General features: G+C 60.1%; 106 protein-coding genes. 59 read left to right on the top strand and 47 right to left on the bottom strand.

Annotated elements, in window-relative coordinates:
• Nucleotides 1-232: 232 nt before the first annotated feature.
• A complete protein-coding gene (locus GIW48_RS03115) occupies nt 233-1,276 on the bottom strand; it encodes an aminopeptidase (protein ID WP_169987946.1) in 1,044 nt (347 codons plus the stop codon).
• 143 nt (nt 1,277-1,419) lie between these two features.
• Between GIW48_RS03115 and GIW48_RS03110 the strand changes: the two genes are divergently transcribed.
• Nucleotides 1,420-1,842 (top strand): PA0061/PA0062 family lipoprotein, encoded by a 423-nt coding sequence (locus GIW48_RS03110; RefSeq protein ID WP_236461772.1) that lies wholly within the window; start codon nt 1,420-1,422, stop codon nt 1,840-1,842.
• Here GIW48_RS03110 and GIW48_RS03105 read toward each other — a convergent pair whose 3' ends face one another.
• Together GIW48_RS03105 and GIW48_RS03100 are read right to left on the bottom strand one after the other, a co-directional pair.
• On the bottom strand, nt 1,843-2,082 hold the full coding sequence (locus GIW48_RS03105; RefSeq protein ID WP_017137918.1) for a DUF1161 domain-containing protein: 240 nt from the start codon (nt 2,080-2,082) through the stop codon (nt 1,843-1,845).
• Between the two features lie 234 nt (nt 2,083-2,316).
• Nucleotides 2,317-2,745: an OsmC family protein gene (locus GIW48_RS03100; protein WP_017137919.1), complete on the bottom strand. Its 429-nt coding sequence runs from the start codon at nt 2,743-2,745 to the stop codon at nt 2,317-2,319.
• A gap of 216 nt (nt 2,746-2,961) precedes the next feature.
• Between GIW48_RS03100 and GIW48_RS03095 the strand changes: the two genes are divergently transcribed.
• The gene (locus GIW48_RS03095; protein WP_236461770.1) at nt 2,962-3,963 is read left to right on the top strand and encodes an LLM class flavin-dependent oxidoreductase; all 1,002 of its coding nucleotides are present in this window, start codon (nt 2,962-2,964) and stop codon (nt 3,961-3,963) included.
• Between the two features lie 149 nt (nt 3,964-4,112).
• Here the strand turns inward: GIW48_RS03095 and GIW48_RS03090 are convergent, their stop codons facing one another.
• Complete coding sequence (locus GIW48_RS03090; protein WP_017137921.1) at nt 4,113-4,337, bottom strand: DUF1161 domain-containing protein; 225 nt, start codon at nt 4,335-4,337, stop codon at nt 4,113-4,115.
• A gap of 115 nt (nt 4,338-4,452) precedes the next feature.
• Nucleotides 4,453-4,668 carry a dodecin gene (locus GIW48_RS03085; protein ID WP_016969657.1) on the bottom strand — a complete coding sequence of 72 codons (216 nt, stop codon included), beginning with the start codon at nt 4,666-4,668 and terminating at the stop codon, nt 4,453-4,455.
• A gap of 155 nt (nt 4,669-4,823) precedes the next feature.
• Between GIW48_RS03085 and GIW48_RS03080 the strand changes: the two genes are divergently transcribed.
• Nucleotides 4,824-5,150, top strand: coding sequence for a DUF883 family protein (locus GIW48_RS03080; protein WP_003187304.1), 327 nt, complete (start codon nt 4,824-4,826; stop codon nt 5,148-5,150).
• Here the strand turns inward: GIW48_RS03080 and GIW48_RS03075 are convergent.
• Complete coding sequence (locus GIW48_RS03075; protein WP_138452952.1) at nt 5,147-6,043, bottom strand: LysR family transcriptional regulator; 897 nt, start codon at nt 6,041-6,043, stop codon at nt 5,147-5,149. The genes GIW48_RS03080 and GIW48_RS03075 overlap by 4 nt on opposite strands.
• A 109-nt stretch (nt 6,044-6,152) precedes the next feature.
• On the opposite strand from GIW48_RS03075, the gene trpB reads away from it, so the two are divergent.
• The 3 genes from trpB to GIW48_RS03060 all read left to right on the top strand — a co-directional run bounded on the left by trpB (nt 6,153) and on the right by GIW48_RS03060 (nt 8,785).
• Nucleotides 6,153-7,394, top strand: coding sequence for a tryptophan synthase subunit beta (gene trpB, locus GIW48_RS03070; protein ID WP_058420548.1), 1,242 nt, complete (start codon nt 6,153-6,155; stop codon nt 7,392-7,394).
• Nucleotides 7,394-8,203, top strand: a complete 810-nt coding sequence (gene trpA, locus GIW48_RS03065; RefSeq protein WP_236461767.1) for a tryptophan synthase subunit alpha — start codon at nt 7,394-7,396, stop codon at nt 8,201-8,203. The genes trpB and trpA overlap by 1 nt, the downstream gene beginning before the upstream one ends.
• Before the next feature lie 138 nt (nt 8,204-8,341).
• A complete protein-coding gene (locus tag GIW48_RS03060) occupies nt 8,342-8,785 on the top strand; it encodes an anti-virulence regulator CigR family protein (RefSeq protein WP_017137925.1) in 444 nt (147 codons plus the stop codon).
• Between the two features lie 212 nt (nt 8,786-8,997).
• Here GIW48_RS03060 and GIW48_RS03055 read toward each other — a convergent pair whose 3' ends face one another.
• The 6 genes from GIW48_RS03055 to GIW48_RS03030 form a co-directional block, all read right to left on the bottom strand.
• Nucleotides 8,998-10,302, bottom strand: coding sequence for an MFS transporter (locus GIW48_RS03055; protein WP_236461764.1), 1,305 nt, complete (start codon nt 10,300-10,302; stop codon nt 8,998-9,000).
• A 159-nt stretch (nt 10,303-10,461) separates the two neighbouring features.
• Nucleotides 10,462-11,610: a galactonate dehydratase gene (dgoD, locus tag GIW48_RS03050; RefSeq protein WP_236461762.1), complete on the bottom strand. Its 1,149-nt coding sequence runs from the start codon at nt 11,608-11,610 to the stop codon at nt 10,462-10,464.
• A gap of 48 nt (nt 11,611-11,658) precedes the next feature.
• Entirely contained in the window at nt 11,659-12,279 is a 621-nt protein-coding gene (locus GIW48_RS03045; RefSeq protein WP_236461758.1) for a 2-dehydro-3-deoxy-6-phosphogalactonate aldolase, read from the bottom strand.
• 1 nt (nt 12,280) lies between these two features.
• Nucleotides 12,281-13,240 carry a 2-dehydro-3-deoxygalactonokinase gene (locus GIW48_RS03040; RefSeq protein ID WP_017137929.1) on the bottom strand — a complete coding sequence of 320 codons (960 nt, stop codon included), beginning with the start codon at nt 13,238-13,240 and terminating at the stop codon, nt 12,281-12,283.
• Between the two features lie 161 nt (nt 13,241-13,401).
• The gene (locus GIW48_RS03035) at nt 13,402-13,728 is read right to left on the bottom strand and encodes a DOPA 4,5-dioxygenase family protein (protein ID WP_099550184.1); all 327 of its coding nucleotides are present in this window, start codon (nt 13,726-13,728) and stop codon (nt 13,402-13,404) included.
• 30 nt (nt 13,729-13,758) lie between these two features.
• Nucleotides 13,759-14,709, bottom strand: a complete 951-nt coding sequence (locus GIW48_RS03030; protein ID WP_236461754.1) for a choline sulfate utilization transcriptional regulator — start codon at nt 14,707-14,709, stop codon at nt 13,759-13,761.
• A gap of 103 nt (nt 14,710-14,812) precedes the next feature.
• Here GIW48_RS03030 and betC point away from each other — a divergent pair, with 103 nt between their 5' ends.
• The 3 genes from betC to GIW48_RS03015 all read left to right on the top strand — a co-directional run bounded on the left by betC (nt 14,813) and on the right by GIW48_RS03015 (nt 18,925).
• Complete coding sequence (gene betC, locus GIW48_RS03025; protein WP_236461750.1) at nt 14,813-16,327, top strand: choline-sulfatase; 1,515 nt, start codon at nt 14,813-14,815, stop codon at nt 16,325-16,327.
• Between the two features lie 18 nt (nt 16,328-16,345).
• The gene (gene choX, locus GIW48_RS03020) at nt 16,346-17,260 is read left to right on the top strand and encodes a choline ABC transporter substrate-binding protein (protein ID WP_138453765.1); all 915 of its coding nucleotides are present in this window, start codon (nt 16,346-16,348) and stop codon (nt 17,258-17,260) included.
• 96 nt (nt 17,261-17,356) lie between these two features.
• Nucleotides 17,357-18,925 (top strand): SulP family inorganic anion transporter, encoded by a 1,569-nt coding sequence (locus tag GIW48_RS03015; protein ID WP_236461747.1) that lies wholly within the window; start codon nt 17,357-17,359, stop codon nt 18,923-18,925.
• Between the two features lie 126 nt (nt 18,926-19,051).
• Here the strand turns inward: GIW48_RS03015 and aroE are convergent, their stop codons facing one another.
• Nucleotides 19,052-19,876 (bottom strand): shikimate dehydrogenase, encoded by an 825-nt coding sequence (gene aroE, locus GIW48_RS03010; RefSeq protein ID WP_236445639.1) that lies wholly within the window; start codon nt 19,874-19,876, stop codon nt 19,052-19,054.
• The gene (hemF, locus tag GIW48_RS03005) at nt 19,876-20,808 is read right to left on the bottom strand and encodes an oxygen-dependent coproporphyrinogen oxidase (protein WP_017135151.1); all 933 of its coding nucleotides are present in this window, start codon (nt 20,806-20,808) and stop codon (nt 19,876-19,878) included. Before hemF ends, aroE begins: the two co-directional genes overlap by 1 nt.
• A gap of 159 nt (nt 20,809-20,967) precedes the next feature.
• Between hemF and GIW48_RS03000 the strand changes: the two genes are divergently transcribed.
• Nucleotides 20,968-21,945, top strand: coding sequence for an NADPH:quinone reductase (locus tag GIW48_RS03000; RefSeq protein WP_017135150.1), 978 nt, complete (start codon nt 20,968-20,970; stop codon nt 21,943-21,945).
• Between the two features lie 114 nt (nt 21,946-22,059).
• Here GIW48_RS03000 and GIW48_RS02995 read toward each other — a convergent pair whose 3' ends face one another.
• The 3 genes from GIW48_RS02995 to GIW48_RS02985 all read right to left on the bottom strand — a co-directional run bounded on the left by GIW48_RS02995 (nt 22,060) and on the right by GIW48_RS02985 (nt 24,610).
• Nucleotides 22,060-22,617, bottom strand: coding sequence for an L-threonylcarbamoyladenylate synthase (locus tag GIW48_RS02995; RefSeq protein WP_017135149.1), 558 nt, complete (start codon nt 22,615-22,617; stop codon nt 22,060-22,062).
• A 58-nt stretch (nt 22,618-22,675) separates the two neighbouring features.
• Entirely contained in the window at nt 22,676-23,779 is a 1,104-nt protein-coding gene (gene dprA / locus GIW48_RS02990; protein WP_236461745.1) for a DNA-processing protein DprA, read from the bottom strand.
• A gap of 63 nt (nt 23,780-23,842) precedes the next feature.
• Nucleotides 23,843-24,610: a hypothetical protein gene (locus tag GIW48_RS02985; protein ID WP_017135147.1), complete on the bottom strand. Its 768-nt coding sequence runs from the start codon at nt 24,608-24,610 to the stop codon at nt 23,843-23,845.
• A 135-nt stretch (nt 24,611-24,745) separates the two neighbouring features.
• Between GIW48_RS02985 and def the strand changes: the two genes are divergently transcribed.
• The 5 genes from def (at nt 24,746) to GIW48_RS02960 (ending at nt 29,430) form a co-directional block, all read left to right on the top strand.
• Nucleotides 24,746-25,252 carry a peptide deformylase gene (gene def, locus GIW48_RS02980; protein WP_017135146.1) on the top strand — a complete coding sequence of 169 codons (507 nt, stop codon included), beginning with the start codon at nt 24,746-24,748 and terminating at the stop codon, nt 25,250-25,252.
• A 69-nt stretch (nt 25,253-25,321) separates the two neighbouring features.
• Entirely contained in the window at nt 25,322-26,275 is a 954-nt protein-coding gene (gene fmt / locus GIW48_RS02975; protein WP_017135145.1) for a methionyl-tRNA formyltransferase, read from the top strand.
• Nucleotides 26,272-27,582 (top strand): 16S rRNA (cytosine(967)-C(5))-methyltransferase RsmB, encoded by a 1,311-nt coding sequence (gene rsmB, locus GIW48_RS02970; RefSeq protein WP_169987931.1) that lies wholly within the window; start codon nt 26,272-26,274, stop codon nt 27,580-27,582. Before fmt ends, rsmB begins: the two co-directional genes overlap by 4 nt.
• A gap of 21 nt (nt 27,583-27,603) precedes the next feature.
• The gene (gene trkA, locus GIW48_RS02965; protein WP_099550193.1) at nt 27,604-28,977 is read left to right on the top strand and encodes a Trk system potassium transporter TrkA; all 1,374 of its coding nucleotides are present in this window, start codon (nt 27,604-27,606) and stop codon (nt 28,975-28,977) included.
• 141 nt (nt 28,978-29,118) lie between these two features.
• On the top strand, nt 29,119-29,430 hold the full coding sequence (locus tag GIW48_RS02960; protein ID WP_065932011.1) for a tetratricopeptide repeat protein: 312 nt from the start codon (nt 29,119-29,121) through the stop codon (nt 29,428-29,430).
• A 188-nt stretch (nt 29,431-29,618) separates the two neighbouring features.
• Here the strand turns inward: GIW48_RS02960 and GIW48_RS02955 are convergent, their stop codons facing one another.
• Together GIW48_RS02955 and GIW48_RS02950 are read right to left on the bottom strand one after the other, a co-directional pair.
• A complete protein-coding gene (locus GIW48_RS02955) occupies nt 29,619-30,506 on the bottom strand; it encodes a lysophospholipid acyltransferase (RefSeq protein WP_017135141.1) in 888 nt (295 codons plus the stop codon).
• 40 nt (nt 30,507-30,546) lie between these two features.
• Nucleotides 30,547-31,104: a DNA-3-methyladenine glycosylase I gene (locus GIW48_RS02950; RefSeq protein WP_017135140.1), complete on the bottom strand. Its 558-nt coding sequence runs from the start codon at nt 31,102-31,104 to the stop codon at nt 30,547-30,549.
• A gap of 81 nt (nt 31,105-31,185) precedes the next feature.
• On the opposite strand from GIW48_RS02950, the gene glyQ reads away from it, so the two are divergent.
• From glyQ to GIW48_RS02930, 4 genes are all read left to right on the top strand, one after another.
• Nucleotides 31,186-32,139 (top strand): glycine--tRNA ligase subunit alpha, encoded by a 954-nt coding sequence (gene glyQ, locus GIW48_RS02945; RefSeq protein WP_003187265.1) that lies wholly within the window; start codon nt 31,186-31,188, stop codon nt 32,137-32,139.
• A complete protein-coding gene (glyS, locus tag GIW48_RS02940) occupies nt 32,136-34,190 on the top strand; it encodes a glycine--tRNA ligase subunit beta (protein ID WP_176992448.1) in 2,055 nt (684 codons plus the stop codon). Before glyQ ends, glyS begins: the two co-directional genes overlap by 4 nt.
• Before the next feature lie 2 nt (nt 34,191-34,192).
• Nucleotides 34,193-34,729 (top strand): D-glycero-beta-D-manno-heptose 1,7-bisphosphate 7-phosphatase, encoded by a 537-nt coding sequence (gene gmhB / locus GIW48_RS02935; protein WP_169987925.1) that lies wholly within the window; start codon nt 34,193-34,195, stop codon nt 34,727-34,729.
• Nucleotides 34,730-34,811: 82 nt separating this feature from the next.
• Complete coding sequence (locus tag GIW48_RS02930) at nt 34,812-35,582, top strand: lysophospholipid acyltransferase family protein (protein ID WP_236460355.1); 771 nt, start codon at nt 34,812-34,814, stop codon at nt 35,580-35,582.
• 181 nt (nt 35,583-35,763) lie between these two features.
• On the opposite strand, the gene GIW48_RS02925 is transcribed toward GIW48_RS02930, so the two are convergent.
• Entirely contained in the window at nt 35,764-38,043 is a 2,280-nt protein-coding gene (locus GIW48_RS02925) for a CHASE2 and HATPase_c domain-containing protein (protein WP_236460353.1), read from the bottom strand.
• 3 nt (nt 38,044-38,046) lie between these two features.
• Nucleotides 38,047-38,976, bottom strand: a complete 930-nt coding sequence (locus tag GIW48_RS02920; RefSeq protein ID WP_236460351.1) for a FecR family protein — start codon at nt 38,974-38,976, stop codon at nt 38,047-38,049.
• A gap of 293 nt (nt 38,977-39,269) precedes the next feature.
• Between GIW48_RS02920 and GIW48_RS02915 the strand changes: the two genes are divergently transcribed.
• Nucleotides 39,270-39,989, top strand: coding sequence for a response regulator transcription factor (locus tag GIW48_RS02915; protein ID WP_017135134.1), 720 nt, complete (start codon nt 39,270-39,272; stop codon nt 39,987-39,989).
• Nucleotides 39,990-40,093: 104 nt separating this feature from the next.
• Here the strand turns inward: GIW48_RS02915 and gyrB are convergent, their stop codons facing one another.
• Genes gyrB through dnaA form a run of 4 tightly spaced genes read right to left on the bottom strand, consistent with a single transcriptional unit; the run spans nt 40,094 to nt 46,302 of the window.
• Entirely contained in the window at nt 40,094-42,511 is a 2,418-nt protein-coding gene (gyrB, locus tag GIW48_RS02910) for a DNA topoisomerase (ATP-hydrolyzing) subunit B (protein WP_017135133.1), read from the bottom strand.
• A 4-nt stretch (nt 42,512-42,515) separates the two neighbouring features.
• A complete protein-coding gene (gene recF / locus GIW48_RS02905; RefSeq protein ID WP_099488159.1) occupies nt 42,516-43,619 on the bottom strand; it encodes a DNA replication/repair protein RecF in 1,104 nt (367 codons plus the stop codon).
• A gap of 20 nt (nt 43,620-43,639) precedes the next feature.
• A complete protein-coding gene (gene dnaN / locus GIW48_RS02900) occupies nt 43,640-44,743 on the bottom strand; it encodes a DNA polymerase III subunit beta (protein ID WP_236460350.1) in 1,104 nt (367 codons plus the stop codon).
• Between the two features lie 38 nt (nt 44,744-44,781).
• The gene (gene dnaA, locus GIW48_RS02895; protein WP_017135130.1) at nt 44,782-46,302 is read right to left on the bottom strand and encodes a chromosomal replication initiator protein DnaA; all 1,521 of its coding nucleotides are present in this window, start codon (nt 46,300-46,302) and stop codon (nt 44,782-44,784) included.
• 586 nt (nt 46,303-46,888) lie between these two features.
• Here dnaA and rpmH point away from each other — a divergent pair.
• From rpmH to GIW48_RS02780, 23 genes are all read left to right on the top strand, one after another.
• Nucleotides 46,889-47,023, top strand: a complete 135-nt coding sequence (gene rpmH / locus GIW48_RS02890) for a 50S ribosomal protein L34 (RefSeq protein WP_003213577.1) — start codon at nt 46,889-46,891, stop codon at nt 47,021-47,023.
• A gap of 16 nt (nt 47,024-47,039) precedes the next feature.
• Nucleotides 47,040-47,444, top strand: coding sequence for a ribonuclease P protein component (rnpA, locus tag GIW48_RS02885; protein ID WP_026013533.1), 405 nt, complete (start codon nt 47,040-47,042; stop codon nt 47,442-47,444).
• Entirely contained in the window at nt 47,437-47,682 is a 246-nt protein-coding gene (gene yidD, locus GIW48_RS02880) for a membrane protein insertion efficiency factor YidD (protein WP_073636650.1), read from the top strand. The genes rnpA and yidD overlap by 8 nt, the downstream gene beginning before the upstream one ends.
• Nucleotides 47,683-47,684: 2 nt before the next feature.
• A complete protein-coding gene (gene yidC, locus GIW48_RS02875; RefSeq protein WP_017135128.1) occupies nt 47,685-49,367 on the top strand; it encodes a membrane protein insertase YidC in 1,683 nt (560 codons plus the stop codon).
• Nucleotides 49,368-49,446: 79 nt separating this feature from the next.
• Nucleotides 49,447-50,817, top strand: a complete 1,371-nt coding sequence (mnmE, locus tag GIW48_RS02870; RefSeq protein WP_099550200.1) for a tRNA uridine-5-carboxymethylaminomethyl(34) synthesis GTPase MnmE — start codon at nt 49,447-49,449, stop codon at nt 50,815-50,817.
• A gap of 553 nt (nt 50,818-51,370) precedes the next feature.
• Complete coding sequence (mnmG, locus tag GIW48_RS02865; protein WP_099550201.1) at nt 51,371-53,263, top strand: tRNA uridine-5-carboxymethylaminomethyl(34) synthesis enzyme MnmG; 1,893 nt, start codon at nt 51,371-51,373, stop codon at nt 53,261-53,263.
• The gene (gene rsmG / locus GIW48_RS02860; protein ID WP_017135125.1) at nt 53,260-53,904 is read left to right on the top strand and encodes a 16S rRNA (guanine(527)-N(7))-methyltransferase RsmG; all 645 of its coding nucleotides are present in this window, start codon (nt 53,260-53,262) and stop codon (nt 53,902-53,904) included. The genes mnmG and rsmG overlap by 4 nt, the downstream gene beginning before the upstream one ends.
• Nucleotides 53,905-53,922: 18 nt before the next feature.
• Nucleotides 53,923-54,720, top strand: a complete 798-nt coding sequence (locus GIW48_RS02855; protein WP_016978715.1) for a ParA family protein — start codon at nt 53,923-53,925, stop codon at nt 54,718-54,720.
• Nucleotides 54,721-54,729: 9 nt separating this feature from the next.
• A complete protein-coding gene (locus tag GIW48_RS02850; RefSeq protein ID WP_017135124.1) occupies nt 54,730-55,602 on the top strand; it encodes a ParB/RepB/Spo0J family partition protein in 873 nt (290 codons plus the stop codon).
• A gap of 148 nt (nt 55,603-55,750) precedes the next feature.
• Entirely contained in the window at nt 55,751-56,158 is a 408-nt protein-coding gene (locus tag GIW48_RS02845; RefSeq protein WP_010565865.1) for a F0F1 ATP synthase subunit I, read from the top strand.
• Between the two features lie 16 nt (nt 56,159-56,174).
• A complete protein-coding gene (gene atpB, locus GIW48_RS02840) occupies nt 56,175-57,044 on the top strand; it encodes a F0F1 ATP synthase subunit A (RefSeq protein WP_017135123.1) in 870 nt (289 codons plus the stop codon).
• Between the two features lie 133 nt (nt 57,045-57,177).
• On the top strand, nt 57,178-57,435 hold the full coding sequence (gene atpE / locus GIW48_RS02835) for a F0F1 ATP synthase subunit C (RefSeq protein ID WP_002555987.1): 258 nt from the start codon (nt 57,178-57,180) through the stop codon (nt 57,433-57,435).
• A 56-nt stretch (nt 57,436-57,491) separates the two neighbouring features.
• Nucleotides 57,492-57,962 (top strand): F0F1 ATP synthase subunit B, encoded by a 471-nt coding sequence (locus GIW48_RS02830; protein ID WP_017135122.1) that lies wholly within the window; start codon nt 57,492-57,494, stop codon nt 57,960-57,962.
• A gap of 12 nt (nt 57,963-57,974) precedes the next feature.
• The gene (locus tag GIW48_RS02825) at nt 57,975-58,511 is read left to right on the top strand and encodes a F0F1 ATP synthase subunit delta (RefSeq protein WP_017135121.1); all 537 of its coding nucleotides are present in this window, start codon (nt 57,975-57,977) and stop codon (nt 58,509-58,511) included.
• 21 nt (nt 58,512-58,532) lie between these two features.
• Nucleotides 58,533-60,077 (top strand): F0F1 ATP synthase subunit alpha, encoded by a 1,545-nt coding sequence (gene atpA / locus GIW48_RS02820; protein WP_017135120.1) that lies wholly within the window; start codon nt 58,533-58,535, stop codon nt 60,075-60,077.
• Between the two features lie 50 nt (nt 60,078-60,127).
• Nucleotides 60,128-60,988: a F0F1 ATP synthase subunit gamma gene (gene atpG / locus GIW48_RS02815; protein WP_010207685.1), complete on the top strand. Its 861-nt coding sequence runs from the start codon at nt 60,128-60,130 to the stop codon at nt 60,986-60,988.
• 27 nt (nt 60,989-61,015) lie between these two features.
• A complete protein-coding gene (gene atpD, locus GIW48_RS02810; RefSeq protein WP_017135118.1) occupies nt 61,016-62,392 on the top strand; it encodes a F0F1 ATP synthase subunit beta in 1,377 nt (458 codons plus the stop codon).
• Between the two features lie 44 nt (nt 62,393-62,436).
• The gene (locus GIW48_RS02805; protein ID WP_017135117.1) at nt 62,437-62,853 is read left to right on the top strand and encodes a F0F1 ATP synthase subunit epsilon; all 417 of its coding nucleotides are present in this window, start codon (nt 62,437-62,439) and stop codon (nt 62,851-62,853) included.
• 123 nt (nt 62,854-62,976) lie between these two features.
• Nucleotides 62,977-64,344, top strand: coding sequence for a bifunctional UDP-N-acetylglucosamine diphosphorylase/glucosamine-1-phosphate N-acetyltransferase GlmU (gene glmU, locus GIW48_RS02800; RefSeq protein ID WP_170040598.1), 1,368 nt, complete (start codon nt 62,977-62,979; stop codon nt 64,342-64,344).
• A 241-nt stretch (nt 64,345-64,585) separates the two neighbouring features.
• Entirely contained in the window at nt 64,586-65,353 is a 768-nt protein-coding gene (locus GIW48_RS02795) for a DeoR/GlpR family DNA-binding transcription regulator (protein WP_099550203.1), read from the top strand.
• 10 nt (nt 65,354-65,363) lie between these two features.
• Nucleotides 65,364-67,196 carry a glutamine--fructose-6-phosphate transaminase (isomerizing) gene (gene glmS, locus GIW48_RS02790; RefSeq protein WP_099550204.1) on the top strand — a complete coding sequence of 611 codons (1,833 nt, stop codon included), beginning with the start codon at nt 65,364-65,366 and terminating at the stop codon, nt 67,194-67,196.
• An 80-nt stretch (nt 67,197-67,276) separates the two neighbouring features.
• A complete protein-coding gene (locus GIW48_RS02785; RefSeq protein WP_236460348.1) occupies nt 67,277-67,642 on the top strand; it encodes a hypothetical protein in 366 nt (121 codons plus the stop codon).
• 108 nt (nt 67,643-67,750) lie between these two features.
• A complete protein-coding gene (locus tag GIW48_RS02780) occupies nt 67,751-68,740 on the top strand; it encodes a hypothetical protein (protein WP_236460346.1) in 990 nt (329 codons plus the stop codon).
• On the opposite strand, the gene pbpC is transcribed toward GIW48_RS02780, so the two are convergent.
• The 8 genes from pbpC to GIW48_RS02740 form a co-directional block, all read right to left on the bottom strand.
• Nucleotides 68,737-71,046, bottom strand: a complete 2,310-nt coding sequence (gene pbpC, locus GIW48_RS02775; protein ID WP_138450345.1) for a penicillin-binding protein 1C — start codon at nt 71,044-71,046, stop codon at nt 68,737-68,739. The genes GIW48_RS02780 and pbpC overlap by 4 nt on opposite strands.
• Nucleotides 71,027-76,843 carry an MG2 domain-containing protein gene (locus GIW48_RS02770; RefSeq protein ID WP_236460344.1) on the bottom strand — a complete coding sequence of 1,939 codons (5,817 nt, stop codon included), beginning with the start codon at nt 76,841-76,843 and terminating at the stop codon, nt 71,027-71,029. The genes pbpC and GIW48_RS02770 overlap by 20 nt, the downstream gene beginning before the upstream one ends.
• Before the next feature lie 310 nt (nt 76,844-77,153).
• Nucleotides 77,154-78,086: a phosphatidate cytidylyltransferase gene (locus GIW48_RS02765; protein ID WP_236460342.1), complete on the bottom strand. Its 933-nt coding sequence runs from the start codon at nt 78,084-78,086 to the stop codon at nt 77,154-77,156.
• A 1-nt stretch (nt 78,087) separates the two neighbouring features.
• On the bottom strand, nt 78,088-78,708 hold the full coding sequence (locus tag GIW48_RS02760; protein WP_056860933.1) for a lysophospholipid acyltransferase family protein: 621 nt from the start codon (nt 78,706-78,708) through the stop codon (nt 78,088-78,090).
• 9 nt (nt 78,709-78,717) lie between these two features.
• Nucleotides 78,718-79,161 carry a hypothetical protein gene (locus GIW48_RS02755; RefSeq protein WP_176992473.1) on the bottom strand — a complete coding sequence of 148 codons (444 nt, stop codon included), beginning with the start codon at nt 79,159-79,161 and terminating at the stop codon, nt 78,718-78,720.
• Nucleotides 79,151-80,449, bottom strand: coding sequence for a phosphatase PAP2/dual specificity phosphatase family protein (locus GIW48_RS02750; protein WP_236460341.1), 1,299 nt, complete (start codon nt 80,447-80,449; stop codon nt 79,151-79,153). Before GIW48_RS02750 ends, GIW48_RS02755 begins: the two co-directional genes overlap by 11 nt.
• Before the next feature lie 2 nt (nt 80,450-80,451).
• The gene (locus tag GIW48_RS02745; RefSeq protein WP_236460340.1) at nt 80,452-82,206 is read right to left on the bottom strand and encodes a bifunctional alpha/beta hydrolase/class I SAM-dependent methyltransferase; all 1,755 of its coding nucleotides are present in this window, start codon (nt 82,204-82,206) and stop codon (nt 80,452-80,454) included.
• 11 nt (nt 82,207-82,217) lie between these two features.
• Nucleotides 82,218-82,841, bottom strand: a complete 624-nt coding sequence (locus tag GIW48_RS02740; protein ID WP_236460339.1) for a CDP-alcohol phosphatidyltransferase family protein — start codon at nt 82,839-82,841, stop codon at nt 82,218-82,220.
• 532 nt (nt 82,842-83,373) lie between these two features.
• Here GIW48_RS02740 and hflK (GIW48_RS02735) point away from each other — a divergent pair.
• The 8 genes from hflK (GIW48_RS02735) to cfaB all read left to right on the top strand — a co-directional run bounded on the left by hflK (GIW48_RS02735) (nt 83,374) and on the right by cfaB (nt 92,553).
• Entirely contained in the window at nt 83,374-85,299 is a 1,926-nt protein-coding gene (hflK, locus tag GIW48_RS02735) for a protease modulator HflK (RefSeq protein ID WP_138450388.1), read from the top strand.
• 9 nt (nt 85,300-85,308) lie between these two features.
• The gene (gene hflC, locus GIW48_RS02730) at nt 85,309-86,304 is read left to right on the top strand and encodes a protease modulator HflC (protein WP_170037021.1); all 996 of its coding nucleotides are present in this window, start codon (nt 85,309-85,311) and stop codon (nt 86,302-86,304) included.
• A complete protein-coding gene (hflK, locus tag GIW48_RS02725) occupies nt 86,301-87,335 on the top strand; it encodes a protease modulator HflK (protein ID WP_138450390.1) in 1,035 nt (344 codons plus the stop codon). The genes hflC and hflK (GIW48_RS02725) overlap by 4 nt, the downstream gene beginning before the upstream one ends.
• Nucleotides 87,332-89,218 (top strand): cation-translocating P-type ATPase, encoded by a 1,887-nt coding sequence (locus GIW48_RS02720; protein ID WP_058421072.1) that lies wholly within the window; start codon nt 87,332-87,334, stop codon nt 89,216-89,218. The genes hflK (GIW48_RS02725) and GIW48_RS02720 overlap by 4 nt, the downstream gene beginning before the upstream one ends.
• 117 nt (nt 89,219-89,335) lie before the next feature.
• The gene (gene bufA2, locus GIW48_RS02715; RefSeq protein WP_017135097.1) at nt 89,336-89,590 is read left to right on the top strand and encodes a BufA2 family periplasmic bufferin-type metallophore; all 255 of its coding nucleotides are present in this window, start codon (nt 89,336-89,338) and stop codon (nt 89,588-89,590) included.
• Between the two features lie 66 nt (nt 89,591-89,656).
• Complete coding sequence (bufB, locus tag GIW48_RS02710) at nt 89,657-90,502, top strand: MNIO family bufferin maturase (protein WP_017135096.1); 846 nt, start codon at nt 89,657-89,659, stop codon at nt 90,500-90,502.
• Complete coding sequence (locus tag GIW48_RS02705; protein ID WP_099550217.1) at nt 90,493-91,281, top strand: HvfC/BufC N-terminal domain-containing protein; 789 nt, start codon at nt 90,493-90,495, stop codon at nt 91,279-91,281. The genes bufB and GIW48_RS02705 overlap by 10 nt, the downstream gene beginning before the upstream one ends.
• Nucleotides 91,282-91,368: 87 nt before the next feature.
• Complete coding sequence (cfaB, locus tag GIW48_RS02700) at nt 91,369-92,553, top strand: C17 cyclopropane fatty acid synthase CfaB (protein WP_017135094.1); 1,185 nt, start codon at nt 91,369-91,371, stop codon at nt 92,551-92,553.
• Nucleotides 92,554-92,684: 131 nt separating this feature from the next.
• On the opposite strand, the gene cls is transcribed toward cfaB, so the two are convergent.
• Entirely contained in the window at nt 92,685-94,124 is a 1,440-nt protein-coding gene (gene cls / locus GIW48_RS02695) for a cardiolipin synthase (protein WP_177034728.1), read from the bottom strand.
• A 130-nt stretch (nt 94,125-94,254) separates the two neighbouring features.
• On the opposite strand from cls, the gene GIW48_RS02690 reads away from it, so the two are divergent.
• A complete protein-coding gene (locus GIW48_RS02690; RefSeq protein WP_017135754.1) occupies nt 94,255-94,776 on the top strand; it encodes a DUF3617 domain-containing protein in 522 nt (173 codons plus the stop codon).
• A gap of 231 nt (nt 94,777-95,007) precedes the next feature.
• On the opposite strand, the gene GIW48_RS02685 is transcribed toward GIW48_RS02690, so the two are convergent.
• Genes GIW48_RS02685 through folE2 form a run of 7 tightly spaced genes read right to left on the bottom strand, consistent with a single transcriptional unit; the run spans nt 95,008 to nt 100,633 of the window.
• The gene (locus tag GIW48_RS02685; RefSeq protein WP_236460338.1) at nt 95,008-96,345 is read right to left on the bottom strand and encodes a dihydroorotase; all 1,338 of its coding nucleotides are present in this window, start codon (nt 96,343-96,345) and stop codon (nt 95,008-95,010) included.
• A gap of 3 nt (nt 96,346-96,348) precedes the next feature.
• On the bottom strand, nt 96,349-96,909 hold the full coding sequence (locus tag GIW48_RS02680) for a gamma carbonic anhydrase family protein (RefSeq protein WP_017135756.1): 561 nt from the start codon (nt 96,907-96,909) through the stop codon (nt 96,349-96,351).
• Nucleotides 96,906-97,319 carry a phosphoribosyl-AMP cyclohydrolase gene (hisI, locus tag GIW48_RS02675; protein WP_099550219.1) on the bottom strand — a complete coding sequence of 138 codons (414 nt, stop codon included), beginning with the start codon at nt 97,317-97,319 and terminating at the stop codon, nt 96,906-96,908. The genes GIW48_RS02680 and hisI overlap by 4 nt, the downstream gene beginning before the upstream one ends.
• Nucleotides 97,316-98,194: a metal ABC transporter substrate-binding protein gene (locus tag GIW48_RS02670; protein WP_056860918.1), complete on the bottom strand. Its 879-nt coding sequence runs from the start codon at nt 98,192-98,194 to the stop codon at nt 97,316-97,318. Before GIW48_RS02670 ends, hisI begins: the two co-directional genes overlap by 4 nt.
• An 11-nt stretch (nt 98,195-98,205) precedes the next feature.
• Complete coding sequence (locus tag GIW48_RS02665) at nt 98,206-99,072, bottom strand: metal ABC transporter permease (RefSeq protein WP_186617229.1); 867 nt, start codon at nt 99,070-99,072, stop codon at nt 98,206-98,208.
• Nucleotides 99,072-99,740 carry a metal ABC transporter ATP-binding protein gene (locus GIW48_RS02660; RefSeq protein ID WP_099550220.1) on the bottom strand — a complete coding sequence of 223 codons (669 nt, stop codon included), beginning with the start codon at nt 99,738-99,740 and terminating at the stop codon, nt 99,072-99,074. Before GIW48_RS02660 ends, GIW48_RS02665 begins: the two co-directional genes overlap by 1 nt.
• Nucleotides 99,737-100,633, bottom strand: coding sequence for a GTP cyclohydrolase FolE2 (gene folE2 / locus GIW48_RS02655; protein WP_236460337.1), 897 nt, complete (start codon nt 100,631-100,633; stop codon nt 99,737-99,739). Before folE2 ends, GIW48_RS02660 begins: the two co-directional genes overlap by 4 nt.
• A 128-nt stretch (nt 100,634-100,761) precedes the next feature.
• Here folE2 and GIW48_RS02650 point away from each other — a divergent pair, with 128 nt between their 5' ends.
• Nucleotides 100,762-101,973 carry an N-acetylmuramoyl-L-alanine amidase gene (locus tag GIW48_RS02650; protein WP_099550222.1) on the top strand — a complete coding sequence of 404 codons (1,212 nt, stop codon included), beginning with the start codon at nt 100,762-100,764 and terminating at the stop codon, nt 101,971-101,973.
• On the opposite strand, the gene GIW48_RS02645 is transcribed toward GIW48_RS02650, so the two are convergent.
• Nucleotides 101,970-102,338, bottom strand: a complete 369-nt coding sequence (locus GIW48_RS02645) for a glutamine synthetase (RefSeq protein ID WP_170036646.1) — start codon at nt 102,336-102,338, stop codon at nt 101,970-101,972. The two genes, GIW48_RS02650 and GIW48_RS02645, sit on opposite strands and share 4 nt — an antisense overlap.
• A gap of 126 nt (nt 102,339-102,464) precedes the next feature.
• Between GIW48_RS02645 and dksA the strand changes: the two genes are divergently transcribed.
• The 4 genes from dksA to GIW48_RS02625 are packed head-to-tail and all read left to right on the top strand — an operon-like array spanning nt 102,465 to nt 105,751.
• The gene (gene dksA, locus GIW48_RS02640; RefSeq protein WP_169987863.1) at nt 102,465-102,869 is read left to right on the top strand and encodes an RNA polymerase-binding protein DksA; all 405 of its coding nucleotides are present in this window, start codon (nt 102,465-102,467) and stop codon (nt 102,867-102,869) included.
• Between the two features lie 27 nt (nt 102,870-102,896).
• Entirely contained in the window at nt 102,897-104,102 is a 1,206-nt protein-coding gene (zigA, locus tag GIW48_RS02635) for a zinc metallochaperone GTPase ZigA (RefSeq protein ID WP_017135764.1), read from the top strand.
• Nucleotides 104,102-104,746 (top strand): DUF1826 domain-containing protein, encoded by a 645-nt coding sequence (locus tag GIW48_RS02630; protein WP_186617236.1) that lies wholly within the window; start codon nt 104,102-104,104, stop codon nt 104,744-104,746. Before zigA ends, GIW48_RS02630 begins: the two co-directional genes overlap by 1 nt.
• A gap of 42 nt (nt 104,747-104,788) precedes the next feature.
• A complete protein-coding gene (locus GIW48_RS02625) occupies nt 104,789-105,751 on the top strand; it encodes a CobW family GTP-binding protein (protein WP_236460336.1) in 963 nt (320 codons plus the stop codon).
• On the opposite strand, the gene GIW48_RS02620 is transcribed toward GIW48_RS02625, so the two are convergent.
• A complete protein-coding gene (locus GIW48_RS02620) occupies nt 105,745-106,140 on the bottom strand; it encodes a DUF3301 domain-containing protein (RefSeq protein WP_017135767.1) in 396 nt (131 codons plus the stop codon). The two genes, GIW48_RS02625 and GIW48_RS02620, sit on opposite strands and share 7 nt — an antisense overlap.
• Nucleotides 106,141-106,257: 117 nt before the next feature.
• Here GIW48_RS02620 and pdxY point away from each other — a divergent pair, with 117 nt between their 5' ends.
• Entirely contained in the window at nt 106,258-107,130 is an 873-nt protein-coding gene (pdxY, locus tag GIW48_RS02615) for a pyridoxal kinase PdxY (protein ID WP_058421087.1), read from the top strand.
• Nucleotides 107,131-107,260: 130 nt separating this feature from the next.
• On the opposite strand, the gene GIW48_RS02610 is transcribed toward pdxY, so the two are convergent.
• Complete coding sequence (locus tag GIW48_RS02610) at nt 107,261-107,746, bottom strand: acyl-CoA thioesterase (protein WP_017135769.1); 486 nt, start codon at nt 107,744-107,746, stop codon at nt 107,261-107,263.
• Between the two features lie 292 nt (nt 107,747-108,038).
• Between GIW48_RS02610 and GIW48_RS02605 the strand changes: the two genes are divergently transcribed.
• Nucleotides 108,039-109,802 (top strand): cation:proton antiporter, encoded by a 1,764-nt coding sequence (locus GIW48_RS02605; RefSeq protein WP_236460335.1) that lies wholly within the window; start codon nt 108,039-108,041, stop codon nt 109,800-109,802.
• Between the two features lie 144 nt (nt 109,803-109,946).
• Here GIW48_RS02605 and GIW48_RS02600 read toward each other — a convergent pair whose 3' ends face one another.
• From GIW48_RS02600 to uvrD, 3 genes are all read right to left on the bottom strand, one after another.
• The gene (locus GIW48_RS02600; RefSeq protein WP_017135771.1) at nt 109,947-110,354 is read right to left on the bottom strand and encodes an SMI1/KNR4 family protein; all 408 of its coding nucleotides are present in this window, start codon (nt 110,352-110,354) and stop codon (nt 109,947-109,949) included.
• 135 nt (nt 110,355-110,489) lie between these two features.
• The gene (locus tag GIW48_RS02595) at nt 110,490-111,362 is read right to left on the bottom strand and encodes a Tim44 domain-containing protein (RefSeq protein WP_056860905.1); all 873 of its coding nucleotides are present in this window, start codon (nt 111,360-111,362) and stop codon (nt 110,490-110,492) included.
• Nucleotides 111,363-111,703: 341 nt separating this feature from the next.
• Complete coding sequence (uvrD, locus tag GIW48_RS02590) at nt 111,704-113,887, bottom strand: DNA helicase II (protein WP_017135773.1); 2,184 nt, start codon at nt 113,885-113,887, stop codon at nt 111,704-111,706.
• Between the last annotated feature and the right edge of the window lie 56 nt (nt 113,888-113,943).

The following is a 113,943-nucleotide window of genomic DNA, read 5'->3' as shown; positions in this document are numbered from 1 at the left end:
TTTCTACAATTTTTGAAAGACACCAATTTTGCCTGCGGGAGGGAGTCCTTGCTCTGGTTGGGTCGGAGAGGTGCCCAAGAAAAAGCCTCTAAAATTTCCCAAAAACACATAAGCGTCTGGTTTTGGGACTGCTACGCAGCCCAACGCAGGGCAAGCCTGCTCGCCACAACAGCCCACCTGCCACAGACTTTGTGTTAACAGGTAGGGTAGATAGTTATGCTGCGATAAGGCCCTACCGGCCACCACCTTCCAACTGCCGCAACGCCGCCTTACGCTGCTCCACCGGCAACCCACCCAGCTTCTCCACCGCCGCAAAGAACTTCACCCAATCCCCGCCTTGCTGCGCAAACAACGCCGCAAACGCCGGCACCCACTGGTCATACAGCCCGAACGGCAATAACCGCGCATTGTTCATCGGCTGGTTGATCCACGCGTCATAACGCTTGTCACCGCCCCATTGGCTGTCGCGCATGTGCCGGTACTCACTGCGCAGGCGCTCGAACTCTGCCGCTTTGGCCTGGCGCATCACATCCGCCGCCAAGGGCTGTGCGTACAACGCCTCCAGGCGTTTGCGGGTATCGAGCACCAGTCGGATAAATTGGTCGCGCTGCTGCAACGCCGCATTGCTCAGCGGCGCCAAGCCCCGCGCCGCACGCCATTGACGGGTGCCTTCCTGCTCGACGAAGTTGGCATAGGACTCGTTGAACTCGGTGTCGTCCTTCACATAAAAGCGTTGGTGCGCCAGCTCGTGGAAGATCAGCGTGGCCAGGCGCTCATCCCCCCAATGCATCATCGAACTCATGATCGGGTCGTTGAACCAGCCCAGGGTGGAATAGGCTTCGACGCCGCCCATCGACACATCCATGCCTTGTTGCTGCAATAGCGCCGCTTCGCCGCGTGCTGCGCCCTGGCTGTAATAGCCGCGATAGGCCACGCACCCAGCGATAGGGAAGCAGTGGGTTTCAGGTGACAGGGAAAACTCCTGCGTGGCGAACACATTCCAGACCACATAAGGCCGGCCAATGTCGGCGTACAGGCGGTAACTCTGGTTGTCAGGCAGGTGCAGGTGCTCACTGGCAAAGGTGCGGGCCTGCTGCGATTGCATCAGGTGGTCGCGCAACGCCTGTGGGCGAGCAGGGTCGGCGATGACCTCGGCAACCGGCTCCCGAGCCCGCAGCAACTGCCATTGGCCGCTGGCCAACTGGCTGTAATAACTCACGCTGGAACAGCCGCTGAGCAGCAGCACCATCAACCCTGGAAGAAAACGCCTGACCATGCACCGACCGCTCCTGGGTTATTGGCCCGCCAGACTATCCTGCCTGCACGGAATTTTTCCATGCCGTGGCGTGTTTATACTGATACAGCGTCTGTTGCCACAGGCTGCCAGGTTGAATTCTTACCCACCGTTGAGTGCCCGCCATGCGCCAGCTCTTGCTCCCCGTCACCGCCTTGTTTCTCGGCGCCTGCGCTTCGACCCCAATCCCGCCGGTGGACCCGCACCAGGCCTGGATCGATTTCGCCACGCCGACACCCGGCGCCAAACTGGTGATGGCCCAGCGCCTGGACGGCAAGAACCTCAACGACGGGCGTTTCTTCCAGGTGCCACCCGGCAGCCATGAGCTGATGGTGCGCTTTGATTTCGAGGTGAACACCGGGACGGGCTTTGGCGGCCTGGACCAGACCCATGACCGAACCTGCTTCATGACCCTGCAATACGACAACTTCCAGGCAGGCCAACGCTATGTGCTGGAAGGGCGCTCGCTGGCCTTTACGCCCAACATCCGGCTGTACAACGCGGCGCGTCAGCTGTTGGCGGAGGAGCGCAGCGTTAATTGCATCTGATCAGTCGCTATTCTTCTGATAGATGATCCGCTTGGTGCCGTTTTCGCAGGAGCCGACGATCATGGCGCTGTCATGATTCTTGGCTTCTTCGGCGGTGATGATTTCCAGGGTGTAAGACGGAATCGCCTTGGCCTGGATCTTTACCTCGATCTCTTGCTTGAGCTCTTCACAATCTTTTGGCGCGGCCACGGCCGAAGTGGCCAATACACCGCAAATGATCGCCAAGGCAAAACGTTTCATGTGTGAAGCTCCCTGAATGCACTGCGCACGGGTGTGCGCCTAGGCTATTCGACCACATTTTGGAAACGCGAGTTCTGATTTAACGCACAACAAACTATGGGAACGGGCCTTTGTGGGAGCTGGCTTGCCTGCGATGGCAACGCCTCGATACAACTGGATAACCGAGGTGAACCTATCGCGGGCAAGCCCGGCTCCCACACAAGCCCGCTCCCACAGGGGATCTAGCTGTGTCAGTTAGACCAGCGTGGCATCCAGGCTGATTTTTGCGTTCAGCACTTTCGACACTGGGCAGCCTTCCTTCGCCTTTTTGCTCAGTTCCTCGAACTGCGCCTGGCTTGCGCCGGGGATCTTGGCTTTCAAGACCAAATGCACGGCGGTAATCGCAAAACCGCCATCCACCTGGTCCAGGGTCACTTCAGCCTGAGTGTCGATGCTGTCAGCCTTAAGGCCGGCATCGCCCAGAATCATGGAAAATGCCATGGAGAAACAGCCAGCGTGGGCCGCGCCGATCAACTCTTCAGGGTTGGTGCCCTTGCCGCCTTCGAAACGGGCCTTGAAGCCATAGGGTGCTTCGCGCAGCACGCCAGTTTCCGTGGAGATGGAACCCAGGCCCGTCTTCAGATCACCTTCCCAATGCGCGGATGCTTTTTTAACAATACTCATAGCTCTCTCCTCGAACGGTGGTTTTGCGTCAGTAAGGGTTCTGAGGATAGACGGCCCGGCAAAGTTCATCTTGTCGGAGAAACCTAGCGATTTAGTAGGAAATTTCGCAGTTGCTATTGAATCTCGGGTATATGCCCTCATTGCATAGAGCATGCACATGAAGCGGCAGGTTTTGGTTCGTCTATAAGCCTGCGCACCTAATGGAGAAGCAGGCTTATGAAATCGCTGTCCGACGTGAAGTTCTCGACCCTCGACCTCGTGCCCGTGCGCGCCAACGGCAGCATCGCGCAGTCATTGCGCAACTCGCTGGACCTGGCCCAGCACGTGGAAAAGTTCGGCTACAACCGTTTCTGGGTAGCTGAACACCATAATATGGACGGCATCGCCAGCTCGGCCACTTCGGTGCTGCTGGGTTATTTGGCCGGTGGCACCTCAACGATTCGCGTCGGCTCCGGCGGTGTGATGCTGCCCAACCACGCGCCGTTGGTGATTGCCGAGCAGTTCGGCACCCTGGAAAGCCTGTACCCCGGCCGTATCGACCTGGGCCTGGGCCGCGCCCCCGGTTCCGACCAGATGACCGCCCGCGCCCTGCGCCGTGAACGCTCCGGCAGCGCTGACGAGTTTCCGGAAGATGTGGCCGAACTGATGGCCTACCTGGGGCCACGCACGCCCGACCAACGGATCATCGCCGTACCCGGTACCGGCACCAACGTGCCGGTGTGGCTGCTCGGTTCCAGCCTGTTCAGCGCACAACTGGCCGGTGAGCGTGGTTTGCCCTACGCCTTCGCCTCCCATTTCGCACCCCGCTTGATGCACGAGGCGATTCGCGTGTACCGCAATCACTTCAAGCCTTCAGCCGTGCTGGACAAGCCCTACGTGATGCTTGGCATTCCCCTGGTGGCCGCCGATACCGACGAGCAGGCCGACTACCTGGCCACTTCCGTGTACCAACGCATCCTGGCGCTGATGCGCGGGCAAAGCCTGGTGCAACGTCCGCCGGTGAAAACCATGGACGGCCTGTGGCTGCCCCATGAAAAAGACGCGGTGGGCAGCTTCCTTGGCATGGCCATGGTCGGTAGCCCGGCGAAGATCCGTGCGAAGTTGGAAGTGTTGATCGAGCAAACCGGCGCCGATGAGCTGATCTTTACCAGCGACCTGTATGAGCATGCCGACCGGATTCATTCCTACGAGCTGCTGGCGCAGGTGATGAAGGGCTGATTACCCGCAGGCGAAAAAAACGACACACCTGTGGCTAGGGAGCTTGCTCCCGCTGGGCTGCGTAGCGGCCCCAAAAGAAAGGGAGCGCTGCGCACTCAGCGGGAGCAAGCTCCCTCGCCACAAGTGCGTCGTTTCATGTCTGCACGGGATTAACCGCGCTTGTAGACGATTTCCTTGGTGCCGCCTTCGCAACTGCCAATCACTTTGCCATCGGCCGCCGCGCCTTTGTCGACAACATCCAGCGAATAATGCTGAACACCTTTAGCGTCGAGCTTCGCCGCGAGTTCACCTTTCAGCTCTTCACAAGGCTTGCCCGCCGCCAGGGCAGTGCCCGCAATGCTCAACAAACCTACCGCTAACAGGAACTTCTTCATCCGTTACTTTCCTTGCGCTGATCGAAAAGTGCGTGCCGACGCTTATGGCGTCGGCACCCAATGGTTGTAGCGCAGGTTATGGCAATCGGCCAGTCAGCAAGTTCAACTCACGGGATCAACTACTGGCAATTCGGAATCCCACCTTGAGCGTGACCTGGAAGTGCGCGGCCTTGCCGTCCTTGATATGGCCGCGTGTTTCGGTCACTTCGAACCACTCCAGGTGCTTGATGCTCTTGTGCGCCTCAGCGATGGCGTTGTTGATGGCGTCTTCGATGCTGGTGGTCGAGGAGCCGACCAGTTCGACTTTCTTGTAGGTGTGATGATCAGACATAACGTTTCTCCTGAGGTCTCTAGTGAGCGTAGCAGTGAATCTTCGTACTGCTTCTGGCGACCAATGCCACTCGAAAGTTCAGATTTACTGCACTTTCTGAAAACCGTGGAGTCGGTATCTACACATGCCACTCAATCACTTCAGGAGAGTTCCACATGGCCAACACTTCTTTACGCAAAGCGTCGCTGGAAAGCATGGAAGCCGAGATTTCGAGCCTGCTCAAGTCCCTTGAGAGCCTCAAGGACGATGCGTCCGATGAGTCGCGCAAAACGCTGAAGGCCCTGAAAAGCAATGCCGAGAATGCCCTCAAGCACTCCCGCCACTTGATCAGCGATGCCTACGAAGAAAGCAAAGTCAAAATCCGCGAAACCAGCGCGGCAACCCGTGACTACGCACAAGAGCACCCATGGACTACCGCCGGCGTTGCCGTTGGCGCGCTGGGCCTGCTGGCGGCTTACCTGCTGTGCAAACGCGGTGACTAAACTGGCTGGCGCAACAGCTCAGCCTTGAGCCACTGCGCCAACTGACCCGCGCGCCCGTCTGCGGCGCGCTTGGGTAGCCACAACGCCAGGTGCGCCGGGGTTTCACTGAAACCCCACGGCGCCACCAGGCGACCCGCTCGCAGGTCCTCTGCCACCAGCGGTTCGGGCGCAATTGCCACACCCAAACCCGCCACCGCCGCCTCCAGCAAATAATACAAATGCTCAAAACCCTGGCCGTGCTTCAACGCGCCGGGCTCGATGTCATGTTGCTGCGCCCAGATGGGCCAGGCCTGCGGGCGCGAGGTGGTGTGTAACAAGGCTTCACCGCACAGGGCGTGGGGCGGCGCCTGGCGCAGGCGTTCGTAACCGGCGAAGCGCGGGCTCATTACCGGGCCAATGCGCTCGCTGGCCAACTCATACACCTGCATGTCCGCTGGCCATGGCGGCTCAGCAAAAACCAGCAGGGCATCCAGGCCGGGGCGCCGTGGGTCGAGGTCGCCGTCACCCGCCGACAGGTGCAGACGCAAGTCGGGCAAGTCTGCGTTCAAGCGGCCCAGGCGCGGAATCAGCCAGCGCGCCAGCAAGCTGCCCGAGCAGCCGAGCACAAAAGGCGCATCGGCGCTGGCCCGGGTCAGTTCGGCGCAAACATCCCTTAAACGCTCGAACGCTTCGGCACTGGCATCCCTGAGCCGAACGCCTGCATCTGTGAGTTTAAGGCCGCGCCCGTCTTTGGCGAACAGGCTGACACCCAAGTGCTCTTCCAACACCTTCAACTGGCGGCTGACCGCGCCATGGGTCACATGCAGTTGCTCGGCTGCCTGACTGACGCTGTTCAAGCGGGCGGTGGCCTCAAATGCACGCAAGGCATTGAGGGGCGGTAGGTCTCGGCTCATCTGTGAGTTTTCCTGACAGGTTATGGCGATCTTATCGGTTTTCAGCGTGGCACGTCAGGGGTAGAGTGGCCGTCATTGCCTCTCCTCACCTTCTTTCCTGGAGCGCCCCATGACTCAGTCCCAGACCGACCTTCGCAACGGCCCCGACGCCAACGGCCTGTTTGGCGCGTTCGGCGGCCGCTACGTCGCTGAAACCCTGATGCCGTTGATCCTCGACCTGGCCCGCGAATACGAAGCGGCCAAGATCGATCCGGCCTTTAACGAAGAATTGGCCTACTTCCAACGCGACTACGTCGGGCGCCCAAGCCCGCTGTACTTCGCCGAGCGCCTGACCGAGTTCTGTGGCGGCGCCAAGATCTACCTCAAGCGCGAAGAGCTCAACCACACCGGCGCGCACAAGATCAACAACTGCATCGGCCAGATCCTGCTGGCGCGGCGCATGGGCAAAAAACGCATCATCGCCGAGACCGGCGCGGGCATGCACGGCGTGGCCACCGCCACCGTGGCGGCGCGCTTTGGCCTCGATTGCGTGATCTATATGGGCACCACCGACATCGAGCGCCAGCAGGCCAACGTGTTCCGTATGAAGCTGCTGGGCGCAGAAGTGATCCCGGTGGTCGCCGGCACCGGCACCCTTAAAGACGCGATGAACGAAGCCCTGCGTGACTGGGTGACCAACGTCGACAGCACCTTCTACCTGATCGGCACCGTGGCCGGCCCCCACCCGTACCCGGCGATGGTGCGCGATTTCCAGGCCGTGATCGGCAAGGAAACCCGCGACCAGCTGCAAGCCCAGGAAGGCCGCCTGCCGGACAGCCTGGTGGCATGCATCGGCGGTGGTTCCAACGCCATGGGCCTGTTCCACCCGTTCCTGGATGACACCAGCGTCGAAATCATCGGCGTTGAAGCCGCCGGCCACGGCATCGAAACCGGCAAGCACGCCGCCAGCCTCAACGGTGGTGTACCGGGCGTGCTGCACGGCAACCGCACCTTCCTGTTGCAGGACGACGACGGCCAGATCATCGACGCCCACTCGATTTCCGCCGGCCTCGACTACCCAGGTATCGGCCCTGAACACGCCTGGTTGCATGATATCGGCCGTGTTCAGTACACCTCGGTGACCGACGACGAAGCCCTCGAAGCCTTCCACAAATGCTGCCGCCTGGAAGGGATTATTCCTGCACTGGAAAGCGCCCATGCCCTGGCTGAAGTGTTCAAGCGCGCACCGACCTTGCCGAAAGATCACCTGATGGTGGTCAACCTGTCCGGCCGTGGCGACAAAGACATGCAGACCGTAATGCACCATATGGAACACTCTCAACAAGAGCAGTCAAAGCAGGAGAAACACTGATGAGCCGCCTGCAAACCCGTTTTGCGCAACTGAAAGAACAAAACCGCGCCGCCCTGGTGACTTTCGTCACCGCCGGCGACCCGGGTTATGACACCTCGCTGGCGATCCTCAAGGGCTTGCCCGCCGCCGGTGCCGACGTGATCGAGCTGGGCATGCCCTTCACCGACCCGATGGCCGACGGCCCGGCGATTCAACTGGCCAACATCCGTGCGCTGGAAGCCAAACAGAACCTGCTGAAAACCCTGCAGATGGTTCGCGAGTTCCGCAAAGACAACCAGGACACGCCACTGGTGCTGATGGGTTACTTCAACCCGATCCACAAATACGGCGTGCCCACGTTTATCGCTGACGCCAAAGAAGCCGGTGTCGACGGCCTGATCGTGGTCGACATGCCACCTGAGCATAACGGCGAGCTGTGCGACCCGGCCCAGGCGGCAGGCATCGATTTTATCCGCCTGACCACGCCGACCACCGATGACGTGCGCCTGCCAACCGTGCTTAACGGCAGCTCAGGCTTTGTGTATTACGTGTCGGTGGCCGGTGTGACCGGTGCCGGCGCCGCCACCCTGGAACACGTCGAGGAAGCGGTAACGCGCCTGCGTCGGCATACCGACCTGCCGATCAGCATCGGCTTTGGTATTCGCACACCGGAACAAGCCGCCGCTATCGCCCGTCTGGCAGACGGTGTGGTGGTCGGTTCGGCGCTGATCGATCACATCGCCACTGCGAAAAATGATCAGCAAGCAATTGATGGCGTATTGGGCCTCTGCGCGGCGCTGTCCGAAGGTGTCCGTAACGCCCGTACGTAAGCGGCGTGTAGCAATGGGTAAAGTTCCTGATACAGAGGAATCATCCGGGCAATCCAGTACCTAAACTGACAAGACCAAGGGATTTCGAGCCTCGTTCGAAATCCCTTTTTTGTTCGTGCAGTACTGAGGAAAGCCCCCATGAAAATGCCTAAACGCTTGATCGCAGGTCTTGGCGTGTTGATGCTCGGCGCAAGTGCCCTGGCGCAGGCCGCGCCGCCCGACCAACGCGGCGATGGCCCAGGCCGTGGCGGCCCGCAAGGCCAGTACGAGCAACGCGGCGACGACCATCGCGGCCCGCAGGATAACCGTCGTGGCCCGCCACAGGACTTCGGCCCCGTGCGCCAGGTGATCCGTGACAACCACAACGACTTCCGCCGTGGCGCGCCACCACCTCCTGGCGTGCGCCTGGTGCGGGGCCAACCGCTGCCACGCAACTACTACGGCGAACGCCTCGACAACCGCGCCTTGGCCCATCTGCCGCAATACCCAGGGTATGAATGGCGTCGTTCCGGCGGCGATATCGTGTTGATCGCCATCGGCACCAGCATCGTCTATCAAATCCTGGATGGCGCCCTCTACTAGCCCAGCAAAGCTTTTGTGGCGGGCGAGCTGTTGTGGCGAGCGGGATTGCCCCGCGTTGGGGTGCGAAGCGCCCCTAAAACCAGACAACGCGGTTTCATCAGGAAAAAACGCAGTGGCCTTATTGGGGCTGCTGCGCTGCCCAACGCGGGGCAAGCCCGCTCGCCACAACAAGCCCGCTCGCCACAGGGTTTCGGTCCACTCAAACAATGGATTTACAGCTCGATGCGCTCGACCTTGCCCACCAGCAACACGTAGGACAGCGCCCCCAGCAATGCCAGCACCGCGATATAGGTAATCGCTGGCGCAAACGAATCCCCACTGGCCAGAAAGCCAATCACTATCGGCGTGGTAATCGCCGACAAGTTACCGATGAAGTTAAACACCCCACCCGTCAACCCCAACAACCGCGCCGGCGCCAGGGTCGACACCAATGACCAGGTGATCGATGCCAGGCCATTGCCAAAGAACGCCAGCGCCAGAAACGCAATCACCCAGGCCGTCGAGTCCACATAGTTGGCGCCGATGATCGCCGTGGAAATCAGCAACCCACCAATGATCGGCAGCTTGCGCGCAAACCCTACCGACGTACCCCGGCGAATCAGCCAATCAGAAAAAACCCCAGAACACAGCACGCCGATAAACGCAGCGAGGAATGGCAGCGAGGCCAGCAGGCCGGACTTGATGAAGTCCATGCCGCGATATTTCACCAGGTAGGTCGGGAACCACGTCAGAAAAAACCACAGCGTCGAGTTCAGGCAGAACTGCCCCAGGTAGATGCCCCACAGCTTGCGCTTGCTCAGCACTATCCCGAGGTCGACCCAACTGAACGGCGCCTTGACCGCTTTCGCCTGCATATCCACCAGGCCGCCGCCCTCGCGGATCAGCTCGATTTCTGCCGCGTTGGCGCCTTTGAAATCTTTCGGCTCGCGGTACACCGCGTACCAGATCAACGCCCACAGGATGCCGACGCCACCGGTGGCGACAAACACCATGTGCCAGCCAAACGCGTGTTGCAGCCAGGCCAGCACCGGCGTGAGGAACGCCAGCCCGACAAACTGCCCGGAGGTGTAAACGCCAATCGCGGTGGCACGCTCACGCTCGGGGAACCAAGTGGTGACCACGCGGCTGTTAATCGGATAGGCCGGTGCTTCCAGGGCGCCGACGGCCATGCGCAGCACAAACAGCGCGATAAAGCTGGCCGCAAACCCCAGCATTACCGTGGCGATAGACCACAACAGCAGGGCAGCCGTGTAGAGAATGCGCGGCGGCACGCGGTCCACCAGCCAGCCGCCGGGAATCTGCATGGCGGCGTAGGTCCAGCCGAACGCGGAGAAGATCAGCCCGACATGCACCGGGTCGATCCCCAGTTCGCTGGTCAGTGCCGGGGCGGCAATCGACAGGTTGCTGCGGTCGAGGTAGTTGATCACCACGGTGATAAACAGCAGCACCATGATGAAGAAACGCTTTCTGCTAGGCGTGACGAGAGAAGCCTGCCCGGTGAAGGATTCAGGGTGCATGGGGTTGCCTCTTCTTATGTTTATTGAGGACGGGGCGCGGTCATTGTGGGAGCTGGCTTGCCTGCGATGGCGGTGCATCAGCTAACTGATCTGGCACAGGCGGACCGCTATCGCAGGCAAGCCAGCTCCCACAGTTGATCCGGTTCCTTCAGTAAGCAATCACCACTCGGCAAAGCTGCCGTCGGCATGCCGCCAGATCGGGTTACGCCAGCGGTGGCCGATGGCGGCGCGTTCGATCACGTATTCCTCGTTGATCTCAATGCCCAGGCCCGGCCCGTTGGGGATCTTCACGAAGCCTTTGTCATAGTCGAACACGCCTGGATCGCGCACGTAATCGAGCAGGTCGTTGCTCTCGTTGTAGTGAATACCCAGGCTTTGCTCCTGAATAAACGCGTTGTAGCAAACCGCGTCCAATTGCAGGCACGCCGCCAGGGCAATCGGACCCAGCGGGCAGTGCAGGGCCAGGGCCACGTCGTAGGCTTCGGCCATGTTGGCGATCTTGCGGGTTTCGGTGATGCCGCCAGCGTGGGACGCGTCCGGTTGGATGATGTCGACATAACCGTCGCTGAGCACACGCTTGAAGTCCCAACGGGAAAACAGCCGCTCGCCCAGGGCAATCGGCGTACTGGTCAACGGCGCCAGTTCTTTGAGCGCTTCGTAGTTTTCGCTGAGCACCGGCTCTTCGATAAACATCAGCTTGTACGGGTCCAGCTCTTTCATCAGCACCTTGGCCATGGGCTTGTGCACGCGGCCATGGAAGTCGACGCCGATGCCGACGTTAGGCCCGACCGCATCGCGCACGGCGGCAACGTTGGCCAATGCCAGGTCGACTTTCTCGAAGCTGTCGACGAACTGCAATTCTTCGGTGCCATTCATTTTCACGGCGGTGAAGCCACGGGCCACGGCCTCTTTGGCGGCACGGGCGGTGTCGGCGGGGCGGTCGCCGCCGATCCAGGAATACACGCGGATCTTGTCACGCACCTGGCCACCCAACAGGTCGCTGACCGACACGCCGAGCGCCTTGCCCTTGATGTCCCACAGCGCCTGGTCGATACCGGCGAGGGCACTCATGTGCACCGCGCCGCCACGGTAAAAGCCGCCGCGATAGAGCACGGTCCAGATATCTTCGATATTGCGTGGGTCTTTGCCGATCAAATAGTCGGAAAGTTCTTCAACGGCGGCGGCCACGGTGTGGGCGCGGCCCTCCACCACAGGCTCACCCCAACCGGTCACGCCCTGGTCGGTCTCGACCTTGAGGAAGCACCAGCGCGGCGGGACGATAAAGGTGGTCAGTTTGGTGATTTTCATCTTCTTATCTCTCTTATCGATGCAGCGCCAGGGGCGCAAACCTTGAGTTCAGTTAAGCGCGTTCCAGGCCGCGACATAGGCCTGGGCATTGCTCGCCACTTGGTCCACCGACATGCCCGGTTTGAACAACCCGGAACCCAGGCCAAAGCCCTTGGCGCCAGCGTCGAAATACACCTGCATGTTGCCTGGGGTCACGCCGCCCACCGGCAGCAGTAAGGTGCCGGTCGGCAATACCGCCAGCCACGCCTTGATCACCGCCGGGCCCATTTGCTCGGCCGGGAACAGCTTCAAAACATCTGCGCCTTCGGCCAGCGCGGCGAAGGCTTCGGTCGGCGTCGCCACACCCGGCGACAGGAACAGCCCCGCCGCTTTGGCGGCACGCAATACCTTGGCATCGCTGTGGGGCATGACAATCACTTGGCCGCCGGCGGCTTTGACCTGCTCAACCTGTTCCGGGGTCAACACGGTGCCCGCGCCGATCAGGCAATCGGCGGGCAAGGTGTCGCGCAGGGTGCGGATGCTGGTGTAAGGGTCCGGCGAATTCAGTGGCACTTCGATCACGCGAAAACCGGCCTCATAGAGCACCTGGCCAATCGCCTGCGCTTCATCCGGTCGCACGCCGCGCAAAATTGCGATCAAACCGTTGTGTGCGAGTGCTTGCTTGAGCATGTCAGGCCTCCTGTACAGGTTGAGTGAGCCCAGCAGCGACGGCCAACTGCCACAGGCCGCGCGCGGTGGCTTCCTGCGCGAGGCTGACGTGGGCGAAGCCGCAGAGGGCAAGGGCGCGTTGGTAGCGGGCGCAGAGGTCGGCAGCGCCGACCAGGACGATAGGCTTGTGGTTGGCCTGCTGCGGCAAGCCGGCGAGTTCGTGGCCAATCAGCAGGCCGGACAGATAATCGGGCTGCTCGTCTGGCGCCAGTTCGCCGGTCAACCCCAGGGTACGAGCGCTGAACAAGGTCGACAGCACGCCGCGCTGGCCGTCGTTTGACAGCGCCACGTGGACGCCACGATCAAACGCCGCGACCTGGAATTTTTCGGACTGTTGCTGGGTACGCCCGAGAATGCTGTGTTTACTGAGTACCGCAAACAGCTCGCCGGTCATGAACGTGTCGAAGTGGGTGATGCAGCCTTCAACCACCTCGACCCATTTGGAATGGCTGCCCGGCAGGCCGATCAACACGTCGGCGCCCAGGCCTTGCAGCACACCCAGCACTTGAGTTTCTTCGCCACGCATCACATTGGGCAAGCCGACCCGCTCGATCACACCCGGCACAATATGCACCTGCACCCCGCGCAGGCTGCGCACAGGGTGCAAGGCCTGGCCGAGGCTGGCGACGTCGACGGGCGTTTGCCGATAGGCCGCTTCGCTCCAGCCTTGGGCGCTGCCGACCATGCCGCAGGCAATCACAGGCAGGCCGGGCTGCGCGTCGAGCCAGTCGCCGCAGGCCGCATCGAACGCCAACTCAAAGCCGTCACTGCACAGCACGCCAGCAATGACCCGGGGTTCGCTGGGCAGGTGCATGATGCCGAACGCCAACGCGCGCTGTTCGAGCACACAGCCAGCCGGGCCGAGTTTGTAAGCACGAAGGGAGCTGGTCCCCCAGTCGAGCGCGATCAATTGCGCCTGCATCGCTTCACCTGAAATGAGTGGGTGCTGAAAAAGCTGATGGGCGAATATAAACCTATGACTGGCGATATCTCAATATATAAATAACGGTCCCATATATTGGGTTTTTGTAATAAAAATCCCATCGCCTTTGCTCAGGGTGATGGGATCAGGTGCAGCAGTGGTTAAAAAATAGACAGGTTCAGCTCACGCATCGCGCCCATCCAGATCGCGTAATCGGTGTGATCTTTCAGGTCATCACCGGTATCCGGGTGCAGGAACACCACCAACCCATCGCGATGCAGCGCCAGCCAGGGCAACACCACGCCGATGTATTCCGGCTCGAATGCCAGCTGGCAGCTCCAGTCCGGGTGGGGGCCGACCGGCTTTTCGTGTACACGGCCCATGCTCAGCGGGAACAGCGTGGCTGCGTCCTCGCAGAGCTTGCGCGCCTGGTCGATGGTGCTGGCGTCGAAGTAGATATGGGCGTGGTAGCCCTTGATACGTTGCATGGCGAAATCCGGATCCAATATGCGCCGATCCTAGACCGCAATCGACGGCAGGGCCAGCCCGGTCAACGACTGCGCGCTGCTGGCTTGCTCGGCCACCAGCCAATCGACAAAGCGCTCGACCAATTGCCCCCGGCGTTTGCGCTGGGGCTGCACCACGTAATAACCGAAGCGCGAGATCACCGTGTCATTGATCGGCCGGCACAGCCAGTTCTGTTCCAGCAGGTTATCCACCAAGTGCCGCCAACCGATGGCCACGCCCTGCCCGGCAATCGCCGCCTGGATCAGCAGGGTGTAATTGTCGAAGCGCAATTGCCCAGGCGTGGGCGCCGTGGTGATGCCTAACTCACGAAACACGCCGCTCCAGTCGAACCACTGGCTGTTGTTTTCCTGGCGCAGGTGCAGCAGCGGGTAATCGTGCAGATTTTGCACCGTCAGTGGCGTGGATTGAGCCTTGAGCCACTGCGGGCTGCACACCGGAAACACTTCCTCGTTGAACAGCCACAAGCTCTCGCCCTGCTTGAAACGACCATCGCCAAACAACACCGCCACGTCGATATCGCTGCGCAAAGTCGCGTGGTTGCGTTCGCTGGTCACCAGGCTCACATCCACCTGCGGGTTGGCCTGGTGAAAGCGATGCAGGCGCGGCATCAACCAGTAGGCGGCGAAAGCGAAGTCGGTGGCCACTTGCAGCACTTCGTGCTGGTCCTGCTGGGTGATTGCGCTGAGGCCCTGGTTGATGGTTTGCATACCGCCTTGCACATGCTCGAAGAGCAGCGCGCCCGCATCCGTCAGTTCGATGCCTCGGTAGATGCGATCGAACAGGCGGATCGCCAGTTGCTCTTCAAGGCGCTTGATCTGCTGGCTGATGGCCGGCTGCGTAGTGCCCAACTCCATCGCGGCGGCGGTAAAGCTGCGATGGCGCGCCGCGGCTTCAAAGGCACGCAGCAGGTCGAGGGACAGATCACCGAGGGCTTCATACATAAGCTGTGCTTATCCTAGACATTGCTTTCCATGGGCTTTACCCCATTTTCCATGGGCTGCATGCTCATTCGCATAAACACCGCCTATGGAATGCCGATAGATCATGAAGCGCAAGAACATTCTTTTCATCATGGCCGATCAAATGGCCGCGCCGATGCTGCCGTTCTACGGACCTTCCCCGATCAAGTTGCCGAACCTGAGCCGCCTGGCTGCACAGGGCGTGGTGTTTGACGCCGCCTACTGCAATAGCCCGCTGTGCGCGCCTTCGCGTTTCACCCTGGTCAGCGGCCAGTTGCCGAGCAAGATTGGCGCCTACGACAACGCCGCCGATTTCCCCGCCGATGTACCCACTTATGCCCACTACCTGCGCCGCCTCGGTTACCGCACGGCACTGTCGGGCAAGATGCATTTCTGCGGGCCAGATCAGTTGCACGGCTATGAAGAACGCCTGACCAGCGACATCTACCCAGCCGACTATGGCTGGGCGGTGAACTGGGATGAACCGGACGTGCGTCCCACCTGGTACCACAACATGTCGTCGGTGCTGCAAGCCGGGCCGTGCGTGCGCACCAATCAGCTGGATTTCGACGAAGAGGTGGTGTTCAAGGCCCAGCAGTATCTGTTTGACCATATCCGTGAAGACGGCAACCAGCCGTTCTGCCTCACCGTGTCGATGACGCACCCACACGACCCGTACACCATTCCCAAGCCGTTCTGGGACCTGTACGACGACAACGACATCCCAATGCCGGCAACCCCCGCGCAAGGCGATCTCGACCCGCACTCCCAGCGCCTGCTCAAGGTTTACGACCTGTGGGGCAAGCCGCTGCCTGTGGACAAGATCCGCGATGCGCGCCGCGCGTATTTCGGCGCGTGCAGCTATATCGACAGCAACGTCGGCAAACTCCTGCAAACCCTGGAAGACACCGGCCTGGCCGACGACACGATCATCATCTTCTCCGGCGACCACGGCGACATGCTTGGCGAGCGTGGCCTCTGGTACAAAATGCACTGGTTTGAAATGGCCGCCCGCGTACCGCTGCTGGTGAGTGCGCCAGGCCAGTTTGCGGCGGGCCGCGTGAGCAACGCCGTGTCCACCGCCGACCTGCTGCCCACCCTGGTGGAACTGGCCGGCGGCGAGTTGGACCCGCGCCTGGCGCTGGACGGCCGCTCGCTGGTCCCGCACCTGCAAGAGCAGGGCGGGCACGACGAAGTGTTTGGCGAATACATGGCCGAAGGCACCATCAGCCCACTGATGATGATTCGGCGCGGCGCCTACAAATTCATCTACAGCGAAGACGACCCTTGTCTACTGTTCGATGTACACAACGACCCGCATGAACGGGAAGACCTCAGCCAGTCACCGGAACACCGGCCACTGTTCGAGGCGTTTTTGAATGAGGCGCGGGCCAAATGGGACATCCCGGCGATCCACCAGCAGGTGCTCGCCAGCCAACGCCGTCGCCGCCTGGTGTTCGAGGCACTGACCCAAGGCAAGCTGAAGAGCTGGGATCACCAGCCACTGGTGGACGCCAGTCAGCAATACATGCGCAACCATATCGACCTCGACGACCTGGAGCGCAAGGCACGTTATCCACAACCCTGCCAAAACCAATAAATAGACAGAGGGAAGGCCATGCAAAAGTTGACCGTGGTACTGAGTATGTTGGTGCTGGGCAGCGCCAATGTGTACGCAGACGCTAGCTGCGAAACGGTAAAAATGGCCGATCCAGGCTGGAGCGATATCGCCGCCACCAATGCCATCACCGGTTTCCTGTTGAACGGCATGGGCTACAAGGCCAAGGTCGACACCCTGGCGGTGCCGATCACGTTTGGCGGGCTCAAGGATGGCCAGGTGGATGTGTTCCTGGGCAACTGGATGCCGGCGCAGCAGGGTTTCTACGACAAGTTCGTGGCCAATGGCGATGTGGTGCAACTGGCGAAAAACCTCGACGGCACCGAATTCACCCTCGCCGTGCCGGACTATGTGTGGGACGCCGGTGTGCATGATTTTGCCGACCTGAACAAATTTGCCGACAAGTTCGACAAGAAGATCTACGGCATTGGCTCCGGCGCGCCGGCGAACATCTCGCTGCAGGAGATCATCAAGAAGAATGACTTCGACCTGGGCCAGTGGAAGCTGATCGAGTCGAGCGAGCAGGCGATGCTGGCCGAAGTGTCGCGGGCGGTGAAAAAGCAGAAGTTCGTGACCTTCCTCGGCTGGACGCCGCACCCGATGAACGTGCAGTTGAAAATGCATTACCTCAAAGGCGGCGAGAAATATTTTGGTGACACCGGCAGCGTGTATACCTTGACCCGCAAGGGTTATGCCCAGGCCTGCCCGAACGTAGGAAAATTGCTGACCAACCTGAGTTTTACCCAGGAGATGGAGAACAGCATCATGGCCCAGGTGGCCAACAATAAAGTCAGCAATGCCGACGCGGCAAAAGCGTGGATCAAAGCCAACCCGGCGGTACTGGACACATGGCTGGATGGCGTAAAAACCCTCGACGGTAAAGACGCACTGTCTGCCGTAAAAGCCAAACTCTAAGGGCCGCCGCGCATCCCTGTGGGAGCTGGCTTGCCTGCTCCCACAGAGACTTAGGTGTACTGATACTCTGAGCTAAACCTTTCTACCGAGTCTGCGATGCCCCGGCCCAACCGCCACACTCTCTTCCCCTTCCTTGGCTGGCTGCCGCGCCAAACCCGCGCCAGCGTCGGCCGGGACGCGATTGTCGGGCTCAGCGGCGCCGTGCTCGCCTTGCCGCAGTCCATTGCCTACGCGCTGATCGCCGGGCTCCCACCCGAATACGGCCTGTATGCCGCCATCATCCCCGTCTTGATCGCCTGCCTGTGGGGCTCCTCCTGGCACCTGATCTGCGGCCCGACGGCGGCGATTTCCGTCGTCCTGTACGCCAGCGTCAGTCCGCTGGCCGTGCCTGGCTCGCAGGACTACATCACGCTGATCCTGTTGCTCACATTCCTCGCCGGTGTGTTCCAGTGGCTGCTGGGCATGCTGCGCTTCGGCGCGCTGGTGAATTTCGTCTCGCATTCGGTGGTGCTGGGTTTCACTCTGGGCGCTGCCGTGGTGATTGCCTTGGGGCAATTGCCCAACTTGCTGGGGCTGGATTTGCCCAGCCAGGCCACGGCGATCAATAGCTTGCTGGCACTGGTGGACCATGCCGGTGAATGGGACCACGCCTCACTGGCGCTGGGCCTGGGCACCTTGCTGGTGGGCGCGCTGCTCAAATACCTGGTCCCGCGTTGGCCAACACTGTTGATTGCCCTGACACTTGGCAGCCTGGTGGCGTGGCTTTGGCCGGCGATGTTCGGGCATGTGGCGCGGGTGAGTTCGTTTATCGGCAAACTGCCACCGTTCAGCCCGCTGCCGATGGACCTGGATATACTTCTGCGCCTGCTGCCCAGCGCCGTGGCGGTGGGCATGCTTGGGCTGGTCACCAGCCTGTCGATTGCGCGCTCGTTGTCGGCGCGTTCACAGCAATTGCTCGACGCCAATCAGGAAGTCCGTGCGCAGGGTTTATCCAATATCGTCGGCGGCTTTTTCTCCGGGTACTTGTCGGCCGGCTCCTTCACCCGCTCCGGCCTCAGCTATGAAGCAGGCGCCTGCTCGCCGTTGGCGGGCGTGTTTTCCGCGCTCTGGGTGGCATTGTTTGCGTTATTTGGCGCGGCCTTGATCGCGCACATCCCGATCCCGAGCATGGCCGCAAGCATCCTGCTGATTTGCTGGGGCCTGGTGGATCATCGTGGCATTCGCGCGCTGTTCCGCGTCAGCCGCGCCGAGTTTGTGGTGATGAGCCTGACCGGCGTCGCGACCTTGCTGCTGGAGCTGCAAACGGCGATTTACGCGGGCGTGCTGGCATCGTTGTTTTTCTACCTCAAACGCACCTCACAGCCGCGGGTTCAGCAATGGCGCGACGGTGATGAGGATGTGTTGCGGGTAGGCGGTTCGATCTTCTTCGGCGCCAGCCATTACCTGCAAGTGCGGCTGCAAAGCCTGCAGGGCGAGCGGGTGGTGATCGAGGCGCAGCAAATTAACTTTATCGACTATTCCGGGGTGGAGATGCTGCACCAGGAGGCGCGGCGGTTGGCGGGTATGGGGCGTAGCCTGACGTTGCGCCGGGCGCGGCCGCAAGTCGTCGAGGAACTGAAAAAGCTGGAAGGGGCCGATAAATGCCCCATCCATTTTGAAGAATAAACACGGTTAAAACTGTGGGAGCTGGCTTGCCTGCGATGGCGGTGAATCAGCCAGCACATCTGTATCTGATACACCGCCATCGCAGGCAAGCCAGCTCCCACATTTTGACCGTGTTCACATTCAGATTTATGCCGCAGCCAACTGCCGTCGCAACTCAGCCAACACCGGCGCCGACTGCGGGCGCACGCCGCGCCACAGGAAGAAGGCTTCTGCTGCCTGCTCCACCAACATGCCCAAACCATCCATCGCCACCGCCGCGCCTTGCTCAGCAGCCCAGCGACAGAACGCTGTTGGCTCCTTGGCGTACATCATGTCGTAGCAAAAGGTCTTGCCCGGTTCGATCAGGCTGCCGGCAATCGGCGGTACATCGCCTGACAGGCTGGCAGACGTGGCATTGATGATCACGTCCACCGGCTCACGCAGCCAATCGAAACCGCTGGCCGACACCGGCCCCAAATCGTCGAACAGCTCGGCAAGCAGTTCGGCTTTTTCAACGGTGCGGTTGGCGATGATCAGCGACGCAGGTTGCTCAGCCAGTAATGGCTCCAACGCCCCGCGTACGGCGCCACCGGCGCCCAGCAGCAGGATGCGTTTGCCTTGCAGGCTAAGCCCGGCGTTCACCGTGAGGTCGCGCACCAGGCCGGCGCCGTCGGTGTTGTCGCCCAGCAAGGTGCCGTCGGCAAGCTTGCTCAGGGTGTTCACAGCGCCTGCGCGCTGGGCGCGTTCGGTCAAGCTGTTGGCCAGGCGGTAGGCGTCTTCCTTGAACGGCACGGTGACGTTGGCGCCACGGCCTTGTGCAAAGAACTCACGGGCACAGCCGGTGAAATCCTCCAGCGGCGCGAGCAGGGTGCTGTAGTCCAGTTGCTCACCGGTCTGCTCGGCGAACATGCGGTGAATCAACGGCGACTTGCTGTGGCCAATGGGGTTGCCGAACACCACATAACGGTCCATCAGACAGCCGCCTTGGGCGCAGCAAGGCCCAACCAGTCGCGGTCTTGCAGGTAGTAATCAGTGAGGCGCGCTTCTTCGCTGTCGGCTTCGGCTTTCCAGTCGTAGCTCCAGCGTACTTGCGGCGGCAGCGACATCAGGATCGACTCGGTACGCCCGCCCGATTGCAGGCCGAACAGGGTGCCCCGGTCGTAGACCAGGTTGAATTCGACGTAGCGGCCACGACGGAATTCCTGGAATTGGCGCTGCTGCTCGGTGTAAGCCATGGCCTTGCGACGCTGCACGATCGGCAGGTAGGCGTCGATGTAGGCATCGCCGATGGCACGGATGAAGGCGAAGCAGGTGTCAAAGCCCCACTCGTTCAAGTCATCGAAGAACAGGCCGCCGATGCCGCGCGGTTCGTTGCGGTGCTTGATATGGAAGTAGGTGTCGCACCAGGCCTTGTAGCGCGAATACACATCCGCGCCAAACGGCGCACAGGCCTGCTCGGCCACGCGATGCCAGTGGATGCAGTCTTCTTCATTGCCGTAGTAGGGCGTGAGGTCGAAGCCGCCACCGAACCACCACACCGGCTCTTCGCCGTCTTTTTCGGCGATGAAAAAGCGCACGTTGGCGTGGGACGTCGGCACATGCGGGTTGTGCGGGTGGATCACCAGCGACACGCCGAGGGCTTCAAAGCCACGCCCAGCCAGTTCCGGGCGATGCGCGCTGGCGGACGGTGGCAGGCCACTGCCGAAGACGTGGGAAAAGTTGACGCCGCCTTTTTCGATCACCGAACCGTTTTCGATCACACGGGTGCGACCGCCGCCGCCGGCAGGCCGGGTCCAGGCGTCTTCGATAAAGCGAGTGTCCGTCTCGAAGGTTTCCAGGGCACTGCAAATGCGGTCTTGCAGGTCAAGCAGGTAGGCCTTTACAGCCTCGGTGCGGGTAGTCATGGCATCACCTTGAATCGGGCAAAGCTACGCGAGGCCATTGGGCGTCGGCGGCAAATGGGCGCACAGGATACCACTGCACCCGACCGCGCCGCAGTTGACGAAGATCAAGCTTAGGAGTGGGATAGGGGGCTACGCGATTCGACCTCAGGAGAAGTGCAGATGGCCAAACGTATCCAGTTCAGCGCCCATGGTGGCCCCGAAGTGCTTGAGTATGTGGACTACACCCCGGCAGAACCTGGGCCACAGCAGGTTCGTGTACGGAACGAGGCCATCGGCCTGAACTTCATCGACACCTATTTCCGCAGCGGCCTGTATGCGCCGCCAGCCTTGCCATCGGGCCTTGGCGCAGAAGGCGCTGGCGTGGTGGATGCGGTTGGCAGCGAGGTCACGCAGTTCAAGGTCGGTGACCGCGTGGCCTACGGCAGTGGCCCACTGGGTGCGTACAGCCAACTGCATGTGTTGCCTGCCGCCAACCTGGTGCACTTGCCCGACGCTATCAGCTTCGAACAGGCGGCTGGCGCGATGCTCAAGGGCCTGACCGTGCAGTACCTGCTGCGTCAGACCTACGAGTTGAAGGGTGGCGAAACCATTCTGTTCCACGCCGCTGCCGGTGGCGTGGGCTCCCTGGCCTGCCAATGGGCCAAGGCGCTGGGCGTGAAGCTGATCGGCACGGTGAGCTCACCGGAAAAAGCCGCACTGGCCAAATCCCTCGGCGCCTGGGAAACCATCGACTACAGCAAGGAAAACGTCGCACAGCGCGTGCTGGAATTGACCGACGGCAAAAAAGTCCCGGTGGTGTACGACGGCGTTGGCAAAGATACCTGGCTGACCTCGCTGGACAGCGTGGCGCCACGGGGTTTAGTGGTGAGTTTCGGCAATGCGTCGGGCGCGGTGGATGGCGTGAACCTGGGGATTCTGGCGGCGAAGGGCTCGTTGTATGTCACTCGGCCGACACTGGCGACTTACGCCAGCAACCCGAAAGACTTGCAGGCGATGGCCGATGATCTGTTCTCGATGATCAAGAGCGGCAAGGTGCGTATTGATATCAACCAGCGGTTTGCGCTGGCGGATGCGGCGAAGGCGCAGACGGAGTTGTCGGGGCGCAGGACGACCGGGTCGACCATTTTGCTGCCATAAGTCTCTAAGATCTTCCGCGTTTGTAAGGGCCCCATCGCGGGCAAGCCCGCTCCCACATTTGGAATGCACTCCCCTGTGGGAGCCGGGCTTGCCCGCGATGGCCGCGCCTCGGTCTCAAGACGGCCGCACTACCTCACCCGTCGCCAAATCGCGAATCAGGCTGGGGTTCTTGCGCCCACCCAGGGCACCACCCAGCACCAAATCCACTTGGCCACGGAAATACTGCTCCACGCGAATGCGCGTACGCGCCGCCGGGCGGCCTTGCGGGTTGGCTGAGGTAGAGATCAACGGCCCCACCTGCGCGCATAAATCCCTAACCAACGGATGATCGCTGACCCGCAGCGCCACGGTGTCATGCACACCGGTCACCCATTCCGGCAACATGCCCTGATGCGGCACCAGCCAGGTATTCGGCCCCGGCCAGGTGCTGGCCATGCGGTCGATCCAGGTGTCCGGGAAGTCTTCAAACAGAAAATCGAACTGACGGATATTGTCCGCCACCAGGATCAGCCCCTTGTCGACCGAGCGATTCTTGATCGCCAGCAGCCGGTCCACCGCGTCTTCATTCCACGGGTCGCAGCCCAGGCCCCAGACCGCTTCGGTCGGATAGGCAATCACCGCGCCTGCGCGAATTTCTCGTGCGGCTTCCAGCACACGCCACCTGTTGACCATTGCTCACTCTCCGGACTAAAGCTCTGGGCAGTTTACCGATGTTCTTTGCAAAAACTAATTACATAAGCGGGCCGCGCGCAAGCCAGCGCCCGCTTTCGCAGATCACCTGGCCCTCAAGCTCAAGCTCGGTAAGCGCCGCCAGTATGTGGGACAACGGCCGCCCGCTGGCAATCGCCAAGGCCTCGCTGGTGAGGGGCGCCGCGTGCAACAGCGCCACCAGCGGATGGGTGACCGGCATCGGCGCCGGGCGGGACAACGCCTGCCAACCGCGCAAGCCGTCCAGGATGTGCTCGATGGACTCCACCAGCGTCGCACCGTCGCGAATCAACTGATGGCAGCCCTTGGCGCCCGGATGATGAATGGAGCCCGGAATCGCATACACCTCACGCCCTTGCTCGGCGGCAAGCTTGGCGGTGATCAGCGAACCACTGGCCATGCTGGCTTCCACCACCAGCACCCCCAGCGACAGGCCGCTGATGATCCGGTTGCGCCTTGGAAAGTTGGCGGCCTGGGGCGCGGCGTCCAGCGGAAACTCGGAAACCACCGCGCTGCCCTGGGCAATCATCGCGGCGGCGAGCTGGCGGTGGCGTTGTGGATAAAAATTTTCGAGGCCGGTGCCGAGCACGCCGATTGTCTGCCCCCCGACATCTAATGCCGCTTGGTGCGCAGCACCGTCGATGCCCAAGGCCAAGCCACTGGTGATGACAAAACCGGCGCTTGCCAGGCTGCGCGAAAAGGCGGTGGCAGTGTCCATCCCAGGGCGTGATGCACGGCGACTGCCGACCATGGCCAACTGCGGTTTTTCGAGAATGTTTGGCTCGCCGGCAACGAATAATAACGGCGGTGCATCGTCGATCTGCGCCAGTAACGCAGGGTACTCAGGCTGGTCCCACATCAGTAAATGCTGGGCCGGGCGCTCCAACCATGCGAGCGCATCACTGGCGCCATCTCGAATTTCAGGGCTGCGCCTGGCATCGGCGCTAATGGGTGGCAACCCGAGAGAACGCCAGGCACTCGCCGGGGCGCTGATGGCCTTGGAGGCAGAACCAAATGCGTCAATCAATACACGAAAACGCTTGGGGCCCAGTTCCGGCAGCCTGTGCAAGCGTAGTCGGGCTTCCAGTTCTGCAGGGGAAATTTCAGGGCTGTTTGTCGGATACATTTGATCGTCCTTGATCTGAACAAGCTGTGGATAACTCTGTTGGTAACTTATTTAGCAGGCTATTTATTGCGTTTGTCGGGCAGTCTCGAATCGATCCATGACCGCGAGTGAACGCGAGGCTCTGAGCACCAGGCCATAACTGAGTTTTTCGTAGGTGCGAAACACCAGCAGCGTGCCGGCATCTTCATCGGGGAGTTGGGCCGGGGCGCCAGAGAGGCTGTCGCGTACGCTCACGCCGGCCTTGATCACCGTGAGCAGGTGGCCTTCGGCCAGACCGTCACGGCGGCCCTTGTTCAAGGTCACGGCATCCATTACGCCGATCTGGGTGACACCCTTGGGAATATCGATAATGTGCCCTTCGATGAAAGTCGCAGGCTCCCGGTTAGCCCATTCGACGGGCGGTTCGGCACGCAGCAAGCGGTCGCCTGGGCGCACTTCCTGGGTCACCCTTTGCACGGCCAGGGTGCTGAGGTCGCCCGCCAATACAAAGCGTGCGCTGCCGATGTCGTCGGCATTGATGCCCAGCAGCTCCTGGGTTTGCGGGTCGGTGTAGGTTTTGCCGCGACGAAAGATCCCATAGTCCGGCTGGGCCGGGTCCAGGTCACCGCGGGCATGCACGCGCTCACCGTTGGCGCCCAGGACTCGCCCCGCGTCGGCGGCAACAATGTAAGGGGCGTTGTCCAGGTCCTGGGGTGTATCGAAAATGCGGTTGTGCAGCAAGAAGTGGCGGATGGCCTGTTGCGTCGCCTGTTCCAGGCGCGGGCCGGGCTGGGAAACCAGGGCCATGGCGAGCGGCGCCCACAACAGCAAGACGAGTAGCGATTTCCTCATGGGGTCAATCTCCTTTATTATGTGCGTTCGCGTGAAATGCCAGAGCCTTAGCGGCTTTCGAACCTTTCACACCGGCGGTCTGGGTCCATCCCAACGCCGATTTGCCTCTACCTCACATGTGCAGCAATTACGCTTATGGCTATTTTGAACATCCTCGAATTTCCCGACTCGCGCCTGCGCACGATCGCCAAACCGGTGGCCGTAGTGGACGACAAGGTTCGTCAGTTGGTCGATGACATGTTTGAAACAATGTATGAAGCCCCGGGCATCGGCCTCGCCGCGACCCAGGTCAACGTGCATCAGCGCGTCGTGGTCATGGACCTGTCGGAAGATCGCAGCGAGCCGCGGGTGTTTATCAACCCCGAGTTCGAACCGCTGACCGAAGAGATGGGCGAATACCAGGAAGGCTGCCTGTCAGTGCCGGAGTTCTACGAGAACGTCGAACGCCCGCTGCGCGTGAAGATCAAGGCCCTGGACCGTGACGGCAAGCCCTACGAACTGATCGCCGAAGGCTTGCTGGCAGTGTGCATTCAGCATGAATGCGACCACCTCAACGGCAAGCTGTTTGTTGATTACCTGTCCACGCTTAAACGCGACCGGATCAAGAAGAAGCTGGAAAAAAAGCATCGCCAGCAAGCTTGATGCCCTTCTTCCAAAGGCTTGCTGCGGCAAGCCTTTTTCTTTTGTGACTGTTTTTAACCGAGAACTCCCATGACCGAGCCACTGCGCATTGTTTTTGCCGGCACTCCCGAATTCGCTGCCGAACACCTCAAGGCGCTGCTTGCCAGCCCTTATGACATCGTGGCGGTGTACACCCAGCCGGATCGCCCGGCCGGTCGCGGGCAAAAACTGATGCCAAGCCCGGTCAAGCAGTTGGCGCTTGAACACAACATCCCTGTGCTGCAACCGCCAACCCTGCGCAACGCCGATGCCCAGGCGGAACTGGCGGCGTTGAAGCCCGACTTGCTGGTGGTAGTGGCTTACGGTTTGATCCTGCCTCAAGCGGTGCTGGATATCCCGCGCCTGGGCTGCATCAACAGCCACGCTTCGTTGCTGCCGCGTTGGCGCGGTGCGGCGCCGATCCAGCGCGCCGTCGAAGCCGGTGACCTTGAAAGCGGTGTGACCGTGATGCGCATGGAGGCGGGTCTGGATACCGGCCCGATGCTGCTCAAGGTTGCCACCCCAATCACGGCTGAAGACACGGGCGGCAGCCTGCACGACCGCTTGGCCGAACTTGGCCCGCCCGCCGTGATCCAGGCCATCGCTGGCCTGGCGGCCGGCACGCTGGAAGGCGAAGTACAGGACGACAGCCTCGCCACCTACGCACACAAACTGAATAAAGACGAAGCGCGTATCGACTGGAACCTCCCGGCCGTTGAGCTGGAACGCCTGGTGCGTGCCTTCAACCCGTGGCCGATCTGCCACAGCACCCTCAATGGCGAAGCGTTGAAAGTGCTGGCCGCCACCTTAGTGGATGGCAAAGGTGCTCCGGGTGAAATCATCGGCGCCAGCAAGGACGGCCTGTTGGTCGCCTGCGGTGAACAGGCGCTGTGCCTGACCCGCCTGCAATTGCCCGGCGGCAAGGCGCTTAATTTCAGCGACTTGTTCAACAGCCGTCGTGAGAAATTTGCCTTGGGCACGGTTCTCGGGGCGGTCGCTCAATGAACCCGCGTCTGGCCGCCGCCAAGGCGCTCGCTGCCGTACTCAACGGCAAGGCTTCGCTGAACAGTTCGTTGCCTACACAAATGGACAAGGTTGAAGACCGTGATCGCGGTTTCACCCAGGACCTGGCCTTTGGCACCGCCCGCTGGCAGCCGCGCTTGTCGGCCCTGGCGGCCAAGCTGCTGCAAAAGCCGTTCAAGGCCGCCGACGCCGATGTAGAGGCGCTGCTGCTGGTGGGCCTTTATCAGTTGCTCTACACCCGCGTGCCGGCTCACGCCGCCATCGGTGAAACCGTCGGCTGCGCCGACAAGCTGAAGAAGCCGTGGGCCAAGGCCTTGCTCAATGCCGTACTGCGTCGCGCCCAGCGTGAAAGCGAAGCGCTGCTGGCCGAGCTGGAACATGACCCGGTGGTGCGCACAGCGCACCCGCGCTGGCTGCAAAAATCCCTGAAAGCCTTCTGGCCCGAGCAATGGGAAGCCATTTGCGCCGCCAACAATGCGCACCCGCCGATGATTTTGCGGGTCAACCGTCGCCACCACAGCCGTGACGCCTACCTGCAATTGCTCACCGGTGCCGGCATCAGCGCCGCGCCGTGCGTGTACAGCGTCGACGGCATCGTGCTGGAAGCGGCCACCGACGTGCGCAGCCTGCCGGGCTTTGCCGAAGGCTGGATCAGCGTGCAGGACGAAGCCGCACAATTGGCCGCCGACCTGCTCGACCTGGCCCCAGGCCAACGCGTACTGGACGCCTGCTGCGCGCCGGGCGGTAAGACGTGTCACATTCTGGAAGTCGAAAAAGACCTGGCCGGTGTAGTCGCCGTCGACCTGGAAGCCAAGCGCCTTGTGCGCGTGCGTGAAAACCTTGCACGCCTGGGCCTGAGCGCCGAGCTGATCGCCGCCGACGGCCGCGACACCGCCACGTGGTGGGACGGCAAGCCGTTCCAGCGCATCCTGCTCGACGCGCCATGTTCCGCCACTGGCGTGATCCGCCGTCACCCGGATATCAAGCTCACCCGCCAACCCGACGACATCGCCGCCCTGGCCGTGCTGCAAGGCGAACTGCTCGATGCAATGTGGCCAACGCTGGAAGTCGGCGGCATCCTGCTCTACGCCACGTGCTCCACGCTGCCGACAGAAAATACCGAGGTGATCCAAGCCTTCCTCGCCCGTACCAGTGGCGCGCGGGAGCTGGACCTCGCCACGGCGGCCGGTATCAAGCAGCCCCACGGCCGCCAACTGCTCGCGCAGGAAGGCGGACACGATGGCTTCTATTACGCCAAACTGATCAAGATTGCTGCCGCACGCGGCTAATGGGTTTAAGGGAGTGACCGGATGAAAATCATCATCCTTGGTGCAGGGCAGGTCGGCGGCACGCTGGCCGAGCATTTGGCCAGCGAAGCCAACGACATCACCGTGGTCGACACCGACAGCGAGCGCCTGCGCAACCTGGGCGACCGCCTGGACATCCGTACCGTGCAAGGCCGTGCGTCATTCCCGACGGTGCTGCGCCAGGCCGGTGCCGACGATGCCGATATGCTGGTGGCGGTGACCAACAGTGACGAGACCAACATGGTCGCCTGCCAAGTCGCCCATACCCTGTTCCACACGCCCACCAAGATCGCCCGCGTGCGCGAAGCCGCCTACCTGACCCGCGCCGGTCTGTTCGACAACGATGCGATTCCGGTGGATGTGCTGATCAGCCCCGAACAGGTAGTGACCCACTACATCAAGCGCCTGATCGAAATTCCCGGTGCCTTGCAGGTCATCGACTTTGCCGAAGGCAAGGCGCAACTGGTGGCGGTAAAGGCTTATTACGGCGGTCCGCTGGTGGGCCAGCAACTGCGCCAACTGCGCGAACACATGCCGAATGTGGAAACCCGCGTGGCGGCGATTTTCCGTCGCGACCGGCCGATCCTGCCCCAGGGCGATACGGTGATCGAAGCGGACGACGAAGTGTTTTTCATCGCTGCCAAAGCGAATATTCGTGCGGTGATGAGCGAAATGCGTCGACTCGATGAGAGCTACAAACGCATCGTCATCGCTGGCGGCGGGCAGATCGGCGAGCGCTTGGCCGAGGCCATCGAAAGCCGCTACCAGGTGAAGATCATCGAGATGAACCCGGCACGCTGCCGGCATTTGTCCGACACCCTCGACAGCACCGTGGTCCTGCAAGGCAGCGCCTCGGACCGTGACCTGCTGATGGAAGAAAACATCGCCGACGCCGATATCTTCCTGGCCCTGACCAACGACGACGAGGCCAACATCATGTCCTCGTTGCTGGCCAAGCGGCTGGGGGCGAAGAAGGTGATGACCATCATCAACAACCCGGCCTACGTCGACCTGATCCAGGGTGGCGACATCGACATCGCCATCAGCCCGCAGTTGGCCACCATCGGCACCTTGCTGGCCCACGTGCGCCGTGGCGATATCGTCAGCGTGCACTCCCTGCGCCGGGGCGCGGCGGAAGCCATCGAGGCGATTGCCCATGGTGATTCAAAGTCGAGCAAAGTGATCGGCAAGGCGATCCGCGATATCGGCCTGCCGCCGGGCACCACCATTGGTGCGATTATTCGTGATGAAGAAGTGATCATCGCCCATGACGACACGATGATCGCTACGGGTGACCATGTGATTCTGTTCCTTGTGGATAAAAAGCACATTCGCGATGTGGAGAAGCTGTTTCACGTGGGGCTGAGTTTTTTCTAGGCAGGAATATTTCATTGTGGCGAGGGAGCTTGCTCCCGCTCGAGTGCGAAGCGCTCGCAAAATGTTGGGGGACTGCTGCGCAATCCAACGGGAGCAAGCTCCCTCGCCACAACAGCCTTTTTTCGCTCAAGGTGATAATAAATGCTCGAATCCCTGGAAAAAATGCTCGCCAAGGGTGTGGATAATTCATTGCTGCGCTTTGGCTTGGGCAAGGGTTATCTGGACTTGAAGGACAACGCCAAGGCGGCCGAGCATTTGCAGAAATGCGTCGAGTTCGACCCGAAGTATTCGGCGGCGTGGAAGCTGTTGGGCAAGGCTCAGCAAGGGCAGGGTGATAACGCTGCAGCACGGTTAGCTTGGGAAAAGGGCATAGAAGCAGCCCTGGCACATGGCGACAAACAGGCTGAAAAAGAGATGACGGTGTTCCTGAAGAAACTCGATCGCCTGGCCTGAATTGATCCCTGTGGGAGCTGGCTTGCCTGCGATAGCATCACCTCGGTATGGCTGAAAAACCGAGTTTATGATCGTTCCCACGCTCTGCGTGGGAATGCAGCCCTGGGCGCTCTGCGCCTGCCCTTAAAACCGTGACGCGGAGCGTCACAGGCGGCGTTCCCACGCGGAGCGTGGGAACGATCACGTGGTCAGTACCAGCGCTCTTCACCCGGCGGGCGTTTCTTGAAGCGCTTCATGCTCCACATGTACTGGCTCGGGTAGGCGCCGACATAACGCTCCACCACCTTGCTCATCGCCGCGCAGGAGGTAGCCGTGTCGGTGCTGTACATATCTTCCGGCGCTGCTTCCAGAATCACTTTGTAACCCGAACCGTCCGGCAGCCTCAGGGCATGCAGGAACACGCCAACAGCCTTGTGGCCTGCGAGCATGTTCGGCACAAACTTGCTGGTCAGCGCCTGGGTGGCGAAAAACGGCACGAAGATGCCCGCAGATTCCGCCGGCTCCGGGTCAGCCGGAATACCCACCTGACCACCTTTGCGCACTTCCTTGATCACACTGAGGATGCCTTCCTTGGTGGACGCCGCCACGCGGTTACCCAACTGCACCCGCTGTTTTTGCAGCAACTCATCCACCGCCTTGAGCTTGGGCGGGCGGTAGAAAATGATCGGTTTGCACTGGTTGCAATAGAAGTGGTTCAACACTTCCCAGTTGCCCAGGTGGCTGGTGATGCCAACCACGCCTTTGCCTGAGGCCAATGCCTCATGCAGCACTTCCAGGCCTTCGACTTCGCGCACCAGGTCGATGGAACGCTGTGCCGGCCAGATCCAGGCGCAAGCGCTTTCGGTCAGCGACTTGCCGATGTCCATCAGGCTTTGGCCCACCAGACGCTCGCGGGCGGCCGGGTCCATGTCCGGGAAGCATTTAGAGAGGTTGATCCGCACCGTGTCGCGGGAGCGGTTGGGGGTTTTCCACATGATCCAGCCAATCGCCGTGCCGACGGCCTGGACAGCGCGCCAGGGCAGCAGGGCAAACAACCGAAGAGCGCCTACCAGCAAGGCGCCTTTAAACTTTTCCACAGGTCACTCCTGATCGTGTGTGGTGCGCAAAGCGGGCATTCTAACCGGCGTTGGCCAAGTCCGCGTAACGGTCGCAGTCCTGAGTGTGGTCCATGACCATGCCCGAGGCCTGCATGAACGCGTAGCAGATGGTCGGGCCGACGAAGGTGAAACCGGCTTTTTTCAACGCTTTACTCATGGCTTCAGCCTCGGGGGTAATCGCCGGGACTTGGCTGCGATCGGTAAAGTGATTGACCTTGGGCACGCCGCCAACAAAGGACCAGAGCAACCCCACCGGATCTTCCAGCGCCAGCCAGGCGGCGGCGTTGCGGCGGGTGGCGTTGAGCTTTAGGCGGTTACGCACGATGCCTGGATCGAGCATCAGTGCTTCGATTTCAGCATCGGTCAGCCTGGCCAAACGCTGCGCATCAAAGCCGAACAAGACCTTTCGATAATGCTCGCGTTTGCGTAAAACGGTGATCCAGGACAGGCCCGCCTGGAACCCTTCGAGCAAAAGCAACTCGAACAAACCCTGCGCATCGCGCAGCGGCGTTCCCCACTCCTGATCGTGATAAGCCATGTACAGCGGATCTTCAGAACACCAAAAGCAGCGTGGCATAAGGCTCCAGGGAGTGGTGGCAGGGCCGAATCGGGTATACTCCCGCTCTTTAAATCGCAGCCCAAGTAACAGGTGAATTTCGTGAGCCAGCCTACGCCAGCCGTGCGTACCTTCCAAGACTTGATCCTCGCCCTCCAGCAATACTGGGCCGAGCAAGGTTGTGTGGTACTTCAGCCCTACGATATGGAAGTAGGCGCCGGCACTTTCCACACCGCTACATTCCTGCGGGCCATCGGCCCGGAAACCTGGAACGCCGCTTATGTGCAGCCCAGTCGTCGCCCGACTGACGGCCGCTACGGCGAAAACCCGAACCGTCTGCAGCACTACTACCAGTTCCAGGTGGTATTGAAGCCGAACCCGGATAACTTCCAGGAGCTGTACCTGGGCTCGCTGAAACATGTCGGCCTGGACCCACTGGTGCACGACATCCGTTTCGTCGAAGACAACTGGGAATCGCCAACTTTGGGCGCCTGGGGCCTGGGCTGGGAAGTCTGGCTCAATGGCATGGAAGTGACGCAGTTCACGTACTTCCAGCAAGCCGGCGGCATCGAGTGCTACCCGGTGACCGGCGAGATCACCTACGGTCTCGAGCGCCTGGCCATGTACCTGCAAGGCGTGGATTCGGTCTACGACCTGGTGTGGGCTGACGGCCCGTTCGGCAAAGTCACCTACGGCGACGTGTTCCACCAGAACGAAGTGGAGCAATCCACTTACAACTTCGAACACGCCAACGTCGACAAGCTGTTCGAACTGTTCGACTTCTATGAAAGCGAAGCCAAGCGCCTGATCGAACTCGACCAGCCGCTGCCGTTGCCGAGCTATGAAATGGTGTTGAAGGCTTCCCATACCTTCAACCTGCTGGACGCCCGCCGTGCCATCTCGGTGACCGCGCGCCAGCAATACATCCTGCGTGTACGCACCCTGGCGCGTTCCGTCGCCCAAGCCTACCTGTTGGCTCGCGCCAAGCTGGGCTTCCCGATGGCAACCCCGGACCTGCGTGATGAAGTGTTGGCTAAGCTGGAGGCTGCACAATGAGTGCTCAAGATTTCCTGGTTGAACTGGGCACCGAAGAGCTGCCACCCAAGGCACTGAACACCCTGGCCGATGCGTTCCTGGCCGGTATCGAAAAAGGCCTGCACAGCGCTGGCCTGAAGTTCGCCGCGAAAAAAGTCTACGCCGCGCCACGTCGCCTGGCGGTGTTGCTGACCGCGCTGGAAACCCAGCAGCCGGACCGCAGCATCAACCTCGACGGCCCACCGCGCCAGGCGGCTTTTGATGCTGAAGGCAATCCGACTCAAGCCGCCCTTGGTTTTGCCAAGAAGTGTGGCGTCGAGCTGAGTGAGATCGACCAGAGCGGCCCGAAACTGCGTTTCAGCCAGGTCATCACCGGCAAGCCAACGGCAAGCCTGTTGCCGACCATCGTTGAAGACTCCCTGAACGACTTGCCTATCCCCAAGCGCATGCGCTGGGGTGCTCGCAAGGAAGAGTTCGTGCGCCCAACTCAGTGGCTGGTGATGTTGCTCGGTGACCAAGTCATCGACTGCACGATCCTCGCCCAGAAGGCTGGCCGTGATTCCCGTGGTCACCGCTTCCACCATCCAGAAGCCGTGCGCATCACCTCGCCGGCCAACTACGCCGCCGACCTGCGTGCCGCTTACGTGTTGGCCGATGCCAACGAGCGTCGCGAGCTGATCAGCAAGCGCACCGAAGAGCTGGCCCGCCTGCAGGAAGGCACCGCCATCGTGCCGCCAAGCCTGCTCGACGAAGTGACCGCGCTGGTTGAATGGCCGGTGCCGCTGGTGTGCTCGTTCGAGGAGCGTTTCCTCGACGTGCCGCAAGAAGCGCTGATCACCACCATGCAGGACAACCAGAAGTATTTCTGCCTGCTGGATGTGGACGGTAAGCTGCTGCCGCGTTTTATCACCGTGGCCAACATCGAAAGCAAAGACCCGCAGCAGATCATCGCCGGTAACGAGAAAGTCGTGCGCCCGCGCCTGACTGACGCCGAGTTCTTCTTCAAGCAAGACAAGAAGCAGAAGCTCGAAGACTTCAACCTGCGCCTGCAAAACGTGGTGTTCCAGGAAAAACTCGGCAGCGTCTACGACAAGGCCGTGCGCGTTTCCAAGCTGGCCGCCTACATTGCCCCACGCATTGGCGGTGACGCTGCCTGGGCAGCCCGCGCTGGCTTGCTGTCCAAGTGCGACCTGGCCACCGAAATGGTCGGCGAGTTCCCGGAGATGCAAGGCGTCGCCGGTTACTACTACGCCCTCAACGACGGCGAACCGGACGATGTGGCCCTGGCTCTGAACGAGCAGTACATGCCGCGCGGCGCTGGCGCTGAGCTGCCGAGCACCCTGACCGGTGCGGCCGTGGCCATCGCCGACAAGCTGGACACCCTCGTCGGTATCTTCGGTATCGGCATGTTGCCTACCGGCAGCAAAGACCCGTATGCCCTGCGCCGTGCGGCTTTGGGCGTGCTGCGTATCCTGATCGACAAAAAGCTCGACCTCGACCTGACCCAGGCCGTGGTGTTTGCAGTCGGCCAGTTTGGCGCCAAGGTCAAGCAAGCCGGGTTGGCCGAGCAAGTGCTGGAGTTTGTGTTCGACCGCCTGCGTGCGCGTTATGAAGACGAAGGCGTGGACGTTTCCGTCTACCTGTCGGTACGTGCCCTGCAACCGGGCTCGGCGTTGGACTTCGATCAGCGCGTACAGGCCGTACAAGCCTTCCGCAAGCTGCCGGAAGCCGAGGCTCTGGCCGCCGTGAACAAGCGTGTGTCGAACCTGCTGAGCAAGGCCGACAACCTCGGCAATGCCGAAGTCGACCCTGGCCTGTTTGCCGATGCCAAGGAGTTCTCGCTGAACTCGGCCATCGCCAAAGCGGAAAACGCGGTGAAGCCGCTGCTCGCCGAACGCAATTACGCCGAAGCACTGGCGCGCCTGGCCACCTTGCGTGAGCCGGTGGATGCGTTCTTTGAAGCGGTGATGATCAATGCCGAAGATGCTGGCGTGCGGAAAAACCGCTACGCCATGCTGGCACGCCTGCGCGGCTTGTTCATCAACATCGCTGACATTTCTGTACTGGGCTGACCATGTTGAAACTGCTGATTCTCGATCGGGACGGAGTGATCAATTACGACTCCGACGCTTACATCAAGTCGGTGGCGGAATGGATTCCACTGCCCGGCTCGATCGAGGCCATCGCGCAGTTGAGCAAAGCCGGCTGGACGGTGGCCATCGCCACCAACCAGTCCGGCATCGCCCGCGGTTATTACGACATCGCCACCCTGGACGCCATGCACGCGCGTTTGCGCGCGTTAGTGACCGAGCAGGGCGGTGAGGTGGGGCTGGTGGTGTACTGCCCCCACGGGCCGGATGAAGGCTGCGAGTGCCGCAAACCCAAGCCTGGCATGTTGAAAACCATTGCAGAACATTACAAGGTGCCGTTAGCTGGGCTATGGTTCGTCGGGGACAGCCTCGGTGACCTGGAGGCGGCCAAAGCCGTCGACTCTCAGCCAGTTTTGGTTAAGACCGGGAAAGGCGAAAAGACCCAGGCGAAAAACCTGCCGGTGGGCACTCTGATTTTTGACGATCTGGCGGCGGTTGCCGCAGAACTTATTAACAACTAGCCGCCCTCGACTTCCTGAACAAGGATCGCTCGGGAGTGTGCTTTTAGCAGGCGGGCCATGTCCCGCAACGGTAAATGCTGCCATGTCGATTTTGCAGGCCATCAGAACCTTCTTCTTTTACCTGCTGTTGGGCACCAGTTCGTTTCTGTGGTGCACCCTGAGCTTTTTTATCGCGCCGTTCCTGCCGTTCAAGGCGCGTTATCGCTTTATCAACGTTTATTGGTGCCGCTGTGCGTTGTGGCTGACCAAGGTATTCCTGGGCATCCGTTTCGAGATCAAGGGCGCTGAAAACGTCCCGGACCAGCCCTGCGTGATTCTGTCGAATCACCAGAGCACGTGGGAAACGTTCTTCCTGTCCGCGTACTTCTCGCCTCTGAGCCAGGTGCTTAAGCGTGAGCTGCTGTACGTGCCGTTCTTCGGCTGGGCGATAGCCATGCTGCGGCCGATCGCCATCGACCGTGACAACCCCAAGGCGGCGCTCAAACACGTGGCCAAGAAGGGTGACGAGCTGCTCAAGGATGGTGTTTGGGTGCTGATCTTCCCGGAAGGTACGCGTGTGCCGTTTGGCACCGTGGGCAAGTTCTCACGCGGCGGTACTGCTTTGGCGGTCAACGCCCATCTGCCGGTGCTGCCGATTGCGCACAACGCCGGCAAATTCTGGCCGAAGACCGGTTGGGCCAAGCGTGAAGGCACTATCACTGTGGTCATTGGCGAGCCCATGTACGCCGAAGGTGAAGGGCCACGCGCCATTGCCGCACTCAATGACCGCGCACAGGCGTGGAATGAAGCGCAGCAACGGGCCATGGGTTCGCTGCCTCCAGAGCCGGTTGTAGTCGAGACACCTGCGATTTAGTGATCTGTGGATAACCTGTGTACGGTTTGTTGGCGAAATGGTGTTTTTGCCTCATAACAAGCTGATTTACTTACATATTTCCAAAGCTCATAAAATCGCGAAAAACGTGCATAAGTTTTTCCCGCATAAAAAAACCGGTCCTTGTGACCGGTTTTTTATGCGCCGTGAAAAAGTACGTTTTTCAATCCTCGAGTAACGGCAGTTGCAGGCTGAAAGTCGAACCCTTACCCACCTCGCTTTCACACTGAATGCGACCGCCATGGCGCTCCACTACAGCTTTGACCATGGTCAACCCCAACCCCAAACCTTCACTGCCTTGGGCCGAATCGAAGCGTCGGTATTGGCTGAATAGCTCGGGCAAATCCTCTGGCGCAATACCGGGTCCTTGATCGCTGATGCGGCATTCCAGCCATCCTTGCGCGCTGCCGTGGCTCAAGGTGACGGTAGTACCGGAAGGGGAATACTTGATCGCATTCTCCAGCACGTTGAACAACGCTCGGGTCAGCAGCGATTGATCGGCGTACACCATGCCTTCATCGGCTTCGTCCAGATCATGAACCAGGTGGATGCCTTTAAGTTGGCCAATGACCGCCACTTGATCGAAAGCATCCATAACCAGCATGGCAAACAGCGTGGGCTGAAACTGGTAGCCATCGGCCTCAGCTTTGGCCAGTTGTACGAAGGATTCAGTCAGGCTCAGCGCGCGCCTGACCTGTTGCTCGATCTGAGCAAACACCGGCGACTCACCGCCATGCACATCCAGCAGCGCCAGGATCGCCGAGTGTGGCGCACGCAGGTCATGGGACAGGAAGCGCAGCATGGTTTCGCGGTGCTGCTGCGCTTCGCGCTCTTTGCTCAAGTCTGTGAGGCTCATCAGCCAGCCGAGGGCGACGTCGCCTTCAGCCGGCAGCAAAGGGGCAAGTTCAATGCGCAGGCTGCGCTGATGGATGTCGCGAAACTCAACGAGTTCCAGCGCTGAGAGAGCAGGGCGCACGCCATTGTGCAGCGGCGGATAACCCAGGTCGGCGAGTTGTTCGAGGAGGTTTTGGTTGACCAACTCATTACTGAACACCTCACGCGCAATCCGGTTGGCCAGCAGGATGCTGCCTTTGGGGTCGGTAATCAGCGTGGCCACCGGCAGGCACTCCAGACCGTCGGCCATAAACCGCCGGGTATCGCGTGTACGGCTTACCGCTTGTTCCAGGGCAAAGATCCGCGCTTGCAGCACATCGCCCTTGCTCGCGGGCGCACGACGACGCTCAGGCAGTACTTTGGGTTCGTTATCCAGCCGCGCAAGCTCCCAGCCGAAGTAGGCCAGGATCACGCTGAGGCGCCGCCAATTCCATATCAGGTAGCTGAGCAGCAAACCAATCAGGCACGCGGCCGGTGACCACCAGTGGCCCTGGCGCAGCAACACCCACGCGCCGAGCAATGCGGTGGCCATGCAGCCCAGGGTCATCCAGAGCGCGTAGCGTGGGCGATACAACAACAGGCCCAGTAACAATGCCACCCAGGCAGTCGCCATCAAGGCCGACACCGCGCCGGGTAGATCAACGATGCTGCGCCCTTGCAGCAGGCCGTTGAGCACGTTGGCCTGGATCTCAACACCCGCCGTGGTGCCGACAGTCGAGGAGAGTGGGGTGACGAAACGATCGCCCATGCCGGACGCAGTGGCGCCTACCAGAATAAGCCGACCCCGCAGCCGTTCAGGGTCGACCTCACCGCGTATAACGCTGGCGTAGGAGACCGTAGGAAAGCGGGTGTCGGCAGCGATGAACGGGATCCGAATGGCGTGCTCCCGGTGCCAGGACGGGTTAATCGGTTGCTGAGGTTCTCCTGGCATCTCAGAGGCCTGGCCGCTCAATGCATAGGCCACCCACGCCAACTGCGGCGTGGTGTCACCGGGTGGGCCTTCACGCATAAACAGGCTGCGCACCACGCCGTCACTGTCGGCTTCAACATTGATATGCCCGAGACCTTTAGCACACTTGAGCATCGGCAACATTTGCGCGTCCGGCGTGCTGTAGTTCGCCGCTTCCTCACGCAGCAACGGCAGTACCACGTTGCCGGCGTTGCACACGGCGGCTGCGAGGCGTTGGTCGTTGGCAGGCACACCGGGCTCACTGAAGATCACATCGAAGAGGATGGCCGCTGGCTGCGCGGCGCTCAGGCGGTCGATCAGGTCGGCGTGCAAACTGCGCGGCCAGGGCCAGCGGCCCAACTCTTTCAGGCTAGGATCGTCAATGGTCACCAGCACGATGCGCGGGTCTACCGGCAACGGCGCCAGGCGCCTGAGGCTGTCATACAGCGGGTTGTTCAGCGCCAGGCCCGGGCTCAACGAGAGGTAGGCCGTCATTGGCAATAACAGCAAACCTATCCACAACCACTCGCGCACCAGGCCGTGGAACAAGCGCTGGGCATGAGTGGGCTGGCGTTTCTCGGCCTTGTGCCAAAGCATCATGGATTAACCATCGCTGGCCTGTACCTGAGTGGCGGGTGGGTAATAGAAGATGTCATAGACCCCGGTTTCTCCCTCCAGGCCCTGCGCGTCGTAGGCGGACAAACGCACGTGGTAAAACGATGCTTTGAGCCCAGTGAAGCGCATTTTCGGCTCACTGGAAAAGTTTTCCTGCTTGATGTTCATAAAGGCTGAGTCGGTCGCGACTTGGGCGCGGTAGCGCTGTGCACCGGGTAATGGCCGCAGGTACAGGCTCCAGACTGGCGACTGACCTTTTTGGCCATCCTGGCCGATTAATACAGGCGCGGGCAAAAGCGCCACGGGCTTGAGTTCACCTTGTTGTCTGATCAGCAGACCTTGGCGTGCGTCCACCTTCACTTCGGCTGCGGCGTTGCTTGCTGCACGGTTAACCGCTACCTGGCCATTCAGCACCTCCAGCACGGATTGCTCGCCGTCATTGCGCACGCGAAAGTGCGTGCCACGCACGCCCAGAACTCCGACGGGCGTCACGATCTGAAAACGGTCGTAGTCACTGGCCCGTTTGATCACATAGGTCTCGACCTGGCCCTGTTCCAGAATGACCTGGGGAATCGCCTGTTTTTCCACCCAGTGCAGCCGCACCTGTGAACTGGAGGGCAGCACCACACTGGAACCATCACCCAGGCGCAGGCTGACGAAAGCCGATGTCGAAGTCTTCACGCCTTCTTGCTCATCAATGCTCATCCCTTCCAGTAGAGGCTGCGCCCCGCCTTTGGCATCGAGCTTCCAGGCTTCACCCGTCAAATGCTGCACAACTGCAGGCAACGGGTGCGCACGGCACAGGAACGGCTCGTCAATATAAGCAGGGCGATAGGGCGTTGCAGCCTGGGCTGTACCGATGACCAGGGCCAGTAACGCAGGTAGGGCACAGCATAATCGATAGGCAGAACAGGTCATGGAGCTCATCACCCGAGTAGTTTCAGACGGCATCTGACCTCAGCACATACAGGTCTACGGCAGCGCATGTGTCGGCTGATCCTTTTCCTCAAGGGTAGGAGCCGGTATCTTTCGCCTGGTAGGTACGCAAGACTTTAAACGGGTTTACGGCCCTTTGATATCAGCGTACCGATAGATCCTGTGAGCATTGAGTCTGGCCATAATTATTCAGATTCAACCACAGGCATCTGTGCATTACCTACGCGATTGAACAGACCGTCGGCTGTCGTATTTTTTGTAGAAAGGACCCACCCATGCGTGTCGCAATACTGGACGACGAACCCGCTGAATTGCGTCGGGTTGAACAGACGCTGCGACAGATCCCCAGCACCGCAGAGCAACCCTGGTCCCTGCATTTCTTCGAACGCGGTGAAGACCTGCTGCGCCAACTGCGCCGCGAAACCTTTGACCTGTTGATACTCGACTGGCAACTGCCCGACATCACGGGCATCGCATTGCTGCGCTGGACGCGCGAGCACATGGACTCACCTCCCGCCGTAATCATGTTGACCAGCCGAGATGCCGAGAGCGATATCGTCACCGCACTCAACAGCGGGGCGGATGATTACGTCAGCAAGCCGTTTCGGCCAAACGAACTCAAGGCTCGGGTCAACGCCGTGCTACGCCGCCATGGGCTGCAAAAGCCAGCGACTAATGAGGTGCAGAGTTTCAACGACCTGACCTTTGATGATGCCGAACTGACGGTGACGCGCGCGGGTAAGCCGATCAATCTCACTGAGCGTGAATACCGCCTGGCCAGTTGCTTGTTCGCCAACCTGGCTCGGCCACTGTCTCGGGAATACCTGTATGAGCGGTTTTGGAGCCATGAAGAAATGGTCTCCTCACGGCCACTGGATACACATATTTATCGGCTGCGTAACAAGCTGGGGTTGACCGCAGACCGGGGCTGGCAGCTGCTGACCATCTACGGGTATGGCTATCGGTTGGAGAGTGTGGCGGCGGCCCAAGGTTAAAAACAGTGATGTTCCACGTGGAGCAATTGTAAAACGCTTAAGTTTCACCCAATAAAAAAGGCCAACGCTGAGCGTTGGCCTTTTTGTTTTAGCGGGTAGCCTGATCAGAAATCCAGGTTAGACACCGCCAAGGCGTTGCTCTCGATGAAGTCACGGCGAGGCTCGACCGCATCACCCATCAGGGTGTTGAAGATCTGGTCTGCGCCAATGGCGTCTTCGATGGTCACGCGCAGCATGCGACGCTGAGCAGGATCCATGGTGGTTTCCCACAGTTGATCCGGGTTCATCTCGCCCAGACCTTTGTATCGCTGGATGGTGTGGCGCTTGGTGCTTTCAGCCATCAACCAGTCCAGGGCTTCCTTGAACTCCTTGACCGCTTTCTTACGCTCGCCACGCTGGATGTAAGCACCGTCATCCAACAGGGTGCTCAATTGCGCGCCGAGGGTAACCACGGTCTTGTAGTCGTTGCTGCCGAAGAAGTCGCGGTTGAAGGTGACGTAGTTCGACAGGCCGTGGGAGATCAGTTCAACCTCCGGCAGCCACACGTTACGTTCACGGTCTTCACGCAAGCTGGCTTTGTAAACCAGGCCAGACTTCTCGACGGTGCGCAGACGTACTTCGTACTGAGCCAGCCAATTCTGCATGTGGGCGTGATCGCCCAACTGCTCCAGGCTCACGGAAGGCAGGTAGATGAAGTGCTCGGTCAGCTCCTGAGGGTACAGGCGCGACAGACGCTTGAGGGTCTTCATTACCATGCGGAAGTCGTTAACCAAACGCTCCAGCGCCTCACCGGAAATGCCCGGGGCTTCGTCGTTCAAGTGCAGGCTGGCATCTTCCAGGGCCGACTGCGTCATGTACTCTTCCATGGCGTCGTCGTCTTTGATGTACTGCTCTTGCTTGCCCTTTTTCACTTTGTACAACGGCGGCTGAGCGATGTAGATGTAGCCACGCTCGATCAGCTCCGGCAACTGACGGAAGAAGAAGGTCAGCAGCAGGGTACGGATGTGCGAACCGTCGACGTCAGCATCGGTCATGATGATGATGTTGTGGTAACGCAGTTTGTCGATGTTGTACTCATCGCGGCCAATACCGCAGCCCAACGCCGTGATCAAGGTGCCGACTTCCTGAGAGGAAATCATCTTGTCGAAGCGGGCCTTCTCGACGTTGAGGATCTTACCCTTCAACGGCAGGATAGCCTGGGTGCGACGGTTACGACCCTGCTTGGCGGAACCGCCAGCAGAGTCACCTTCCACCAGGTACAGTTCGGAGAGGGCAGGGTCCTTCTCCTGGCAGTCAGCCAGTTTGCCCGGCAGGCCGGCGATATCCAACGCGCCTTTACGGCGGGTCATCTCACGGGCTTTACGCGCCGCTTCACGGGCACGCGCCGCGTCGATCATCTTGCCGACAACCAGCTTGGCTTCGTTCGGGTTTTCCAGCAGGAAGTCGGAGAAGTACTTGCCCATCTCCTGTTCCACTGCGGTCTTCACTTCGGAAGACACCAGCTTGTCTTTGGTCTGGGAGCTGAACTTTGGATCCGGCACTTTCACCGAGATAATCGCCGTCAGGCCTTCACGCGCATCGTCACCGGTAGTGGCCACTTTGTGCTTCTTGGCCAAGCCTTCCGCTTCGATGTAGGTGTTCAGGTTACGCGTCAGTGCGGAACGGAAACCCACCAAGTGAGTACCGCCGTCGCGCTGTGGAATGTTGTTGGTGAAGCACAACAGGTTCTCGTTGAAGCTGTCGTTCCACTGCAGGGCGATTTCAACGCCGATACCGTCTTCACGCTGGATGTTGAAGTGGAACACCTGGTTGACCGCAGTCTTGTTGGTGTTCAGGTACTCAACGAACGCACGCAAGCCGCCTTCGTACTTGAACAACTCTTCCTTGCCGCTGCGCTCGTCCTTGAGGACGATACCCACACCGGAGTTAAGGAACGACAGTTCACGAATACGCTTGGCCAGGATGTCCCAACTGAAGTGGATATTCTTGAAGGTTTCTGCCGAAGGCTTGAAGTGGATCTGCGTACCGGTGGATTCACTGTCGCCAACGATTTTCATCGGCTCTTGTGGAACACCGTGGACGTAGGTCTGTTCCCAGATCTTGCCGCTACGGCGAACAGTCAGGATAAGCTCTTCGGACAGAGCGTTCACCACCGACACACCTACACCGTGCAAACCGCCGGAAACTTTATAGGAGTTGTCGTCGAACTTACCGCCGGCGTGAAGCACGGTCATGATGACCTCTGCCGCCGATACGCCTTCTTCTTTGTGCACATCGACCGGAATACCGCGACCGTTGTCGCGCACGGTGATGGACTCATCCGGGTGGATGATAATGCTGATGTCGTCGCAGTGACCGGCCAAAGCTTCGTCGATGGAGTTGTCGACCACCTCGAACACCATGTGGTGCAGACCGCTACCATCATCGGTGTCGCCGATGTACATACCGGGACGTTTGCGTACGGCATCCAAACCTTTCAGCACTTTAATGCTGGTCGAGTCGTACGTGTTTTCTTCGCTCATGCCTTCACTCCCGATGGTCGTGGGTCTGGGTGATACGGCCCTGTTCCACGTGGAACAAAGCGACTGGCGTTTCCGTCTGCCAGCCTTCCCTCAATAATTCGTGGTCTACACAGGTGATAAACACCTGGCAGCGTAAGTCTTCCAACAAGCGGCATAACGCGCGGCGGTGCTGCTCGTCGAGTTCGGACGGCAAGTCATCCACCAGATAAATACACTGACCGCGCCGGGCTTGGCTAACCAAATGCCCTTGGGCAATACGCAGTGCACACACCACCAACTTTTGCTGACCGCGGGACAAAATATCCGCGGCATTGTGTGCGCCTAATCTAAGGCGCAAGTCAGCACGTTGTGGGCCTGCCTGGGTATGGCCAATTTGCTGATCCCGCTGCAAGGACGTGGCGAGCACTGCGCTCAGCTCACGTTCTTTATCCCAACCACGGTAGTAGCTCAGCGTCAGGCCCTCGAGATCCAACAACTCACTCAAGGTCTGCTCAAAGACTGGTTTCAAGGCTTTGATATAGGCACGGCGGTATTCATCTATTTCGTCACTGGCCAGGCACAGTTCCCGGTCCCAGGCCGCTTGCGAAGCGGCGTCAAGTGTACCATGCCGCAGCCATGAGTTCCGCTGCCGCAGGGCCTTCTGCAGGCGCTGCCAAGTGGCCATGAAGCGCGGTTCCACGTGGAACACTCCCCAATCGAGGAACTGCCTGCGGATTTTCGGTGCACCTTCCAAAAGGCGAAAGCTGTCTGGGTTGATAAGCTGCAGCGGCAGGATTTCTGCCAACTGTGCAGCACTGCGAGCATTTTGCCCGTCAATGCGAATCTGGAAATCACCGCCGCGATCTCGAGATATCCCCAGGGCGCTGTGCCCACCTTCTGCCAGTTCAACCTGGCCAAACACGGTGCAAGCCAGTTGTTCGTATTGAATCACCGGCAACAAGCGAGCACTACGGAAGGAACGGGCAAGCCCAAGCAAATGGACGGCTTCCAGCACGCTGGTTTTGCCGCTGCCGTTGGCGCCGTAAAGGATATTGATGCGGGGGGAGGGGGAGAAGGTCACCGGGTGCAGATTGCGCACCGCGGTGACCGAGACGCGACTGAGGGACATCTAGCTTCTGCTGAGCATGATTACAGGCGCATCGGCATAACAACGTAAGCCGAGTCGTCATTGTCGGATTCTTGCACCAGGGCACTGCTGTTGGAGTCCGACAGAATCAGGCGAACCTGCTCGGTGGTCATCACGCCCAGTACGTCCAGCAGGTAGCTCACGTTAAAGCCGATCTCCAGCGAGCCGCCATTGTATTCAACGCCGACTTCTTCTTCCGCTTCTTCCTGCTCCGGGTTATTGGCCTGGATCTTCAGCTGACCGTTGGCCAGTTGCAGACGAATACCACGGTACTTTTCGTTAGACAGAATCGCGGTACGGCTGAACGCTTCACGCAGCGCCTGACGATCGCCGATTACCAGCTTGTCGCCACCTTTTGGCAGCACACGCTCGTAATCCGGGAATTTGCCGTCAACCAGCTTGGACGTGAAGGTGAATTCGCCGGTGGTGGCGCGGATGTGGTGCTGACCCAGGACGATGCTGACATTGCCATCCGGCTCGGTGAGCAGACGCGCCAGTTCCAGAATACCTTTACGCGGCACGATGACCTGGTGACGGTCCGGCTGGCCGATGTCAGCACGCATCGAGCACATGGCCAGGCGGTGACCGTCGGTAGCCACTGCACGGATAACGCCTTCAGCGACCTCCAGCAACATGCCGTTGAGGTAGTAACGCACGTCCTGCTGGGCCATGGCGAAGCTGGTGCGCTCGATCAAACGGCGCAGCTTGCTTTGGTCCAGGCTGCAGGTCAGCGAACCTGGGCCTTCTTCGACGGTAGGGAAGTCATTGGCTGGCAAGGTCGACAGCGTAAAACGGCTGCGACCGGCCTTGACCACCAACTTCTGCTCATCAACCTTGATGTCGATCAGCGCATCGTTGGGCAGGCTCTTGCAGATATCCATCAGCTTACGTGCCGGCACAGTGATTTCGCCGGGCTCAGCCGGTTCTTCCAGCTGCACACGACCCACCAGTTCGACTTCCAGGTCGGTACCGGTCAAGGACAATTGCTGGCCTTCGACCACCAACAATACGTTGGAAAGCACCGGCAAGGTCTGTCGGCGCTCGACGACGCCTGCGACCAGTTGCAGGGGTTTCAACAGGGCTTCGCGTTGAATGGTGAAATGCATGGTCTAGTCCCTTGCCTTAATAAGCTGCGCTGGTGTCATCAGGTAGTCAGTGTACGCAGCAGGTTCTTGTAGTCCTCGCGAATATCCGCGTCGGATTCCTTAAGTTCATTGATCTTGCGGCACGCGTGCAAGACCGTGGTGTGGTCGCGACCGCCAAACACATCACCGATTTCCGGCAGGCTGTGGTTGGTCAGCTCTTTGGAGAGCGCCATCGCCACCTGACGTGGACGTGCCACCGAGCGCGAACGGCGCTTGGACAGCAGGTCTGAAATCTTGATCTTGTAGTACTCAGCCACGGTGCGCTGAATGTTATCCACACTCACCAGCTTGTCTTGCAGAGCCAACAGGTCTTTCAGGGATTCGCGAATCAACTCGATGGTGATGTCGCGGCCCATAAAGTGCGAGTGTGCAATGACCCGCTTGAGCGCGCCTTCCAGCTCACGCACGTTGGAACGAATGCGTTGGGCGATAAAGAAGGCTGCATCGTGGGGCAGGTCGACTTTTGCCTGGTCGGCCTTTTTCATCAGGATCGCCACGCGGGTTTCCAGCTCCGGCGGTTCTACCGCAACGGTAAGGCCCCAGCCAAAGCGTGACTTCAAGCGTTCTTCCAGGCCTTCGATTTCCTTCGGGTAACGGTCACTGGTCAGGATGACCTGTTGGCCGCCTTCGAGCAGCGCGTTGAAGGTGTGGAAAAACTCTTCCTGGGAACGTTCCTTGCGAGCGAAAAATTGAATGTCATCGATCAGCAAAGCGTCCACAGAACGGTAGAAACGCTTGAATTCGTTGATTGCGTTGAGCTGCAAGGCCTTGACCATGTCAGCCACGAAGCGCTCCGAGTGCAGGTACACAACCTTGGCATTCGGGTTCTTCTTTAATAGATGGTTACCCACAGCATGCATCAAGTGGGTCTTACCCAAGCCAACGCCACCATAAAGGAAGAGCGGGTTGTAACCATGCTTGGGGTTATCGGCAACCTGCCAGGCGGCCGCGCGGGCCAACTGGTTGGATTTACCTTCGACGAAGTTCTCAAAGGTAAAGGTGCGGTTCAGGTAACTGGTGTGCTTGAGCGCACCTTCCACCTGCACGGTGCGCTGCTCAGCGCGAACCGGTGCTTGCTGGGAGCTGGCGCCGGCCATCGGGTCAAAGCTGTCACGCGACGGTTCTTCATTTATAGGCGCGTTTTTCTGCGACGAGGATTTCGACGGCGCCTGGGCCACGGGCGCCGGCGAGTTATTAACAGGTGCCGGTGCTGCTTGGGCTTGCGACGCAGCAGCAGCCAGCGGCGCATTCGGCGCAGCGCGAGGTGCAGAGCTGCGTTTGCTGCCTATTAATAAGGAAAGCACGGGCGCGATGCCGTTGCCGTGTTCATCGAGCAATTCGAGAACGCGGCTCAGGTATTTTTCGTTGACCCAGTCGAGAACAAAACGATTCGGCGCGTAGACACGCAACTCGTCGCCTTCGGCTTCGACCTGTAGCGGACGGATCCAGGTGTTGAATTGCTGGGCAGGCAGCTCTTCGCGCAAAAGCTCCACGCACTGCTGCCAAAGTTCCACTGACACGGATATCCCCTAAGTTGAAAGCCGGTGAGGCAAAAACAGCCGCCATTGTAGCGGCCAGACGCCCACTTATCCACATGTAGGTTGCTCACAGAGCAGCCAAAATCAACGTGTTAAGTGCAAAAAAGCCGACCAATGGTCTGTGCATAAGCTCTGTGGATAAGCGCACCTAAGCTCGTTGCACAAGTGGGGTCGAAAGTCTGTGGGTAACTGGCCTGTGGATAACAACCCATTCCACCCACAGCTTATCCGACAGCGCAGCACAGGCAGAGCACCGTTTTCCCCCGTACTTGTCATTCTCTGTACAGCAGGTGGAATATGGCCTCAAGGCAGTTATCCACAGATGATCGCCTGCCTAGCTTTTATAAGCTTTACAGAAAAGCTTTAAATAACTTCCTTCTTTATTTTTATATCTATGGCATTGCTCGTGAAAGCCCGGCCGACAGAAAAGGACCGATTACCTGTAGAAGATCTAATTGAAGGAAAAGCTGGTTGGAAATTGACCTAGAGGCTTGCTTTCTCTAGAATCGCCGGTCTCTTAAAACGGGGGCCATTCCGGCCCGTTGTGGACGAACCAGGTAACAACGCCATGAAACGTACTTTCCAACCAAGCACCATCAAACGCGCCCGTACTCACGGCTTCCGTGCTCGCATGGCTACCAAGAACGGCCGTGCTGTCCTGTCGCGTCGCCGCGCCAAAGGTCGTGCGCGTCTGGCAGTTTGATAATCCGGTACTGGTGGTGAGTCAGGACTTCAGTCGGGAAAAGCGTCTGCTAACCCCCCGGCATTTCAAGGCAGTCTTTGACTCCCCCACCGGCAAGGTTCCGGGGAAAAATCTCCTGCTCCTTGCGCGTAACAACGATCTGGATCACCCCCGTCTCGGGTTGGTGATCGGCAAGAAGAGCGTAAAGCTCTCCGTTGAGCGCAATCGCCTCAAGCGTCTGATGCGCGAATCGTTTCGCCTCCACCAGGACACTCTGGTTGGTTGGGATATTGTTATCGTCGCGCGCAAAGGCTTGGGGGATGTAGAAAACCCCGAATTGATTCAGCATTTCGGCAAGCTCTGGAAACGTTTGGCGCGTACCAACAAGCCAGCACCAGCAGTCAGCACCGAAACTGTAGGGGTAGACAGCACCAATGCGTAAACTGGCACTCGTTCCGATCCAGTTTTACCGTTATGCCATTAGTCCTCTGATGGCCGACCACTGTCGTTTCTACCCCAGTTGTTCCTGCTACGCGTTAGAGGCCATAGAAAATCATGGTCTTCTGCGCGGTGGCTGGCTGGCCTTTCGTCGTTTAGGCCGCTGTCATCCGTGGAATCCCGGTGGTTTCGACCCGGTTCCACCTATCCCTACCTCCCGTTCTTCTTCGATGGCCGAGTAATCATGGATATTAAACGCACGATCCTGATCGTCGCCCTGGCAATCGTGTCCTACGTCATGGTTCTTAAGTGGAACCAGGACTACGGCCAGGCTGCCCTGCCGACTCAGAATGTTGCTACCAATCAGGCTGCGCCGGCTATTCCGGACACCCCGCTGGGTAACAATGCGTCCGCGAGTGCCGATGTTCCCAGCGCGAATGGCGAGACAAGCGCCCCTCTAGAAACGCCAGTGGTCACCAATAAAGACCTCATCCACGTGAAAACGGATGTGCTCGACCTGGCTATCGACCCACAAGGTGGTGATATCGCGCAGTTGAAACTGCCGCTGTATCCACGTCGCCAAGACCATCCAGATGTTCCGTTCCAACTGTTCGATAACGGTGGTGAACGTACTTATCTGGCGCAAAGCGGCCTGACCGGCACTGACGGTCCTGATGCTCGTGCTACCGGTCGTCCGGTTTATTCGACCGAACAGAAGACTTATCAACTGGCTGATGGCCAGAACCAGTTGAATGTCGACCTGAAATTCAGCCTCGACGGCGTCAACTACATCAAGCGTTTCAGCTTCACCCGTGGTTTGTACGACTTGAAGGTCACTTACCTGATCGACAACGAAAGCGCCAAGCCATGGACGGGCAACCTGTTTGCCCAGCTCAAGCGTGACAACAGCGCCGATCCTTCTTCCAGCACCGCCACCGGCACTGCGACTTACCTGGGCGCCGCCCTGTGGACAAGTAGCGAGCCGTACAAAAAAGTGTCGATGAAAGATATCGACAAGGGCGCGCTGAAAGAAACCGTCCAAGGTGGCTGGGTTGCCTGGTTGCAACACTACTTCGTGACCGCATGGATCCCGAACAAGGGTGAAGCCAACCTGGTTCAAACCCGCAAAGACAGCCAAGGCAACTACATCATTGGTTTTACTGGCCCGGCGTTGACCGTCGCTCCAGGTGCCAAGGCTGAAACCAGCACTACCCTGTACGCCGGCCCGAAAAGCCAGGCTGTGCTCAAAGAGTTGTCCCCAGGTCTGGAACTGACTGTGGATTACGGCATTCTGTGGTTCATTGCCCAGCCTATTTTCTGGCTGCTGCAACATATCCACAGCATTGTGGGTAACTGGGGCTTCTCGATCATCTTCCTGACCATGCTGATCAAAGGGATTTTCTTCCCTCTGTCGGCAGCCAGCTATAAGTCGATGGCGCGCATGCGTGCCGTTGCGCCGAAACTGGCCGCTCTGAAAGAGCAACATGGTGACGACCGGCAGAAAATGTCGCAGGCCATGATGGAGCTGTACAAGAAAGAGAAGATCAACCCGCTGGGTGGTTGCTTGCCGATTCTGGTGCAGATGCCGGTATTCCTGTCGCTGTACTGGGTTCTCCTGGAAAGCGTCGAAATGCGCCAGGCACCGTTCATTCTGTGGATAACTGACCTGTCGATTAAAGACCCGTTCTTTATTCTGCCGATCATCATGGGCGCGACCATGTTTATCCAGCAGCGTCTGAACCCGACTCCGCCGGACCCGATGCAGGCCAAGGTCATGAAGATGATGCCAATCATCTTCACCTTCTTCTTCCTGTGGTTCCCAGCCGGTCTGGTTCTGTACTGGGTGGTCAACAACGTGTTGTCGATCTCTCAACAGTGGTACATCACACGTAAAATCGAAGCGGCTACCAAAAAAGCTGCGGCGTAATTTACTCTGTGGATAACCACTCAAGACGCCCCCTAGTGGGGCGTTTTGCTTTCTGTCACTTTTGTTCTGGAACCTGCTGATGAGCGCTCCTCGTGAAACCATCGCTGCTGTCGCTACCGCTCAAGGTCGCGGCGGTGTTGGTATCGTTAGAATTTCCGGGCCGCTGGCCAGCGTGGCGGCCCAGGCCATCAGCGGCCGTGAGTTGAAACCCCGATATGCCCATTACGGGCCGTTCCTGGATGCTGATGAAACGGTATTGGATGAGGGGCTGGCGCTGTATTTCCCCGGCCCTAACTCGTTCACCGGCGAAGACGTGCTGGAACTGCAGGGCCATGGTGGCCCGGTAGTGCTGGATATGTTGCTGCAGCGTTGCCTGCAATTGGGCTGCCGTCTGGCGCGCCCAGGCGAATTCAGCGAGCGGGCATTCCTTAATGACAAACTGGACCTGGCCCAGGCCGAGGCGATTGCCGATTTGATCGAGGCCAGTTCTGCACAGGCGGCGCGCAATGCGTTGCGCTCACTGCAGGGCGCTTTTTCCCTGCGTGTGCATAACTTGACCGAACAGTTGATCAGTCTGCGCATCTACGTCGAGGCTGCGATTGACTTCCCAGAGGAAGAAATCGACTTCCTCGCTGATGGCCACGTCCTGGCGATGCTGGATAAAGTTCGCGACGAGTTATCCACCGTACTGCGCGAGGCCGGGCAGGGTGCTTTGCTGCGTGACGGTATGACGGTAGTGATTGCCGGGCGACCCAATGCCGGCAAGTCCAGCCTGCTCAATGCGCTGGCTGGCCGAGAAGCCGCGATCGTCACCGAGATTGCCGGCACCACCCGGGACATCTTGCGCGAACATATCCACATCGATGGTATGCCGCTGCACGTGGTCGACACCGCCGGCTTGCGCGATACCGAAGACCAGGTAGAAAAGATCGGCGTGGAACGGGCGCTCAAGGCGATCAGTGAAGCGGACCGCGTATTGCTGGTGGTGGATGCCACTGCGCCAGAGGCTGCGGATCCATTTGCCCTGTGGCCGGAATTTCTCGAGCAACGGCCAGACCCGGCCAAAGTCACCTTGATCCGCAACAAGGCCGATTTGACTGGTGAAGCCATTGCCATGGAGACCAGCGACGATGGCCACGTGACCATCAGCCTGAGCGCAAAGTCAGCGGGCGATGGTTTGGAATTGCTGCGCGACCACCTCAAAGCCTGCATGGGCTATGAGCAGACCTCCGAAAGCAGCTTCAGCGCACGCCGCAGGCACCTGGAAGCGCTGCGCCATGCCAGCGCGGCGTTGGAGCACGGTCGGGCTCAGTTGACCTTGGCGGGGGCTGGCGAGCTGCTGGCTGAGGATTTACGCCAGGCGCAGCAGCTGTTGGGTGAGATTACCGGCGCTTTCAGCTCCGATGATCTGCTCGGAAGGATCTTTTCCAGCTTCTGCATCGGTAAGTAACCCTTCGTTGTCCACAGGCAGGCCATTCGCGCCTGCCTGTTTCGCCCGCCTCAGGGCATTCAATTCCCATTTTTGACTCATTACCTAAAAGGCAGGTGGCTTTTGCGTGGGCGAGATTTGGCCATGCAAGCCATTTTCTGTGGATTAAGCCCTGTGAATAACCGCACCTGTGCCCAGTTGATAACAGGGCTTGAAACCTGAGCAAAACCCCCTCTGTGGATAACCACCCCTTTAATCCACAGGCTTAAAGCACTTATCCAAGGGCCTCATTGGCACATGACCACAGACTTTTGAATCTCTGTACACGATGTAAATAGAGGCTTGTAGAGATCTATCCACAGAAAGTAGGCTCAGTAAAAATAAACATAAAAACAAAGATCTTATAAATTTCTTCTTTTTTAATTTCTATTGTCTGTGATTCATCCACAGCTGGTTAAATTTTGTGCAAAGGGTTCTTTAGGAAGGGCTAAGTCCCTATACTTGCCGCCATAGCTCTAAAACTCTTTCAACAAACAATTCCTGATTACCTACATAAGCAGGCACGAGGTGCGTGGTGGATTTCCCTTCCCGTTTTGAAGTGATCGTCATCGGCGGCGGTCATGCCGGTACCGAGGCAGCACTGGCGTCAGCACGCATGGGCGTTAAAACCCTGTTGTTGACGCACAACGTGGAAACCCTCGGTGCCATGAGTTGCAACCCCGCCATCGGTGGGATCGGCAAAAGCCATCTGGTTAAAGAAATTGATGCCCTTGGCGGTGTCATGGCCATGGCTACCGACAAAGGTGGTATTCAATTTCGCGTGCTCAACAGCCGCAAAGGCCCGGCCGTACGCGCTACTCGGGCACAGGCCGACCGCATCCTGTACAAGGCTGCGGTACGTGAAACCCTGGAAAACCAGCCGAACCTGTGGATATTTCAACAGGCTGCCGATGACCTGATCGTCGAACAGGACGTGGTGAAGGGCGTTGTCACCCAGATGGGCCTGCGTTTCTTCGCAGAATCCGTGGTGTTGACCACCGGCACATTCCTGGGCGGACTTATCCACATCGGTATGCAGAACTATTCCGGCGGTCGCGCCGGTGATCCGCCATCGATTGCCCTGGCAAAACGCCTGCGCGAGTTACCACTGCGAGTCGGTCGCTTGAAAACAGGTACCCCGCCGCGTATCGACGGGCGTTCTGTGGATTTCTCGGTGATGACCGAACAAGCCGGTGATACGCCAATCCCGGTCATGTCGTTCATGGGTTCCAAAGAGCAGCACCCGAAACAGGTGAGCTGCTGGATTACCCACACCAACGCCCGCACCCACGAGATCATTGCCGCGAACCTCGACCGTTCGCCGATGTATTCCGGGGTGATTGAAGGCATTGGCCCGCGTTATTGCCCTTCGATCGAAGACAAGATCCATCGCTTTGCCGACAAGGAAAGCCACCAGGTCTTCATCGAGCCCGAAGGCTTGACCACCCATGAGCTGTACCCGAACGGGATTTCCACGTCCTTGCCGTTCGACGTGCAAATTCAGATCGTGCAGTCGATTCGCGGCATGGAAAACGCCCACATCGTGCGTCCGGGCTACGCCATCGAGTACGACTACTTCGACCCGCGTGATCTGAAGTACAGCCTCGAAACCAAAGTCATTGCCGGTCTGTTTTTCGCTGGCCAAATCAATGGCACCACCGGTTACGAAGAAGCCGGCGCCCAAGGTTTGCTGGCCGGGACCAACGCAGCACTGCGCGCGCAGGGCAAAGACAGCTGGTGCCCGCGTCGCGATGAAGCGTACATCGGCGTATTGGTCGATGACCTGATTACCCTGGGCACCCAGGAACCGTATCGGATGTTCACGTCCCGGGCGGAATACCGTTTGATCCTGCGCGAAGACAACGCCGACCTGCGCCTGACCGAAAAAGGTCGCGAGCTGGGCCTGGTCGATGACGCGCGTTGGGCAGCCTTCTGCAAAAAACGCGAAAGCATCACGCTCGAAGAGCAACGTCTGAAAAGTACCTGGGTTCGCCCAGGCACCGAGCAGGGCGATGCGATTGCGGAAAAATTCGGTACGCCGCTGACCCACGAATACAACCTGCTGAACCTGCTGTCCCGTCCGGAAATCGACTACGCTGGCTTGGTCGAAGTGACAGGCCAGGGCGCAGAAGACCCACAGGTTGCCGAGCAGGTCGAGATCAAGACCAAATACGCCGGTTACATTGACCGCCAGCAGGATGAGATCGCTCGCCTGCGCGCCAGTGAAGACACCAAGCTGCCTGTGGATATCGATTACACCGGGATTTCGGGGTTGTCGAAAGAAATCCAAAGCAAGCTGGGGATAACTCGGCCGGAGACTCTTGGTCAGGCTTCACGTATTCCCGGCGTCACTCCGGCAGCGATTTCGCTGTTGATGATTCATTTGAAAAAACGCGGCGCGGGCCGTCAGTTGGAGCAAAGCGCTTGAGTTCGTTGGTCACCTCGCAACACGCCGAAGAATTATCCACAGGTGCGCGCCAGTTAGGCGTGGACCTGACTGCAGCCCAGCACGAATTACTGCTCGGCTACCTGGCCCTGTTGATCAAATGGAACAAGGCTTACAACCTGACTGCGGTGCGTAACCCCGACGAAATGGTTTCGCGTCATTTGCTCGACAGTTTGAGCGTGATGCCGTTTATCGAAAACGGCCGTTGGCTTGACGTGGGCAGTGGCGGTGGGATGCCAGGCATTCCGCTGGCGATCCTGTTTCCCGAGTCGCAAGTGACGTGCCTGGACAGCAACGGCAAGAAAACCCGCTTCCTGACCCAGGTAAAACTCGAGCTCAAGCTGGAAAACCTGCAAGTTATCCACAGTCGGGTCGAAGAGTTCACACCTGAACTGCCTTTCAATGGAATTGTTTCCCGGGCATTCAGCAGCATGGAGAACTTCAGCAATTGGACTCGCCACCTGGGCGACCGCGACACCCGCTGGCTGGCAATGAAGGGCGTTCATCCAAGCGACGAGCTGTTAGCATTGCCGACAGACTTCCACCTCGATAGCGAACACGCCTTGGCCGTACCCGGTTGCCAAGGCCAACGCCATCTGCTGATACTGCGCCGCACGGCATGATTGGGAACACAAGCAAGAATGGCTAAGGTATTCGCGATAGCGAACCAGAAAGGTGGCGTGGGCAAAACCACCACCTGCATCAACCTCGCAGCATCCCTGGTCGCCACCAAGCGTCGGGTGCTGTTGATCGATCTCGATCCACAGGGCAACGCCACCATGGGTAGCGGTGTGGATAAACACGGCCTGGAAAATTCGGTCTACGACTTGCTGATCGGCGAGTGTGACCTGGCCCAGGCCATGCACTACTCCGAGCACGGTGGTTATCAACTGCTGCCGGCCAACCGCGATTTGACCGCGGCGGAAGTGGTGCTGCTCGAAATGCAGATGAAAGAAAGCCGTCTGCGCAGCGCCTTGGCGCCGATCCGCGAGAATTACGATTACATTTTGATCGACTGCCCACCGTCGCTGTCGATGCTCACGCTCAACGCATTGGTTGCCGCCGATGGGGTGATTATCCCCATGCAGTGCGAGTATTACGCACTGGAAGGCTTGAGCGACCTTGTGGATAACATCAAGCGAATCGCTGAGCTGCTGAACCCGAACCTGCAGATCGAGGGTCTGCTGCGTACGATGTTCGATCCGCGCCTGAGCCTGATGAACGATGTGTCGGCGCAGCTCAAGGAACACTTTGGTGATCAGTTGTACGACACCGTGATCCCACGCAACATCCGCCTGGCCGAAGCGCCAAGCTACGGCATGCCCGCGCTGGCGTACGACAAATCATCGCGTGGCGCCATTGCCTACCTGGCACTGGCCGGCGAGATGGTTCGCCGTCAACGCCGCAACTCACGCACCGCTGCAGCCCAGCCAACTTAAGGAATCCCCATGGCCGTCAAGAAACGAGGTCTCGGACGTGGACTGGATGCACTGTTGAGTGGTCCGACTGTCACTTCGCTTGAAGAACAAGCGGTACAGGCCGACGAGCGCGAGCTGCAACATTTGCCGCTGGACTTGATCCAGCGCGGCAAATACCAGCCACGCCGCGATATGGACCCCCAGGCGCTGGAAGAACTGGCCAACTCGATCAAGGCCCAGGGCGTGATGCAGCCGATTGTGGTGCGCCCGATCGGCGGCGGTCGGTTTGAAATCATCGCCGGCGAACGCCGCTGGCGCGCAAGCCAGCAGGCCGGAAAGGAAACCATCCCGGCGATGGTGCGCGATGTACCGGATGAAACCGCCATCGCCATGGCGTTGATCGAAAACATCCAGCGTGAAGACCTCAACCCGGTTGAAGAAGCGATCGCGTTGCAGCGTTTGCAGCAGGAATTCCAGCTGACCCAGCAACAAGTGGCCGACGCGGTGGGTAAATCCCGCGTCACGGTGTCCAACTTGCTGCGTCTGATCGCGTTGCCGGAAGTCATCAAGACCATGTTGTCCCACGGCGACCTGGAAATGGGTCATGCCCGTGCTTTGCTCGGTTTGCCGGAAAATCAACAGGTTGAAGGGGCGCGACACGTTGTCGCACGAGGGCTCACGGTGCGTCAGACTGAGGCGCTGGTTCGCCAGTGGCTGAGCGGCAAACCTGCACCGGTCGAAACCGCCAAACCTGATCCGGATATCGCACGCCTCGAGCAGCGCCTGGCCGAGCGGCTGGGCTCTGCGGTACAAATTCGCCACGGCAAGAAGGGCAAAGGGCAATTGGTTATCGGATATAACTCGCTTGACGAGCTTCAGGGCGTCCTTGCCCACATCCGCTGAAACATTTGCTTATGTAGCGCGCGATCGGAAAACACTACCCGACAGTTGAATAGGGGCTGAACCGCCCCTATACTCTGCGCGCATTTTGTCGGCACAAATTATGCCAAGTTATTGATTCTCGGCAGCCGACCATTGAGGAGCAAAAGTGATGGAAACCCGCACGCCAAACACGTTGCCGTTCCATCGCTTGGCCGTTTTCCCGGTTTTATTGGCTCAATTTGTCATTCTACTGATCGCCGCGTTGGCGCTTTGGTACTGGCATGGAGTCGTAGCCGGATATTCAGGACTCTGCGGAGGCCTGATAGCCTTGCTGCCCAATATGTATTTTGCTCACAGGGCCTTTCGGTTTTCCGGCGCCCGAGCAGCCCAGGCTATCGTCCGGTCATTTTATGCCGGCGAGGCGGGGAAACTGATTTTGACGGCAGTGCTGTTTGCACTGACCTTTGCAGGTGTGAAGCCATTGGCGCCGCTGGCTGTATTCGGCGTCTTCGTGTTGACCCAACTGGTCAGCTGGTTCGCTCCCCTGCTAATGAAAACAAGACTTTCGAAACCTTAGGGCGTTTGAGGCAACCATGGCAGAAACAACCGCTTCGGGCTATATCCAGCACCACTTGCAGAACCTGACCTTCGGTCAGCTTCCCAACGGCGGCTGGGGCTTCGCCCACACCGCAGCAGAAGCCAAAGAAATGGGTTTCTGGGCTTTCCACCTGGATACTCTGGGCTGGTCGGTCGCATTGGGTCTGATCTTCGTCCTGATTTTCCGCATGGCGGCAAAAAAGGCGACTTCCGGTCAGCCAGGTGCTTTGCAGAACTTCGTTGAAGTATTGGTCGAATTCGTCGATGGCAGCGTGAAAGACAGCTTCCATGGCCGTAGCCCGGTGATTGCACCGCTGGCACTGACCATCTTCGTCTGGGTGTTCCTGATGAACGCCGTCGACCTGATCCCGGTTGACTGGATTCCTCAGCTCGCCATGGCGATCAGCGGCGACCCGCACATTCCATTCCGTGCCGTATCGACCACTGACCCTAACGCTACCCTGGGCATGGCCTTGTCGGTATTCGCGTTGATCATTTTCTACAGCATCAAGATCAAGGGCATCGGCGGCTTCATCGGCGAACTGACCCTGCACCCGTTCGGCAGCAAGAACATTTTCGTTCAAGCCCTGCTGATCCCGGTGAACTTCCTGCTGGAATTCGTCACCCTGATCGCCAAGCCTATCTCCCTGGCTCTGCGACTGTTCGGCAACATGTATGCCGGCGAGCTGGTGTTCATTCTGATCGCTGTGATGTTCGGCAGTGGTCTGCTCTGGCTTAGCGGCCTGGGCATTGTTCTGCAGTGGGCGTGGGCTGTGTTCCACATCCTGATCATCACCCTGCAGGCCTTCATCTTCATGATGCTGACCATCGTCTACCTGTCGATGGCGCACGAAGAGAACCATTAAGACCGGTCTCGACTAGTCTGATGTCCTTCCCGGTGAAACGGGAAGGTGGCCCACCAGGGCTATGAAACGATTTGTTTTACCGCTTTAAAATCTAAAAAACCTAAACCATACGACGTAAAAGTCGGGAGGAAAGATGGAAACTGTAGTTGGTCTAACCGCTATCGCTGTTGCACTGTTGATCGGCCTGGGCGCCCTGGGTACTGCCATTGGTTTCGGCCTGCTGGGCGGCAAGTTCCTGGAAGGCGCAGCGCGTCAGCCAGAAATGGTCCCAATGCTGCAGGTTAAAATGTTCATCGTTGCCGGTCTGCTCGACGCCGTGACCATGATCGGTGTTGGTATCGCTCTGTTCTTCACCTTCGCGAACCCCTTCGTTGGTCAACTCGCCGGTTAATCACTCGTTTTTTCGAGTGATTGGTGTGTTGTGCAACGAACGAGCGAGGTATTGGCGTGAACATTAATGCAACCATTATTGGTCAGTCCTTAGCGTTCTTGATTTTTGTCGTTTTCTGCATGAAGTTCGTATGGCCTCCGGTCATCGCAGCTTTGCACGAACGTCAGAAGAAGATCGCGGATGGACTGGACGCTGCCACCCGTGCAGCTCGCGACCTGGAGTTGGCCCAAGAGAAAGCGGGCCATCAACTGCGCGATGCTAAGGCACAGGCAGCTGAAATCATTGAGCAAGCCAAGAAACGCGGTAATCAGATTGTTGAAGAGGCTGTTGAAAAAGCCCGTATCGACGCTGACCGTGTGAAGGTTCAGGCTCAGGCCGAGATCGAGCAGGAATTGAACAGTGTCAAAGATGCGCTGCGTGCCCAACTGGGTGCTCTGGCCGTCGGCGGTGCTGAGAAGATCCTGGGTGCCACAATCGATCAAAACGCGCACGCGGAGCTGGTTAACAAACTGGCTGCTGAAATCTAAGCGAGGGCGATCATGGCAGAATTGACCACGTTGGCCCGACCTTACGCTAAGGCAGCCTTCGAGCACGCCCAGGCCCACCAGCAGCTGGCCTCTTGGTCAGCCATGCTCGGCCTGGCTGCAGCAGTGTCGCAAGACGACACCATGCAGCGCGTGCTCAAGGCCCCGCGACTGACGAGCGCAGACAAGGCCGCCACTTTTATTGAAGTGTGCGGCGACAAGTTTGATGTGAAGGTACAGAACTTCATCCACGTCGTTGCCGAAAACGACCGTCTCCCGCTTTTGCCGGAGATCGCCGCTCTGTTCGACCTGTACAAGGCCGAAGAAGAGAAATCGGTAGACGTTGAAGTGACCAGTGCTTTTGCATTGAACCAAGAACAGCAAGACAAACTCGCCAAGGTTCTCAGTGCACGACTCAATCGGGAAGTGCGCCTGCAAGCTTCGGAGGACGCATCCCTGATTGGTGGTGTTGTTATCCGTGCCGGCGACCTGGTTATCGATGGCTCGATTCGCGGCAAAATCGCGAAACTTGCCGAAGCATTGAAATCTTGAGTTTGAAGGGGCAGCAGAGCAATGCAGCAACTCAATCCTTCCGAAATAAGTGAAATTATCAAGGGCCGCATCGACAAGCTCGATGTGACCTCCCAAGCCCGTAACGAAGGCACTGTCGTCAGCGTATCTGACGGCATCGTGCGGATTCACGGTCTGGCCGACGTCATGTACGGCGAGATGATCGAGTTTCCGGGCGGCGTCTACGGTATGGCCCTCAACCTGGAGCAAGACTCCGTAGGTGCCGTTGTATTGGGCGCGTACACCAGTCTGGCTGAAGGCATGAGCGCCAAGTGCACAGGCCGCATCCTGGAAGTTCCGGTTGGTAAGGAACTGCTGGGTCGCGTAGTCGACGCACTGGGTAACCCTGTTGACGGTAAAGGTCCACTGGGCAACACCGAGACCGACGCGGTCGAGAAAGTTGCTCCAGGCGTGATCTGGCGTAAGTCGGTAGACCAGCCTGTACAGACTGGCTACAAGGCTGTCGATGCCATGATCCCAGTCGGCCGTGGCCAGCGTGAGCTGATCATCGGTGACCGTCAGATCGGTAAAACCGCTCTGGCGATCGACGCGATCATCAACCAGAAAGACAGCGGCATTTTCTGCGTCTACGTAGCCATTGGTCAGAAGCAATCGACCATCGCCAACGTGGTTCGCAAGCTGGAAGAAAACGGCGCCCTGGCCAACACGATCATCGTGGCTGCCAGTGCTTCGGAATCTCCTGCGCTGCAATTCCTGGCACCGTACTCCGGTTGCACCATGGGTGAATTCTTCCGCGACCGCGGTGAAGACGCGCTGATCGTTTATGACGATCTGTCCAAGCAAGCAGTGGCTTACCGCCAGATTTCCCTGCTGCTGCGCCGTCCACCAGGCCGTGAAGCTTACCCAGGCGACGTGTTCTATCTCCACTCCCGTCTGCTGGAGCGCGCATCCCGCGTTTCGGAAGAATACGTAGAGAAGTTCACCAACGGCGCAGTGACCGGCAAAACCGGTTCCCTGACCGCACTGCCGATCATCGAAACCCAGGCTGGCGACGTTTCCGCGTTCGTTCCGACCAACGTGATTTCCATCACCGACGGTCAGATCTTCCTGGAATCGGCCATGTTCAACTCCGGGATCCGTCCTGCTGTGAACGCCGGTGTTTCGGTATCCCGTGTGGGTGGTGCCGCTCAGACCAAGATCATCAAGAAGCTCTCCGGTGGTATCCGTACCGCTCTGGCTCAGTACCGTGAACTGGCGGCATTCGCCCAGTTCGCTTCTGACCTGGACGAAGCGACCCGTAAGCAACTTGAGCATGGTCAGCGCGTTACCGAGCTGATGAAGCAGAAGCAATACGCCCCAATGTCGATCGCTGACATGGCGTTGTCGCTGTATGCCGCTGAGCGTGGGTTCCTGACTGACGTCGAAATCACCAAGGTCGGCAGCTTTGAACAAGCGCTGATTGCTTACTTCAACCGCGATCACGCCGACTTGTTGGCCAAGATCAACGTGAAGGGTGACTTCAATGACGAAATCGACGCTGGCATGAAAGCCGGTATCGAGAAGTTCAAGGCCACCCAAACCTGGTAAGCCGCAGCGGGAGCCGCAAGGCTCCCGCTTGCTAACCTGATAGGTGTTACATGGCAGGCGCAAAAGAGATTCGCAGTAAGATTGCGAGCATCAAAAGCACGCAAAAGATTACCAGCGCCATGGAAAAAGTGGCGGTCAGCAAAATGCGCAAGGCACAAATGCGCATGGCTGCTAGCCGTCCTTATGCGGAGCGTATCCGCCAGGTAATTGGGCATTTGGCTAACGCCAACCCGGAATACCGCCACCCGTTCATGATCGACCGCGAAGTTAAGCGTGTGGGTTATGTAGTAGTGAGCAGTGACCGTGGTTTGTGCGGTGGTCTGAATACCAACCTGTTCAAGGCCCTGGTCAAGGACATGGCGGTAAACCGCGAAAAGGGCGTCGAGATCGATCTGTGTGTAGTTGGTAGCAAGGGTGCGGCCTTTTTCCGCAACTTCGGCGGTAACGTCGTTGCAGCTATCAGCCACCTGGGTGAAGAGCCGTCGATCAATGATTTGATCGGCAGTGTGAAGGTGATGCTGGATGCGTACCTGGAAGGCCGGATTGACCGCCTGTCCGTGGTATCCAACAAGTTCATCAACACCATGACCCAGCAGCCAACCGTGGAGCAATTGATTCCACTGGTGGCGACTCCGGATCAGGAACTCAAGCACCACTGGGACTACCTCTACGAACCAGACGCCAAAGAGCTGCTTGACGGCTTGATGGTGCGCTACGTGGAGTCGCAGGTGTACCAGGCGGTGGTCGAGAACAACGCAGCTGAACAAGCGGCGCGGATGATCGCGATGAAAAACGCTACCGATAACGCCGGTGATCTGATCAGCGATTTGCAGCTGATCTACAACAAGGCGCGTCAGGCTGCGATCACCCAAGAGATCTCGGAAATCGTCGGCGGCGCTGCCGCGGTTTAACGGTTCAAATATTCAGAGGATCCAGCTATGAGTAGCGGACGTATCGTTCAAATCATCGGCGCCGTTATCGACGTGGAATTCCCACGCGACAGCGTACCGAGCATCTACAACGCGCTGAAAGTACAAGGCGCGGAAACCACTCTGGAAGTTCAGCAGCAGCTGGGCGACGGCGTGGTTCGTACCATTGCGATGGGTTCCACCGAAGGCTTGAAGCGCGGTCTGGACGTTGTCGACACTGGCGCTGCCATCTCCGTACCGGTCGGTAAAGCGACCCTGGGCCGGATCATGGACGTACTGGGCAACCCGATTGACGAAGCTGGCCCGATCGACACCGAAGAGCGCTGGGGCATTCACCGTCCAGCACCTTCGTTCGCCGAACAAGCTGGCGGCAACGATCTGCTCGAAACCGGTATCAAGGTTATCGACCTGGTTTGCCCGTTCGCCAAAGGCGGTAAAGTCGGTCTGTTCGGTGGTGCCGGTGTAGGCAAAACCGTAAACATGATGGAACTGATCCGTAACATCGCCATCGAGCACAGCGGTTATTCCGTGTTCGCCGGTGTGGGTGAGCGTACTCGTGAGGGTAACGACTTCTACCACGAGATGAAGGACTCCAACGTTCTGGACAAAGTGGCACTGGTTTACGGTCAGATGAACGAGCCGCCGGGTAACCGTCTGCGCGTAGCACTGACTGGCCTGACCATGGCCGAGAAGTTCCGTGACGAAGGTAACGACGTTCTGCTGTTCGTCGACAACATCTACCGTTACACCTTGGCCGGTACTGAAGTATCCGCACTGCTGGGCCGTATGCCTTCCGCAGTAGGTTACCAGCCGACCCTGGCCGAAGAGATGGGCGTTCTGCAAGAACGTATCACTTCGACCAAAGAAGGTTCGATCACCTCGATCCAAGCGGTATACGTACCTGCGGATGACTTGACTGACCCGTCGCCTGCGACCACCTTCGCCCACTTGGACGCCACCGTCGTTCTGTCCCGTGACATCGCTTCCCTGGGTATCTACCCAGCGGTCGATCCACTCGACTCGACTTCGCGCCAGCTGGACCCGAACGTGATCGGCCAGGAGCACTACGACACCGCTCGCGGCGTTCAGTACGTGCTGCAGCGTTACAAAGAACTGAAGGACATCATTGCGATCCTGGGTATGGACGAGCTGTCGGAAGCCGACAAGCAGTTGGTAAACCGTGCTCGTAAGATCCAGCGTTTCTTGTCGCAGCCGTTCTTCGTGGCTGAAGTCTTCACCGGTGCTTCGGGTAAATACGTTTCCCTGAAAGACACCATTGCTGGCTTCAAAGGCATCCTCAACGGTGACTACGACCACCTGCCAGAACAAGCGTTCTACATGGTCGGCGGCATCGAAGAAGCGATCGAGAAAGCCAAGAAACTGTAATCTCGGCGCCCGGAAACGGGCGCTCATCAGGTTGAGGCAATCAGATGGCTATGACAGTCCATTGCGATATCGTCAGCGCGGAAGGGGAAATCTTCTCCGGTCTGGTAGAAATGGTGATTGCACACGGCGATCTGGGTGATCTTGGTATCGCCATGGGTCACGCACCGTTGATCACCAGCTTGAAGCCAGGTCCGATCACTCTGACCAAGCAAGGCGGGGAACGTGAGGTGTTTTACATCTCCGGCGGTTTCCTCGAGGTTCAGCCGAACATGGTCAAGGTACTTGCCGACACCGTGCAACGTGCTGGCGACCTGGATGAAGCCTCCGCTCAGGAAGCCGTCAAGGCTGCCGAGAAGGCCCTGAACGAAAAGGGTGCGGACTTCGACTACAGCGCTGCTGCTGTACGTCTGGCCGAGGCTGCAGCCCAGCTGCGCACGCTCCAGCAGATCCGCAAGAAGTAAGCGGCCTAGCCGCAATACTTCTAGCGCGATTGATTAAAAAGGGTAGCCTCGGCTACCCTTTTTCTTTTTCAGCAAAACACTTCTCTGGTCTGAAGTCGGACCGCCCAGGATTGGTAGCCATTCATGTCTCTTGAAATCGTCATTCTCGCCGCAGGCCAGGGCACCCGCATGCGTTCGGCTCTGCCCAAGGTTCTGCATCCGGTCGCAGGCAATTCCATGCTCGGTCATGTTATCCATAGCGCCCGGCAACTGGACCCCCAGCGTATTCACGTGGTGATCGGCCACGGCGCCGACGTGGTGCGTGAACGCCTGGCCGCGGATGACCTGAATTTCGTGTTGCAGGACAAACAACTGGGCACCGGCCACGCGACTGCGCAGGCCGTACCGTTCATCAGCGGCGACACCGTACTGATCCTCTACGGCGACGTACCGCTGATCGAAGTCGAAACCCTGCAACGCCTGCTCAAGCAAGTGGTACCTGGCCAGGTGGGCCTGCTCACCGTTGAGCTGGATGACCCAACCGGCTACGGCCGCATCGTGCGCGATGCGAGCGGCAAGGTTGCGGCCATCGTCGAGCACAAAGACGCCAGCGAAGCCCAACGCGCGATAACTGAAGGCAACACCGGCATTCTCGCCGTGCCGGCCAACATGCTGGCGGACTGGATGAGCCGCTTGTCCAACAACAATGCCCAGGGCGAGTACTACCTCACCGACGTCATTGAGATGGCCGTCAGTGACGGCCTGCTGGTTGCCACCGAGCAGCCCCATGACCCGATGGAAGTGCAGGGCGCCAACGACCGCAAGCAGCTTGCCGAGCTTGAGCGCCACTACCAACTGCGTGAAGGTCGCCGCCTGATGGCCCAGGGCGTAACCCTGCGTGATCCGGCGCGTTTCGACGTGCGCGGTGAAGTCAGCGTGGGCCGCGACGTGCTGATCGACATCAACGTAATCCTCGAGGGTCGTGTGATCATCGAAGATAACGTGGTAATTGGCCCTAACTGCGTAATCAAGGACAGCACCTTGCGCAAAGGCGTGGTGGTCAAGGCCAACAGCCATCTTGAGGGTGCAGTGATGGGCGAGGGTAGTGATGCCGGTCCGTTTGCGCGCCTTCGTCCGGGCAGTGTGCTGGGTGCCCGTGCGCACGTCGGCAACTTCGTTGAACTCAAGAACGCGAAAATGGGCGACGACGCCAAGGCCGGTCACTTGGCCTACCTCGGCGATGCGGTGATCGGCGCGCGCAGCAACATCGGCGCCGGTGCGATCACCTGCAACTACGATGGCGCCAACAAGTACCAGACCACCATTGGTGAGGATGTATTTATCGGCTCCAACAACTCGCTGATTGCGCCGGTCACCATTGGGGATGGTTCAAACACTGCGGCAGGTTCGACCATCAACCAGGATGTGGATAAGTCCCAACTGGCTGTTGCCCGCGCCCGCCAGCGCAACATCGACGGCTGGAAACGCCCGGTCAAAATCAAAAAGACCTGAGTTATCCACAACCTCACCAGCTAATGCTATCTCCTGTGGGAGCTGGCTTGCCTGCGATAGCGGTCTGGCATTCACGATGAATGTTGCCTGACACTCCGCCATCGCAGGCAAGGCAGCTCCCACATTGGTTGAGTGGTGTTAGTAAAAATCAGCGTAAAAATTACAGCTTGCCGCTTGACGATCTTTCGCCAATAGGTTTTGATTGTCTTCGTTATCTTTCGAAACGAAACTTATCACTACCATGTCGAAACGAAATACACCCCAACGACGCCACAACATTCTGACCCTGCTCAATGAACAGGGCGAAGTCAGCGTGGACGAATTGGCCAAACGTTTCGAAACGTCGGAAGTGACCATCCGCAAGGACCTCGCCGCCCTCGAAAGCAATGGCCTGCTGCTGCGCCGCTACGGTGGCGCGATCACCATGCCCCAAGAGCTGGTCGGTGATGCCGCCCAGCCCATCTCGGCGTACAAGCGCGCCATCGCCCGGGCGGCCGTCATGCGCTTGCGTGAACACGCGCGCATCATCATCGACAGCGGCAGCACCACCGCCGCCATGATCCCGGAGCTCGGCCACCAGCCGGGCCTGGTGGTGATGACCAACTCCCTGCACGTGGCCCGCGCGCTGAGCGAGCTGGAACATGAGCCGGTGTTATTGATGACCGGCGGCACCTGGGACCCGCATTCGGATTCATTCCAGGGCCAGGTCGCCGAACAAGTGCTGCGTTCCTATGATTTTGATCAGTTGTTTATCGGCGCCGACGGCATCGATCTGGAACGTGGCACCACCACCTTCAACGAACTGCTGGGCCTGAGCCGTGTAATGGCCGACGTCGCCCGTGAAGTGGTGGTGATGGTCGAATCCGACAAGATCGGCCGCAAGATCCCCAACCTGGAGCTGCCCTGGAGCAGCGTCCATACCCTTATTACCGATGATCGCCTGCCGCTTGAGGCCCGCGACCAGATCCAAGCCCGCGGCATTACGCTGATATGCGCGGCAATCATCTAGGAGATACACCATGTGTGGAATTGTAGGCGCAGTCGCTGAACGCAACGTCACCGCCATCCTGCTTGAAGGCCTCAAACGTCTGGAATACCGCGGCTATGACAGCGCCGGTGTAGCCGTATTTACCAACGCCGGCAAGCTCGAGCGCATGCGCCGCCCAGGCAAAGTCAGCGAGCTGGAACAAGCTTTGCTCGGCGAGCCGCTGGTGGGTCGTCTTGGCATCGCCCACACCCGTTGGGCCACCCACGGTGCACCGTGCGAACGTAACGCTCACCCGCATTTCTCCGGCGACCTGGCCGTGGTGCACAACGGCATCATCGAAAACCACGAAGTGCTGCGCGAACAGCTCAAGGGCCTGGGCTATGAGTTCACCTCGGACACCGACACCGAAGTCATCGCCCATCTGCTCAACCACAAGCTCAAGGACCTCGGCGACCTGACCGTCGCGCTCAAGGCTACGGTCAAGGAACTGCACGGCGCCTACGGCCTGGCCGTGGTCTGCGCCAGCCAACCCGACCGCGTGGTGGCTGCGCGCAGTGGCAGCCCGTTGGTGATTGGCCTGGGCCTGGGCGAAAACTTCCTTGCCTCCGACCAACTGGCCCTGCGCCAAGTGACTGACCGCTTCATGTACCTGGAAGAAGGTGATATCGCCGATATTCGCCGTGAAAGTGTGCAGATCTGGGACGTCAACGGCGTGCCGGTCGAGCGCGAAGCTGTGCAATACCGCGACGGTGCCGAGGCCGCTGATAAAGGCGAATTCCGCCACTTCATGCTCAAGGAAATCCACGAGCAACCGTCTGTGGTGCAACGCACCCTGGAAGGCCGCCTGAGCCAGAACCAAGTGCTGGTCAACGCCTTCGGCCCACAAGCCGCCGAGCTGTTCGCCAAAGTGCGCAATGTGCAGATCGTCGCCTGCGGCACCAGCTACCACGCCGGTATGGTTGCCCGTTACTGGCTCGAAGAACTGGCCGGCATCCCGTGCCAGGTCGAAGTCGCCAGCGAGTTCCGCTACCGCAAGGTGGTGGTGCAGCCCGACACCCTGTTCGTGACCATCTCCCAGTCCGGCGAAACGGCTGACACCCTGGCCGCGCTGCGTAATGCCAAAGAACTCGGCTTCCTTGGCAGCCTGGCAATCTGCAACGTCAGCATCAGCTCGCTGGTGCGCGAGTCCGACCTGACCCTGTTGACCCAGGCCGGTCGCGAAATCGGCGTGGCGTCCACCAAAGCCTTTACCACCCAACTCGTTGGCCTGTTGCTGCTGACCCTGTCCCTGGGCCAGGTGCGCGGCACCCTCGCCGAAGGCGTCGAAGCCACATTGGTTGAAGAACTGCGCCGCCTGCCGGCCCGTCTGGGCGAAGCCCTGGCCATGGACAGCACCGTGGAAAAAGTCGCCGAACTGTTCGCCGACAAAAACCACACCCTGTTCCTCGGCCGTGGCGCGCAATACCCGGTAGCGATGGAAGGCTCACTCAAGCTCAAGGAAATCTCGTACATCCACGCCGAAGCCTACCCGGCCGGCGAACTCAAACACGGCCCCTTGGCCCTGGTGGATGACGACATGCCGGTGGTCACCGTCGCGCCGAACAACGAACTGCTGGAAAAGCTCAAATCCAACCTGCAGGAAGTACGCGCGCGTGGCGGCCAGTTGATCGTGTTTGCCGACGAAAAGGCTGGCATGACCAATGGCGAAGGCACCCACGTGATCAACATGCCGCACATCCACGACACCCTGTCGCCGATCCTCTACACCATCCCGTTGCAGCTGCTGTCGTATTACGTTGCTGTGCTCAAGGGCACTGACGTTGACCAGCCGCGTAACCTGGCGAAGTCGGTGACGGTGGAGTAAGCGCTGCTGGCGTATCGGAAGGGGCTATTTCAATAGCCCCTTTTTACATGCTGGAGCCGCCAACTCAAGGACGCCCGTTTATGCAAAGCCTCTCTACAATCGTACACGCACGCTTGCACAATCGCCGATTTGCGGTGGCGAACAACGCCCAAGGACTGTCCGGTGTCGGTACGGTATTTCATTACCTGGTCGAAGATGGCGTTATTTCGAGTACTTACGAAGGCGGTCGGATTCGTTTGGGAGCGCAGGTCGGACAGGTGACAGGTCACAACACCTTTGAGCTGCTTTTTTACTGTGTGACAGTGGACGAGCAACTACTTGCCGGGTGGTCGAGAGGTACAGTGGGTGTCGACGCGTCAGGGCGCACAACCTTGAGCTTTGTTTGGGGCTGGTTGTCGGGCGCGACAGGTGGCGGCGAGTCGAATTACACCGAGTTGACTGCATGAGGTAGCCCGCCGAGAACCCCCATGCTCCCTGCCTCATTGATGTGCATTAGCGGCCACCTTATCCCTAGAATGCAGCCTTATGGATAGCCAGACAGGGGTGTCATCACTATGAACAGAGGTTTCTACCGTGCGGACAAACGCTTGCCGCTCAGCCTTTCGTACTCGCTGAGACCTGGTCTGGTAAAAGTCTGTGGCACTGTGATGCTCAAAGAGTCGCGCTTATCCCCAGTGGATGGCTTGCCCTGTGCCGGGTATTCACTGCAGATCCAGGAGAGCTACCGCGACAGCGGCGAAAGGGATGCATGGCGGACAGTATTTACTGACGCACAATGCAATGACTTTGCGCTCAAGGATGCCCACGGCACTGTGGATATCATCGCCGAAGGCATTGAGTTGTTTTCAGGCCAAGTGCCACAGCTAGGGGACTATCGTTACACCGCAGGACCGGGCCGCCAACAAGGAGAAATCTTGCTCAGCGAAAGCCTGGAGGTCATGGTTATCGGTACTGCAATACAGCGTAACGGTAAAACGGTGATCGTCCGGGGTGAGGAGGCCGATACGGTATTTGGTGTGGAGCGGCTGCGCACTGTGAACAACTATCGTCTCGCTGTGCCAGCGTGGCGCGCCTTGGGGTTATGCAGTGCGTTGGTGGTGTTGTTCAGTATGGCGCTACTGCTTATAGATCCGGCGCAATGGATGCAGTGGCAGTTGCCCAGCCGCGATACGTTCCAGCAAATGGCTGGATTGGGGCCATTCCATGAATGGGTGGCTTTGTTGTATCAGCGCCAAGGTTTATCGCTGCCGTTGTTGGCTGCCTTCGGTTGGATGGGCATAGTATTCGTGCTGATGTGCGTTGCACGGGTGTTTCTTTATCGAGATATCCACAAGCGGGTTCAGCCCATACTTATCGCCTGGGGAGTGGTTGGCGTGATCGGTGGCGGCCTGGTGACGTGGGCATTGGTGGCGCTCGAGTTCGATCCATTCAAGATCCTTTTGATCTGGCTGAGCGTGATTATTGTCGCTTTGATCTTTTCCACTACCCAAATACGCGCGTTGCAGGCGTTGGTGGCGAGCGTTTTCAAAACCGAGTTGACCTAAGGTACAAACTCTACTCGTAACCCGCGGCTCGCACTGCGGCCCTGATCATCACTGACCCGCAACCGATACTCGCCCGACTTGCCCGGCCGCCAGTTCAAGGTGGTTTGCGGCGGGCCTTGGCCGATCAGGGTCTGGTCGGCAAACCAGTACAGCGTGGTCGCATCACTGGCCGCGTTGGCATTGAGCGGAATGCTTTCCTGCGGCTGGGACAGGCGCAACTGGTAGCTCACCTGTGTCAGCGGCGAGCGAATCTGCGGCGCTTCGCTTTGGTCGCTGATGCGGTTGGGTTGGCAATTTTTCATCACGTTCGGTGGCGTGCGCCGGGGCAGGCCGGCGGCGCGGTATAGGCGCTGCACGTCGCTGGGCCAGAATTCGAAGACTTCTTCGCGGGTGTATTGCGGGTCGAACGGCGGGCATGCGGCCTTGCCGGTGCGGGTGTCGATCAGTACCGGGCGGTGCAGGTTGGACACGCGAATCGGCGACACGCCAGGGATGTACCAGGTCTTGCGGGTTTGCGGGCACCAGCGGTTGGGCAATTCGCCGGAGGCCGCGCACACGTCGATGCGCACCAGCCCGGCGGGCGGCTTGTCGGGCTTGATCACCACGTTGGGCAAGGCCAGCGGCAGGGCGTCGGCGATACGGAAGAACAGCGGCGCGGCGGTTTTGGCGCCGATAAACGTCGGGTTCGGCCGCCCATCAAAATTACCCACCCACACCACCAGCACATACGGCCCGACCAGGCCTGCGCTCCAGGCATCATGAAAGCCCCACGACGTGCCGGTTTTCCAGGCCGTGCGCCAGTGGCGGCCGGGCAGACCATCCGGGCGCGGGTTGCGGCGCAGCATGTCGCGCACCATAAACGCCGCTTGGGGCGTGAGCAGTTGCGCTCCAGTGGTTTGCGGCTGTTCCTGCAAATAGCGCAAAGGCCGCAAATGCCCGTCACCCGCCAGCATCACATACAGGCGCGCCAGTTCCTCCGGCGTCATCTCGCCGCCGCCCAAGGCCAGGGCCAAACCGTAGTGGCTTTCCCCACGCAAGCCTTTGATACCGGCGCGTTGCAGCAAGCCATACAGCGAGGGCGACTGCACTTGGCTGGCGAGCCACACCGCCGGAATATTGCGACTACGGATCAACGCATCCCGCGCTGTCAGTGGCCCGACAAAACTGCCGTCGAAATTTTCCGGCTGGAAGTAGCCGAAGTTACTGGGTAAATCCTTGAGGATGCTCATGGGGTGGATAACCCCCTGATCCAGCGCCAACCCATACAGAAACGGCTTGAGCGTCGACCCCGGCGAGCGCCGCGACAACACGCCGTTGACCTGCCCGTGGATGCCTGTGGATAAGTAATCCGCCGAACCTACCAGCGCCTTGACGCTCTGGTCGCGGCTGTCCACAAGGATGGCCGTGGCGTTTTCCACACCGGTACTGCGCCGCTCGGCAATAAAGCCTGTGATCAAGCGTTCGAGCAGTTGCTGCAAAGGCAGGTTGAGGGTTGAGTTGAGTTCGTTGCCGGGTTGCGACGCCAGCAGCTGTTCGCTCAAGTGCGGTGCCAGAAACGGTATCTGCTGGCGGTTGCGCGCCTCCAGAGGCAAGTCGAGCAAACTGTCGTTACGCGGGTCCTGTGGATAAGTTTCGCGCCAGTCGGCCATCAAGCGCAGCCGCGCATTTTGCAGCGACGGCCCGAAGCGCGCGCGTCGCCCCGGTTGCTGTGGGATCACCGCCAGCGCCAAGGCTTCGGACAACGACAACTGCGCCGCCGACTTGCCAAAGTAAATCCGGCTGGCCGCTTCGGCGCCCTCGATATTGCCACCCATGGGCGCCAGGTTCAGGTAAGCCTCAAGGATATCGTGCTTGCTGTAGCGCGCTTCCAGCCACAGCGCCAGGGCCATCTGCTGCAATTTGCCCGGCACTTGGCGGGTGTTGAGGTCCCACAGCCGCCGCGCCAGCTGCATGCTCAAGGTCGAGCCGCCCTGACGCTGGCCGCCGCTGTAGGTGGCCATGGCCGCGCGCAGCAACGCCGGGGGGTTGATGCCCGGGTGCCAATAGAAATTGCGGTCTTCCTTTAGCAGCAAGGCCTCGACCAGTGACGGCGACATGCGCTCCAGCGGCAGCCACAGGCGATATTGCCCGTCCTGCGCCAAGGTCATGCGCAGCAACGCGCCGTCATCGGCCAACACCACGCGGGACGAGGTGACGGCCTGTTCCAGCGGGGCATGGGGCCACCATCGCAGCCCCGCCAGCGTGCCTGTAAAGAGTACCGCCGCTGCAAGCAGCGGCGTCAGGCGTTTAAGGCTTGGTAATTTCAAGCTGGCCTACTTTGCCGCGCCCTTGCAGGGTGGTTTCGTACATGCCTTCGGCGTAGGCCGGTGGCGTATTGAACGTCCCTGCGTTGGTGGCGCGCACGCGGTACACGAAAGTGCCTACATCACGCAGCGCGGTGCCGTACAACACCACTCGATCATCGCGCACGTCCACGTAGTCCGGCTGCCAGTTGCTCAGCTCGGTTTCGCCGATCGGCGCCTGCCAGGTATCGGCTTCGTCACCGTCTGCGGTTTCCACGTACTCGGAATCGTCGCCTTCACTTTCACTTTCTTCGTTGCTGGCGGCCGCTTCCGGCTCCGGCGGCAAGTTATACACAGGCTCGACGCCACCGGGCAGCAGATCGACCACGGCCACTTGCTGCACTTGGTCGCGGTCGGTGGCGCGCAGGCGCAGGCGCACCAGGAACTCGTCGCCCACCGCGACTTTGCTCACTGGCTCGCCTTTGAGGTCGAGGTATTCGTGGATGATCTCCAGGCCATTGTTGATGGGCTTGAGCTTGGCGCCCTTGTCGAAACCGGCTTCGCTGAGCATGTAGAAGGCGGCCGGTCCGTCGGTTTTTTCCATCACCAGCTTCTGCGTTTTACCCGGCACGGCGGCGCGCGGTGGCTGGCCGGCCATCTCCAGCAATTGCTGTTGCTTGTCGCCCAGCCAGGCGGTCGCCTTGAGGGTCATGTCGCTCTGGGCGCGCTGGCCATAATTGTCCAGGGCGCGCAGCAGCAGGGCGGCCGACAGCGAGTTGTAACGCTGTTCGTTCAGGCGCTTGCCGAGTTTATCCAGCAGCGCCGTCGGTACATCGTCAAGCAACTCGGGGAAGTGGCGCGCCAGCAGGTGCAAGTGCTCGGCGTCGTGTACCAGCGGGTCGTAATACAGGCCGTCGCTGTCCCACTTATCCACCAGCGAACGCCACGGGATTTTGCGGAACAAGGTGTCGGCCTGACGATCCTGCTTGAGCAGCTTGTAACTGGCCGCCAGGTAAGCGGCGCCCAGGTCGTTCTGCCAGGTGTCTTTGAAGTAGCTCTCGTAGCGCTCGCGGATATCGCTCAAGGCGCCGCTCACCAGAATTCCCTGACGGCTCAAGAGGTAACTGGCGTAGGCACGGTTGCGCAATTCCGACAGACCTTCGCTTGGGCCATTGGCCAAGTCGGTCAGGTAGGCGTTGGAGCGCGCCAGCAGGTCTTCCGGCACCGGCAGCCCGCGTTCCTTGGCTTCGATCAGGAAGTCGGTGGCGTACAGGCTGGCATACGGCGCCACGTCCGGGTTGGCGGCCCACAAACCAAAGCCACCGGCCGAGTTCTGGCGCTGGCGCAGCATGCGCACCGCGCCGCTGAAGGCTTGTTCGGCTTCTGGCGCGGTACCGCCCCAGATCAACGCCGGCATGGCCTTGGACACCAATTGCTCGGTGCAGGCGTAGCCATAGTCATCCAGGTAATGCTTGAGGCCGTTGGCCCATACCAGCGGCGAGGCAGCCACACCCAGTTGCACATCGCGCAATTGGCTGAACAGCTCACGCGTCGGTTTCAGCTCTTTGCTGGTGCTGTCGAACCGGCCCAGGCTCAAGGCCACGCGATGCTCGCTCAGTGGGCGGATCGACGTGGTTTCTGCGACCTGGATACGTTTGCCGTTCGGCAGTACCGCGACAAAACGCAGGTCCGCGGAGCCGAGGGTTTCACCGACCTTGATCTTGAACTCGGCAGTGCCTTCCTTGCGCGGTTGCAGCGACAGGGTACTGCCTTTGTCGCCCTGCACGTTTAGCCCGTCGCTGGTCTGCACTTCAAACTTCACGTCCGCTGCCGCGTCGAGGTTACTGAACACCCCGGCGCTCACATTGAACACGTCCCCCGGCGCCACAAAGGCCGGCACGTTCGGCGTGATCACAATCGGCCCGCGCACTTCGGTATTGGCCTCGCTGACGCCCACGCTGTCACTGTCCACTGCCACCGCAAACAGGTGCAGCTTGCCGTTGAAGCTGTCCGGCACCTGGTAATGCAGCACGGTTTCACCGGCCGGCAGGTCAACCAACCCGGACCACCAGGCCACGGGCGGCTGGTGTTTACGCTTGAACGGGTTGAGGTGGTTGGCCAGCGCGCCTTCGGTGTCACCACCGGGCGCTGCGCCACTGAGCAGGCGGCTGAATTCCGGCAGGATCAGGTCAAGGATCTGACTGGTGCCAACCTCCAATGCGCGTTTCTGGAAGAAGAAGCCCAACGGGTCGGGCGTCTGGTAACGCGCCACTTGCAGGATGCCTTCGTCCACCGCGTAAACCACCGCGCGGCCTGGGCGGTCGGCAGTTACCTTGATATCCAGGGTCTGCCCCGGCTCGATCTTCTCCGGGCCTTCAACCTTGAGCGCCATGCGCCGTGCATCCAGGTTGATGCTGAACGGCACCACGCCGTAGGACAGCGGGCTCATATAGACCTCAGGCGAACCCATGTCGCGCACAAACTGCACGTTGACGTAGGCATTGCCCTCAAGCCCGGCAGGCACGCGGATATGTTGCACGCTGTTGGTGCTGTCGGCCTTGAACCACTGCTGGGTGTAAACCTTGTCACGCTCGATGGTGATCAAGCCGGCACCGGTGTAAGGCGCGCGGATGCTGATCGCTATCTCATCACCGGTGGCATAGCTGCGTTTATCCAGGCGCAGTTGCAGCTCGGCGTTGCGCTCCAGCGAGCGCGAGGTGTTGCCGCGCCCGGCCACGCTGTAGTCGATCTGGTTGAGCAGGCGGCCATTGGCGTCTTTGACCTGCAGGGTGAAATCACCCGGCGTGCCGGTGTTCAGGGTCTGCTTGGCGCCGTCCTTGGTCATCGTCAGCGGTGAGGCCGGCTGGCTGATGTTCTTGATGCGCGACTCGTATTTGTAGGTGCCGTTGGACTGTTTCACCAGTACCGATACGTAACGGTGTTCGACCACTTCACTGGTCAGGCCATCCACGGCCATCGGCGTGAGGTCCGGCGCGACGGCCAGCCATTGCACCTGACGCGGGGCGTCCTTGGCGACGTACGACAGCGAATCCTGACTTTTCACACCGACCAGATAAGGCGCGGACGACACCAGCAGCGCACTTTGCGCCGCCACGTTGCGGCCGCCTTCGGCCTCGAACACCTGGGTCATCACCTGCAGGCGATAGGTGCTGCTGGCAAAGCGTTGCAGGTTGAGGTCGAGTACGGCCTGGCCGTTGTCGTCGACGGTGGTTTCAGCCAGGTCTTCGGTGCTGGCTTCTTCCAGGGCGTCGTTGAGGCGGAAGCGGTAATCGGGGTAACGGTCAAAGGCCGCGAGCGTCGGGCTCAGGGACATCTTCGCTGTGACACGTCGGCCGGCTGCCGGCGCGCCGAACAAGTGCATCGCGGTGACTTTGGCCACCACCTGGTCCGGTGGAATCCAGCCCAACACCGGCGTGTCGTGCAGGCTCAGGCTGACCTTCATGCGGTCCGGCTCGAAGTCGCGGACCTTGAAGCTGACACTGCCGAGGTCGGTGCGGGTGTTTTTCTGGCCGATCAGCTGCAAAGTCGCGGTGTACTCACCGGCGGGGGCGACTTCACTGCTGGGGAAATCAAAGGTTTCAAAGCCGCTGGTGGACAGTTTGAGCGGCTGGCGAATCACTTCCAGGCCGCGCGGGTCGGTGATTTGCAGTTCAACCGGCAGGCCTTGCAGCGCACCTTTCCAGTCGCCGCTGCGCACGATCATGCCCAGGTGCGCGGTCTCGCCCGGGCGGTACAGGCCACGGTCGGTGAACATATACGCGCTGAGGCGATTAATCGCGCCGTCTTCTTCCAAACCGCCTACATCGAAGCGTGAAAAGTCCAACTGCTGGGACTGACGGGCAATCGGCAGGAACGACTGGTCATTGCCGCGCGTGACTACATACATCAGCGGCGTTTTCTCACGGCGCAGTTCATCCAGCTTGGCGAAATGCGCGTGGCCTTCGGCATCGGTGCGGCCGCTGGCGACCGGCAGACCGTTGCGACCCATGATATCGACTTGTGCATCGGCGACCGGCGAGCCGTTGCCGATGGACTGCACAAACACATCGTGGCTGCCGTCGCTGGAGCGCTTGGCGATGATGCCAAGGTCGGTAACCACGATAAAACGCAGGTCGCTGGTGCTGTTGCGTTCGTACTCGAACGTGCGCTCGGCCGGGTCATCCTGCGGGCTCAGCTTGAGCACGAAAATACCGCGACGGCCGCCATTGGCAGTGAGGTAGTGGCTGAGGTCGACGTTGTCGTAGACGGTTTTCGCCGGGTCATTGGACGACAACGCAATATCCAGCGACTGACGCTCAACCATGCGGTCGAAGTATTCATTGCCGAAATTCGGCCGGGCGAAGCTGCCGCTGCTTTGGTCGACCAAATGCTGCAACTGGTTGGGCAGCAGGCGGGCGATTTCCACATGGGCACCGGGCACGCCACGGGCCATGAAACCCAGGCGTTTTTCGCCGTTGAGGCTCAGCAGCGCGCCGTCCGACAGGAACTGCAAGGTGCGTGGGTACGCCGGCATGCTGATCAGCGAAGCGGTAGGGTTTTTCGCCAGATAACCGCCAATGGCTTCCAGGTTGGCGGGCACGCGTACATACAGCGCGCGGCCGGCCGGAGCCTTGAACTTGAACGCATGCAGGGTGTTCAGCGGCTCGACGCTGGGCACGTGGGTCAGGCTGACCTTGGTGCTGCGCGCCAGCATCGCGTCGTCGATGTCGTTGCTGGTGTAAGGGCGCGTGTCGTCTTCAGCCTTGGCCGGCAGCAGCCAGGCCTGGACCTTACCGGCGATGGTGTCATCGGCCACGGCGCTGGAGCTGCTGAACATCAACACCGGTTCCGGTTCGCCGCGCTCGTTGTCGACAAAGCTGACTTCGGCACCGGTAAACGTCAGGCGATAACGGCCGGGCACGGTGACTTCCGCCACCAGTGGCGCGTTGCTGGCATTGCCGCCGTCACGGGCTTTGATGCCTTCATCGAGCTTGGCGCTGACCGGCGTGCTTTCCAGTGGCGTGGCCAGGGCGGCGGAGCGCACGTAAGCATTGAGCTTGAGGTCGTCGAAGGTGATTTCCGGGCGGTTGGGCAGCTGGGCGTCGCGGTAGGCCAGGCCTTTGCCGAGGGTTACCGAGACGCGCTTGCGCAGGTTGTCTTCATCCACCGGGTGGGAAAAGTGGAAGGTCGCCACCAGCTGTTTCAGTGTGGGGTTGGACGGGTCTTGGTACAGCTCGTTTTGCGCCAGGGTGGCGCGGAACGGTTGGGTGGAGAACTGGCTGCTGTATTGGCTGAGCAGCACGCCGTCAGCCAGCAGCTGTTTCTTGGCCAGGTCGAGCGTGTAATGGGCGTCGACGGGCCAGTCTTTTTCCGGCACGAACAATAACGTGCGGTCGTCGGACCAACGCCAAGCACCGGCTACAGCGGGTTTAAGGGTAATGCCTTCAGTGACCGGCTTGCCAATGGCTGCCAACGGAGCCACGGACTCGGCAAAGCGCACCTGCAAGTTATCCACAATCGGAGGCTGCTGGGTGTAATCGGTCAGGTTCGGCTTATGCAGCGAATAACCCACGGTGTGGGGCTGCGGCAAATTCGAATACCAGTGCCAGCCGTAGAAACCAGCAGCGGCCAGCAGCAGCAGGCCCAAGACCCCGGCACCCGCCTGGCGCGGATAGGCGCGGGCCTTATTGCCCAGGCTCCCCACGCCACGGCCCGTGGCTCGCAGCCAGGCGGGCGGCTGCCATTGGCCAAAGATGGCACTCACCACAGTCAGTAAAGCGCCGAGAATTCGGCGGCTGATCGCTTTCAACGAATCGAACATGGTGAGCATCCCTGGCAAAGTGCGGCCTATCTTACACGCGTCTTTGATACAAAAGATGACGTGAAGTGGTCAGCGTGCTCAGGCGTGTTGCACAAAGGTGAGGCGTACCGCAAAACCGATCGAAAGGTTGGCCGTGAAGCAAGGTTTCGGATTGAGCGGGGCCTCCCAATACACCACAAAACCCTGTGGGAGCTGGCTTGCCTGCGATGGCGGTGGCACACCAAAAAGTGATGTTGGCTGACACTCCGCTATCGCAGGCAAGCCAGCTCCCACAATTGATGTGTGTTGGGCTTGAGAGAGAGTGTGTGTCTCAAGTCCACCAGTAGCGCACAAGGTGGAAGAAAATCGGCGCGGCGAAGCACACCGAATCCAGGCGATCCAGCATCCCGCCGTGGCCTTCGATCATGTGCCCCCAATCCTTCACGCCCCGGTCGCGCTTGATCGCCGACATCACGATGCCGCCGGCGAAGCCCAGCAGGTTGATCAGCAGCGCGATCAGGAATGACTGCCACGGGTTGAACGGCGTGGTCCACCACAGCGCCGCGCCGATCAGGGACGACAGCAGAATCCCGCCGACAAAGCCTTCCACGGTTTTGGACGGCGACAGGTTGGGCGCGATCTTGTGTTTGCCGAACAGCTTGCCACACACGTACTGCAGCACGTCCGACAGCTGCACCACGATCACCAGGTAAGCGATCAGCAACAGGTTGCGGCCCTCGTAGGCGGGAATGTCGAGCGTCAGCAGGGCGGGCACGAACGACACGCAGAACACCGCGATCATCAGGCCCCATTGCACCTTCGACGCACGCTCCAGAAAGTGCGTGCTGTCGCCGCCCAGTGAGGCGAGGATCGGCAGCAGCAGGAACACGTACACCGGGATAAAGATCGAGAACAGCCCGTACCAGTCGGCGTAGATCAGCAGGTATTGCAGCGGCAGCGCCAGATAGAACGCCGCCACCAGCGCTGGGTAATCGCTGCGGCGGGTGGGCGTGAGGGTGAGAAACTCGCGCAGGGCGTAGAACGACACCGCGTAGAACAGCAGGATCACCGCGCCGGTGCCGAGCCAGAAGGCGATGCCGATCACCACCACCATCACCCACCAGGCATTGATGCGGGCGTTAAGGTTGTCGACCACCGCATTCGGTGTGCCACGGGTGCGCAGTTTGAGGATCAGGCCGATCAGCGAGGCGAGCACCAGAATCGCACCGATCCCGCCGAACAACATCAGGGTTTGGCTATCCATGTCAGACATGCTCCGGGGCGAGGGCAAGCAGGGCATCGCGGGTGCGGGCGAGGAAGGCGGATTTGTCTTCACCGTCTTCCAGTTGCAGCGGCGCGCCGAAGCTGGTGGTGCACAGCAAAGGCAGCGGCAGTACGCGGCCCTTGGGCATGACCCGGTTGAGGTTGGCGATCCACACCGGAATCAATTCGGCCTGTGGGTAACTTTTGGCCAGGTGATACAGGCCACTTTTGAACGGCAGCAAACCGTCCTCCAGGTTGCGCGTACCTTCGGGAAAGATGATCAAGGAATCGCCGCCTTCCAGCGCGGCCAGCATCGGCTGCAAGGGGTTATCCACAGGGTCTTTGCGCTCACGGTCGATCAACACGCCGTTGAACACGCGGTTGATGATGTAGCGGCGCAGTGCGCTTTGGTTCCAGTAATCACTGCCGGCCACCGGGCGCGTGAATTTGCGCAGGTTTTGCGGCAACGACGCCCATAACAAGACGAAATCACCGTGGCTGCTGTGGTTGGCGAAGTAGATGCGCTGCACCGGCACTGGTGCGCAGCCCAGCCACAGGCTGCGGGCGCCGGTGACGGTGCGGGCCATCGAGGTAATCAGGGTGGCGACCACGGGTTCGAACATGGGGATTCCTTATCCGGCGAAAGGTAGCCAAGGGCTGGCGAGGATGACGGCCAGGGTCAGCAGCGCTTGCGCGCCCAGCAACCAGGCTTGTTTACGCAGCAGTTTGAGCGCGCCGCGACGGCGTTCGATCCAGGGCCGGCCGGCGCGTTTGGGCGATTGCAGGCCGAGGGTCTGCAAGGCTTGGTCGAGATCGGCCGTGCGCTCGGTGTCGCGGGCCAGCAGGGCGAACAGGTCGGCGTCGAAGGCCACGCGCAAGGCCCAGTACTTTTGCAGCAAGCCAAGAATAATCATCCACAGGCTGAGCAGCAGGCACAGGGTCGAAACGCTGGCCAACAGCAACTGTGCGAGGCCAAATAACACGCCAGCCACGGTCAGGCCTGTGGATAACTGATCCAGCGAACGGCCACGGCGCAGCAGGCTGGCAACGACCTGAAGTTCCATATCAGCGGGCATGGGGCAAACCCTCCAACGCTTTACGGTGAGCAGGATGCAGGACCACTTCGGCCCGTGCTGTACGAATAATAGCCAGTGCCTCGTCGACCGTTGCGGCGCGTCCGCTGTGCAGCAGCCACGCGGCGGCGGCGGTGGCGCTGCGTGAGTAGCCGAGGGCGCAGCACACCAGCAACGGGCCGTTTGAACGCAGGCGTTCAATGGCTTCGGCGGCTTGCTGGCACTCGGCGGGAGACGGGGCAATCAGGTCCAGCACGGGCACGCATTCATAGGCGCGGCCCTGTGGATTAATCGGCAATTCGGCGCACAGATCGACGATAGCCTTGAAGGAACCTTGCTCGCCGTTGGCAGGAATTCGACCAAGCCAGACGTTATCCACAATTTGGTCAGGCTGTGGATGTTTACGTGTCCACAGCCTGGAATTTATCCACGCAGCCGCTAAATAGGGTGCATACAGCCAGCGCGCGGCAGGAGTGAGCCGGCCGTCTTTGCGCTTCTGGAAGCCCGACGCGCCGAGTACAAAGTAGTTCGCCTTGATCAAACCCAAGGAAACCGCTGGCCAAAGCAGCCACAACCACCCGCCGCGCAGCACCAAGGCCAGGATTACCAGCACTAAAGCGCCGAGGCCGTAGCGCATGCCCAGTCGCCATCGTTTTGTGTCCCGCGTCAGCCGTGCATTCAACAGCGGGCTTGGATGTTCCACCGGCCACAGCCACACACACAACCAACCGGCCAGGGCGCCTGTGGGTAAGTCGATAAAGTGATGTTGATAAGTGGTCAGCACTGAAATACCTATCAACGCAAACCAGCCATGCACCAGCCAACGCCAAAACCCTTGGGTGTGGCGCTGATACATGACCCACAAAATCACCAGCAGCGCGATATGCAGCGACGGCGCCTGGTTAAAGGGTTTGTCGAACCCGGCCAGCACTGCAAACAGCCAGCCGAATACGCCATCCAGCTCCGGCCGTTCAAAGGTGAAACGCAGCGGCCAGATCAAAAAGCAGCTCACGGCAATGACCTGCGCACTGAGCAGGCGCAACGCGTGTTGTTTCAGCTCATGGCGAGTATTGGGCAGTAGCAGTGAAAACCCGTACAGCAGGTCAATGGACCAGTAGGGCACGATGGTCCACGCCCAGAACGGCATATGGGTTTCCCAGCCGAACACCAGCGTGCCCACATCGCTGCGCTGGCTGGTGACCCAGGTGGCAAAGCCGTAGGTGCTGAAAAACAGCGGCGCCAACAGCAATAGCCACAGGACTGCGGGTTTCAATAAACCGGGTTCGCGCATGCTCAGATCTTCTGTGCCAGGGACACGGTGAAAATGCCCCACTCATCCACACGCTGGGTGATTTTGCGAAAGCCCGCCGCCTCGACCAATTGATCCATCTCTGCCTGGCTGCGACGGCGCATTACCCAGGCCTGGCCCTGGCGATGGCTGGTCAACGCGCGGGCGATCAGTTCCAGTTGCGGGTGCCACGGCTGGCCGGTGTAGACCAGGTACCCGCCGGGCTCCACCGCTTCGGCAAGACCGGCCAGCGAACCGCCGACCATGCCGTTATCGGCAAACAGCTCATACAGGCCGGACACCACTGCCAGGGTCGGCTTGGGCGTCAGTGCCGCCAAGTCTGCTCTATCAAATGCATCGCCTTTCACGAACTGCGCGATGTCCCCCAGACCTTTTTCACGAATCAGCGCGCCGCCGTCACGCACGTTGATGTCGCTGTAGTCGCGCAGCAGGATCGATTCCGGCAGCGGCGAAACGCCTTGCAAGGCTTCAAGAATGTAGCGCCCGTGGCCGGCGGCGATATCGACGATGCGCACCTCGCGATGTTCATCGCGCAACCTGGCCATGGCCAGCCGTAGCAGTTCCTCGACGTTCAGCTTGCGCTGGCGAATGCCGCGCCAGCCGATGGAGTTGAGGTAGTTGGTGTCGATCATCCGCCCCAAGCCGCCCTTGCCGGTGGGCGTGTTGCGGTACACGTAGTCCAGGGTGCTGCCGGAGTCGAAGCCGGTGTCGAAACCCAGTTTCACCCCGTCCGACAGGTTCTTGCCCAGGCCCATGCTGGCGCGGGTGATGCGCCAGTACAGGTCGCGCAGGGAATTACGCGGCAGCGGCGCGGCGAGGGCTTCTGATTCGGCGCACGTGGCGCCGAGTTTGTCGGCGTCGAGCAGGGCCGCGCGGTCCAGCGGATGGGCGAAGTTCTGCAGGATAAAACGCCGAGCGCTGCTTACGGCCGTGGCGCGGTCGCGCTCGCCGAGGGTGTCGTGGAAAAAACCGGGCAGGATGTGCAGCTCTTTTTTCAGGCTGCCAAGCCGGTCGAAAAATTGCTGCTGGGGTTTGCGGTGCACCACGAAGTCGGAGCCGGAGATGAGCAATTGCGTCGGCACCTGGATCGCCTGGGCATCGGCGACTACCCGGTCGGCGGCTTCGTACAAACCGAGCAGCACATTCACCGAAATCGCTTTGGTGATCAGCGGGTCGCTGTCGTAGGACGCGACGCGCTCAGGGTCATGGCTGAGGAACTTGGCCTTGACGTAGCTGTTGACGAAAAAGTTGCCGCGAAACTTGCGCATCAACGCCAGCCCAGGCCGGGCAAAGGGCACGTACAGCTTGACCTTGAACGCCGGGGAGGCGAGCACCAGTGCGCGGATTTTTGGCGCGTAGTCGTGTACCCAAGTGGCCGCGATCACCGCGCCGACGCTTTGGGCGATAACGGCGAAGTTTTGTTCTTCTATGCCGTAAGTGGCGCCGATGTGTTCGCAGAAGGTCTGCACGTCGCGGGCGCTGGTGGCGAAGCTTGGGCTGTCACCGCGGGCGCCCGGCGATTGGCCGTGGCCACGGGCGTCCCAGGCAAAGAAATCGAATTGCGGCAGGTCGAGTTCATCGACCAGGTGGGCAATACGGCCCGAATGCTCATGGCCGCGATGGAACAGCAGGATCGCCTTGCGCGGCTCGTCGCCCGCAGGCGCAGTGGCCGGCCAGTGCCGATAAAAAAGCTCGACGTCATCATGGGTACTGAAGGTGTGCTCTTGCTGTTCGCGCATCGCAAAAATCCTTATGCAATCGGAGAGGTTTCTTGTTGTTCTTTGAGGCCCTGACGCACCCGGTTGACCAAGGTGTAGGCGAGCAGGGCAGCGACCAGCCACATCACCGCATCGACCCAGCCCGCGCCGAGCCAGCCCAACGCCACGCCAGTGGCGAGCACACCGAGCACGAACGCACGATCACTTTTGCCCATCGGCCCGTCATAGCGCCGTGAGACACCCACCATCGGCCCCAGTACACCGGCGTATTCGCTGAACACGGCGAGCAACGCCACCAGCAGCACCGGCGCCAGGCTCACGCCCGGAATCAGCGCAAAGGGCAGGATCAAGGCGCTGTCGGCGATCACGTCACACAGTTCATTGAGGTAGGCGCCCAGGCGTGATTGCTGGCCGAATTCGCGCGCGAGCATGCCGTCGATGGCATTGAGGGCCATGCGCAGGATCATCCACAGCGGGATCAGCGCAAACAGCCAGAGGTGTTGGGCAAAGCTGGCGATCAGCAGGCCGACCAGCAAGGAAACAACGCCGGCCAGCACGGTAATCTGGTTGGCGGTGGTGCCATTGTCGTAGAGACGCTGCACAAGAGGGCGCAGCAGGTTCTGAAAACGCGGTTTTAGCTGGTAGATCGAAATCATGACGCTTCCTTGTCCATGGGCCCGCGAAAAACTGTTTTGGAGTGTGCCGATTAATCTGTGCCTGCACCAGTGATGGCTTGTGTTTCTGGGGGTTTAATCACTTTCCAGAGAGCACCACAGAATAAATGTGGGAGCTGGCTTGCCTGCGATGGGCATAGGTATCTACACAGCCGGTTGACACGAAATCTGTGGCAGGTGAGCCGTTGTGGCGAGCAGGCTTGTCCTGCGTTGGGCTGCGAAGCGGCCCCAAACCCAGACACTGAGTACTTTCAGGAAAATTGCAGTGCCTTCACTGGGGCTGCTTCGCAGCCCAACGCAGGACAAGCCTGCTCGTCACAGGAGAAAGTGGCGGCCTTCAAAAGTTGTGTAGATATCTATGCTGCGATGGCGGTGTATCAGGCCAACCATCAAAAACTGGCAGACCGCTATCTCGGGCAAGCCCGCTCCCATAGGGGATTTGCGCTGTTTTCGGACAAAAATTTCACGCTGCGTGTTATATCGTAACCAATTGTGTGTAGCGGACGTTAAGTGGATGCAAGTGGATCTGGAAGCTGACGGCGCTTCGGTTGAAGGCCTTCCGCGTTTTCAACAAGGGTTGTTCCATGCCCGCAGATTGCGCCAGGCGGGCATCAGCCTGACCGCCCTGGCCTTGGCCGGTTGGGTGCTGGCGCTGTTCGTGGCACTGTTTGCGCCGCTGTCGATCTGGCCGGTGGTGCTGATCAACTGCGCGTCGGCCTTGCTGGTGCTGGTGGCCGGGTTGCAGTCGGCGTGGTGGGTGGCGGATTGGCGCGCCCAGGCGCTGGAAACGCCCACGGCTGAACTGATCGAAGCTCCCGACGAAGAGGTTGGCGCGCTTGCACGGGCGATCAATCGGTTTGGCAGCGGTGTGCTGGCACAGATTGGCGCGCCAGTGGTGTGGCTGTGCGGCTGGTCGTTGCTGGCGCTGATCAGCATCATTGAGTTCTGGAACCTGGCCTTGCCCGCTGCCGCGGTGGGGCAATCGGCGAGCATCGGCGCGGCGGTGGCCCTGGCGTTGGCCTTTGGCTTGCTGGTGTTCGAGCGCCGCTTGGCCCAGGAAACCGCCGCGCAATGGCCGGAAGCGTCACAGCTGGCGCAGTTGAGCCGCGTGGCGATTATCAGCCTGGTGGTCAGTGCGATCTGCCTGCTGTTTGCCGGTGCCGAATCCGTGTGGCCGCTGCGTCTGGCTGTGTTGACGGGGCTGTTGCCCGCGCTGGTGGCGCTGGAGTTTCTGCTAAGGGGCGTGCTGTCACTGTTCAGCCCGCGCCAGCCGCGCCTCGAACCGCGCTTGATGGCGCAAAGCTTTATCGCGGGCCTGCTGCGTTGGCCACCCCAACCTTTGCTGGCGTTGCAGCACGAATTGCACAACCGCTTTGGCATCGATCTGCGTCAGATCTGGGCGTTTACCTACATGCGTCGGGCGTTTTTGCCGGTGCTGCTGGTGGTGCTGGCGGTAGGCTGGGCGCTGACCGGCGTGCACGAAGTGCCCCTGCAAGGCCGTGGGATTTATGAGCGCTTCGGCAAACCCGTGCAGGTTTTCGGGCCTGGCTTGCATGCCGGGTTGCCTTGGCCATTGGGGCGCGTGCTGAGCGTGGAAAACGGCGTGGTGCATGAACTGGCGACCAGCGTCAGCGAGGCCGCCGCACCGGAGTTGGCCTCGGCGGAAGGCCCGGCGCCGCTCATCGCCAATCGTTTGTGGGACGCCAGCCATGTGAATGACAAGTCCCAAGTGATCGCCAGCAGCAGCGGCGACAAGCAGAGCTTCCAGATCGTCAATATGGATGTGCGTTTCGTCTACCGCATCGGCCTGACGGACAAGGCTGCGCTGGCCGCCACCTATAACAGCGCGGATATACCGACGCTGATTCGCAGCACCGCCAGCCGCATCCTTGTGCATGACTTTGCTTCGCGTACCCTCGACGAATTGCTCGGTGAGCAACGCACCAGCCTCGCCGATGAAGTGGGTCGCGCCGTGCAGGCAGACCTGCAAAAGCTCGACAGCGGCGTGGAGATTTTGGCCACGGTCGTAGAAGCGATTCACCCACCAGCCGGTGCTGCCAACGCTTATCACGGTGTGCAGGCGGCACAAATTGGCGCCCAGGCGCTGATCTCCCGCGAACGCGGGGCTGCCAGCGAGCAAACCAACCAGGCGTTGTTGCAAGCCAGCACTGCTCGCGATCAGGCGGTGGCCACTGCCCGTGAAGTAAACGCGGGCGCCCAGGCGGCCGACCTGCGTTTTACCGCCGAACAAAAAGCCTACGCCACTGCGGGTCGTGCCTTTGTGCTGGAACAGTACCTGGGCCAACTCAGCCAAGGCCTGGCCCACGCCAAGCTGCTTATTCTGGATCACCGCCTGGGCGCCGATGGCGCGCCGACGATCGATCTGCGTTCTTTTACTTTGCCGGCCGACCCGATGGCGCCGCGTAAAGCCGTTCAATAAGGAGTCTGTCTGTTGAGCGCTCATTCTCACGATCACGGTCATCACCATCATCATGGCCACCACCATCACCATCATGGCGACGAACAGGCTGCTGGCCCATTCCCATGGCGGCGCATGGCCTGGGCGGTATTGCTGGTGTTGTTTGCCGTTGCTGCGGCGAGCCTGGTGCAGGTGCGCTCCGGTGAAGCCACGGTGATTACCCGCTTCGGCAACCCGGCGCGGGTACTGCTGGAGCCGGGCCTGGGCTGGCGCTGGCCGGCGCCGTTCGAAGCGGCGATCCCGGTGGACTTGCGCCTGCGCACCACCTCCAGCGGTTTGCAGGATGTGGGCACCCGCGATGGCCTGCGCATCATCGTGCAGGCCTACGTGGCGTGGCAGGTGCAAGGCGATGCCGACAATGTGCAGCGCTTTATGCGTGCGGTGCAGAACCAGCCTGATGAAGCGGCGCGGCAGATTCGCACCTTCGTCGGCTCGGCGCTGGAAACCACCGCTGCCAGCTTTGACCTGTCCAGCCTGATCAACACCGACGCCAGCCAGGTGCGCATTGCTGATTTTGAAGCACAGCTGCGCCAACAGATTGATCAACAATTGCTCACTACCTATGGCGTGCGCGTGGCGCAAGTGGGTGTCGAGCGCCTGACGTTGCCTTCCGTCACCCTGACCGCCACCGTCGACCGCATGCGTGCCGAGCGCGAAACCATCGCCACTGAACGCACCGCCGTGGGCAAGCGTGAAGCGGCGCAGATTCGCTCCGCTGCCGAGCGTGATGCGCGCATCGTGCAGGCCGATGCCACGGTGAAGGCCGCTGATATCGAAGCCCAGTCGCGGGTTGAGGCAGCGCAGATTTACGGGCGTGCCTATGCAGGCAACCCGCAGCTGTACAACCTGCTGCGTTCGCTCGATACCTTGGGCACGGTGGTCACGCCGGGCACCAAGATCATCCTGCGCACCGATGCTGCGCCGTTCCGTGCACTGGTAGACGGGCCTAAGGACGTTCAGCCATGACCGAGCGTGACGGCCCGGACAGCCCGTGGATCCAGGCCGGGCGTCTGACCTTCCTGGCGTTGTACGCGGTGACGGTATTGGCGGCGTTGGCCTGGGCGTTTTCGAATGTGCGCCAGATCGACCCGCAGAACCGCGCCGTGGTGTTGCACTTCGGCGCGCTTGACCGCATCCAGAACGCCGGGCTTTTGCTTGCGTGGCCGCAGCCCTTCGAGCAAGTGGTGCTGTTGCCGGCGGCGGACCGTGTGATCGAGCGGCGAGTGGAGAACTTGTTGCGCTCCGAGGCGGCGATCCAGGCCGACCGCGTGGCCAGTTTTGCCACGCCCTTGAGTGACGCGCTGGCCGGTTCCGGTTATTTGCTGACGGGCGATGCCGGCGTGGTGCAGTTGGATGTGCGGGTGTTTTATAAGGTCACCGAGCCTTACGCGTTTGTGTTGCAGGGCGAGCACGTGCTGCCGGCCCTGGATCGGCTGGTGACGCGCAGCGCGGTGGCCCTGACCGCCGCGCGCGACCTGGACACGATTCTGGTGGCGCGCCCTGAACTGATCGGCACCGACAACGGTGCCGCCGAGCGCCGTGAGCGGCTGCGCGGTGATCTGGTGCAAGGCATCAATAAACGCCTGGCGCAGCTGGCTTCGACGGGGTTGGGCTTGGGCATCGAAGTCACTCGCGTCGACGTGCAATCAAGTCTGCCAGGCCCGGCCGTCAATGCTTTTAACGCCGTGCTGACGGCCAGCCAGCAGGCCGACAAAGCCGTGGCCAATGCGCGCACCGAAGCGGAAAAGCTCACCCAGACCGCCAACCAGGAAGCCGATCGGCTGGTGCAGGTTGCCCACGCCCAGGCCAGTGAACGCTTGGCCAACGCCCAGGCGCAAACCGCGACCGTCGCCAGCCTGGCTCAAGTCAAAGACCCTGGCTTGTTGCTGCGTCTTTATCGCGAGCGCTTGCCGAAGATTCTGGGCCAGGCAGGTTCTGTGACCACCGTCGACCCTAAAGACGACTCCCGCTTGATCATTCAGGGAGCCGAGCAATGAGCGCACCCATGTTGACCTCCGCCGAGCAGCGCAGCGCTGCCCGGCAATTGACCCTGGCCATGCTGGCTCTGGGTTTACTTGTGCTCGGCCTGGTCTGGCGCTGGCTCGCGCCGGACCAGACCGGTGTCAGCCAATTACTCCTCGGCGTGGCGTCCTTGCTGGTGGCCGTGCCGGTGATGCGCTCGGCCTGGTACAGCCTGCGTTACCCCAGCCTGCATGGCATCACCGACCAATTGATCGCCCTGGCGATGCTCGGTGCCTGGGCCACCGGTGATCTGCTGACCGCCGCGTTGTTGCCGATCATCATGATCTTCGGCCATGTGCTGGAAGAGCGCAGCGTGATCGGCTCTCAGGAAGCGATTCACGCCCTGGGCAAACTGACCCGCAGCCATGCGCGGTTGGTGCAGGCCGATGGCAGCATTATTGAAGTGGATAACGGCACGCTGAACACCGGCGACATTGTCGAAGTGCGCGCCGGTGATCGCGTGCCCGCCGACGGCGTGGTGCTGTCGGGCCAGGCGAGCCTGGACACGGCGCCTATCACCGGTGAGTCGGTGCCGCTGGAAGCGAGCGTCGGTGTGCAGGTGTTTGGCGGTGCGATCAACCTGGATGGGTTGCTGCGCTTGCAGGTGACCCGCACCGGCGATGAATCGACCTTGGGTAAGGTCATCGCCCTGATGCAAAACGCTGAACGCTCCAAGCCACCGATCACGCGGCTGCTGGAGCGTTACGCCGGCAGCTATATGGTGCTGGTATTGCTGCTGGCGGCGGTGACCTGGTTTGTCACCAATGACGCTCAGGCAATGTTGGCGGTGTTGGTGGCGGCGTGCCCGTGTGCCCTGGTGTTGTCGGCGCCGGCCACAGCGATTGCCGGGATTGCGGTGGCGGCGCGCCATGGGATTTTGATTCGCAGCTCGGCGTTTCTGGAGGAGTTGGCGGACCTGACCTCGTTGGTGGTCGACAAGACCGGCACGCTCACCTTCGGCACGCTGCGTTTGCAGTCCATTGAAACCACAGCGCCGGATCGGCAGGTGTTGTTGAATCTCGCCGCCAGCCTGGGTTCGGCCAGCAGTCACCCGGTCAGCCGTGCGCTGGCCGGTTTGGCCACGCAAGAGCAAATGCTGGTGCTGACGGATATTCACGAACGCCAGGGGCTTGGCGTCGTGGCGCAAACCGGGCAGGGCGAGGCGGCGCTGGGGCGACCGGAGTTGTTCGAGCAGTTGGGTATTGTCACGACGACAGTCCCGAACCATGACGGCCCGATTGCCGGGCTGGCCTTGAACGGGCAGTTCCTGGCCTGGCTGTTGCTGGCTGACAGCGTGAAGCCGGAAGCACGCCAGGCGCTGCAAGAGCTGCGCGACCTCGGTTTGGGCCGTCAACTGCTGCTGACCGGCGACCGCCAGAGCGTGGCCGACAGCCTGGCGCTCGACGTAGGTATCAGCGACGTCGAAGCGCAGGCTTTGCCGGAGGACAAGCTCAACCGCGTGCTGGGGGAAATTGGCAGCGGTTTCCGGCCGATGGTCGTCGGTGATGGCATTAACGATTCCCTGGCGCTCAAGGCGGGTGTGGTCGGTGTCGCCATGGGCGCCGGCGGGGCGGACATCGCCCTGGCATCGGCGGACGTGGTGTTGATCGGCAGCGATCTGCGTCGCCTTGGCACCTGTGTGCGCTTGAGCCGCCAGTGCCGACATACGTTGCAGGTCAACGTGATCATCGGCCTGGGCTGGACGCTGGCCATCGTGGTGTTTGCTGCTTTTGGCTGGCTGGGCGCAGCAGGCGCAATGATCGCGGCGGTGTTGCATAACCTCAGCACCCTGCTGGTATTGGGTAATGCCGGGCGTTTGCTACGCTTCCAGGAGCCGCTTTTGAAGCTGGATGAATAATTTTCAGAAATATTTGCACACAGCTGTAACGCCAGTGATGGACCTCACTCTAGTGGTATGTCGAGACTGAACAATCCGTTCAGACCGATTCCACTACCGATCATGAGGAATACAAAAATGAACTTTAAATCCGCTGCTGCTGGTGCCGCCCTCGCAATGGCCGCCGCTACCATGTTTGCTGGTGTTGTCACTCAGGCTCAAGCCGCTGACACCGCTGTGCACTGCTACGGCATCAACGCTTGCAAAGGCCAGAACGATTGCAAAACCAAGGACCACGCTTGCAAAGGTCAAGGTTCGTGCAAAGGTCAGGGCTTCAAGGCTATGGCCAGTGCAGACGCTTGCACCAAGGCTGGTGGCAAAGTCGGCGAATAACCGGCAACGGGTGCAACCGCAGCGGACGCCCCCCGCCGCTGCGGGCACTTTGCCCAGGAGTGTGTGATGTCCGCTTCCCTTACAAGTCTGGGTTACGGCCTGGGTTTACGCAGTGAGTACTACCAGCAGATCCTTGAACAGTCGCCGGCCGTGGATTGGTTCGAAGTGATCTCCGAGAATTATCTGGTCCAGGGTGGTAAAGCCTTGTACTACCTGGACGCGATAGCCGAGCGTTATCCCCTGGTGATGCACGGTGTGTCCCTGTCCATCGGTGGGCCGCATGCCCTCGATAGCGATTACCTGAAACAAATCAAACAACTTGCCGAGCGCATTCAGCCCGCGTGGATCTCCGATCACCTGTGCTGGAGCCGCGGCAGTGCCCATCAGTTGCACGATTTGCTGCCGCTGCCTTACACCGAAGAAAGCCTTTACCACGTGGCTGCCCGCGTGCGCCAAGTGCAGGATGTGTTGCAGCGCCCATTGGTACTGGAAAACGTCTCCAGCTATGTGCGCTCCAAGGCCGATGAATTTACCGAGTGGGAATTCCTCAATGCCCTGGCCCATCTGACCGGGTGCCAGCTGCTGCTGGACGTGAACAACGTGTATGTCAGCTCGCGCAACCACGGGTTTGATGCCTGGACCTTTATCCGTAGTTTGCCGCCCGAGAGTATCCGCCAGCTGCATTTGGCCGGGCATATGGACTACGGCGACTATGTGGTCGATACCCATGACCATCCAGTGTGCGACCCGGTTTGGGCGCTTTATCAGCAGACGCTTGAGCATCTGGGGCCGGTGTCGACCTTGCTGGAACGCGATGACCATTTCCCACCGTTCGAAGAACTGCTCACCGAGTTGAGCAAGGCCCGTGAACTGGGCGCGACCGCCTTGGCCCGGAGGTCGTTATGCGCTTGACCGATTGGCAGTTGGCTTTTGAGCAGCACTTGTTATCTGAAGACTCAGCCGCCAACAGTGGCTTCGCCGCGACCTTGCTGGGTGGGCCGACCCTGGATGTGGACACGGGCCTGGCGATTTATCACAACGCCTACCTGTCGCGCTTGCAGGAAGTACTGCGCCATGACTTCGGTGCCATTTGGTATTGGCTCGGCGATGATGAGTTCGCATTACTGACAGAAGCCTATTTGCGCCGATATCCCTCCGCCCATTACAGCCTGCGTTGGCTGGGGGAGCGGTTCCCGGCGTTTATCGTTGAGCACCTGGTGGCTGAGCAGAGCGCGCCGCTGGCTGAGCTGGCGCGGTTGGAATGGGCGTTTACCCTGGCGTTTGATGCCCCGCAGGGTGAGCCGCTGGCCCTTGCTGATATGGCGCAATTGGCGCCTGAAGACTGGCCTGGGTTGCAGGTGAACCTGGCACCTTCGGTGCAGCAGATGCTGTGTCACTTCAATACCGTGGCAATCTGGCGGGCGAGCAAGGATGAGTCGGACTTTCCCGACAGCCACGCGTTGGAGCTGGCGCAGATTTGCCTGGTATGGCGCCACCAGAACGTATGCCATTACCGCAGCCTGGAGCCAGCGGAAGCCAGTGCCTTGGCGGGAATGGTGACCACCGGCTGGAATTTTTCAGAACTGTGCGAAGCGCTGGTAGTCACTTATGCAGAGGGTGCGCCACTGCAGGCGGTGACATGGCTGAAACAGTGGATTCAGGACGGTTTGCTCGAGCGCCGAGCCCCATAGAAGAAGGCTATTAAATCGATAGCCTCCTACTTTGTCTTCTGATGGTCTACCCTCATTCCAGACGTCTGAAACAAGGGGGGACTACTCATGCTCGCGCAACTTCCACCGGCCTTACAGAATCTTCAGCTACCGCTGCGTCTTCGACTCTGGGACGGCCATGAATTCAACTTGGGCCCCGAGCCCAGTGTGACCATCGTGGTGAAGGACCCCACGGTCGTGTCCAAGCTGACTCATCCAACGCTCGATGCTTTGGGCGAAGCCTTCGTCGAGGGCAAGTTGGAACTGGAAGGCTCCATCTCCGAGGTTATCCGGGTATGTGACGAGTTGAGTCACGCCCTGATCGACGACGACGAGGGGAGTCATCCGGTGCGCTCGATCCACGACAAGGCTACAGACGCAGCGGCTATTTCCTACCATTACGACCTGTCCAACGAGTTCTACCAGCTATGGCTGGACCAGGACATGGCGTATTCCTGCGGGTATTTCGAAACCGGCAGCGAATCCATCGACCAGGCCCAACAAGATAAATTTCGCCATCTGTGCCGCAAGTTGCGGCTGCAGCCGGGTGAGTATTTGCTCGATGTAGGCTGTGGCTGGGGCGGCCTGGCGCGGTTTGCGGCGCGCGAGTTCGGAGTCAAAGTGTTTGGCATTACCTTGAGCAAGGAGCAGCTGGCGCTGGCTCGGGAACGGGTTAAGGCTGAAGGGCTGGAAGATCAGGTCGACCTGCAACTGCTCGACTATCGCGACCTGCCGCAAGACGGCCGCTTCGACAAAGTAGTGAGCGTGGGCATGTTCGAGCACGTCGGCCACGCCAACCTGGCGGAGTATTGCAAGACGCTGTTTGGCGCGGTACGTGAAGGTGGCCTCGTGATGAACCACGGCATCACCGCCAAGCACACCGACGGTCGACCTGTGGGGCGTGGCGCCGGGGAGTTTATCGAGCGTTACGTATTCCCCAACGGCGAGCTGCCGCACCTGGCGATGATGACCGCCGAAATCAGCGAAGTCGGGCTGGAAGTGGTCGACGTCGAAAGCCTGCGCCTGCACTACGCGCGCACCCTGGACCACTGGAGCGAGCGCCTGGAAGACAACCTCGAAGCGGCGGCGAAGATGGTGCCGGAGCAGGCATTGCGGATCTGGCGGCTGTACCTGGCCGGTTGCGCGTATGCGTTTGCGCGGGGCTGGATCAATTTGCATCAGATATTGGCGGTGAAGCCTCACGCCGATGGCAGCCATGAACTGCCGTGGACGCGGGAAGATATTTACCGCTGATTCAGACGCACTGAAGATCTAAAACTGTGGGAGCTGGCTTGCCTGCGATGGCGGTGTATCAGGACTGGATAGTTGCCTGACACACCGCCATCGCAGGCAAGCCAGCTCCCACAGTTGTATGGTGTTGTTGCTTAGAGGATGGGTGAAATAAGCCGCGCCACGCGCATGCCCAGCTGTTGCAGGCGCCGAGTCTCGCGGCTTTCTTCCTGGCTGACTTCATGGGCAAGGGCGAAGTCGTCCAGCAGCATCTGCTCCACTTCGCTGGCAAACGCCTCGTCCACCGTCAGCAGCATCACTTCAAAATTCAGCCGGAACGAACGGTTGTCCATGTTCGCGCTGCCGATGGCGCTGATTTCGCTGTCCACCAACACCACCTTCTGATGTAAAAAGCCTGGCTTGTAGCGGAACACCCGCACGCCTGCGCGTACCGCTTCGATCGCATAAAGGCTGGACGCGGCGTAGACGATGCGATGGTCGGGGCGCGACGGCAGCAACAGCCGCACGTCAACACCGCGCAGCACGGCCAGGCGCAAGGCCGAGAACACGGCTTCATCGGGGACGAAATACGGGCTGGTGATCCACACGCGCTCGGTGGCCGCATGAATGGCTTCGACAAAAAACAGCGAACACGTTTCATACGGATCAGCCGGGCCGCTGGCGAGTAATTGGCAGAGCACGCCGTCTTCGGGGTAAGTGTCCGGCAAAATCAGCGGTGGCAATTCGCGCGCCGCCCAGAACCAGTCTTCGGCAAACGACTCCTGCAGGCACGCCACCACTGGGCCGGTGACCTGCACATGGGTGTCGCGCCACGGTGCCAGCGGCGGCTTTTTGCCCAGGTATTCATCGCCGACGTTGTGCCCGCCGACAAAGCCGGTAATGCCGTCCACCACCACGATTTTGCGATGGTTGCGAAAGTTGACCTGGAAACGGTTGAGCCAGCCGCTGCGGGTGGCGAACGCTTTGACTTTGACCCCAGCGTCGCGCAGCGATTGCACATAACGGTGGGGCAGGGCGTGGCTGCCGATGCGGTCGTAGAGCACGTGAATGTCTACACCTTCGGCAGCTTTTTCCTTCAGCAGTGCATGCAGCTGTCTGCCAAGCTCGTCGTCATGAATGATGAAAAACTGGAACAGCACCGCAGTTTTGGCATTGCGAATGGCGTCGAAAATCGCGCTGAAAGTGGCCTCACCATTGATCAGCAAACGCACTTCATTATTGGCCAGGCACGGCATGCGTCCCAGTTTGGGCATGGCGCGCAAGGAACCGTAGGCGCTGGAGTTGCGCGCGGCCAGGGCTTCATCGACCCAGGGGCGCCAGTTCAGCTCGGTGATGGCGGTGTGCATTTCCTGGTTGGCCTGCCGACGTGCCTGGATGTACGCGTCGAAGGTGCTGCGGCCGAAGATCAGGTATGGGATCAGCGTCAGGTAAGGCATGAACATCAGCGACAAGGCCCAGGCGATCGAGCCTTGGGCGGTCCTGACCGTCAGTACCGCGTGGATCGCGGCCAGCGTCCCGAGAAAGTGCAGCGTGGCAATGAAGTAGGCGAGCAGGTGCGGGCCAAAAAAATCCATGAACGACATCACTCCAGGCAATCGAGTGCCTAACAGACCATGTTCCACGGCGAATGTCGCTATTTTATTTGCCGTGCAACACTGGCGGCTTTGCGGCGTCTAACGCCCACAATTACCCAGGAGTTACTCGATGAATGCTCGTCTGCTTGGTTTGGCCATGGTTGTTGGATTGACGCTGCCCGTGGCGGCTCAGGCGCAGATGCTGGCGCCGGGCTTGTGGGAATTGACCACCAGCAATATGAAAGTCGATAACCAGGACTTGCCGGACCTGTCGCTGATCCTCGGTCAGCTCAAGCAACAGATGACCCCTGAGCAGCGTGCGATGCTGGAAAAACAGGGCATCACCATGGCCGGTAAAGGCGTGCAGGTATGCCTGACGCCTGCCCAGGTCGCCTCGGATTCTATCCCGCTGACCGACCCGCAATCGGGCTGCAAGCAAGAAGTGACCGACAAGACCGGCAACCAATGGAAATTCCGCTTCAGTTGCCCGAAAGCCCAGGGCACTGGCGTTGCAACCTTCCAAAGCCAGCAGGAATTCACTACCAAGGTAAACGGTACTTTCAATGCCACCGGCGTCCAGCAGAAGGGCAGTCTGGACACCCACGCCCAGTGGCTGGGCAACGATTGCGGTACGGTAAAACCCCGCGCTTAAGCTGTGGGAGTTGGCTTGATCGCAGCACAGGTGCACAACGATTGAAGGTTGCCACCTTCTCTGTGGCGAGGGAGCTTGCTCCCGCTGGGCCGCGAAGAGGCCCCTGCTCTTTGCTTTAAAAGCATGGGACTGCTGCGCAGTCCAACGGGAGCAAGCTCCCTCGCCACAGGTTACTTTTTACCCTTCAGCCTTCTTGACTGAATGGCATTAAGGCGAGCCCGCTGGCGTCGGTCAGCGCAGAAAATGCAGGGGCAAGCCCTGGCAGCTGTCGACCACCTGGCCGTTGTGCCACGCCAGGTGGCCAGACACCAGCGTGGTGCTCACGCTGTGGCGAAAGCTGCGTTCGGCGAAGGGTGTCCAGCCACAGCGGGCGAGGATCGGCTGGCTGCTCACCGGTTTGCCTTCGGGCTCGGGTTTGATCAGCACCAGGTCGGCCCAATAGCCTTCACGCAAGTAACCACGGTCCGGGATGGCGAATAAATCGGCCACCCGGTGACTGGTTTTTGCCACCAGCGTGGTCAGGGGTAAATGCCCGTCGATGACCAGTTCCAATAACGCCGGCAACGCGTGCTGCACCAGCGGCAACCCGGACGGCGCTTCACGATAGCCCAACTGTTTTTGCGCCCAGGTATGCGGCGCATGGTCAGTGCCAATCACATCCAGACGATCACTCAACAAGGCCAGGCGCAACGCGTCGCGGTCGGCGCGGGTCTTGATCGCTGGGTTGCATTTAATCTGGTGGCCGAGGCGATGGTAGTCGCGGTCATCGAACAGCAGGTGGTGCAGGCAGACTTCGGCAGTGATGCGCTTTTCGGCCAAGGGTTTGTCTTCGAACAATGCCAGTTCGCGGGCACTGGTCAGGTGCAGCACATGCAGGCGCGTGCCATGGCGCTTGGCCAATTCCACGGCAAGGGACGACGAGCGATAACAGGCTTCGGCATCGCGGATCAGCGGGTGGGCGACCGCAGGGATGTGCTCGCCGAAACGCTCGCGCAGGCGTTGCTCATTGGCCAGGATGCTCGGCGTGTGTTCGCAGTGGGCGAGCAGGATGGTCGGCACTTGCGCAAACAGCCGCTCCAGAATCCGTGGGTCGTCCACCAGCATATTGCCGGTGGAGGCGCCCATGAACACTTTGACCCCGGCCACTGCACGCGGGTCGAGGGCGGCGACGACGTCGAGGTTGTCGTTGCTCACGCCAAAGTGAAAGCCGTAGTTGGCGACCGAATGCAGCGCAGCGCGACGCTTTTTATCGGCCAGTGCTTCCAGATTCAGCGTGGCCGGGTTGGTGTTGGGCATATCCATGAAGCTGGTGATGCCACCGGCCACTGCCGCGCGGGATTCGCTGTAGAAACTGCCTTTGTCCGGCGCGCCAGGTTCGCGAAAGTGTACCTGGTCGTCGATCATGCCCGGCAGCAGCCATTGGCCTTTGGCGTCGATTTCCACTGGCTCGTTGTAGCCTTCAAGGCTGCCGGCAATCTTCTCGATGCGGCCATTGGCGACCAGCACATCGGCGTCGAATTCCTGGCCTTCATTGACGAGGCGGGCGTTGCGGATCAGCAGGCGGCTCATGGTTCAGAACTCGTTTTGCAGGGCTTTGTAACCACGTACCAGGTCGACGTTGGTACGCGCGACGTCTTCGGAAAACTCCGAGGCGCTGACGCTCACCGGCGGGAATTGCGACAAGTCGGTATTGGGGCCGATGCGGGTGGTGGAGGGCACGTAGAAGGCGGCGGGCAAGTCGCGCCCATCGACCACCGAGTTGTGGCGTACCACACAGCCATCGCCGACGGCGCAGTTGAACAGCACGCTGTTGAAGCCGATGAAAACGCGGTCGCCCACGGTGCACGGGCCGTGGACGATGGAGCGATGCGCGATAGACGTAAACTCGCCAATCGTCACCGCCGCGCCGGACTTGGAGTGGATCACCACGCCGTCCTGGATATTGGAATTGGCGCCGATGGTGATCGGGTCCATGTCGCCGGTGGCGTCGACTTCGTCGGCGCGGATCACGGCGTAGGGGCCGACGAACACGTTCTCGCCGATGATGACCTTGCCGCAGATGATCGCGGTCTTGTCGACGTAGGCCGACTCGGCAATCACCGGCAGGTCGCCGGAGGGGTTTTTGCGGATCATGCAACAGGCTCCGTAATAATGTGAACGTGGTCGCCCACAATGGCGTTGTAGAAACAGGTCGGCCGCCCGGTGTGACAGGCCGGGCCTAGCTGGTCGACGATCAGCAGCACGGCGTCGCCGTCGCAATCCAGGCGCGCCTCAATCAACTGTTGCCAGTGGCCGGAGCTTTCGCCTTTGCGCCACAGTCGCTGGCGCGAGCGTGACCAGTAGCAGACGTGCCCGCTGGCCAGGGTTTCGGTGAGCGCCTGGCGATTCATCCAGGCCAGCATCAGCACATCGCCGCTGCCGTGTTGCTGGGCGATGGCGGCAATCAGGCCATCGCTGTTCCACGGCAGGGCGTCGAGCACGGGTTCGAGTGGAAAGCGGCTGCCAAGGGCAGCCTCTTCCAGGTCGAGCATGCTCAGGGTCATGGCTTGCTCAGGGCGGCGCACAGGGTGTTGAGGTTGTACTCGAACAGCCCGGTGAACGTGCTGGCCGGGCCTTCGGCGGCGAGGGCGTCGGAGTACAGCGTGCCGCCGATTTGCGCGCCGCTTTCGTCAGCGATCTGCTTGAGCAGGCGCGAGTCCTTGATGTTTTCCATGAACACGGCTTTGACCTTGTCCTTGCGGATCTGGGTGATCAGCGCAGCGACTTCGGCGGCCGAAGGTTCGCGTTCGGTCGACAGACCTTGTGGTGCCAGGAACTGAATGCCATAGGCCTGGCCCAGGTAACCAAAGGCGTCATGGGAGGTGACGATGCGACGGTTGCCGGCGGGCAGCGCGCCGAACTTGGTCTTGGCTTCGGCCAGCAAGCGGTAGATTTCTTTCAGGTAGGTCTGGCTGTTATGCAGGTAGTCGGCCTTGTTGGCCGGGTCGGCCGCCACCAGTGCCTTGGTGATGTTGTTCACATAGATTTCGGCGTTGGCCAGGTTGTGCCAGGCGTGCGGGTCCGGAATGGTTTCGCCGTCTTCTTCCATGGTGTGGGAGATCACGCCTTTGCTGGCGGTGACCACAGTAGCTTTGGTTTCGGTGCTGGTGACCAGGCGGTCCAGCCAGGGTTCGAAGCCCAGGCCGTTCTTGATGATGACCTTGGCCTTGAGCAGGGCTTTGGCATCGTCCGGCGTCGGCTCATAGGTGTGGGCGTCGGAGTCGGGGCCGACCATGTTGCTGATCTGGATGTGATCGCCACCGATCTGGTGAGTGATGTCATCGAGAATGCTGAAGCTGGTGACTACTTGGAGTTTGTCGGCGGCCTGGGCCATCGACAAGGGCAGCAGAAGACTGAACAGCACGAGTAAAGCGCGCATCGGGAAACACCTCATTGGGATGTAAGAGAGGGCGGGCGGCGCAGCAAGCCGTGCACCGGGCCGAAAACCACGGACAGCAGATACCCGCCGCCAGCCACCAGCACGATGGCCGGGCCGCTGGGCAGTGAGTAGTAGAACGACAGCAGCAAACCAAACCACACCGACAGGCATCCCAGCACCGCCGATACCGCAATCAACACCGGCAGGCGCCGGCTCCAGAAGCGTGAAGCAATCGCCGGCAACATCATCAAACCCACCACCATCAACGCGCCGATAGCCTGGAAGCCGATCACCAGGTTCAGCACCACCAGGGTCAGGAATAACCCGTGGGCGAGTGGGCCGAGGCGGCTGACGGTTTGCAGGAACAGCGGGTCAAGGGTGTCCAGCAGCAGCGGTTTGTAGATCAGCCCCATGGCGATCAGGCTGAAACCCGAGACCCAGAGCATGCCGGTGAGGGTGGTTTCATCCACCGCCAGGGCGGATCCGAACAGCAGGTGCAAGAGGTCCAGGCGCTTGCCGGCGATGCCCAGGATCAGCACACCCGCGGCGAGCGAAATGGGGTAGATGGCCGCGAGGCTGGCATCTTCACGCAGGCCGGTGCGGCGGGTGATCCATGCCGACAATCCGGCCATGCTCAGCCCAGCGCCGAGGCCACCGATGGTCAGCGCGGGCAGGCTGATGCCGGCGAACCAGAAGCCCAGTGCGGCACCGGGCAGGATGCCGTGGGCGACGGCGTCACCGATCAGGCTCATGCGCCGTAGAATCAAAAACACACCCAGCGGCGCGGTGCTGCACGCGAGTACCAGCCCGCCGATGAGGGCACGGCGCATGAAAACGAAATCTTGAAAGGGCATCCACAGGTGGGCGGCGAAGTGCATCAGGCCACCTGCATGTGAGGTTGCGGGCGGATCAGTTCTTTACTGGGGCCGAACACGCAGCCAGAGCTTTTGATTTGCACTACTTGCTGGGTGTGGTGGCGCACGGAGGCAAGGTCATGACAAACGATCACCACCGTGCGGCCTTCATCGTGCCAGGCGTGCACATGGTTCCAGCACAGCGCCTGGCCTTCTTCGTCGAGGGCGGCGTGGGGCTCGTCGAGCAGCAATACTGGCGCTTCAGCCAGGCTCATGCGCGCCAGCAGTGCACGTTGCAGTTCGCCGCCAGACAACGCCATCAACGGTCGATGCTCCAGGCCGCTGAGGCACCAGTCTTCCAGCACTGCGTGCAGACGCTGGCTGCGTTGTTCCGGGCTGAGTTTGGTACCCCAGAAACCGGCCGCGACCAACTCTTGCAGGCTGATCGGAAACTGCCGGTCCAGGTGTTGCTGCTGTGGCAGGAACGACAAGCCGCCACGACGTGGCACGTCCACGCTGACGTTGCCCGCCAACGGCTTTTGCAGCCCAGCGATGACTTTGAGCAGGCTGCTCTTGCCCGTGCCGTTGGCGCCAATGATGCCGGTGAGGCTGCCTTTTTCCAGGCGCAGATCCAGCGCAGGGGTGAGTGGTTGCCCGGGGGCGCCCCAGCGCAAAGCGTTGCAGGTGATCATGCAGAGTCTCTCGTCCAGCGGCTTTCAGCCACGGCATCGTGCGCGTGTAGGCTTTCGGCGTGGATCACTTTCAGGTGGAAGGCTTTGACAGCATCCGAGCGTTTCAAGGCGAGGTTCAGGCGGCGGGCGGCGTCTTCGCAGAACATCAGGTTCTGCCCATTGGCCAAGGCGAAGGCTTGTTCGTCCGCGCGTTTTACAGCGGTTTGCACGGCGGTGCCGAGGGCGGCTTCGACGGTGTCGATCAGGTCTGTGAGCGGCAGCGTGTTCTGGCTGGCGTCCAGTTGGATCGACAGTTGGGCGCTGCTGCGCTGGCTGTGGGGCGTGGCCACGATGCCGCTGGTGCTGCCGAGCCAGGTCAATACGTCTTCGTGCTGCACCGGTTTGTTGGCGAAGTCCTGAAGAAATTGCTGCTGAATCAACTGCCTGGCGAGCGCAGCTGAGCAAGGGCAGGTTGAGGAATAAGTAACGTCAATTTTTAGTTCCACGTGGAACATCTGGTTTTCCAGACGCGCTTCGATGCACACCGGGTAGCCTTTCCAACCGGCCAGCGGGCTGACCAGCGCCGGGCGTTTGAGTAACAAATCCGTGTGAATGCGCAAGTAGGCGTTCTTAGATAATCCTTCATGACTCTCGAGAAAGCGCTGCAGTACATTACGCAGAAGTGCAGGTGTAAGAAGCTGCTGGTCGAGCATTTCCAAGGCCAGGTACAGGCGCGACATATGAATGCCACGGGCCTCGCCATCGTCCAGGCTTACGCCTGCATCGGCGGTGGCAGTCAGGCGTTGGCCGTCGATGAGGATTGGCAGGGCGATGCCGCACATGCCCACCCAGTCGAGTGGCAAGGCTTGCCGTGAAGCCTGCGCGGCGATATCCGGCAGAGTCAGCGCATTCATGAGCAGGTCCATCGTTGGCAATAAAAAGACATGTTATATTATAACGATTAAGTCGACGATGATTTTTCTGCTCTAGTCTTTCTTCAGTCATGTCGAGCAGGGACGCTCCTTTATTTGCGGTGTTTTTCATGCACAGACGTCAGCTTCTCAATCTGCTGCTGGTCAGCCCTCTGTTCACCTTTCCATTGGGGGCGTTCGCCACACAGATTCGTAATGCGCGCTTGTGGCGCTCCGACGACAAACTGCGGCTGGTGTTCGACCTCAGCGGCCCGGTGCAATACAAGACCTTCTCCCTGACGTCGCCGGAGCGCGTGATCATCGACCTGAGCGGCGCCGGGCTCAGTGGTGATTTTTCGCAGTTGGCGCTGAAGGACAGTGGGATTACTTCGATTCGTTCGGGGCATTTCGGCAAGAGCGATACGCGCATCGTGCTGGACCTGGCCTCGCCGATGCAGCTCAACAGCTTTTTATTGCCGCCACAGGATGGTCAAGGCCATCGCCTGGTACTCGACCTGACCAACGCCACCCACGCGCCGCGCCAGATTGCTGCGCAGCCGGCGCCGCTGGTGGCTCCAGTAGATAAAGCGCACCCCAAGCGCGACATCATCGTGGTGGTCGACCCTGGCCACGGCGGCAAAGACCCTGGCGCCATCGGCTCCAAGGGTCAGCGCGAAAAGGATGTGGTGCTGTCCATCGCCCAACTGCTGGCCAAACGCTTGAAGCGCGAGAAGGGCTTTGACGTGAAGCTGGTGCGCAACGACGACTTCTTCGTGCCGCTGCGCAAGCGCGTGGACATCGCCCGTCAGCACAAGGCCGATATGTTTATCTCGGTGCATGCCGACGCCGCGCCACGCCTCACTGCCTCCGGGGCTTCGGTGTATGCGTTGTCCGAAGGCGGTGCCACCTCCGCCACCGCGCGCTTCATGGCGCAGCGCGAAAACGGCGCCGACCTGTTGGGCGCCACGACATTGCTCAACCTCAAGGACAAGGATCCGATGCTCGCCGGGGTAATTCTCGATATGTCGATGAACGCCACCATCGCCTCCAGCCTGCAACTGGGCAGCTCGGTGTTGGGCAGCCTGCAAAGCATCACCACGTTGCACCAGAAGCGCGTGGAGCAAGCCGGGTTTGCGGTGCTCAAATCACCTGACGTGCCGTCGATCCTGGTGGAAACCGGGTTTATCTCCAACACTCGGGACGCCCAGCGGCTGGTGACGGCGCGTCATCAACAAGCCGTGGCGGATGGCCTGTTCGACGGCCTGAAAAAATACTTCGAGAAGAACCCGCCGATGAACAGCTACATGGCCTGGGTTCAGGAACAGAAGAGCGGCCAGGTCTAACAGCCGGCTATACGGCTGCACGTGAACTTGGCGCTGGCGCCACCCGAACTGGAAAACCGGTTGATGGTGGTCCAGCCCACGCGGCGCGTGTAGCCGACCCACGCCTCACCATCGGACGCCAACCCGGTAAAGAATGTCAGCTGCCCATAGCGGCTACTGGTTTGTGCCCAATAGCGTTTGCCGATCACTTCAAAACCGCGCAAATACGTGGTGCTGCCAACCGTCGCCACGCTGTAGGCATTGCCCAGCGGGTCTACGCAGGCCAGCAAATTAGCGCTGCGCGTGCAGCTCGCCAGCAGGCTCGGCGTTTGCGCGCAGGCAGATCCTGCCACGCCCAATAACAGGGCATACACCAGGTATTTCATAGTGCCTCTCGGGCAAGAAAGTGTTCCAGCATTGCGCCCTTCGTCGTGGTGAGCAAGCGGGGATTGGCTTATTTGTGTTGTTATACTATAACATTAAAAAACAGCCTGACCCGTGAACCGCTTCCCATGACTGAACAAGAGCTCCTGGCCCAACTGCCCGCCGATTACATGAATGACGCTCAGCAAGGCTTCTTCCGAGCGCTGCTGCTGACGCAGCGCTACGAACTGCAGGCGCGTATCGAGGCTGAATTCCTGGTGCTGCGCGAGCAGGAAACCAACAGCGACCTGGCCGATATCGGCAGCGCCGAAGAGCAGCGCCAGTGGCAGCTGCGCCTGCTGGAGCGTGAAAAAAAGCTCTTGGACAAGATCGACGATGCCCTCGAACTGCTGGCCCGCGGCGAATACGGCTGGTGTCGCGAAACCGGCGAGCCCATCGGCCTGCAACGCCTGCTGCTGCGCCCCACTGCCACCCTGTCTATCGAAGCCAAAGAACGTGAAGAGCTGCGCGAACGCCATAAACGGGCGATTTGACCGGCCAACCCTGATGAGGATTACCTGATGACTAATCGCCTTCCCGTTACCGTGCTGTCCGGCTTTCTCGGCGCTGGTAAAAGCACGCTGCTCAACTACGTTCTGCGCAACCGCGAAAACCTGCGGGTGGCGGTGATCGTCAACGACATGAGTGAAATCAATATCGACGGCAGTGAGGTTCAGCGCGACGTCACGCTGAATCGCTCCGAAGAAAAACTGGTGGAGATGAGCAACGGCTGCATCTGCTGCACCTTGCGTGAAGACTTGCTGGAAGAAGTCACAAAGCTCGCCAAAGAAGGGCGCTTCGATTACCTGTTGATCGAGTCCACCGGCATTTCCGAGCCGCTGCCCGTGGCCGAAACCTTCACGTTCCGTGATGAAAACGAGCAAAGCCTGGCCGATATCGCACGCCTGGACACCATGGTCACCGTGGTCGACGGCATGAATTTCCTGCTCGATTACCAAGCTGCCGAAAGCCTCGCTTCCCGGGGTGAAACCCTGGGCGAAGACGACGAGCGCTCCATCACCGATTTGCTCATCGAGCAGATCGAATTCGCCGACGTGATCCTGATCAGCAAGATCGACCTGATCAGTAGCCGCGAACGCGAGGAGTTGATGGCAATCCTTGAGCGCCTCAATGCCCAGGCGGAAATCATCCCGATGGTGATGGGCGAAGTGCCGCTGAACAAGATCCTCAACACCGGCCGGTTCGACTTCGAACGCGCAGCGCAAGCGCCGGGCTGGTTGCAGGAGCTACGCGGTGAACATGTGCCGGAAACCGAAGAATATGGCATCGCCTCCACCGCTTACCGCGCGCGTCGCCCGTTTCATCCGCAGCGTTTCTTCGACTTTATCGATCGCCCGTGGGTGAACGGCAAACTGCTGCGCTCCAAGGGCTTTTTCTGGCTGGCGAGCAAGCATCAGGATGCCGGCAGTTGGTCCCAGGCCGGTGGCTTGATGCGCCATGGTTTTGCCGGGCGCTGGTGGCGTTTTGTGCCGAAAAGCCAGTGGCCGCAAGACGAAGAAAGCGTAGCGGCGATCATGGGCAACTGGCAATTGAGTACCGGCGACTGCCGCCAGGAACTGGTGTTTATCGGGCAAAACATCGACTTCGCGCAGATGCGCGCCGAGCTGGACGCGTGCTTGCTTAACGATGAAGAAATGGCCCAGGGCGTCGAAGGCTGGCGCCAGTTGGCCGACCCCTTTGGCCCTTGGTATGAGCAGGTAGCCTGATGCTGGCCCCGGTAATTCCCTTACGCCCGGTGATCCGGCAGACCCGGGGTGAAACGCCGCTGGCGCTGTCGGACATCCTCGAAAATGACGTCAACCTGGCGCTGTGGCAGCGCCAGTTGCCCCTGCATATCGCCGAATTTGGTGCCTTGCTGGTGGCGCTCAATGAGCCGTTGGCGGACTCCTTGGTGATTGATCTCGACAATGACGAGGCTGTGCCCAATTTGCAGGGTTTAGCCTCCAGTTGCCGTGATCTTGAAGGTTACGAAGGCTTTATCGCCGATGTGTCCTGGCTGGTCAGCGCGTTTGCTTGCCTGCTCGGTGCCAAGAGGATTGGCGTGCGTTTGCGGCTGTTGGACAAGGCCATGTGCCCGCGTTTTCACGTCGACCATGTGCCGGTTCGACTGATCACCACCTACGCCGGCATCGGCAGCCAGTGGCTGCGCGAAGGCGTGATGGACCGGCGTAAACTCAGCCAGCCCGACGCGGAACCTACCGAGCGTATCGAGCAGGTCCACTGCGGTGAAGTGGCTTTGCTCAAGGGCACAAAATGGCACGGCAACGAGAACCATGGCTTGATCCATCGCTCACCCGCGCTCAAGGCCGACGAGCGCCGGTTGATCCTGACGCTGGATTGGCTCGCATAACCGCGTAGGATCAAGCGCTCTACCCGGCCTGAATGAAGCCCCATGCTGCAGAACATTCCTACCCACGTGATTGCCGGGCCTTTGGGCGCCGGCAAGACCAGCCTGATCAAACACCTGTTGGCCCAACGCCCGGCCAACGAGCGCTGGGCCGTGTTGATCAATGAGTTCGGGCAAATCGGCCTGGACGCTGCCTTGCTTACACAGGACGACGACGGCATTGCGCTGGGCGAAGTCGCTGGTGGCTGTTTGTGCTGTGTGAATGGTGCACCGTTCCAGGTAGGGCTTGGCCGCCTGTTGCGTAAGGCCAAGCCGGATCGGCTGTTTATCGAGCCCTCGGGCCTGGGGCATCCGGCGCAGTTGCTCAAGCAGTTGCGCGAGGCGCCATGGCAGGGCGTGCTCGCGGTTCAGCCGTGTGTGTTGGTATTGGATGCCCAAGCATTGGCAGCGGGCAAAGCTTTGCCGCAAGCGCAGCAGGAAGCGCTGGCCAGCGCCGGTTTGTTGGTATTGAACAAAGATGAATCGTTGGATGCCGCACAGCGCCAGGCCATAGAACAGCAACTGCCTGCTTGCCCGATTTACTGGACACGCCAGGCGCAGTTGCCGCTCAAGCAATTGCCCGGCCTGGATGCACAGGCTGGCGCAGCTGTGGATAACTTCGAGGTGCCCAAAGGTGTGGTACAGATGCCGGCCGTCTGGGTTGATCCTGCGTTGCCCATTTGCCTGAGTCAGGCCCAGGAAGGTAGCTGGAGTATCGGTTGGCGCTGGCATCCAAGCCAGTCGTTCGACATTGCGCGCCTGCACAGCTGGCTTTCTGGCCTTGAATGGCGCCGCGCCAAGCTGGTTATCCACAGCGGCGATACCTGGGTGTCGGCTAACGCTGTGGATAATGGTCCACTCGCCTGGCAACCCAGCGAGTGGCGCCGCGATTCACGTATTGAATTGATCTTCAGCCAGCCACAGGACGTGGCTGGGCTACAGAGCACGCTGGCCGCGTGCCGTCAGTGACGGGTCTTGCTGGCGTGGTCCTGGCGCCATTGGCTCAGCTCGATGACTTCGGCGCTGGGCTGCGGTGTCTTGATCTCGAACGGGTAGGGCGCCAATTCGATCTGCGCGCTGTGTGCGCCAAACTGAGTGATAGTCCCGGGGTGACGGGCTTCGCCGGTCACGGTGAACTCAAAGTTGTAAATGCGTGCCAGACGCCGTCGACCATTGGCATCTTTCACAAAACCGATGCGTTTTAACGCCACTGCGCCGTCGAGCAGTTCGATATCCAGTTTGGCGCAATGCTGCTTGACCCGCTCCAGCGCCCGTTCACGCAGGCCGTGGTTGTGCCACACCCAGGCGGCACCGGTCGCCAACAGCATCAACACGAAGATATTTCCCAGGGTCAGCATGCGATGAACTCCAACAAAGTGAGAGCAGCTTAACTGTGTCTCTGGTCTGTCGTACAGGCTGGGTTTAGTCGCATACTGCGCGGCCAGAATTCAAACGGCTTTACGGAAATCTCCCGCATGAAACGCACACCTCATCTGCTTGCGATCCAGTCTCATGTGGTCTTTGGCCACGCCGGAAACAGCGCCGCCGTGTTCCCCATGCAGCGGGTCGGGGTGAACGTCTGGCCGCTGAACACGGTGCAGTTCTCCAATCACACTCAGTATGGCCAGTGGGCGGGCGAAGTGCTGGCGCCGCAGCAAATTCCGGCGTTGGTAGAAGGCATTGCCGCGATTGGCGAGTTGGGCAACTGCGATGCGGTACTGTCCGGCTACTTGGGCAGTGCCGACCAGGGCCGAGCGATTCTTACCGGCGTGGCCCGTATCAAGGCCATCAACCCCAAGGCCCTGTACCTGTGCGACCCAGTCATGGGCCATCCGGAAAAAGGCTGCATCGTGCCCCAGGAAGTCAGCGATTTCCTGCTGGACGAGGCGGCGGCCATGGCGGATTTCCTGTGCCCCAACCAGCTGGAGCTGGACAGCTTTGCCGGGCGCAAGCCGCAATCGCTGTTCGATTGCCTGGCCATGGCCAAGGCACTGCTGGCCCGTGGGCCGAAGGCGGTATTGGTCAAACACCTGGATTATCCGGGCAAGCTGCCGGAGGGTTTCGAGATGCTGCTGGTTACCGCTGAAGGCAGCTGGCACTTGCGCCGGCCGTTGCTGGCGTTCCCGCGTCAGCCGGTGGGGGTGGGCGACCTGACGTCGGGGTTGTTCCTGGCGCGTGTGCTGTTGGGTGACAGCCTGTTGGCGGCCTTCGAATTCACCGCCGCAGCGGTGCATGAAGTGCTGCTGGAAACCCAGGCCTGCGCCAGTTACGAGCTGGAGCTGGTACGGGCTCAGGATCGTATCGCGCATCCTCGCGTACGCTTCGAAGCAACACCCATCGGCCTGTAAGCACACAAAACCCAATGTGGGAGCTGGCTTGCCTGCGATAGCGGTGTGTCAGGCGACAAAGATGTCGACTGTCAGGCCCTCATCGCAGGCAAGCCAGCTCCCACATTCGATTGGGTTTACAGCTCGGGATTTATGGCCCGTCTGCCTTGATTTCCCGATAACGCTTCTCCAGCTCCTGACGAATCTGCCGACGCTGCTGCGCCTGCACAAAGCGGCGCTTGTCTTCGCTGTTCTGTGGCTGCAGCGGCGGTACGGCGGCGGGTTTGCGCTGGTCGTCCACGGCCACCATGGTGAAGAAGCAGCTGTTGGTATGGCGCACCGAGCGCTCGCGGATGTTTTCGGTCACCACCTTGATGCCCACTTCCATCGATGTGTTGCCGGTGTAGTTGACCGAGGCCAGGAAGGTCACCAGCTCGCCGACATGGATCGGCTCGCGAAAAATCACCTGGTCGACCGACAGCGTAACCACATAACGGCCCGCGTAACGGCTCGCGCAGGCGTAGGCCACTTCGTCGAGGTATTTGAGCAGGGTGCCGCCGTGCACATTGCCTGAGAAGTTGGCCATGTCAGGGGTCATCAATACCGTCATCGACAGCTGGGCGTTTCCGGGTTCCATAGCACACTCACGGGTTGTAGGCATTGGTTGGGGGACACCTCTACGGGTGCTGGAATCTTTACAGCGCTCTCCCTAACGGGACGCCAGTGGGCGGCTTGCCGTCACGCGAACGCCGATCTGTTTCCATATATTGCACCGGCTTTCTGCCGGAAGTCGTGGTGTTAACCTTCAAAAGCCCATCCCAGGGCATTTCTTACGATTAAGGCAGACTTTTCCTTCCGCGCTTAGCGATTGTTCAAGGGCGCGTGTGGAAGTGGGAAAAGCGCCAGCACCCCTCAAGGAGCCCCTCGTCATGCACGCCATCAGCTTTATCCAGGACTTGGCCGTGATCATGCTGGTGGCAGGGGTTGTCACCATCCTGTTCCACCGCCTCAAGCAGCCGGTGGTGCTGGGGTATATCGTCGCGGGGTTCATCATTGGCCCTCACACGCCACCGTTCGGCCTGATCCACGACGAAGACACCATCAAGACCCTGGCTGAGCTGGGGGTGATCTTCCTGATGTTCTGCCTGGGCCTGGAGTTCAGCCTGCGCAAGTTGTTCAAGGTCGGCGCCACGGCGTTTATCGCGGCCTTCCTGGAAATCATCCTGATGATCTGGATCGGCTACGAGATCGGCCGCTGGTTCGACTGGAACACCATGGACTCGCTGTTCCTCGGCGCGATCCTGGCGATTTCCTCGACCACCATCATCGTCAAGGCGCTCAATGACCTGAAGATGAAGAACCAGCGTTTTGCCCAACTGATTTTTGGCGTGCTGATCGTCGAGGACATCCTGGGCATCGGCATCATCGCCTTGCTGTCGAGCATCGCCGTCAGCGGCACGGTGAGTTCCGGTGAGGTGTTCTCTACGGTTGGCAAGCTGTCGCTGTTCATGATCGTAGCGTTGGTCGTCGGCATTTTGCTGGTGCCGCGCCTGCTGGCCTATGTGGCCAAGTTTGAAAGTAACGAGATGCTGCTGATCACCGTATTGGGCCTGTGTTTCGGCTTTTGCCTGCTGGTGGTCAAACTCGAATACAGCATGGTGCTGGGTGCGTTCCTGATCGGCGCGATCATGGCCGAATCTCGCCAGTTGATTAAAATTGAACGCCTGATCGAACCGGTTCGCGACATGTTCAGCGCAATCTTCTTTGTCGCCATCGGCTTGATGATCGACCCGCAGATCCTGCTGCAGTACGCCTGGCCCATCGCGGTGATTACCGTGGCGGTGGTGCTGGGCAAAATGCTGTCCTGCGGCCTGGGGGCGTTTATTGCCGGCAATGATGGCCGTACCTCACTGCGTGTAGGTATGGGGCTGTCACAGATTGGCGAGTTTTCCTTCATCATCGCCGCGCTGGGGATGACCTTGCAGGTGACCAGTGACTTCCTCTATCCGGTGGCGGTGGCGGTTTCGGCGATCACCACGCTGCTCACGCCGTACTTGATTCGCGGCGCTGACCCATTGTCGTTGAAGATTGCCGCGGTAATGCCCAAGCGCATGAGCCGGGTGTTCGGCCTGTATGGCGAATGGTTGCGCAGTATTCAGCCTCAAGGTGAGGGCGCGATGCTGGCGTCGATGATTCGCAAGATCATCCTGCAAGTGGGCGTGAACCTGGCACTGGTGATCGCGATCTTCTTTGCCGGCAGCTTCTTCGCGGCGCGCATTGGCGGGTATCTGGAAGGCTGGATCAGTGATCCGAGCTGGCAGAAGGCATTGATCTGGGGTGGGGCGTTGCTGCTGTCGCTGCCGTTTCTGATTGCGGCGTACCGCAAGCTCAAGGCGCTGTCGATGTTGCTGGCGGAGATGAGTGTGAAACCGGAGATGGCCGGGCGGCATACCCAGCGTGTGCGACGGGTGATCGCGGAGGTGATCCCGATCCTGTCGCTGTTGGTGATCTTCCTGCTATTGGCAGCCTTGTCGGCGAGTATTTTGCCGACCAACAAGTTGCTGGTGCTGATTGCCGTGGTCACGGCGGCGGTGGCGGCGGTGCTCTGGCGGTGGTTCATCCGCGTGCATACGCGGATGCAGGTCGCCTTGCTGGAGACCCTGGATAACCACAAAGATACGCCAGAGCACTGATGTCATTGTGGCGAGGGAGCTTGCTCCCGCTGGGGTGCGCAGCAGCCCTAAAACAGTCACCTCGCCACACCTGGAAAAACGCGTTGCCCTGGTTGGGGCTGCTTCGCAGCCCAGCGGGAGCAAGCTCCCTCGCCACAAAAAGCGTCAGCTTTCCAGCCAGACGTCCCGCGCCCAGTGCCACACCGATTCCCAGGTTTCTTCGGTGACCAGTTCTTCTTCGCCGGACCACAGCACCACGGTGCCGTCCTCTTCGACGCAGTAGTAGTCATCGCCGTCCTGGCAGATCGGGATCATGCTGCGGTCAACGCCGGCGTCCCAGGCGTTGGCGGCAACGTCCGGCAGGTAGGTGTGGGACTGCGGGTCGGTGACGGTCACCGGTTCCAGGCTGCCGTACACCACGTCGCTGACGGTCAGCAGGAATTCACGGAATACAAACGGGATGTCGATGAACAGTTGTTCTTCGATTTCCACAATCTGGTCTTCGTCAGGCAGCTCCAGAGGAACCGGGACCGGTTCGTTGGCTTCACGCAATTGTTCGATGATTTCTTCCACGGCCGGGATCCTCTTGCTAGTTGGCGCGGTTAATAGGGCGTTTTATACAGTAGCTCGCTATAAGTGCAACCGCGAAATAGAAAACCCCGGAACATGTCCGGGGTTTTTATTACCAAGTGCTCAAGCGTAGGGTTATCAGCCGTTCTGGCGGATACCTGCGACCAGCCAAGGCTGGTTCTCGCCTTGCGGGCGTTCCATGTTCCAGCTTTCGCTGAACACTTCACCCTGGTCGAAACGCGAGGTCTTCGACACACCGCTGAAGGTCAGGGTGGCGATGGTCTTGTCGGCGCGATCATCCACACCGTCCAGCTGTACGCGCAGGTCGTCGATGTAAGTCGACTGGAACGCATCACCGATTTCGGCACGTTCGCGCTTGAGGAACTCCAGCAGTTGCGGGGTCACGAACTCGGCGATCTTGTCCATTTCGTTGGCGTCCCAGTGCTGCTGCAGGGACTGGAAGTGGCTGCGGGCCGCTTCGACGAAACGTTCTTCGTTGAACCAGGCCGGTGCATTGATCACCGGGCGGGCGGCGGCAGGTGCTGCCGAACCACCGAAGATCGAACCCATGGCTGGTTTTTGCTCGAACACTTCACGCTGCATCGGCGCGCCGGCTGGCGCCAGGTGCTCCTGCTGCTTGCGTCGACGGGCGGCGATAAAGCGGAAGATCACAAACGCGATGACCGCCAGGATCAGGATGTCGAAGATCTGCATGCCCTGGAAGCCGCCGCCCATGAACATGGAAGCGAGCAGGCCACCGGCGGCGATACCGGCCAGAGGGCCTAACCAGCGCGAAGCACCGCCGGCCTTGGCAGCAGCGCCAGCGGCACCGGCTGCACCAGCGGTCGCAGCTGCGCCGCCCATGCCACCGGCGGAAGGAGCCATTTGGCTGGTCTGGTGAGTCGGAGCCGAGCCCATGCTTTTGCCGCCACCGAAGCGCTTGGCGTTGGCGTCGAGGCTCATCGTCAGGCCGATGCACAACGCCATGGCGATGCTAAGAAAACGTTTCATAAAGGGAATTCCCATTTGTGGATTGCACGCGCGCCATGTTGCACAGGTGTCGTGACAGTGGCTAGCGACATAATGTTTCGGGCTTTTGCGTAAGACCGATTCAGAATGGCCCGTAGGACTTATCTCAGATATTGGCCCGCGCTTGGTAAAAACAAGGGCGGGCCATCAACCTTCATGTAACGCGAAGTTTCATCATATTGGCTTATGTGGCGAGGGAGCTTGCTCCCGCTGGGCTGCGAAGCAGCCCCTGACTGGCAAACGCAGCCTGATAGATTGGCACGGCGCAAAATGGGAGCGCTTCGCGCTCCAGCGGGAGCAAGCTCCCTCGCCACAAGCGATTGTCAGACGGCTTCGAGCTTTGCATAGCCCATCATCAGCCACTTGCTGCCTTCGGCGAAGTTCACCTGTACCCGCGCCTGGGCGCCGGCACCTTCGAAGTTAAGGATCACACCCTCACCGAAGATAGCATGCTTGACCTGCTGGCCAAGGCTGAAGGGTGTTTCCGGAATCTCGGAACCGGCGAACATGCTGCTGGAGTTCTGCTGCTGGCCGCCGCCGAACGGTCGGCTGACGCTGTTGGACAAGCGCACTTCCTGGATCAGCCCCTTCGGCACTTCACGTACGAAGCGCGACACCTTGTTGTAGGTCTCGCTGCCGTACAGGCGTCGGGTCTCGGCGTAGGTCATCACAAGGTTCTGCATGGCGCGGGTGATGCCCACGTAGGCCAGGCGGCGTTCTTCCTCAAGGCGGCCGGGCTCTTCCAGGCTCATCTTGTGTGGGAACAGGCCTTCTTCCATGCCTACCAGGAACACATACGGAAATTCCAGGCCCTTGGCGCTGTGCAAGGTCATCAGCTGGATGCTGTCTTCATGCTCATCGGCCTGGGTATCACCGGCTTCCAGCGACGCATGGCCGAGGAAGGCGGCGAGCGGCGTCAGCTCTTCGTCTTCCTCGGTGTTTTCGAATGCGCGGGCCGCGCTGACCAGCTCCTCAAGGTTTTCTACCCGGGCCTGGCCTTTTTCGCCTTTTTCCGCTTCGTGATAGGCGATCAACCCGGACTGCTCGATCACGGTCTGGGTCATCAAGTGCAGCGGCATTTCCGCGCATTTGGCCGCCAGGTTCTCGATCAGCTCGACAAACACGCCCAATGCCCCGGCGGCGCGGCCGGTCAGGCCCTTGTTGGCGATCAGCAAGCGCATGGATTCCCACATCGACACATCGGCGTGGCGGGCGTGGTCGCGAATCGCTTCAACGGTTTTCTCACCGATGCCACGCGCCGGGATGTTGATCACCCGCTCCAGCGCCGCATCGTTGCCACGGCCTTCCAGCAAGCGCAGGTAGGCCATGGCGTTCTTGATTTCGGCCCGTTCAAAGAAACGCTGGCCACCATAGATGCGGTACGGAATGCGCTCGCGCAGCAAGGCTTCTTCCAGCACCCGCGATTGGGCGTTGGAACGATACAAAATCGCGATATCGCTGCGCGCCAGGCCGGTTTTCAGCGCGCTTTCGATGGTTTCCACCACGTAGCGCGCTTCGTCGTGTTCATTGAACGCGGCGTACAGGTTGATCGCTTCGCCTTCGCCGCCGTCGGTCCACAACTCTTTGCCCATGCGCCCGGTGTTGTTGGCGATCAAGGCGTTGGCGGCCTTGAGGATGCCGGCGGTGGAGCGGTAATTCTGTTCCAGGCGGATGGTGATCGCGTCCGGGAAGTCGTCGGAATACTGGTAGATGTTCTCGATTTTTGCGCCGCGCCAGCCGTAGATCGACTGGTCGTCGTCGCCCACCACCATCAGGCTGTCGCCACCCTTGGCCAGCAGGCGCAACCAGGCGTACTGCACGGCGTTGGTGTCCTGGAACTCGTCCACCAGAATGTGTCGGAAGCGTTTCTGGTAATGGGCCAGCAAGCCTGGGTTGTCGCGCCACAGGTCGAGGGCGCGCAGCAGCAGCTCGGAGAAGTCGATCACACCGGCGCGCACGCAGGCGGCCTCGTAGGCTTCATAAATGCTGCGCATGGTGGCCAGGAACAAATCGCCGCTGGCCTGGATATGTTGCGGGCGCAGGCCTTCGTCTTTCTGACCGTTGATAAACCATTGCGCCTGGCGCGCGGGCCAGCGTTGCTCGTCCAGGCCCAGCTCGCGGATCACTCGCTTGACCAGGCGTTGCTGGTCGTCGCTGTCGAGAATCTGGAAGGTCTGGCTCAACCCGGCTTCCTGCCAGTGCGCCCGCAACAGGCGGTGCGCCAAGCCGTGGAACGTGCCCACCCACATGCCGGCCGGGCTGATGCCCATCAACTGCTCGATGCGGTGGCGCATCTCGGCAGCGGCCTTGTTGGTGAAGGTCACCGACAGGATGGAATGCGGGGACGCGTTTTCGACCTGGATCAACCAGGCGATACGGTGCACCAGCACTCGGGTTTTACCGGAGCCAGCACCGGCCAGGACCAACTGACGGCCAACGGGGGCTGCAACAGCCTGGCGTTGGGCATCGTTGAGGGAGTTCAGCAAAAGGGAGAGATCATCGCGCATCGGCGCATTCTAGGGTGCTGCGGGGAGTCGGGCAAATCCCAATGCCGGGTGGTCGA

Source organism: Pseudomonas sp. PA-6-3C, from assembly GCF_021605825.1.
GTDB lineage: Bacteria > Pseudomonadota > Gammaproteobacteria > Pseudomonadales > Pseudomonadaceae > Aquipseudomonas > Aquipseudomonas edaphica.
Note: the sequence above shows the minus strand (reverse complement) of the source record. Positions and strands in the feature narration are given on the sequence as shown.

Bases quoted from the DNA above. Each gene is read 5' to 3' on its own strand.
- GIW48_RS02985 (WP_017135147.1), bottom strand. From the start codon at position 24,610: ATGAGGAAATCGCTACTCGTCTTGCTGTTGTGGGCGCCGCTCGCCATG.
- choX (WP_138453765.1), top strand. From the start codon at position 16,346: ATGCAAAAGTTGACCGTGGTACTGAGTATGTTGGTGCTGGGCAGCGCC.
- glmS (WP_099550204.1), top strand. From the start codon at position 65,364: ATGTGTGGAATTGTAGGCGCAGTCGCTGAACGCAACGTCACCGCCATC.
- GIW48_RS02915 (WP_017135134.1), top strand. From the start codon at position 39,270: ATGCGTGTCGCAATACTGGACGACGAACCCGCTGAATTGCGTCGGGTT.
- GIW48_RS02765 (WP_236460342.1), bottom strand. From the start codon at position 78,086: ATGGATAGCCAAACCCTGATGTTGTTCGGCGGGATCGGTGCGATTCTG.
- hflK (WP_138450390.1), top strand. From the start codon at position 86,301: ATGACCGAGCGTGACGGCCCGGACAGCCCGTGGATCCAGGCCGGGCGT.
- GIW48_RS02680 (WP_017135756.1), bottom strand. From the start codon at position 96,909: ATGATCCGCAAAAACCCCTCCGGCGACCTGCCGGTGATTGCCGAGTCG.
- GIW48_RS02685 (WP_236460338.1), bottom strand. From the start codon at position 96,345: ATGAGCCGCCTGCTGATCCGCAACGCCCGCCTCGTCAATGAAGGCCAG.
- cfaB (WP_017135094.1), top strand. From the start codon at position 91,369: ATGCTCGCGCAACTTCCACCGGCCTTACAGAATCTTCAGCTACCGCTG.
- mnmE (WP_099550200.1), top strand. From the start codon at position 49,447: ATGAGCGCTCCTCGTGAAACCATCGCTGCTGTCGCTACCGCTCAAGGT.
- yidC (WP_017135128.1), top strand. From the start codon at position 47,685: ATGGATATTAAACGCACGATCCTGATCGTCGCCCTGGCAATCGTGTCC.
- glmU (WP_170040598.1), top strand. From the start codon at position 62,977: ATGTCTCTTGAAATCGTCATTCTCGCCGCAGGCCAGGGCACCCGCATG.
- dprA (WP_236461745.1), bottom strand. From the start codon at position 23,779: ATGTATCCGACAAACAGCCCTGAAATTTCCCCTGCAGAACTGGAAGCC.
- aroE (WP_236445639.1), bottom strand. From the start codon at position 19,876: ATGGACCGTTATGTGGTGTTCGGCAACCCCATTGGCCACAGCAAGTCG.
- GIW48_RS02785 (WP_236460348.1), top strand. From the start codon at position 67,277: ATGCAAAGCCTCTCTACAATCGTACACGCACGCTTGCACAATCGCCGA.
- hemF (WP_017135151.1), bottom strand. From the start codon at position 20,808: ATGACTACCCGCACCGAGGCTGTAAAGGCCTACCTGCTTGACCTGCAA.
- GIW48_RS03075 (WP_138452952.1), bottom strand. From the start codon at position 6,043: ATGAGCCGAGACCTACCGCCCCTCAATGCCTTGCGTGCATTTGAGGCC.
- GIW48_RS02950 (WP_017135140.1), bottom strand. From the start codon at position 31,104: ATGCCACGCTGCTTTTGGTGTTCTGAAGATCCGCTGTACATGGCTTAT.
- dgoD (WP_236461762.1), bottom strand. From the start codon at position 11,610: ATGAAAATCACCAAACTGACCACCTTTATCGTCCCGCCGCGCTGGTGC.
- GIW48_RS03000 (WP_017135150.1), top strand. From the start codon at position 20,968: ATGGCCAAACGTATCCAGTTCAGCGCCCATGGTGGCCCCGAAGTGCTT.
- GIW48_RS02630 (WP_186617236.1), top strand. From the start codon at position 104,102: ATGCTGGCCCCGGTAATTCCCTTACGCCCGGTGATCCGGCAGACCCGG.
- GIW48_RS02745 (WP_236460340.1), bottom strand. From the start codon at position 82,206: ATGCGCGAACAGCAAGAGCACACCTTCAGTACCCATGATGACGTCGAG.
- GIW48_RS02770 (WP_236460344.1), bottom strand. From the start codon at position 76,843: ATGTTCGATTCGTTGAAAGCGATCAGCCGCCGAATTCTCGGCGCTTTA.
- GIW48_RS02595 (WP_056860905.1), bottom strand. From the start codon at position 111,362: ATGAAACGTTTTCTTAGCATCGCCATGGCGTTGTGCATCGGCCTGACG.
- GIW48_RS02690 (WP_017135754.1), top strand. From the start codon at position 94,255: ATGAATGCTCGTCTGCTTGGTTTGGCCATGGTTGTTGGATTGACGCTG.
- GIW48_RS02740 (WP_236460339.1), bottom strand. From the start codon at position 82,841: ATGATTTCGATCTACCAGCTAAAACCGCGTTTTCAGAACCTGCTGCGC.
- GIW48_RS03085 (WP_016969657.1), bottom strand. From the start codon at position 4,668: ATGTCTGATCATCACACCTACAAGAAAGTCGAACTGGTCGGCTCCTCG.
- GIW48_RS02620 (WP_017135767.1), bottom strand. From the start codon at position 106,140: ATGCTGACCCTGGGAAATATCTTCGTGTTGATGCTGTTGGCGACCGGT.
- glyS (WP_176992448.1), top strand. From the start codon at position 32,136: ATGAGTGCTCAAGATTTCCTGGTTGAACTGGGCACCGAAGAGCTGCCA.
- GIW48_RS03045 (WP_236461758.1), bottom strand. From the start codon at position 12,279: ATGCTCAAGCAAGCACTCGCACACAACGGTTTGATCGCAATTTTGCGC.
- bufB (WP_017135096.1), top strand. From the start codon at position 89,657: ATGTCCGCTTCCCTTACAAGTCTGGGTTACGGCCTGGGTTTACGCAGT.
- GIW48_RS02930 (WP_236460355.1), top strand. From the start codon at position 34,812: ATGTCGATTTTGCAGGCCATCAGAACCTTCTTCTTTTACCTGCTGTTG.
- GIW48_RS02755 (WP_176992473.1), bottom strand. From the start codon at position 79,161: ATGCCCGCTGATATGGAACTTCAGGTCGTTGCCAGCCTGCTGCGCCGT.
- GIW48_RS02750 (WP_236460341.1), bottom strand. From the start codon at position 80,449: ATGCGCGAACCCGGTTTATTGAAACCCGCAGTCCTGTGGCTATTGCTG.
- GIW48_RS03040 (WP_017137929.1), bottom strand. From the start codon at position 13,240: ATGCAGGCGCAATTGATCGCGCTCGACTGGGGGACCAGCTCCCTTCGT.
- GIW48_RS03105 (WP_017137918.1), bottom strand. From the start codon at position 2,082: ATGAAACGTTTTGCCTTGGCGATCATTTGCGGTGTATTGGCCACTTCG.
- cls (WP_177034728.1), bottom strand. From the start codon at position 94,124: ATGGATTTTTTTGGCCCGCACCTGCTCGCCTACTTCATTGCCACGCTG.
- GIW48_RS03055 (WP_236461764.1), bottom strand. From the start codon at position 10,302: ATGCACCCTGAATCCTTCACCGGGCAGGCTTCTCTCGTCACGCCTAGC.
- pdxY (WP_058421087.1), top strand. From the start codon at position 106,258: ATGAAACGCACACCTCATCTGCTTGCGATCCAGTCTCATGTGGTCTTT.
- GIW48_RS03030 (WP_236461754.1), bottom strand. From the start codon at position 14,709: ATGTATGAAGCCCTCGGTGATCTGTCCCTCGACCTGCTGCGTGCCTTT.
- GIW48_RS02850 (WP_017135124.1), top strand. From the start codon at position 54,730: ATGGCCGTCAAGAAACGAGGTCTCGGACGTGGACTGGATGCACTGTTG.
- atpA (WP_017135120.1), top strand. From the start codon at position 58,533: ATGCAGCAACTCAATCCTTCCGAAATAAGTGAAATTATCAAGGGCCGC.
- folE2 (WP_236460337.1), bottom strand. From the start codon at position 100,633: ATGAATGCGCTGACTCTGCCGGATATCGCCGCGCAGGCTTCACGGCAA.
- GIW48_RS03100 (WP_017137919.1), bottom strand. From the start codon at position 2,745: ATGAGTATTGTTAAAAAAGCATCCGCGCATTGGGAAGGTGATCTGAAG.
- GIW48_RS02665 (WP_186617229.1), bottom strand. From the start codon at position 99,072: ATGCACTTCGCCGCCCACCTGTGGATGCCCTTTCAAGATTTCGTTTTC.
- GIW48_RS03080 (WP_003187304.1), top strand. From the start codon at position 4,824: ATGGCCAACACTTCTTTACGCAAAGCGTCGCTGGAAAGCATGGAAGCC.
- rpmH (WP_003213577.1), top strand. From the start codon at position 46,889: ATGAAACGTACTTTCCAACCAAGCACCATCAAACGCGCCCGTACTCAC.
- GIW48_RS03095 (WP_236461770.1), top strand. From the start codon at position 2,962: ATGAAATCGCTGTCCGACGTGAAGTTCTCGACCCTCGACCTCGTGCCC.
- uvrD (WP_017135773.1), bottom strand. From the start codon at position 113,887: ATGCGCGATGATCTCTCCCTTTTGCTGAACTCCCTCAACGATGCCCAA.
- GIW48_RS02845 (WP_010565865.1), top strand. From the start codon at position 55,751: ATGGAAACCCGCACGCCAAACACGTTGCCGTTCCATCGCTTGGCCGTT.
- GIW48_RS03115 (WP_169987946.1), bottom strand. From the start codon at position 1,276: ATGGTCAGGCGTTTTCTTCCAGGGTTGATGGTGCTGCTGCTCAGCGGC.
- GIW48_RS03060 (WP_017137925.1), top strand. From the start codon at position 8,342: ATGAAAATGCCTAAACGCTTGATCGCAGGTCTTGGCGTGTTGATGCTC.
- trpA (WP_236461767.1), top strand. From the start codon at position 7,394: ATGAGCCGCCTGCAAACCCGTTTTGCGCAACTGAAAGAACAAAACCGC.
- hisI (WP_099550219.1), bottom strand. From the start codon at position 97,319: ATGACCCTGAGCATGCTCGACCTGGAAGAGGCTGCCCTTGGCAGCCGC.
- GIW48_RS02760 (WP_056860933.1), bottom strand. From the start codon at position 78,708: ATGTTCGAACCCGTGGTCGCCACCCTGATTACCTCGATGGCCCGCACC.
- dksA (WP_169987863.1), top strand. From the start codon at position 102,465: ATGACTGAACAAGAGCTCCTGGCCCAACTGCCCGCCGATTACATGAAT.
- GIW48_RS03035 (WP_099550184.1), bottom strand. From the start codon at position 13,728: ATGCAACGTATCAAGGGCTACCACGCCCATATCTACTTCGACGCCAGC.
- GIW48_RS02920 (WP_236460351.1), bottom strand. From the start codon at position 38,976: ATGACCTGTTCTGCCTATCGATTATGCTGTGCCCTACCTGCGTTACTG.
- atpD (WP_017135118.1), top strand. From the start codon at position 61,016: ATGAGTAGCGGACGTATCGTTCAAATCATCGGCGCCGTTATCGACGTG.
- GIW48_RS02780 (WP_236460346.1), top strand. From the start codon at position 67,751: ATGAACAGAGGTTTCTACCGTGCGGACAAACGCTTGCCGCTCAGCCTT.
- GIW48_RS02705 (WP_099550217.1), top strand. From the start codon at position 90,493: ATGCGCTTGACCGATTGGCAGTTGGCTTTTGAGCAGCACTTGTTATCT.
- GIW48_RS02660 (WP_099550220.1), bottom strand. From the start codon at position 99,740: ATGATCACCTGCAACGCTTTGCGCTGGGGCGCCCCCGGGCAACCACTC.
- trkA (WP_099550193.1), top strand. From the start codon at position 27,604: ATGAAAATCATCATCCTTGGTGCAGGGCAGGTCGGCGGCACGCTGGCC.
- trpB (WP_058420548.1), top strand. From the start codon at position 6,153: ATGACTCAGTCCCAGACCGACCTTCGCAACGGCCCCGACGCCAACGGC.
- atpG (WP_010207685.1), top strand. From the start codon at position 60,128: ATGGCAGGCGCAAAAGAGATTCGCAGTAAGATTGCGAGCATCAAAAGC.
- atpE (WP_002555987.1), top strand. From the start codon at position 57,178: ATGGAAACTGTAGTTGGTCTAACCGCTATCGCTGTTGCACTGTTGATC.
- GIW48_RS02720 (WP_058421072.1), top strand. From the start codon at position 87,332: ATGAGCGCACCCATGTTGACCTCCGCCGAGCAGCGCAGCGCTGCCCGG.
- GIW48_RS02670 (WP_056860918.1), bottom strand. From the start codon at position 98,194: ATGCGCGCTTTACTCGTGCTGTTCAGTCTTCTGCTGCCCTTGTCGATG.
- gyrB (WP_017135133.1), bottom strand. From the start codon at position 42,511: ATGAGCGAAGAAAACACGTACGACTCGACCAGCATTAAAGTGCTGAAA.
- GIW48_RS02625 (WP_236460336.1), top strand. From the start codon at position 104,789: ATGCTGCAGAACATTCCTACCCACGTGATTGCCGGGCCTTTGGGCGCC.
- hflK (WP_138450388.1), top strand. From the start codon at position 83,374: ATGCAAGTGGATCTGGAAGCTGACGGCGCTTCGGTTGAAGGCCTTCCG.
- def (WP_017135146.1), top strand. From the start codon at position 24,746: ATGGCTATTTTGAACATCCTCGAATTTCCCGACTCGCGCCTGCGCACG.
- fmt (WP_017135145.1), top strand. From the start codon at position 25,322: ATGACCGAGCCACTGCGCATTGTTTTTGCCGGCACTCCCGAATTCGCT.
- yidD (WP_073636650.1), top strand. From the start codon at position 47,437: ATGCGTAAACTGGCACTCGTTCCGATCCAGTTTTACCGTTATGCCATT.
- zigA (WP_017135764.1), top strand. From the start codon at position 102,897: ATGACTAATCGCCTTCCCGTTACCGTGCTGTCCGGCTTTCTCGGCGCT.
- GIW48_RS02645 (WP_170036646.1), bottom strand. From the start codon at position 102,338: ATGAAATACCTGGTGTATGCCCTGTTATTGGGCGTGGCAGGATCTGCC.
- GIW48_RS02795 (WP_099550203.1), top strand. From the start codon at position 64,586: ATGTCGAAACGAAATACACCCCAACGACGCCACAACATTCTGACCCTG.
- GIW48_RS02605 (WP_236460335.1), top strand. From the start codon at position 108,039: ATGCACGCCATCAGCTTTATCCAGGACTTGGCCGTGATCATGCTGGTG.
- GIW48_RS02825 (WP_017135121.1), top strand. From the start codon at position 57,975: ATGGCAGAATTGACCACGTTGGCCCGACCTTACGCTAAGGCAGCCTTC.
- GIW48_RS02960 (WP_065932011.1), top strand. From the start codon at position 29,119: ATGCTCGAATCCCTGGAAAAAATGCTCGCCAAGGGTGTGGATAATTCA.
- betC (WP_236461750.1), top strand. From the start codon at position 14,813: ATGAAGCGCAAGAACATTCTTTTCATCATGGCCGATCAAATGGCCGCG.
- recF (WP_099488159.1), bottom strand. From the start codon at position 43,619: ATGTCCCTCAGTCGCGTCTCGGTCACCGCGGTGCGCAATCTGCACCCG.
- rsmB (WP_169987931.1), top strand. From the start codon at position 26,272: ATGAACCCGCGTCTGGCCGCCGCCAAGGCGCTCGCTGCCGTACTCAAC.
- GIW48_RS03110 (WP_236461772.1), top strand. From the start codon at position 1,420: ATGCGCCAGCTCTTGCTCCCCGTCACCGCCTTGTTTCTCGGCGCCTGC.
- atpB (WP_017135123.1), top strand. From the start codon at position 56,175: ATGGCAGAAACAACCGCTTCGGGCTATATCCAGCACCACTTGCAGAAC.
- GIW48_RS02650 (WP_099550222.1), top strand. From the start codon at position 100,762: ATGCACAGACGTCAGCTTCTCAATCTGCTGCTGGTCAGCCCTCTGTTC.
- dnaN (WP_236460350.1), bottom strand. From the start codon at position 44,743: ATGCATTTCACCATTCAACGCGAAGCCCTGTTGAAACCCCTGCAACTG.
- bufA2 (WP_017135097.1), top strand. From the start codon at position 89,336: ATGAACTTTAAATCCGCTGCTGCTGGTGCCGCCCTCGCAATGGCCGCC.
- gmhB (WP_169987925.1), top strand. From the start codon at position 34,193: ATGTTGAAACTGCTGATTCTCGATCGGGACGGAGTGATCAATTACGAC.
- GIW48_RS02925 (WP_236460353.1), bottom strand. From the start codon at position 38,043: ATGATGCTTTGGCACAAGGCCGAGAAACGCCAGCCCACTCATGCCCAG.
- GIW48_RS02610 (WP_017135769.1), bottom strand. From the start codon at position 107,746: ATGGAACCCGGAAACGCCCAGCTGTCGATGACGGTATTGATGACCCCT.
- GIW48_RS03015 (WP_236461747.1), top strand. From the start codon at position 17,357: ATGCCCCGGCCCAACCGCCACACTCTCTTCCCCTTCCTTGGCTGGCTG.
- GIW48_RS02805 (WP_017135117.1), top strand. From the start codon at position 62,437: ATGGCTATGACAGTCCATTGCGATATCGTCAGCGCGGAAGGGGAAATC.
- GIW48_RS02855 (WP_016978715.1), top strand. From the start codon at position 53,923: ATGGCTAAGGTATTCGCGATAGCGAACCAGAAAGGTGGCGTGGGCAAA.
- GIW48_RS02995 (WP_017135149.1), bottom strand. From the start codon at position 22,617: ATGGTCAACAGGTGGCGTGTGCTGGAAGCCGCACGAGAAATTCGCGCA.
- GIW48_RS03090 (WP_017137921.1), bottom strand. From the start codon at position 4,337: ATGAAGAAGTTCCTGTTAGCGGTAGGTTTGTTGAGCATTGCGGGCACT.